The following is a 114,652-nucleotide window of genomic DNA, read 5'->3' on the forward strand; positions in this document are numbered from 1 at the left end:
ACGGCTTTCCCGAACTCGCCTTCTCCTGGCGCAAAATCATGCCGACGCTGGCCGCGGCCGGCTATCACGTGATCGCGCCGGACCAGCGTGGCTATGGCCGCACGACGGGATGGACTGCGGATTACGACGGCGACCTTGCGCCGTTCTCACTCCTCAATCTCGTGCGCGATGCACTCGCCCTGGTGTCGGCGTTCGGCTATAGGCAAGTCGATCTGGCCGGGCATGATTTCGGCAGCCCGGTCGCGGCCTGGTGCGCGCTGATCCGGCCCGACGTGTTTCGTTCGGTGACGATGATGAGCGCGCCGTTCGGCGGACCGCCGGCGCTGCCGTTTGGTACGGTCGATGCTCCGGCAAAGCCTGCGGTGGAGGACCCCGTGCATCGCGAGCTCGCCGCGCTGCCGCGGCCGCGCAAACATTATCAATGGTATTATGCGACACGCCCGGCCAATGCCGACATGCAGCACGCGCCGCAGGGCGTGCATGATTTCCTGCGCGCCTATTATCATCACAAGAGCGCGGACTGGACCGACAACAAGCCTTATCCGTTGGCGTCGTGGTCGGCGGACGAACTCGCAAAGCTGCCAACCTATTACGTGATGGATCTGAACGAGACCATGGCGGAGACGGTCGCCAAGGAGATGCCTTCGCCCGCCGCGATCGCCGCCAACCAATGGCTGCCGGACAGCGACCTCGCCTATTACAGCGCCGAATATGGTCGCACCGGATTCCAGGGCGGGCTGCAATGGTATCGTTACGGCACATCGGGCATGCTCAACAGCGAGATGCAGCTGTTTGCAGCACGCAGCATCGACGTGCCCTCATGCTTCATCTCGGGCAAGCAGGATTGGGGCACTTACCAGCGTCCGGGCGTGTTCGAGGCGATGCAGGGGCGCGGCTGCACAAGGATGCTCGGCTGCCATCTCGTCGACGGCGCCGGCCATTGGGTGCAGCAGGAGCAACCCGCCGAGGTGAGCCGGCTGCTGCTCGACTTCTTGGCCAAAGCCGGCACAGCCTCATTTGACCCGGGAACCCCGGCCCTCTATATAGTTTAGAATAGTTCTAAACTAGTGTATAGGGCCGCCGTGAAGAATTTTGCCGACCTGACCGAGCGCGAGGTGCTTGCGGTCGCGATCTCCTCCGAGGAGGAGGACAGCCGCATCTACATGACCTTCGCCGAGGACCTTCGCGAGCGTTACCCGGACACGGCAAAAATCTTCGAGGAGATGGCCGAGGAGGAGCGCGGCCACCGGCACATGTTGCTGGAATTGTACGAGCAGCGCTTCGGCAAGCATCTGCCGCCGATCCGGCGCGAGGACGTCAAGGGATTCCTGCGCCGCCGCCCGGTCTGGCTGACCAAGAACCTGTCGCTCGACGCCATCCGCAGGGAAGTCGAGACAATGGAGATGCAGGCGGAGCGCTTCTACGTGAAGGCCGCCGAACAGGCCCAGGACGTCGGCGTGCGCCGCCTGCTCGGCGATCTCGCCGAAGCCGAGAAAGGTCACGAGGAGACAGCCGCAAAGCTGACGGGCGAGATCCTGAATTCCGATGTCCGCGCCGAGGAGGATCGCACCAATCGCCGCATGTTCGTGCTGCAGTACGTGCAGCCGGGCCTTGCCGGATTGATGGACGGATCGGTCTCGACGCTGGCGCCGCTGTTTGCCGCGGCCTTCGCCACCCACCAGAACTGGCAGACGTTTCTTGTGGGCCTCGCCGCATCGATCGGCGCCGGCATCAGCATGGGTTTTGCGGAGGCGCTGTCCGACGACGGATCGCTCACGGGGCGCGGCTCGCCCTGGCTGCGCGGCGTCACCTGCGGCGCGATGACCACGCTCGGCGGCCTCGGCCACACCGCGCCCTATCTGGTGCCGGATCATTGGGCCAACGCGTTCTGGATCGCAACGGCGATCGCCTGCGTCGTCGTGTTCTTCGAATTGTGGGCGATCGCCTTCATTCGCTCCCGCTATATGGATACGCCGTTCCTCCAGGCCGTATTCCAGATCGTGCTCGGCGGCGCGATCGTGCTCGCGGTGGGCGTGTTGATCGGGGCGGCGTAGTGGCCTCACATTCGCTGTCATTGCCCGCCCCTGTGCGCAATTGCGGACTAGGCGGGCGATGACGGCGAATTCCTGAACTCCTTCCGTTCCGTCTCGCCGGCACATCAATCGCGATCAAACAGTCGTTGCAGCACTCGGGCAAACTGCGCATCATCCTCCGACAACGAGAGCAGGAGAAGCGCCGTGACCAGATCGGAATGGAGTTTCAAGAGCGCGGTCGAACTTTCGGCCGCATTGACCGCAAAGAAGGTCTCCGCGGTCGAGCTTACCCAGGATGCCATCGACCGCATCGAGCGTCACGACGGCAAGGTCAACGCGATCTGCGTGCGGGATTTTGATCGCGCCCGCAGTGCGGCACGCGAGGCGGATGTGGCGCTGGCGCGCGGCGAAAGAAAACCGCTGCTCGGAATTCCGGTGACGGTGAAAGAATCCTTCAACATCGCGGGCCTGCCCACAACTTGGGGCTGGACGCCGCAAAAGGATTTCAAGCCGACCGAGGACGCGCTGTCGATCTCCCGGGTGAAGAACGCCGGCGGCGTCATTCTCGGCAAGACCAACGTTCCCGTGGGCTTGGGGGACTGGCAGAGCTACAACGACATCTACGGCACGACGAACAATCCATACGATCTCGGCCGCACGCCCGGCGGCTCATCAGGCGGCTCGTCGGCAGCGCTGGCGGCCGGCTACGGACCGCTCTCGCTCGGATCCGACATCGGCGGCTCGCTGCGCGTGCCGGCATTCCATTGCGGCGTCTATGCGCACAAGCCGACATACAATCTCTGTCCGACGCGCGGCCATACGCCGCCGCCATTTCCTGCGGTCCCGATGGAACGCGATATGGCGGTGATCGGCCCGATGGCCCGGAGTGCGGCCGATCTGACGCTGCTGCTGGACGTGATGGCCGGTCCCGATCCGGTCGACCTCGGCATCGGATACAAGCTGGCGCTGCCGGACGCACGCCACGACAGGCTGAAGGATTTCCGCCTGCTCGTGATCGACAGCCATCCGTTGCTGCCTGCGAATTCCGACATTCGCGGCGCGATCGAGACGCTGGCCGGGCGATTGACGGGCGCCGCCGCGAGCGTCGCGCGCGAAAGCCCGCTGTTTCCGGACTTCAAGGAAGCCTCGCGCCTCTACATGCGCATGTTGATGGGCTTCCTGGGCGCGTTCTTTCCGCCGGACATTCTCGCCGGCGCGCGGGCCGGTGCGGCGCATCTCTCACCCGAGGACAAGAGCCTCGCGGCCGAGCGGCTGCGCGGCATGACCTCCAGCCATCAGGCCTGGGTGTTCGACGAAGGCGCGCGCGCCGGGCTGCGCGCGCAGTGGCGGCACTTGTTCAGGACATTCGATGCGGTGATCTGCCCGATCATGCCGACTCCCGCCTATCCGCATGATCATTCGCCGGAGCAGGAGAAGCGCCGGATCAATATCGACGGCAAGGACCATGTTTATCCGGACCAGCTTGCCTGGCCCGGCATCGCCACGCTGACGGGCTTGCCGGCCACGGCCGTTCCGCTCGGCCTGTCGAAGGACGGGCTGCCGGTCGGCGTCCAGATCATCGGCCCCTTCCTCGAAGACCGTACGCCGCTCAGGCTCGCTGAACTGATCGAGCGTGAGTTCGGCGGGTTCCAGCCGCCGCCATTATTCAATGATTAGTTCTTCCCGTCATCGCGAGCGAAGCGAAGCAATTCAGAATCTTTCGAAGTGACAGTCTGGATTGCTTCGTCGCCAGCGCAAAAATTGCTTCGCAATTTTGTCGCGGGCTCCTTGCAATGACGGAGGACGACAACGTCGCGCTTCCGGGCTCGCGCGTCGCGCGCCCCGGAATGACGGAAAGGAAGCACCATGAGCCAGGACCTCGATCAACTGACCGCCCTCAACCGTGACTACGTTGGCTCCGTGCAAAACTGCGACGTCAAGCGTTTCGACGAAATCCTGGCGACGGAGTTTTATTGCTCCAATCCCGACAAGACGCTGGTCGACCGTGCCGCCTTCCTGGAGCAGACCGCGCGGCCGATCACGATCCGGAACTTGAAAGAGCGCGACGTCATCATCCGCATCATGGGCGACTTCGCCGTCATCCACGCCGCGACGAGCTACACCACGGCGGATGGCCAGCAGGCGACGGGGCGGTACACCGATTGCTGGGCAAAGCAAAATGGCAAGTGGCTCGCGGTGTCGGCACACGTGTCGCGGTGAGGCCGCACGCTGCCTTTCCCCCTCGGGCTGCAGGGCATTCGACGACTGCCATAAAGAGATCGCTAACCAAACAATCTTTTCCCGAGCCATGGGCAAACCGCTGATCTGACATTTATCCAGCTGGCAATCGTTCGCCCGTCAAAATTGCAAGTGACGAGAGGTCCCCTCAGGGCATCGATCTCGAGCATGTCACGAGGACACGCTGCGAAGCTCGGAGTGCTTCCCCGGCAAGGGTACCGCTCAAATCCGGCGAGAGTGATTGCGTGACAAACGACACAATCGAGATAGGCGCGCTCCGCGACCCCTATCATCGCGTCAATCCAGATGAGACGCTGCCCGAGCGATGGCGCATTCCGATTGCGGTAGCGGTCGGGTGCGGGCTCATGGGCATCGTGCTCCGTTACCTCGCGCGGGAACACGCGACCGCCGACGCCGCCGAATACATCACCTGGTACACCTTCGCGCGAGATCACGGCATTGCCGGGCTGGCCGAGGCTTTCACCAACTACACGCCGTTCTACAGCTACCTTCTGCTGATCGCCGCCCGATTTGATGGGCTGGGCCAGCCGCTTTCCCTCGTGAAGATGATCTCGGCCATATTCGAGCTCGGCTGCGCGATCGTTGTGGCCCGGATGGTCTGGCGAGTTACAAGCGTGCCGTTGCGCACGTCCCTGGCCTTCTGCGCGGTGTGGCTTGCGCCGACGGTGCTCTTCAACGGCGCAATGTGGGGACAGGCCGATTCGATCTGGACCTTCTTCGCGCTGATTTCCGTGGCGATGTTCATGCGGGACCGAAACGGGGTTTTGCCATTCGCAGTGGCCTGCTCGGTGAAGGCCCAGGGCGTCTTCCTGGGGCCGTTCGTGCTGGGCATGATCCTGCGCCGCAAGATCCACGTGGCATGGCTTGCAGCCATTCCGGCAGTCTATGCGATCCTCGCCATTCCGGTTCTCGTCGCTGGCAGATCCCTGGTCTCCGTACTCGGGATCTATCTCGGCCAGGCCAACACATTTCATCACCTGACCATGAATGCAGCGAATATCTGGGTGTTCGCAGGAGGAACGCCGTACGCGGTCGGAGTCGCCGCCGGCCTCGTGCTCGCGGCGGCGAGCGGGCTCGCCCTATCGATCTTCATCGCACAGTCCAGGCGGACGGGGCCGGAGTTCATTCTGCTGGTCGCGTGCGTATCGCTCATCCTCATGCCGTACCTGCTTCCGAAGATGCACGAGCGCTATTTCTACGGCTTCGAGCTTGCGGCGATCGCCCTGGCCTGCCTCAATCTGCGTTATCTGCCGTTCGCAGTGATTGCCCAAGTCGATGGCGTGTTATCCTACCTCGCATTCGAGAGTGAGATCGTCATGGGTCTGTTGCCGGCGGCGCTCTGCAACACCTTTCTGGTGTTCTACCTCGTGCTCGATCTCCGGCATGGCGAACGTGGATGTCGCTTTCCGAGGTTTGCCTGGCTTGGCTTCACCGCGTCGACTGCGGGATTATTCTCCTATTTGCTGTTCGCGGGTCCCGGCCTGAACGTATCCGTCGCGTATATGCTCGTCGCCGGACTTGCCACGGCCATGACGCTGCTCCTCGTGAAGGAGCAGCGTTGCGCCTCGGCCGACAGTCCGGCCGCATCGCGTTGATTTCAATTTTCGGGCAGCGCCGGCGTCGGTTGTGCTAGCTGTCGAACACGATCACGCTGCGCAGCGTCTTGCCGGCTTTCATGTTGGCAAAGCCCTCGTTGATCTCGGACAGCTTCAATTTCGCCGAGATCCAGTCCTCCAGATGCAGCCGTCCGCGCAGGTAGAAGTCAACCAGGCGCGGCATGTCGACGCGAAAATGGTTCGAGCCCATCGAGGAGCCCTGGATCCGGCGCTCGCGCAGGAAATCGAAACCGTGCAGCTCGATCTTCTGGCCGAACGGGATCATGCCGACGATGGTGGCGGTGCCGCCGGAGGCGAGCATGCCGAATGCCTGCTCGGCGGTCTCCTTGCGGCCGAGCACCTCGAAGGAATGATGCACGCCGCCATTGGTGAGATCGCGCACCTGCTTCACGACGTCGCCGTCGGCGGGGTTGATGATGTCGGTTGCACCCAGCTTGGTCGCGAGCTGGAGTTTTGCCGGATTGGTGTCGATGGCGATGATGCGGCCGGCGCCCGCGATCTGCGCGCCGTTGATCGCGGCCATGCCGACACCGCCGCAGCCGATCACGGCCACGGTCTCGCCGGCCGTCACCTTCGCGGTATTCACCACCGCACCATAGCCGGTGATGACGCCGCAGCCGATCAGCGCGGCTAGATCGAGCGGCATTTCTTTCCGGATCTTGACGATCGCGTTCTCGTGCACCAGCATCTGTTCGGCAAATGACGAAAGATTGAGGAACTGGTGCAGCTTCTCAGGCTTGGACCACTGCATCCGGTTTGAGGCGCCCGGCAGCAACTTCACGGTGGTGTCGGTGCAGAGCACGGTGCGGCCCGTGGTGCAGTTGTCGCAGGTGCCGCAGAACACCGACAGGCAAGTGACGACGTGGTCACCCGGCTTGACGTAGGTGACATCGGAGCCGACCTGCTCGACCACGCCGGCGGACTCGTGGCCGAGCACCGCGGGCAGCGGATGCGGATAGAGCCCTTCCATGAAGTGCAGGTCGGAGTGACAGAGCCCGGCGACCGTGGTGCGGATCAGGACTTCGCGCGGGCCCGGCTTCGGTAGGCTGACGTCCTCGATGACGAGCGGCTGGTTGACTTCATAGAGGACGGCGGCCTTCATCGAGCACTCCCTGTCGCGTTTCTTGGTTTGATCGTGGCGTGCAGCCTACGCTGCCAGAACCAGTTCGCCAACCTCGCTCATGCCGGCTGAGCTGTCGCCAAGCAGCAGCGCGGCGATCCTGGCCTGCGTGGCATTTTCCGTGAGCCGGAACGGATCGCTCGGTGACACCCGATGGTCGATCACGAGCCGCGACAACAGCAGCCGGCGCGCATCGCCGCGCATCTCGTGGATGCGATGTGCCCCCCAGGCGAGAGCGACGGCGCTGGCGACATGATAGAGCAGGCTCGTCGCACGACGCGCATCGGCCTCGTTCTCGGATGCCCCCGCAACCTCGCGCGCGAAGCCGACGGCGCGATCGACAAGTGCCCGCAAGCGGTCGCGCCAGGCCTGCGGCACGGAAGCACTGTCGTCGAGCCGGGCATGCAGATCGGCCGCCAGCGCGGATTCCGCGCCGTGGCGGCCGACCGCGCGCCGCAGCGCATCGATCGCGACGATGTTGCCGGTGCCTTCCCAGACCGACCCGAGATGCGCATCGCGCAGCAGGCGCGGCGTCGCGAATTCCTCGATATAGCCGATGCCGCCGCGCATCTCGAGCGCATCGCCGCAGACCTTTCGCGCATCGCGGGTGGCGCGGAATTTCAGCGTCGGCGTCAGGATCCGCAACAATGCCGCCGCATCCTGGCTGCCGGCCTCGGCGCGGTCGAGCGCGTCCGCGGTAAGGAAGCTCATCGACAGCGCCTGCTCGACCGGCAGCATGATCTTCAGCATCTGGCGCCGGCCGAGCGGCAGGTCGATGATGCGCTGGCCGAACACGACGCGGTTTGTCGCGACCGTCATCGCATCATGATAGGCGCGGCGCATCAGCGCGGTGGATTTGACGCCGTTGGAGAGCCGCGACGAATTCACCATCTCGGCCATCTGCACGAAGCCGCGGTCGAGCTTGCCGACCGCGTAGGCGATGGCGCCTTCGAGCTTGATCTCGCCCGAGGCCATCGAGCGGGTGCCAAGCTTGTCCTTCAGACGCACGATCCGGTAGTGGTTCTGCGAGCCGTCGTCGAGGAAGCGCGGCATCAGAAACAGGCCGACGCCGCGCGTGCCGGGGCCGGCGCCTTCGGGGCGCGCCAGCAGCATCACGACCTCAGCGTCGGCATTCGAGCAGAACCATTTTTCGCCGTAGAGACGCCAATGATCGCCTTCCTGCACGGCGCGCGTGGTCAGCGTGCCGACGTCGGAGCCCCCCTCCTTCTCGGTCATGAACTGGCCGCCCTGCGTCAGCTTGCCCATGTCGGTCTGGGTCAGACCGTCCAGATATTTCGCCTTCAGCGCCTCATCGCCGAAATTCGCCAGCAGCTTGGCGCAGCCGTCGGTGACGTTGATCGGGCACCCCATGCCGAATTCGGCCTGGTTGAAAAGAAACGTGAAGGCGTGCTTGGCGACGACAGGATATTTGTCCGGCCAGCCCATGATGCCCTTGCGGATCGAGAGCGCATGGATGCCGAACTCGCCGAACGCCGCGTTCTCCAGTTCGCGATAAGCCGGGTGATATTCGATCCACTGCACGTCGCGGCCGAACTTGTCGCGCTGGTGCAGCACCGGCGTATGACGGTCGGCAAGCCGCGCGCAGTCGTCGAGGCGGCCTCCGGCGAGTTCGCCGAGGCGATCGAGATGCGGCTCGATATGGCGGAACAGATTTTCCGGCAGATGGATACGCAGCAGGTCGGTCAGCGCGGGATCGGCGCGGTAGAAGTTCATGCCTGTGGTGTCGGGCGCCAGCAGACCGGACTGCTCGGCCGCGACATTCCTTGGCTGCGCTGGGGCCGGCTTATGCATGATCGTCCTCTTCGTTTCCGCCTTGCGGACATTCCGCGCCACTTTAGCGCTTGCCGCTTGGGATGATGTCGATCATGCTCCAGTCGCGGGGTGCGATAAAGCCGCAAATCGTCAGGGAGGCATGATCACCGTGAAGGAGCAATTCGCTCTGCGGAATTGTGATCGCGCCGGCTGGCTGTTCGCAAAAGCCATGCATAGATCAGGAGCTTCCTGCTTCCGAGAGACCACACCATGGAACATCCGAAATACAAGATCGCCCTTATCGTCGGCGCCGGCGAAGGCCTGAGCGCTTCGCTGGCGCGCTTGCTGGCTGCGCAAGGCATTCGCGTCGCGCTCGCCGCGCGCAAGATCGAGAAGCTGGGCGCGCTCTGCAGCGAGACCGGCGCCAAGGCCTATGCCTGCAACGCGACCGAGCCCGACCAGGTGGAGCGCCTGTTCGGCCTCGTCGAGCGCGAGATCGGCACGCCCGACCTCGTCGTCTACAACGCCAGCGGCCGCACCCGCGGGCCATTCGTCGATCTCGTTCCGGCCGATGTGGCGCAGGCGATCGCGATCAGCGCCTATGGCGGCTTCCTGGTGGCGCAGCAGGCGGCAAAACGCATGCTGCCGAACAAGCACGGCGCGATCCTGTTCACCGGCGCCTCCGCCAGCGTCAAGGGCTATGCGCAGTCGGTCTCCTTCGCGATGGGCAAGTTCGCGCTGCGTGGCCTCGCCCAGAGCCTGGCGCGCGAATTGTCGCCGCAAGGCATCCATGTCGCGCATTTTGTGATCGACGGCGGCATCCGCAGCGCGGCGCGGACGGAAGCCGAAGACAAGCCGGATTCGATGCTCGATCCCGACGCGATCGCGCAGAGCTATTGGAACGTGTTGCAGCAGCCGCGCAGCGCCTGGAGCTGGGAGCTCGAGCTGCGGCCCTGGGTGGAGAAGTTTTGAGGCCTGACTGCCGTAGGGTGGGTTAGCCGAAGGCGTAACCCACCTCTTTATTCACCGCGTGTCTGAAAAGAGGTGGTTACGCTGAGCGGTCTGCGCTAGGCGCAGTCCGCTCAGCTAACCCACCCTACGAGAGCCAAACAAGAACAGGGAGGATCAATGACCACCGAAACCGTCATCGACACCGGCACCAATGAACTCCTCTGCGTCATCCGCGACCGCGTCGCGGTGATCACGCTGAACCGGCCGGAGGCGCGTAATTCGCTGTCGGACACGCTGACGCCGGCGCTGCGCACGATGATCCGGACCTGCGGCGAGAATCCCGATGTCGGCGCGCTCTTGCTCACCGGCGCCGGCGAAGCGTTCTGCGCCGGCGGCAACGTCAAGGGCATGGGTGCGCATCGCGACCCGAAGAAGCTCGAAATGTCGTTCGACGACAAGGTCGCCGATCTGCAGGAACGGCAACGGCTGCTCACCGGCGCGCTCGTGTCGGTGCGCAAGCCGACCATCGCCGCCCTCCCCGGCCCCGCGGTCGGCGCCGGGCTTGCCATCGCGATGGCCTGCGACATCCGCATCGCCGCGCAATCGGCCTTCGTCGCCACCGGCTATGCCCGCATCGCGCTCTCCGGCGATTACGGCATCGCCTGGCTGCTCACCCGTCTCGTCGGCACCGCGCGAGCCCGCGAGCTGATGTTCACCGGCGACCGCGTCGATGCGGTGCGGGCCGAAGCGATCGGCCTCGTCAACCGCGTCGTGCCCGATGACAGGCTGCAAGCCGAAGCCTTCGCGCTGGCCAAGTCGCTCGCCGAAGGCCCGCGCCTGGCGCTGCGCTACATGAAGGACAATCTCGACGAAGCCGTGCTGTTCGATTTCGAAACCGCGCGCGACCATGAGGCCGAACGGCTGGTGCGCCTGACCACGACCGCGGATCACAAGGAGGCCGTGCAGGCCTTCATCGAAAAGCGCAAGGCGGTGTTCACGGGAAAATAGGCACTCGCTTTGCAACAGGCGGTCGAGGCGGGTAACCGGCTGTCATTCCGGGGCGATGCGCAGCATCGAGCCCGGAATCCATCTGGCCGCAAGACACGTCGTGAAATGGATTCCGGGTTCGCGCTACGCGCGCCCCGGAATGACGATGTGGAGAGAGTCTTCGCCCGGACCGCAACCGGGCAAAAAAAAGCCCGGCCCTGGTTCACCCAGAGCCGGGCTTGCAGTGGTGTCAAACCGAGGCTGAGGGGCTTTCGGCCTGACGGGAAAGGGCGGCGAGGCGCCAGCTTGCGCAGGGAATGTCTTTCGGCGCGATCGCGATCTCCTTGTCGAAGCGCACCAGCTTCCAGTCGTCGGGATGATTGACGAAGGCGAAACCGGATTTACGCGCGAGCGAGACCATGGTCTCGTTGGAGCGCAGCGTGTCGCCGAACATGTGCTCGGCGCCGAGCGCAGCCGCGCGGCATTCGAGATTCTTCATCAGCGCGGTGGCGATGCCGTGGCCCTGCCAGCGGTCATGGACCGACAGGCCGAATTCGAGCGTCGCGGTTTCGGCGTGCAGTGCATAGCGCGCCTCGGCGACGATGGTGTCGAAGCCGTCGACCATCATGGTCGCAACCACGGAGAAACGTTCGCGCTCGCCGACCTGAAGGAAGTCATGCAGCAGCCCTTTCGGCAGCTCACTGATGGCGCCGAAGAAGCGGTTGTAGCGGGAGCGGGTCGAGAGCGAACGGAAATAGTGCTGCAGCTCGTCGGTGTCGCGCGGCTCGACAAAACGGACGTTGAGCGCCGTGGCATCGCGGGTGCGCAGCGTGTCCGAATATTGCTTGAGGTCTTCGAGGCGGAGAGTGCTCATGATACGAGCCCTTCACAAAAGAGACCGCCGGCGCCCCCACAGTCAGGCGGCGCCGGCCTGGCGGCCAATCAGGCCCGCCAGAAGGGTTTGTCAGCCTCGTAGGCAATGTCGGTCCAGGACAGTCCGACGTCCTGAAGATCACGCGCGGTCCATTGGGTGAGCTCGCGCCTGTTGCGATAGCGCTCGTGCCAGACGTGAAGGGTCTCGCCGATCTGCTGGATCAAGCCGGGCGCATGATGATTTGTCATCGAATTGTGGGTCAAGGTAGACATTTTAAGCTCCTGGAGCTAACTTGGCCGCTAATATCGGCTTCCTAGTGCAGTGCGACAAACGACAATTTGTACCTTTTCGCATGAAATAACGTCATGTATCCTGCTGCCAAATGACTGCCAGATTGCCGTCCCTGAACGGATTGCGGGCGTTCGAAGCCGCCGCGCGCCATCTCAGCTTCACGCTGGCGGCAAGCGAGCTGAACGTGACGCAGACCGCGATCAGCCATCAGATCCGCAGGCTCGAGGAGGAGCTCGGCATCCGCCTGTTCATCCGGCAGAACCGTGCGCTGGCTCTGACCCCGGAGGCGCGGGACTATCTGCCGGGCGTCCGCGCTGCCTTCAACGACCTCCGGCTTGCGACCGACCGGTTGCTGCGCAAGGACGACGACAAGGTGCTGACGGTCTCGACGCTGGCCTCGCTCGCCGCAAAATGGCTGTTGCCGCGGCTGACGGATTTCCAGGAGCAGCATCCCGGCATCGACGTTCGTATCACCACCTCGACCAGCTTCGTCGACTTCCAGCGCGACAATGTCGATGCCGCCATCCGCTACGGCCGCGGCCAGTGGCCGGGCCTGCGCGCCGACTGGCTGATGGCGGATGAGCTGTTTCCGGTGTGCAGTCCGTCGCTATTGCGTGGCGACAAGCCACTGCGCCGGCCCGAAGATCTGGGAAACCATCCGCTGCTGCACACCTCGAGCGCCAACAGCGACGATTGGCGGCTTTGGCTGACCGCGGCGGGCCTGCCGGCCGACATTGCGAGGCACCCCGGCATCACCTTCGACATGATCTTCATGACCATCCAGGCCGCGATCGACGGCATCGGCGTGGCGATGGGACGGACCTCCTACGTCCAGGACGACATCGCCAAGGGCCGCCTCGTGGTGCCCTTCAAGATCGCGCTGCCGGCCGACGCCGGCTTCTACCTGGTCGCGCCCGAGGGGCGCCGCGAAGCGCCGAAGCTGACCGCATTCCGCCAATGGATGCTCGCTGCGACGCAAAATAAAGCCTGAAAAATCATCAGCTTCCTCCCAAAAACGGATTGACTCGGCCCGCCTCGCGCGGGAAGAGGCGTGGCAGATTGTCGCAGTCTCTGTCGCCTTGCCGTGGGATGATTTCCCGGTCCGGCCAGACCTTTCCAAGGGGAGCAACGCCATGGCTGGACCAGCCGCATCGACCAATCCACCCGCGATCAAATCACGCATCGGCGCCATCCTGCGCGCCACGTCAGGCAATTTTCTCGAACAGTTCGACTTCTTCCTGTTCGGCTTCTATGCGGCCGCGATCGGCAAGGCGTTCTTCCCCTCCTCTGATGAGACCGCATCGCTGCTCAACACCTTTGGCGTGTTCTGGCTCGGCGCCTTGATGCGGCCGGTCGGCGCGATCGTGCTAGGGGCTTACATCGACCGCATCGGCCGCCGCCAGGGCCTGATCGTCACCCTCGCCATCATGGCCTTCGGCACCGTCGTCATCGCATTCTGCCCGAGCTATGCGACCATCGGCATCGCCGCGCCCATCATCGTGCTGATCGGACGTTTGCTGCAGGGCTTCTCCGCCGGCGTCGAGCTCGGCGGCGTGTCGGTGTATCTCTCGGAGATCTCCACGCCGGGCAATCGCGGCTTCTACACCTCGTTCCAGTCGTCGAGCCAGCAGGTCGCGATCTTCGTTGCCTCGATCCTCGGTTACATCCTCTCGGAGGTGATGCCGGCCGACACCGTTGCCGCCTGGGGCTGGCGCATTCCCTTCTTCGTCGGCTGCCTGATCATTCCCCTGATCTTTGTCCTGCGGCGGACGCTGGAGGAGACGCCGGCCTTCCTCGCCATGAAGAAGCATCCGACGGCCAGCGAGGTGTTCGCCTCCGCGCTCGCCAACTGGCGCATCGTCATCCTCGGCATGATGATCGCGATCCTGACCACGACGACGTTCTACTTCGTCACCGTCTACACGCCGACCTTCGGCAAGACCGTGCTGAAGCTGTCGACGCAGGACGCGCTGCTGGTCACGCTGCTCGTCGCTGTCACCAACTTCTTCTGGAACCCGGTCGGCGGCGCGCTCTCCGACCGCATCGGCCGCAAGTCCGTGCTGCTCACCATCGCCGGCCTGTCGCTCGTCACGGCCTATCCTGCGCTGCACTGGCTGGTGGCGGCGCCGAGCTTCGGCAAGCTGCTCGCCGTCGAGATGATGTTCTCGTTCTATTTCGGCGTCTACAGCGGCACTATGCTCGGCGCGCTGGTCGAGATCGTGCCGGCGGATGTGCGCACCACCTGCTTCTCGCTCGCCTTCGCGCTCGCCGCCGCCCTGTTCGGCACCTTCACGCCGTTCGCCTCGACCTTGCTGATCGAGCATACCGGCGACAAGGCCTCGCCCGGCTTCTGGCTGATGCTCGCTGCGCTGCTTGGAATCATCGCGGCCTCGACGGTGTATCGCGGCGGCGGCAAGGCCGTGCCGACTTATGATGCGGTGCCGGAGCCGGTTGCGGGGCACTAACCGTCATTCCGGGGCGCCTCGAAGAGGCGAGCCCGGAATCCATTTCGCTCATTCCCGTCGCACGATGGATTCCGGGCTCAGCCCTTCGGGCTGCCCCGGAATGACCAACTGGCTACAACTCCACCACCACGTAATCGCTCTCGACCTTCACCGGGATCGTCTCCGCGACATACGGCCCCTTCACGACGCTCGCACCCGGCTCGACATGGGCCGGGTAGGCCTTCACGCGGAAGCGGCGGGGATCGCAATAGGACTGACCGGTGCGGATGTCGAACTCCCAGCCGTGCCAGGGGCAGCGGATGATCTCGCCGAGTTTTGTATACTCGATCTCGCCGGGCTCCTTCGACTGCGCGAGACCGATCAGCGGGCCCTCGCACAGCGCCGCGCCCTGATGCGGGCAACGGTTCATCAGACCGAAATATTCACCCTTGATGTTGAAGACCGCGATCGGCCGCCCGTCGATCTCCAGAAATTTTCGCGTCCCCGGCGGCAGTTCGTCGACCGGCGCGATCACATGCCGCGCCATCAACCAATCCCGTACAGCGCGCGCGCATTGCCGAGGTAGAACGCCTCGCGATTGGCCTCGCTGACACCCGCCGGCAACACGCGCGACGGCTCGTCGTAATCCCAATGCGGATAGTCGGTCGCAAACAACAGGCGATCCCAGCCGATCCAGTTGATGACGTCGAACAGATCCTCGCGGCTTTCAGGATCCTCCATCGGCTGCGTCGTCCACCACACCTGCTCGCGAATATACTCCGACGGCGGCCGCTTCACATGCGGCACCTCGCTGCGCAGGCGCTGCCAGGTCTTGTCGAGCCGCCAGGCCAGCGACGGCGCCCAGCCGAAGCCGGCCTCGATCATCACCATCTTCAGTTTCGGGAAGCGCTCGAACACGCCTTCCAAAACAAGACTCGCTAGCGCCGATTGCTGGCATTGCGAGTGACCCACCATCTCCTCGATGTAATAGGACGGCCAGCCCGACGGCGTGATCGGATTGCCGCCGAAGCCGAAGGCGTGGACGCCGACGGGAAGGCCGGCTTCCTCCGCGGCCTGGTAGATCGGCCAGTAACGGCGCTGGCCGAGCGGCTCGACATTGCGGCTGAGCAGCAGCACCTGCACGAAGTTCTTGTCGCCGGCGCGCTCGCGGATTTCGGCGGCGGCCGACAGCCCGTCCTCATTGCCGACGACGATCGAGGCTTTCAGCCGCTTGTCCTTGCTGGTCCATTTGTCGATCTGCCAGTCGTTGATCGCCGAACACAAAGCGGCCGAGAGTTCGTGATTGCGGATGCCCTGCCCGGTGTTGAGCGGATTGAGCACACCCAGCTGCACGTTGTTGGGATCGAGCAGTTGCTTCTGCATGAAGGACAGCGAGGAGCCCTGCGGGCCGCCTTCAGGCGGATAGGCATCGCGGCGCGAGGCGTTGGGCTGGGCCTTCGGATAGGGCGGGCCTTCCATCATGCCCTGATAGGCATGGACGCCGTAGACTTCGAGATGATGCTGCCAGCGTTTGGCGAGATAGGGATAAAGCTCGGTGCGGGTGGCGCGTGCCGGATGGATGTCGCAGTCCGCGATCGCGGTTTTGACGGTCAGTGGGGAAGCGGCTTCTTGGCTCTCGCGGAATTGGATATTCATCGCCTTGCCTCCTTTGGCAGCGGGCTCACGTCAGGCGGGGATAGGTCGCATGTGGATTTTCGATCATGATCTTGCGCACGAGATCGGGGGTGAGACCTTCGGGCAGCGCGTCCTGGCCCTCGAACTGCCAGTGCGGATAGTCCGTGGAGAATAGGACCAATTCGTCGGACTGCATATGATCAAACAGGCGAATTAATGTCGCCTCGTCTGGCGGCGCATCAAATGGCTGTAAGGAGAAGCGGATGTTGCTGCGCACAATATCCAGCGGCGCGCGATCAACCCACGGCGTCTCCATCCGCACCCCGCGCCAGAACTTGTGCAGGCGCCAGAGATAGGGAGAGATCCAGGAGACGCCGGATTCCAGCATCACCATTTTCAGGCGCGGATATTTGGCGAACACGCCCTCGACGATCAGGCTGGTGAGCTGAGTCTGGAACGCCTGGGCCTGCCCGACATAGTCCTCGATGTGATAGGAACCCCATCCCACTGCGGTCGGCGGATTGTGATAGGCGGAACCCGCGTGAATGCCGACCGGGAGTTCCAGCCGTTCCGCGGCTTCATAGATCGGCCACAGCGCGCGCTTGCCGAGCGGCGTGTCGCCCATCACAAGCATCAGGACCTGGACGAAGCGCTTATCGTGCGCGCAGCGCTCGATCTCTGCCACGGCCTTCTCGACGCTTTGCGTCGGGATCACGATCGAGCCGCGCAGCCTCTTGTCGCGATCGAGCCACTCCTTCACCAGCCAGTCGTTCAGCGCGCGGCAGAAGGCGGCCTGCAAATCTTCCGAAAACACCATCTGCACGCCGTAGAGCGGACTGCAGATGGCGTAGCTGAGCTGAAACGGATCGAGCACATGGCGCTGCATGTCGTCGAGGCTCTCGCCCGGCTTGCCGCTCTCGGGGCGCCAGTCGGGCCGCGCCGTAATCGGCGAACTCGGCGGATAGGATTGCGAGATGAGGTCGACCATGCCGCGCGTCGTCACCTGATCGCGCCAATAGTCGTTCAGGTACGGCAGCAGGCTGGTCAGATGCGGCACGGCCGGATGCACGTCGCAATCCACCCCGCCGGCGATCAGGGACGCCATGACGTCTCCCTTCTCACGTTTCCTCGCATGTCTCTACTTGTACCCGCCATTCAAGCAGGCCTGCCCGTCGCCCGCAACTCAGCCAAGCGTCCTGTCATATGCTAGGAAGGCTGAGCTCGGTTGCGAAGAGATAAGGGGTTAGGGATGAAAGAGCTCGTCAGCATTGCGGAACAGGTCGCAGCGAAGCTGATCGCGCGCAAACAGACCATCGCCGTGGCAGAATCCTCAACCGGCGGCCTGATCGCGGCCAGCCTGCTCGCGGTGCCCGGCGCGTCCGCCTATTTCCTCGGCGGCGCGGTGGTCTACACCCGCGATGCCAGGCGCGTGCTGATGGATATTTCGGACGAAGGAATGAAGGGCTTTCGTTCCTCGTCGCAGCCCTACGCGCAACTGCTGGCCGAGCAGATGCGAACGCGCTTCAACAGCGACTGGGGCCTGTCCGAGACCGGAGCAGCCGGCCCAACCGGCAACCGCTACGGCGACGCCGCCGGCCATAGCTGCATGGCGGTTGCGGGGCCTGTGTCAGAGGTGATGACGCTGGAGACCGGCAGCAACGACCGGTTCGGCAACATGCAGATGTTTGCTGCGACGGCGCTGAAGCTGTTGTTGAGGAAGCTGGAGGGGTGAGCTGCGCGAGTGAGTCGGGGCAGCCTCACCACCACATTGCTGTCATCGCCCGGCTCGACCGGGCGATCCAGTACTCCGAGACGGTTATGATTGAATCGATGGGCCGCGGCGTACTGGATGCCCCGCCTTCGCGGGGCATCCAGCGGAGAGTGAGGCGAGAGCTCACCGCCCCAAATGCCGCATGAAGATCCGGACCACATATCCCTGGAATCGCGGTGCTTCGTCGTAGAGATCTGACGCGATCCGCTCGATGGTCTCACGCAACGACAGGAACTGCGCCTGCCGTGCGCTGCTTTCGGTGCCCTGCATGCCCGCGAGCTCGTCCATGGCGGCGTCGCTGATCTGGCACTGCACGACCTCGTCGCCGCTCAGCATGGTGAAGCGAAAGGCCAGCCGTTCGAGGTCATGGCCAATGATCTTGTCGCGCGTCAGCGGCATCCAATTGTCCCGTCGCGCCCCCGAACGGGACAATGCTGAAAATCTGACGCCTTGTCACTATCCGCGCCGAAGGACGTGGCGGTCATCCGACGCCCATCAGCAGCGGCTCGACGAACCGGCTGCTCTCCAGCTTCAGTAGACGAGCGCCGTGCCGGTCGGCCTGTCGAGCGCCGCGGCCAGCGACCGATACTCCTCACAACCGGTCCCGCAGATGGAGGCAATCCGGCTCAAATGATAGAGCGCCTGCTCGCGATTACCCCGCTCGAGCTGCCACAGCCCGTAATATTGCCACGTCAGCACGTGGTTCGGATCCGCCTTCAATGCGCGCTCATACCAGACCTGCGACTGCTCGTAGTCGCCGAGCTTGCGATAGGAGTAGCCGATGAGGTTGGCGACGTTCGGATGGTCGTCATGGCCGAGCGACTTCAATTGCGCGATCGCGGCCGCATAGTCGTTGCGCTCGTAGATCGTGTCATAGGCCACGCGGTAGCCCGCCGCGAATGCGGGATCGCCGATGCCGGACTGATTGTTCGGCTTCTTGCCTTTCTGGGTTGCCTTGGCGCCCGGACGCTTCGGATAGGTCGGCTGCGGTTTCTGATCCGAATAGGCGCCCGCGTACGGATCCGTGGAGCTGGCGCTGCCCCCGCCTCCTCCACCCCCGCCTCCGCCCGCGGCAAAGGCCGGCGAGCACAATAGGGCTGCCGCGAACGTACCCAACACGAAGCGCCTGATCATCGCTGCGATCATGTCTGCCTCCTCAGTGTTTCAAGCGGCCCCGGACCAATTGATAACCCTGCCTCGGCGGCAATATTCCGGGACGCTGCGCTCACGGAGGCGTCAGCATGCGTACGACAGTTCCGGTGTCCTTTACTGGAAGGCCACCTCGGCAAAGCTGCGCAGCTTTCGCGAATGCAGCCGCTCCGATTCCTGTTGCTTGAGCCGCTCCAGCGCCTTCAGGCCGATCTCGAGATGCTGGCCGACGCGGCGGCGGTAGAATTCGCTGGCCATGCCGGCGAGCTTGATCTCGCCGTGCAGCGGCTTGTCGGAGACGCAGAGCAGCGTGCCGTAGGGAACGCGGAAGCGATAGCCGTTGGCGGCGATCGCGGCCGATTCCATGTCGAGCGCGACCGCGCGCGACTGCGACATACGCCGGATCACCTCAGGCCCGGAGATCTCCCAATTGCGGTTGTCGACGCTCGCGACGGTTCCAGTGCGCATCAGGCGCTTGAGCTCGAAACCTTCGAGCCCCGTGACGTCCTCGACCGCCTCCTCGAGCGCGACCTGCATCTCGGCCAGCGCGGGGATCGGGACCCACAGCGGCAGCTCGCGATCGAGCACGTGGTCTTCGCGCACATAGCCGTGCGCGAGCACGTAATCGCCGAGGCGCTGCGTGTTGCGCAGGCCCGCGCAATGGCCGAGCATCAGCCAGGCATGCGGGCGCAGCACCGCGACATGGTCGGTGACGTTGCGCGCGTTGGACGGACCGGTACCGATGTTGATCAGCGTGATGCCGCGATAGCCTGATGCGACCAGGTGGAAGGCCGGCATCTGCGGCATGCGCGCCGGCGCAACGCCGCTGATTGCGCCGGCGCTGCGCGTGATGACGTTGCCCGGCGCGACGAAGGCGTCAAGGCCGGCCTCACTCGACTGGAGCCGCTGCTGACAGAGCTGCGCGAAGGCGTCGACATAGAACTGGTAGTTGGTGAAAATGACAAAATTCTGGAAATGCTCGGGGTCGGTGCCGGTGTAGTGATAGAGCCGGCGCAGCGAGTAATCGACGCGGGCGGCGCGGAACAGCGACAGCGGCTCGGGCGCGCCCGGCTGAAGCTCGAAGGTGCCGTCGGCAATCGAATCGTCCATGGTGGCGAGATCGGGCACGTCGAACGCGTCGCGCAGCGATCGCGCGACAGAGGAGTTCTCGCTCGTCGTGATCGCAGCTTCGATGTTGATGTCGCGGCGATAGGCGAAGTGGATCGGGATCGGCTCGGCAGACTCGCCGATCTCGACGGGCACGCCGTGATTCTGGATCAAGAGGCCGATCTGCTCGATAAGGTAGCTCCGGAACAGATCCGGACGCGTCACGCTGGTTTCATGGACGCCGGGCCCGGCGACGAAGCCGTAGGCGAGACGGGAATCCAGCCGCGCATGCGTCGCGGTGGTGAGGCGGACGAAGGGATAATAGGCTCGCACCCGCGTCGTGATCGCTTCGCCGCCGACATAGGCCTCGAACCGGTCGCGCAGGAATTTTGTGTTGCGCTCGTAGATTTCTTCGAGCCGCGCGACCGCGAGTGTGGCGTCGGAGAAGGATTCGGTGGCGATGGAGGATGGGGATTGCATGGTCGACCGCCGAGTTGATGGGCTTGAGTCGAACTATAGCAAAGAAGTCAGTGCCGTAGGGTGGGCAAAGCGGAGCGTGCCCACCAATATGCCCGTCGTGTAAGAGACGGTGGGCACCGCGCATCGCGCCTTTGCCCACCCGACGAGACCGACAGCGAGAAACACGGTGCCGTGGGGTGGGTTAGCGCAGCGTAACCCGCCACTTCTGCTTCCGCGGATAGAGAAGCGGTGGGTTACGCTGCGCTAACCCACCCTACGAGATCACGACGCGCTTTCGCCCGTCACTTCTCCCGGAACGCCCGCATCAGCTGGTCGTGCAGCGGCTTCATCAGATAGGACAGCATCGTGCGGTCGCCCGTCTGGACGAAGGCTTCCACGGGCATGCCGGGAATCATCTTGACGTCGCCGAGACGGGCGATCTCTGCGGCCGGCATCGAGACGCGGATGGTGTAGTAGCTCTGGCCGGTGCGCTGGTCGGTGGTGACGTCGGGCGAGACGCGGCTGACGAGGCCGTTGAGCTCCGGCGTGGTGCGCTGATTGAAGGCGGAGAGGCGCAACAGCGTCTTCTGGCCGATCTGCAGCTTGTCGATGTCGACCGGATTGACCTTTGCCTCGACCTGGAGATCGTCGGCCTGCGGCACGATCAGCATGAGAGCGTCGCCGGCGGTGATGACGCCGCCGACCGTGTGCACCGTGGATTGCAGCACCATGCCGTCCTGCGGCGCGCGGATGTCGATGCGGCGAAGCTGGTCTTCGGCGGCAACCTTGCGCTCGATCAGCTCGCCGATCTTGTCGTTGGTCTCGCGCAGATCCTTGGAGACCTCGCTCACCACGTCCTTGTCGACCTGGATGATCTGGAGCTCGGTCTCCGTGATCTTGCCCTTGGCCTGGGCGCGCGAAGCGATGTACTGCGCGCGTTCGCCGTTGAGACGGGCCGAGTCGCGTTCGAGCTGGGTCAGACGCGAGATCTGCACCAGACGCTTGTCGTAAAGCTCGCGCACGCCGGTGAGCTCGTTCTGCACCAGCGCGATCTCCTGATCCTTGGCCTTCTCCTGGGCGCTGAGCCCCGCGATCTCCTCGTTGAGCTGCGTGATGCGCTCGCGCAGCTGGGCCTTCTGTCCGGTGCGGCCGTTGACGCGGACGTCGAACAGCTTGGTTTCGGCGGAGAGCAGCAGCTTGACGTCGGGATCCCCAGCGCGCTCGATCAGGGCCTGCGGAAATTCGATCCTGTCGACCCCGCGCTGCTCGGCCTGCAGGCGCGCCGCACGCGCCTGCGCGGCGTCGAGATTCTTGGTGACGATGGCAAGGTTGGCCTTGGTGACGGTATCGTCGAGCCGCACCACGATATCGCCGGCCTTGACCAGGTCGCCGTCGCGGGCGCGCACCTCGCCGACCACGCCGCCGGTCGGATGCTGCACCTTCTTGACGTTGGATTCGACCACGATCTGGCCCGGCGCGATCAGCGCGCCCGAGATCAGCACGGTCGAGGCCCAGCCGCCGAGACCGACGACAAGCACCAGCACGATCACGAAGCCGAGGATCAGGTGAAACTTGATGGATTCGCGTACGGTCTTGTTCGCGGCAGGCTTCGGGCCGCCGATGGCCATCGTGCTCATGGCTTTGTGCTCATGGTTTGGCCACTCCACCTTCGCTGACGATCTTGATCGGGGCCGGCGGCGTCACGCGCGGCTGCAGTACCTGGGCGAGCACCTGCTCCTTTGGGCCGAAAGCCTGCATGCGGCCATCACGCAGCACCAGGACCTGGTCGACCGCCTCGACGCCGATCGGGCGGTGCGCCACCACGACCACGATGGCGCCGCGCTCGCGAGCGGCGCGGACGGCGCGGGTCAGCGCCTCGTCGCCTTCGGTGTCGAGATTGGAGTTGGGCTCGTCGAGCACGATCAGGAAGGGGTTGCCATAGAGCGCGCGCGCCAGCGCCACGCGCTGCGCCTGGCCGGCGGAAAGCGCCGTGCCCTGCTCGCCGACTTGCGTGTTGTAGCCCTCGCGCATCTTGATGATCATCTCGTGCACGCCGGCTTCTTTCGCAGCCGCGATGATGCCCTCGGACGTCGCCTCGGGATCGAACCGGCTGATGTTCTGGGCGATGGTGCCGCCGAACAATTCGACGTCCTGCGGCAGATAGCCGATGTGCCGGCCAAGCATGTCGGACGACCATTGGTCGAGCGCCGCGCCGTCGAGCCGCACCTTGCCGCGCACCGGCTGCCAGACCCCGACCAGCGCGCGGATGAGCGACGACTTGCCGGAACCGCTCGGGCCGATCACGCCGAGGCCGTTGCCCGCGGCGAGCGCGAAGGTGATGTCCTGCACGATGAGGCGCTGGTCGCCGGGCGGCACCATGGCGACGCCTTCGACCGAGAGCCGGCTCGTGGGCGCCTGCAACTGGGTCGGCATCGTCTGCGCCGGCATCTGCTCCAGCAGGCGCGTGAGGCGGTGCCAGCTCTGGCGTGCCGCGACGAAGGATTTCCAGTGCGCAATGGCGAGATCGACCGGCGCAAGCGCGCGGGCGGACAGGATCGAGCCGGCGATGATGATGCCGGCGGTCGCCTCCTGGTGGATGACGAGATAGGCGCCGACCGCCAGCACGGCCGATTGCAGCATCATGCGCAGCACCTTTGCGACCGCGCCGAGACCGCCGGCGACGTCGCTCGCGCGCTGATTGCCGGCGAGATACTTTTCGTTGGTCTCGCTCCAGCGCTGGTTCATCCGGCCGGCCATGCCCATCGCCACCATGACTTCGGCGTTGCGGCGGCTGGCCTGGGCGAGATCGTTGCGCTGGGCGGCAAGCCCCATCGCCTCGCGCGCCGGCTGGCGGGACATGAACTCGGTGACCAGCGTCAGCCCGACCAGGATGATGGCGCCGACCAGCGCGGTGACGCCGATCATGACGTGGAAGGCGAAGCAGATGGCGAGATAGAGCGGCAGCCAGGGCAGGTCGAAGAATGCGCTCGGGCCCATTCCGCCGAGAAAGGAGCGGACATTGTCGAGGTCGCGTAGCGGCTGGAGGCCTTCGTTGCGGCTGCCGACCAGAAGCGGCAGACGCACGATGGTGTCGAACACGCGCTTGTTGAGGGCTTCATCGAGCGCGGTGCCGATCCGCCCCAGGATCCGGTTGCGGATCATGTCGAGCACACCCTGCGCCATGTAGAGGAAGCTGGCGAGGATGATCAGGCCGACCAGGGTCGGGACGCTGCGGCTCGGCAGCACCCGGTCGTAAACCTCCAGCATGAATATCGACCCGGTCAGATAGAGCAGGTTGATCATGCAGCTCATCAAGCCGACGCCGATGAACGCCGTGCGACAAGCGCGTAAGGCGTCACCGAGCTCTGAACGGCGGACGCCAGGACCGGCTGCCATCAGTCTGATCTCTTTCAGGTGGGGGCCAAGGCCCCTGATTTCACGAGCAATTCAGGGTACTCGCCCCGGATTAACATCATGTTCGCCCTGCGTCCAACGCAGCCGGGTTCATCCAAAACCCTGATGGCCCACATCTACCCCTGATGGCCCCGCACGCAAGTCCGGTATTTCACAGTCTTTGCGGCTTTTTGGTGCAGTGGCCGCCGCCCCTCCCGGTCCTGGAGAGGCGGCTAGTTCCGATCGACCGAACCGGGCGGCTGCTAGAACCGGCCGCCGCCCCTCACCAGCCGTACCACCAGCAGCAGGATGACCGCGCCGATGGCGGAATAGACGATCTCGGATACCAGGCCTGTGCCGAGGCGAATGCCGAGCTTCGGAAACAGGAAGCTCGCCACCAGCGCACCGGCGATGCCGACCACGATGTCGCCGATGATCCCGAACCCCGTTCCGCGCACCACCTTGCCGGCGAGCCAGCCGGCCACCAGGCCGACGAACAGGATGACGAGCAGGCCTTCGTTTGAAATGTGCATAAATCTGGTCCCTCTGCATGAACGGCCGCATGGAACGGGAACCGGGATGAATGGCGTCTGAATGCTAGTCGCTTCACCCGCCTTCGACAAAAATGTCGAAAACAACCCCATGCAAAGTAGAACGGCTTCTGCCTGCAGTCGCCGGTGAACTGTGACAACTCGGTGTTGCCGTAGAGGAATTTCAAAGGAAGGAGCGCTGCTGCAGCGCCGTTCAAATACTATGACAGCGCCGCCGTCTGCTCCGCCAGCACACATCGCGCCGCCCGGCCCGGCCCGACCGCCACATTGGCAGGCAATTGCGCCAGGCAACGGGGCTGCGCCACGGCGCAGCGCGGGGCGAAGGAGCAGTTGTGGGGTTTCTCGGTCAGCGAAGGCGGCGTGCCGGGAATGGTTTCGAGGCGGGCGCCACGCTTGGCGCCGTGAATAGTCGAGGCGAGCAGGCCCTTGGCATAGGGATGCACCGGGCTGCGGACGATGTCGCGAAGCGTGCCCTGCTCCACGATCTGGCCGGCATACATCACCGCGACACGGTCGCAGATCTCGATGGCGACGCCGATGTCGTGGGTGACGAAGATGACGGACATGCCGAACTCGCGCTGCAGCTCGCGCAGCAAGAGCAGGATCTGGATCTGCACGGTGGCATCGAGCGCGGTGGTCGGCTCATCCGCGAGCAGGATTTTTGGCCGGCACGCCAGCGCCAGCGCGATCATGGCGCGCTGACGCATGCCGCCGGACATCTCGTGCGGATAGGCGTCGAGCCGGCGTTTTGCGGAGGGAATGCGCACGACTTCGAGCATTTCGAGTGCGCGTGCCCTGCCCTCCGCGTAGCTTTTGCCCTCGTGGCGCACGACGCTTTCGGCGATCTGCGCCCCGATGGTGTAGACCGGATCCAGCGCCAATGCCGGCTCCTGGAAGATCATCGACACGGTCTGGCCGCGGAAGGACGACAGCTCCTCGTCGTTCATGGCGAGCACGTCGCGGCCCATGACGTTGACGGTGCCGGAAATCTGCGTGCGCTTCTTCGGCAACAGCCGCATCAGCGCACGCAGGGTCACGCTCTTTCCCGAACCGGACTCGCCGAGCAGGCCCAACACCTCACTGTTGCCCAGCGAGAGACTGAGATCGTTCACGGCGTAGACCGTGCGCTCCCCGGTGAAGCGGATGTTGAGGCCTGAGATGTCGACGAGGTTGGTCATGACGGCAGTTTCGGCAATCGATCGTGATAATCGGTGACGCGCTGGAAGGCCGCGCCGATGGTGAGCAGGGTCGCTTCGTCGAAGGAGCGGCCGATCAGCTGCATGCCGACCGGCAGGCCGCTTTTCGTGAAGCCCGAGGGCACGGTGAGCGACGGCAGGCCGAGGAAGTTCACCGGGCGGGTGAACAGCGTCAGCCGCTGCACCATGGCCGGTGCGTTCGGCCCGCCCCCGACATCGCTCTCCTCGATCGTCGGCGCCGGCACCGGCGAGGCCGGCGCGATCACGGCATCGACGTCCGAGGTCGCCGCGTTGTGCGCGGCCAGCGCCGGGCCGCGCCAGCGCATCGCTTCCAGATATGTGATGGCTGGAACGGCGAGACCGTTCTGCAGTCGCATCAGGACTTGCGGGCCATAGTCCTGCGGACGCTCGATCATCCAGCGCTTGTGGAAGGCGGCAGCTTCGGCGGCGAGCACGAGCTGGCTCGCCGAGGACAATTGCCGCTGGTCCGGCAGCTCGACCGTGACGATGTCCGCGCCCTCACGCTTGAGCACGGCGATGGTCTCGTCCAGCACGCGCGCGACCTCGCTGTCGAGATCGTCGACATAGAACGAGGCGGGTACGCCGATCTTGAGGCCTTTCAGCGAGCCCTTGGTCGCGCCGACATAGTCCGACAGCGGCTCGTGGCTGCAGGTCGAGTCCGCAGGGTCCGCCCCAGCCATCAGCGCCAGCAGCAGCGCGCAATCCTCGGCGGTGCGGGCAAGCGGGCCGACGGTGTCGAGCGACTGCGACAACGGCATCGCGCCGGCCCGGCTGACGCGACCGACGGTGGTCTTCAACCCCGTGACGCCGCAGAAATGCGCGGGCATCCGGATGGAGCCGCCGGTGTCCGAGCCCAGCGCCGCATAGGTCAGCCGCGCCGCGACCGCCGAGCCGGAGCCCGACGACGAGCCGCCGGTGATGTGCGCGACGTTCCAGGGATTGCGCACCGGGCCGTAATGGGCGTTGTGCCCGGTCGGGCCGTAGGCGAATTCGGCCAGATGCAGCGTGCCGAGCCTGATCTGGCCGGCGTCCTTCAACCGCTGCAACGCCGTGGAGGTCACGGTCGGCACGAAATCACGACGGATCAGCGAGCCGCAGGTCGCGACGTGGCCGGCATCGTAATACATGTCCTTGTGCGCGAGCGGCACGCCGTGCAGCGGACCACGGACATTGCCCTTGGCCAGCTCGGCATCAGCGACCTCGGCCGCCTTCAGTGCAGCCTCCGCCTCGATCGACATGAAGGCGTTGAGATGCGGCTGCCACTGCGCGATGCGGTGCAGCAGCGCGCGCGTCACCTCATGCGAGGACACCTGCTTCATCGCGATCGCGCGCGCGACCTCGGTGAGCGTCATCAATGCAGGCTCAGTGCTCATTTCGACACCTTCTGCGTCTGCGCGATCGGATAGAGCGCGGGCTCGAGGTCGAACGGCAGCGTGCCGGCGATGGCCGCGAAGCCTTCGAAGGCAGGTCCGATGGAATTGGAGATGCGCGTCGCGATCTCGTCGTCCACGGGGACGCCGGCAACCAGCGCAATCGGCTTGATCTCTTTCGGTGTCGGTCTCGTCATGCGGTCTTCTCCCTGGGCGCGCGGCTATGGCCAGAACCCGGAATCGCCATGTAGCATGCGGCCTCGTGGCCCATATTATCCAGCGCGGTGAGCTTTGGTGTCGCATTTGCGCAGAGCGGCTCCGCAAACGGGCAACGGGTGTGGAAGCGGCAGCCCGGGGGCGGATCAATCGGGTTGGGCGGATCGCCGGTGATTGGCGGTTGCTCGGTGCGCCTGTCGGGGTCCGACGACGGCATCGCCGCCAGGAGTGCGCGCGTGTAGGGATGCGCAGGGTTGTCCCAGACCTGGTCGACCGGGCCGAGCTCGACGACCTCGCCGAGATACATCACCAGCACGCGGTCCGAAATGTAGCGGACGACGTTGAGGTCGTGGCTGATGAAGAGATAGGTCAGCCCGAACTCGCGCTTGAGATCGGCGAGCAGGTTGAGCACCTGCGCCTCGACGGATTTGTCGAGCGCGGAGACCGCTTCGTCCAAAATCACAAGTCGCGGCGACAGCGCCAGCGCGCGCGCGATGTTGACGCGCTGGCGCTGGCCGCCGGAGATCTCGTGCGGATAGCGGTTGGCGAAGTTCTCCGGGCGCAAGCCCACCTTGCCGAGCAGCTCGCGCGCCAATGCGCGTGCCGCGCCATCGCCCATGCCGTGCACCTTCGGGCCAAAGGCGATCGATTCCTCGATCGTCAGGCGCGGATTGAGCGAAGCATAGGAGTCCTGGAACACCATCTGCATGCCGCGGCGCAATTCGCGCAAGCTCAGCGACTGGCCGACGGTCATGCCGTCATAGATGATGTCGCCGGTGTCGCGCGGCATCAGATGCATCAGCAGGCGCGCGGTGGTGGACTTGCCGCAGCCGGACTCGCCGACGATGCCGACGGTCTCGCCCTTGGCGACGGCGAAGGAGACGTTGTCGACGGCGCGCACGGTGCGCTTCGCGGCAAACAATCCACCGCGAACGGGAAAGTGCTTTGTCAGTCCGTTGACCTGAAGCAACGGCTGCGCGACGCCGCCGCGGTCTTCGACCGGCTCGAGCATTTCGACGGATGTGTTGCTCTCGCTCATGGCTAGTTCCTGATGTCCATGGCGCTCCGCAGGCCGTCCGAGAGCAGGTTGAAGCAGATCGAGACGGCGAAGATCATCGCGCCCGGCAATGCGGCGACCCAGGGATTGACGTAGATCGCGGTACGCAAGGTGTTGAGCATCAGCCCCCATTCCGGCTCCGGCGGCTTGGTGCCGAGGCCGAGGAAGGAAAGACCGGCGGCCAGGATCATCGAGACCGAAATCAGGCTCGTCGCATAGACGAAGATCGCGCCGAGCACATTGCCGAGGATGTGCACGCGCATGATGGTGAAGGGCCCGGCGCCGGAGGCGCGCGCGGCCTCGACGAAGTCCATGTTGCGCACGCCGGTGGTGACGCTTTCGGCGACGCGGGTGATCTGCGGCACGAACACGACCGTTAACGACACGATGGAATTGAGGATGCCGGCGCCCAGCGCGCCGGAGATCGCGATCGCCAGCAGCACGGAGGGAAAGGCGTAGAACACGTCGATCGTACGCATGATCGCAGTGTTGAGCTTGCCGCCGACATAGCCGGCGACGAGGCCCAGCGAGGTGCCGATGCAGAACGCGAGGATCACGGGCAGGATGCCGATGACCAGCGACAGCCGCCCGCCGTAGATCAGCCGTGCCAGCATGTCGCGGCCGAGCTCGTCGGTGCCGAGCGGATAGCCAGCGGTGCCGATGTGGCGCAGGCGGCGGATCATGGAGCCCTTGTAGGGATCTTCCAGACCCAGCCACGGTGCGAGGATCGCGGACAGGAAGATCAGCAGCAGCACCAGCGCGCAGGCCATGCTGACCTTGTCGCGCCGGATGCGGCGGCCGACGGTCGCCCAATAGCCGCGCGCCTTGGTCGCGGGTGCGGCCTGCAGCGCGGCATCGGCGGTGGCGGCGGACAACGGAAGCTCGCTCATCGCCGCAATTTCCATCGTCGTCCCGGCGAAAGCCGGGACCCATAGCCACGAAATGTAATTTGGCGAAGACTCGTAGTGGCCGTCTCGTCCCACAACCGCTTACCGGGGTTATGGGTCCCGGCCTTCGCCGGGACGACACTGAGTGTGTGGCACCTCATCCCACTAGCCCCGCTTGATGCGCGGATCGATCGCGGCTTGCGCGATGTCGACCATGAGATTGAGGAAGACGAAGAACAGCGCCAGGATCAGGATCGTGCCCTGCAGCAGCGGCAAATCACGCTGGAAGATCGCCGAGTTGAGCAGGAAGCCCGAGCCCGGCCAGGAGAACACGGTCTCGATCAGGATCGAGCCGCCGAGCATATAACCGAGTTGAAGCCCCATCACCGCGAGCGCGGTGGGCGCGGCGTTCTTGATGACGTGGCGGAACACGCCGCGCTCATGCAGCCCCTTGGCGCGCAGGGCCTCGACAAAATCCTGGCTCAGGATGTCGCCGGTCAGCGCGCGCACCGTGCGGGTGACGATACCCATGGGAATCACCGATGTCGTGATCGCGGGCAGCACGAGGTATTGCAGGTGCGCCCAGTCCCAGGCCCAGGTGGCGGAGCCGCCGGGCCCGGCGCCGACCGCGGGCAGCCAGTTCAGCTGCACCGAGAAGATGATGACGAGCACCATGCCGAGCCAGTAATGCGGCACGGATACGCCGGCGATGGCAAAGGAGGTCGCGAGCTTGTCGATCCAGGTCTCGCGGAAATAGCCGGCGATCAGGCCGAGCAGGATGCCCATGGTGAAGCCGATGATCGCGGCGGCAATCGCCAGCGTGACGGTGTTGCTGACCGCGCGCATGACCTCGGCGAGCACGGGGCGCCCCGTCGCAATGGAATTGCCGAGATCGCCGTGCAGCGCGCGCATCAGCCACAAGCCGAACTGCACCGGCAGCGGGCGGTCAAAACCATAGGCGGTACGCAGCTGCGCGGCGAGCTCCTGCGAGGCATCGGCCGGCAGCACCGCGACCAGCGGATCGCCCGGCGTGATGTGCACGAGCAGGAAACACACCAGCGCGACGCTGATGACGATCGGGACGACGTAGACGATGCGTCTGGCGATATAGGCGAGCACTGGTCTTCTTTCTTCCTTCTCCCCTTGTGGGAGAAGGTGGCGCGAAGCGCCGGATGAGGGGTATCTATCCGCGGATACAGCATTATCGAATGAGCGAGAGGGTCACTCGCGGAGAGAGACCCCTCACCCGGCTTCGCTGTCGCGAAGCCACCCTCTCCCACAAGGGGAGAGGGTGCACTGTTCGTGTGGCGCGAACTACTTCATCGACACCAGCGAGAAGTCGATGAACCAGCTCTTCGGCTGCACCACGCCGGTCACCTTCGGGCTCATCGCGCGGGGGCCGACGTCGTGGGCGACGTAGAGGAATGCGGCATCGTCGACCGAGGCCGCGTGCAGCTCGGCGAGCGCGGCGTCGCGCGCGGCGGGATCGAAGGTCTGGCGAGCCTTCTTCACCAGCTCGTCGAACTTGGGATTGTTGATGAAACCCCAATTGTTCGAGACCGGCGGCGCCATGCCCGATTGCAGGAAGCGCACCAGGGCGAAGAACGGATCCATCGCCGCGTAGGTCACGTTGGTCGCGTGCGAACCGTTCGCCGACGGATCCTTGGCGCCCCGGCGCCAGTTCGTGAACAGCGTATTCCATTCGATGACGTCGAGCTGCACATCGAAGTAGCATTCGGCAAGGGCCTGCTGGAGATACTCGTTCATCGGCAAGGGCTGCATCTGGCCCGAACCCGAGGCGGAGGTCTGGGTCTTGACCGTCAGCTTCTTGTTGGGGCCGAAGCCCGCCTCCTGCATCAGCTTCTGCGCAGCCGCCTTGTCATACTTGATCTCGAAGCTCGGCTTGCCGCGCCAGGGATGACCGGGCTCGAAGGTGCCGGTGGCCGGCACCATCAGGCCGGCGAGCAGGCCGTCCTTGAGACCTTCGCGATCGACGCAGAGGTTGGCGGCCTTGCGCACGCGGATGTCGTTCCAGGGCGAGCCCTCGACGCGGGAGAACTGCCAGGGCCAGACATGCGGCTGCTCGTTGGCGTAGAGCTTGAAGCCGCGCTGCTTGAGCTCGGGCAGTGCGTCCGGCGCCGGCGCCTCGACCCAATCGACCTGCCCGGAGAGCAGCGCCGCGGTGCGGGCGTTGGCTTCCGGCATCGGCAACAGCACCATCTTGTCGACCTTGGGCACGCGCGCCTTGTCCCAATAGCTCGCGTTCTTGACGAGCTCGAGCCGCTCGCGCGGCGTGAAGCTCGCCATCTTCCACGGGCCGGTGCCTGCAGCGTCCTTGGCAAACGCCGTCCATGCCGCCTGCGACTTGGCCTTGGCGTCGGCGCCTTCGGCCTTGTCATAGAAATGCTGCCACTTCGCCGGGCTCGCCATGAACAAATTGGTGAGGTTGATCGGCAGGAAGCTGTCGGGCTCCTTGGTGGTGAGCTCGACCGTCATGTCGTCGATCTTCTTGGCGGAGGCCAGCGTCGGCATGCGCGAGGCCGTGACGCCGACCTGGCTGGCGTCGAACTGCGGCGCGTCCTGCTTCAACACCTTCTCGACGTTCCACACCACGGCATCCGCGTTGAACGGGGAGCCATCGTGGAAGGTCACGCCAGGGCGCAGCTTGAAAACCCACTTGGTCTTGTCGGCATCGTCGACCTTCCACTCGGTGGCAAGGCCGGGAATCACCACGCTCGCCTTCTCGGCGGAGGACAGGTCCCAGCCGGTCAGCGCGTCGTACATGGTGAGGCCGGTGAAGCGGTTGCCTTCAAAACCCTGATCGGGCTGGCCAAGCGTGCGCGGAATATCGGCAGCGGTCATGCCGATGCGCAGCACGGTTTCGGCACTGGCCTCACGCGGCCATGCAGCCACCGTCGTTAGAGCGAGCACCGCGATCCATGCCGCGCGCGTGTTCTTCTTAGTAAGCATCGCCTCAATCCTTTTCCGGCTTCGATGACTATTTTTGATGCAATCGTATGCAATGGCTATGCCAAAGAGAAACTTATTCTGCGATTTGGCCCTGCGACGACAAGTCCTTGTAGGTCGTAGGCGGGTGCACGCGCCGCGCTGCCTATTCTGGCATCAAGATTGCAAGTTCGGTCCCGAAATCCCCTGGGAGCTCTGGGCCATGCGTGTTCGTCTATCGATTTGTCTCGCCGTGCTTGCACTGGCGTTATCCGCAATCTCGGCGCGCGCCGAAACGGTGGTGCGCTACGGCATCTCGATGGCGGACATTCCGCTCACCACGGGTCAGCCCGATCGCGGCGCCGGCGCCTATCAGTTCACGGCCTACACGATCTACGATCCCTTGGTGGCCTGGGAGATGGACGTCGCCGACCGGCCCGGCAAGCTGGTGCCGGGGCTTGCGACCGAGTGGAAGGTCGATGATGCCGACAAGACCAAATGGCGCTTCACGCTGCGCAAGGGCGTGAGGTTTCACGACGGCAGCGAGTTCAACGCCGACGCCGTGATCTGGAATCTGGACAAGGTGCTCAACGACAAGGCGCCGCAATTCGACAAGCGCCAGAGCGCGCAGGTGAAGACCCGCCTCCCCTCCGTTGCGAGCTACGCCAAGATCGACGATTTCACCGTGGAGATCACCACCAAGACGGTCGATTCCTTCTTTCCCTATCAGATGCTGTGGTTCCTGGTGTCGAGCCCCGCGCAGTACGACAAGCTCGGCAAGGATTGGGACAAGTTCGCCAGCCAGCCCTCCGGCACCGGCCCGTTCAAGCTGACGAAGCTGGTACCGCGCGAGCTTGCAGAACTCAGCAAGAACCCGGACTACTGGAACAAGAAGCGCATTCCCAAGGCCGACAAGATCGTGCTGGTCCCGATGCCGGAAGCGCTGACCCGCACCAATGCGCTGCTGGCGGGGCAAGTCGATCTGATCGAGACGCCGGCGCCGGATGCCGTGCCGCAGCTGAAAGCCGCCGGCATGAAGCTCGTCGACAACATCACACCGCATGTCTGGAATTATCATCTCAGCGTGCTGCCAGGCTCCCCCTGGACCGACATCCGACTGCGCAAGGCGCTGAACCTTGCGATCGACCGCGACGCCGTGGTCGGGCTGATGAATGGCCTCGCCAAGCCCGCGAAGGGCCAGGTCGACCCGTCCAGCCCGTGGTTCGGCAAGCCAGGCTTCGAGCTGAAATATGATCTGGCTGCGGCGAAGAAGCTGGTCGAGGAGGCCGGCTACTCCAAGGCGAAACCACTGAAGGCAACCTTCATCATCGCACAGGGCGGCACCGGCCAGATGCTGTCGCTGCCGATGAACGAATTCCTGCAGCAGAGTTTTAAGGAGATCGGCATCGACATCGACTTCAAAGTGGTCGAGCTCGAGACATTATATACGCATTGGCGCAAGGGCGCGGCCGACGAGATCAACGCCGGCATCACCGCCAACAACATCGCCTATGTCACCTCGGACCCGCTCTACGCGATCGTCCGCTTCTTCCATTCGGGCCAGATCGCGCCTGTGGGGGTCAACTGGGGCGGCTACAAGAACCCGAAGGTGGATGCTCTGATCGACGAGGCCAAGCAGACATTCGATAGCGCCAAACAGGACGAGTTGCTGGCCCAGGCGCACGCGCTGATCGTGGACGACGCCACGCTGGTCTGGGTCGTGCACGATACCAACCCGCACGCGCTGGCGCCGAAGATCAAGCAGTTCGTGCAGGCGCAGCATTGGTTTCAGGATCTGACGACGATCGGGATGGAGTGAGCGGCAAACACAGGTGTCGTAGGGTGGGAAAAGCGAAGCGTGCCCACCACCTCGGCATTGCGGAGCAGGATCGTGGGCACGGCGCTAACGCGCCTTTGCCCACCCTACGAGAGTTGATGGACGTCGCTGGCGTTTGAGCCAAGCTGCCGTATCAACCACCACTGTCGTCCCGGGCAAGCGCCAGCGCAGACCCGGGATCCATAACCACAGGGAGTCGTTTGACGAAGACTCGTGGTTGCCAATCTCGCGCGGCAACCACTCCCTGGGGTTATGGGTCCCCGCGTTCGCGGGGACGACAGCGAATTTGAGGCGCTGGCAACGCAAACAACGCCTCCCCACTACTTCGTCAGCAGCGCATACGCCCCGCTCCAACCCTCCGGCGGCGGGTTGATCTGAAAATCCCTGATCCTCGCCTCGTAGAGCCTGAACAGCTTTTCCAGCGTGTCGGCATCCTCGCTGCGACGGCCGCGTTCGATCGCATCGAGTGCGCCCTGCCAGTCGCGGCCGCGGTAGCAGCCGAGCATTTCGATGGTGATGTTGCGCAGGCGCTGGAAGGCGCCTGAGTGCATCACGTCCTCGCGCCCGGCGATAGCGTAGATCACCTCCGGCTCGGTCTTGCCCTTGACCATGATGAAGTCGAGCTCGAGGATCGCGAACTTGTCCTTGGCGGCAAGCGCGGTTCTGGATCCGACGATGATCGGGAAGCCGTATTCCTTCGACTGGCCTTCCAGGCGTGAAGCCAGGTTCACGCTGTCGCCGAGCACCGAATAATTCTTCTTCAGGTCCGATCCCATATTGCCGACCACGCCGATGCCGGTGTTGAGGCCGATGCCGACATTGAGCGGAATGTAGACATGGCCGCCGTCGGCGGATTCCTGCTCGCGCTCCTTGTTGACCGCGTCGATCTGCTCCAGCATCTGGATCGCGGCCTCGCAGGCGTTGACCTCGTGCTCGGCATCGTCGAGCGGCGCGTTCCAGAACGCCATGATGGCGTCGCCCATGTACTTGTCGATGTAGCCCTTCCGCTCGATGATCACGTCGGTGAGCGGCGTCAGGAAGCGGTTCATCAGCGCAATCAGGCCTTGCGGGTCCTGCTTGTAGCTTTCCGAGATCGTGGTGAAGCCGCGCACGTCCGAGAACATGATCGTCATCTCGCGCTCTTCGCCGCCGAGCACGAGCTTTTCCGGCGACTGCGCCAGCTGCTCGACCAGAACCGGCGACATGTATTGCGCGAACTGCCCGCGGATCTGCACGCGCTGGCGCTGCTCGCGCACGAAGCTCGCGAAGATCAGCGTCAGATAGACCGCAGTGGTCGAGAGCAGCGGATAGGTGAAATCGATGAGGTAGCGGTACTGCGCGTAGAAGAACCAGGACACGCCGACCAGGATGGCGGCGAAGGTCGCACCCGCGAGCACGAGGCGCACAGGGCCGAGATTCGGCGTGAAGATGATCACGAGCAGGCCGATGACGAGCGCGGCCAGCAATTCGACGCCGAGCGCATAATTCGGCTGCGAGATCACCGCGCCGCTCAGCACGCTCTCCAGCACCTGGGCGTGGATCTCGACCCCCGGCATGGCCCGTGACACCGGCGTCGTCTTGATGTCGTTCAATCCGCCCGCGGAGGTGCCGACCAGCACCAGCTTGCCGGCGAACCTGGAGGGCGGCAGGCTGTTGTCGAGCACGTCGACCGCGGACACGTAGATCGAAGGATCCCGGCGGGCATAGTGCACCCAGAGCTGACCGTTCTTGTCGGTCGGAACTTCCAGGCCCTTGAGGCGGATCGACCTGATACCGGCCTTGTCCGTGCGGACCAGCAGGGTCGGCGTTCCCGTGACGACACGCAGGATCTCGAGGCTGAGCGAGGGCATGATGTTGCCCTGGGCGCGCATGATCATCGGCACGCGGCGGATCAATCCGTCACGCTCGGTCCGGATCGAGAACAGGCCGCGACCGGCCGCGATCTTCTCGATGATCGGCACGTTGCGGAGCAGGCCGGGGAATTCGAACAGGAAGCGCTCGGCGCCCTCCTCCCCGAGCGTGGCCACGCCCGTGAACGGAAGCGATTTATCGAGCTCGGACAGGACCTCTGGAAGCCCGGTCTCACCCAGCACCACCCGCGAGCGCTTGATCGCGTCGGCGAGGACCTGGTCGTTGCTCGGCAGCTCGCGCAGCTTGGCGCGGGTGGCGTCGTCCAGATAGCGCATCTGGCTCGCGACCAGCTCCGGGTTGAGCCGGTCGGGCTCCGAGAACACCACGTCGAAGCCGATCGCCACCGCGCCGCTATCGGTGAGGTTCTGGATCAGGTCGGCGATGCGCGTGCGCGGCCACGGCCATTGTCCGAGCCTGGCGAGGCTCTTGTCGTCGATGTCGACGATGACGACCGGCCGCGATGTCTTGTGGCGCGGGTCGATCAGCTGGAACATGTCGAAGGTGCGCAGCCGCAATTCCTGGATCGGCAGCGGATCCCACAGGCGCGCGCCGGCGAACATGACCAGCAGCGCAAGGCACATCAGCCGCGCAAAGCCCAGCTTCCGTGCAAACCACCGCCGCAGGATCTTGAGACGTTTCATGCTGGTGGAATATCATGCATTGACGATCAATGGCAGCGCCGATCGCAGATGCCGACGATCGACGCGCCCAAGCGTCAGGAATGAACGATGAAGTCGCTGGCGTGGAGATTGCCGACGACTGTGTTCTTCAGGAGAATCTTGTCGTTGCTGTCGAGCGTCAGCAAGGTATCGACGCCCTGCTGCGCCGCGTGCTGCGAAACCTGCGTCCAAGACGTGATGCTGGTGAACTGCCGCAGGTCGATCTTGTCGAGGCCGGTCTCGAAGTCATTCACGGTGTGCTGAACCGCGGTCTGCGACGACGTCGGCGCGAACACGAACTGGTCCTTGGCGCCGCCGCCGATCAGCGTATCGTTCGACTCGGTCGCGAAGATGACGTCCTTGCCGTCGGCGCCTGCCAGAATGATATCCTGGCTGCTCGCTCCCGCGACGAAGATGAAGTTGACCGTGTCGGAGTGGCCGGCCGAATCGGCGACGGTCAGGGTGACCCGGTCGGTCACGGGCGGCTGCGGGTAGTCATCGGCGCTGGCGCCTGTCGGATCGTAGACGACGCCAGTACCGCCGCTCGCGAGGCCCGCGTTGATTGCGTCGAGTGAACCCGTCATCGGAGCGAAATAGACGCTGCTGACGTCCGGATGCGCAGTCGACAGCGTGACGGTGAACGTATCCGCAGCTACGCCTGCATCGGTATCGACGACGACGAGATCAGTGATGATGTCGTTGCTGTTCTCGATGATGTGCTCGACCTGGAAGCTCCCGGTGCCGATGACCGGGCCGCCGGCCTCGTTCGCGCCCGTCACGTCGATCGTGAGCGTGGCCGTGCCGGTTGCACCGTGCACATCCGTGGTCTGGACCGTGAAGATATCCGCGTAGGAGCCGTCGGTCAGCGCGTTGATCGCGGCGGCGTTCGGAACGTAGCTGTAGCTGCCATCGGGATTGACCGTCAGCGTCCCGTAGAGTCCGCCAGCTGTCGTGGCCGCGTGGTGATCCGCATTGATGACGGCATAGGTCAGCGTCGCCGTCTCGCCGGTGTCGACATCGTTGCCCGCCAACGTCCCGGTCAGATCGCAGAAAGTGTCGGCAGCAGCCGTGTCCGAGAGCGGACCGATGTGGAGATCTGCGAGCGTCGGCGCGTCGTTGCTGCCGGCGATGTTGACGGTGACGACTGCACCGGTGCCCGCGCCGACACCATCGGCCGGAACGATCGTGTATTGCAGCGACAGCGTTTGGCCGGCGCCGAGGAAATCGAACGCCTGTCCGTGCGAATTGAAGTTCCAGGTGAACTGCGTATGAGTCGCGGTACCGTCGAGGATGTAGCCCGAGGGGACAGTGAGATCCGCCAGGAGGTCGGCATTCGACAGCCCGCCGACGCTGTCCGTTTGCAGCACGCCGTCGAGATAGGCCTGCACGTGGCTGACCGACACCGTGACGTGATCGGTCGCATCGACGTCGGAAACCGTCAGCACGCCGTGAGTGTCCAGCCCCTCATTGGTTTCCTTGAGGTCGGCAAGGTCGATGTCGAGGCTTTGGGCGGGGTTGACCGAATTGGCGACCGTGTTGCCGCTGCCGCCGCCGAGCTGATAGTACGCGGCCAGATCGGTCTCGTGGCCGGTGAGCGCGGTGAAATCGATCGACTGGATCTGAACCTGCGTCAGCGCGTCGGTCCAGACGCTTACGTCGGCGATTGAGCCGAAGAAGCCTTCCGAGCCAAAGCCCGCCGCACCCGGCTCGCTCGCGCCGCCGATCATCATGTAAGAGTGCGACGGATTGGACGGGCTGCCGTCGATCGGGTTGACCGACCATGCCTGCGAATATTCGAGATGGCCGTCGAGATAGAGCGAGAAGGTGCCGTTCTCGCGGGTCAGCGCGATGTTGTGCCACTGTGACGCGGCGATTGCCACGCCGGTATCGGCGATCTGGACGCCGCCCGCGAGGATCTGCAGCTCCATCGTGCCGTTGGCATTGACCGTGCCGAGCAGGCCAAAGCCCGTCGTCGAGGTGTTGCCGTTGTAGAACAGGATCTGGCCGTGACCAGCCTCGGCGCCGCCGTTCCAGTTCACCCGGCCGTCCAGCGTCACGTCATCAGTGGCGACCGTCGGCGCGGCGCCGACCGCGATGGTGTGGCCGTCGAAGCCCATGTCGTCCGACGTGGCGTAGGAGACGGTCGGCGCATCGTTGGTGCCGGTGATCGTGACGGTGACGTCCTGGCTGATCTTGCCGCCGTGCTGGTCGTCGAACGTCACGGTGTAGACCTGGGTGATGGTCTGCCCTTCCGCGAGCGACTGCAGCACGGGATCGTTGTTGTCGAGCGTGAAGTGCCAGCCCAACGTCGCACCGTTGTTACCGTCAGTGCTGGATTCGGACACCGCATCGATCGTGAAGGTGCCGATATGCGAGCCGGTCCCGAAGCCCGGCAGGTTCGAGCTGACCGACGAAGATTTGAACGACCACGCCGCCGTGTGGGTGTCGGTCAGGTCCAAATCCTGGATCGCCAGCGTGCCGTCGGCCGTGAGCGAGGCGCACTCATCCTCGGTCACCGCGCCCGTCGCTGCGGCGGCATCGTTCGTGATCGTCGGTGCATCATTGACGCCCGTGATCGTGACGGTGACGTCCTCGCTGACGGTACCGCCATGATGATCGTCGAACGTAACGGTATAGACCTGCGTGATGGTCTGGCCCTGCGCCAGCGACTGCAGCATTGCATTGCTGTTGTCGAGGCTGAAGTGCCAACCCAGCGTCGCGCCATTGCTCGTGTCGGAGTTGTACTCGAGCACCGACTGATCGATCGTGAACGTACCGATGTGCGTGCTGTCGGCATCGAAGCCCGGCAGAGCCGAGCTGATGGACGACGACTTGAACACCGCCTGCGCCGCATGGGTGTCGATCAGGTCGAGATCCTGGATGGCCAGCGTACCGCCGATCGACAGCGTCAGGTCCGCGTCCTCGACGACATGACCTGTCGCCGCCGCGGCACCGCTGGTGACTGTCGGCGCGTCGTTCTTGCCCGTGATGACGACCGTGACGTCCCGGGTGACCGTCCCACCGTGATGGTCGTCGATCCTGACAGTATAGACCTGCGTGATGGTCTGCCCTTCGGCCAGCGACTGGAGCACCGGGTCGTTGTCGTCGAGCGTGAAGGTCCAGCCCACTGACCCGCGGGAGCTGGCGCCCGGGCTTTCAACCACCGGGGCAAGCGCGAACGTGCCGATATGCGAGGTGCCGTCGCTGAAGCCCGGCAGATGCGTGGTCGAAATCGTCGACTTCAGCGAAAAGCTCGCGGTGTGCGTGTCCGTGAGATCAGGATCGTTGAATGTGATGGTGCCGTTGGCGGCGAGCGTGGCCGCCGTATCCTCGGTCACCGCACCGGTCGGCGTGGTCAGATCTTCGACGATCGTCGGCACGTCGTTGGTGCCCTCGACATTGACGTCCGCACCGTTGATCGACACCGTGATCGGGGTGCTGACGACGCCGCCGTGTCCGTCGTCGACCTGCACCACATAGTTGAGGGTCAGTTTCTCGCCTTTGGCGAGGAAATCGAAAAGATGGTCGGGAACGCTGTAGGTCCAGGTGGCCGAGCCGTTGTTGCCGTTCCCCGCGCCCTGTACCACGGTCAGCGGCACCTCGACGGCGGCAATCGCCGCGAGTTGCTGCGGCGTCAGCGTCGACGTGATATCGTTGCCTTCGGCATCGAGATATTTGAACGGCTGCGTGGACGAGAGCGCGGCATTCACGATCGGCCGGTCTGTCAGGTCGACGTCGGTGAAGGTGACGGTGCCTGTGATGGTATCCAGAGTCTCGTTGCCGGTCCCGACCTTCTCGATGACGGTTCCACCCGACGTCGCGACGGTGGGCTTGTCGTTCGTGCCCGTGACCGTAATGGTGATCGGGATGAGCTTCGACTCTGGGCTGACTGAGAAATTGGTGTCGACGCGGACCATGTAGGTCAGCGCCAGCGTTTCGCCGGCGGCGAGGAAGTCGAAGACTTTGTCCGGGATCGTGTAAGTCCAGACCGCCGAGCCGTTGTTTTCGTTGGCAGCGTCGGGGGCGACGTTGATCTGGATCTGCGTCGCCGCGATGTCCTGCTTCTGGAGCGCCGAGAGCGAGCCGGTGACGTCGTGCTGGCCGGCGTCCTTGTAGACGTAGTTCGGCGCTTCGGCGAGGCTGATGCTCACCGTCGGCCGGTCGCCGAGGTTTTGATCGACGAATCTGATCAGGCCGGAAATCGTATCGGAATGCGTGTCGCCGGTCGCGTCAGCACGCTCGGTCAGCGCGAACGCCGTCTTCACATTGCCGCCGGCGTCGAAGCTTTGCACAATCGGCTGGCCGGGGATACGCACGATGGGCGGCGTAGACGTGCCGGGCGCCTCCGATCCCTGCGAATTGAGATTGACGAATGTCGCGGTCGCGACGGCGCCGCCCCCCGACTTGAACACGACGTCCAGGCTCATCGGCGTGAGCGTGTCGGTGAAGTTCGTGGTCAGCTTGGTGTTGGTGTTGTTGTCGGTGAACTTCAGCGTGAACACGTCCGTGATCAGCTTCTGAACGTCCGGCGACATCAGCGCATTGGAGATCGAGACGTTGCCGCCGCTGATCTGGATCATCTGGCCGGCCTGGTTGACCGTCGCGATCGGCAGCAGCGTGACCTTGTCAAACAGGATGTAGGAGCCCGTCGTGCCGTTCGGCTCGACCAGCACCTGGAAGCTCGCCTGCGGCTGCGGATCGCCGCCACCGGCGGGAACGACGAAGTTGATCTGGGTCAGCACGGCGGTGCCGCGGATGCCCATGGTGGCGACCGGCGTGTCGATCTTCATGTCGCCGTGCTTGGCGGTCTCGCCGGCGACGAAGGTGATGGTGCCGGCGACCAGGCTGAGCAGTGAGGAATTGCTCGACCCGTTGGGGTCGTAGACCATCTCGTTCAGCACCATCCGCGCATTCGAGGACAGGCCGAACACGGTACCGTCGATGAAGGTGATGCCGAGCGTGGAATCCGCGCCGGTCGAGACCACGTCACCCTTCTCGACGTTGTCGCCGTTGTTCAGGATGACCGAGACGCCGTTGCGGATCGCGGTCGCGCTGCCCACGAGCTTGGTGACGTGGCCGATGACCTGGGCCGCAGCAGCGCCGCCGGGGGCGGCTTGAGCGACCTGGACATGGCCCGTGAGCGCGTTGACGATTTCGCCGGTGAGATGGGCGCCGTCGGGTGAGGCCAGCGCGGCACGCTTTTCGCCCCGGAAATAATCGTGAACGACGAATTCGTGACCCTCGTGGGACAACACGAGATCGAGACCCGTGCGCTTGAATTCGCCGTTGAAGATCAGGTTGGGGTCGGGAACAACGAACGCGCCCTCAGGCACGTGACCATGCGCCTTCGCCGTAAAGGAATCGACATGACTGCCCGCGGGCGAACGGGAACCCTGGCCGTCCAAGGAAATCGCGGCGTCAAATTGGCCAGCGTAGTTCAACCGGGCACCGTAAAAAGGGTTAAAATTTAAGTAAGTATCGACCGCCTAAGCTTGCATAGCATTAGCAAGTCCTTAGCGATACCATCTATTGCTTGTGTGATTTCGCATCACTTGGCCCCAAGAGGCCCCACGGCTTGGCGCCGCTACAGAGAAGCGAAAGTAATCTCTCAAATATTCGGAAGGCGAGTTCGGCCTGTTTCCACGCATTTCCAGTCATCCAAAGTAATCTGACGCATAGTAACGAAACAGATACTTGCGTCATCTTTCCTTCGCGAGGTTCCGCGGCATCCTGCGGCAAATACGGAGTTAAATCTGTGACCTAACTAACAGAACCCCATGAAATAGGGGGGCGTTAGCCATAGGACCCAGATTCGGCACCCCCACAACCTGTGTCTGCAATTGGCTCCATTTCGCGGCAGCCGGACACTCCTAGCCGGCGAATCGTAAAGTTTTACGCAATTTGGGCAGGTCCATTTCAGGCTGTTCCCCGGTTTTGGAACCCCAGCCGGGCGCGTTAAGCAGAACAAAACGGCCCGTCTCGCACTATCTCCGCGAAAGCAACAAAGCCCGGCACGTTCAGGTCGAGGGGGATCTGACGAAGCTCGGGAAGGGGATGTCAGATGGAGACCGCTGCTCGCTCGCGCGCCTGGCGCGCAATCCTTGTCCTGTGCGGATTGGTCCTGCTCGGATCAGCCGCCGAGCTTCGCGCCGGCACGCTGCTGTCGCCGGGCGCAGGCCTGCTCGTGCGCAAATCCGCCGAGCCGTTCGGCGTGTTCGCCTTCGCCATCTCCGCCGGCAGCCTGCAACAGAAATGGCTCGCGCTGAAAGACAAGCTCGACGGCGACATGGTGCAGCTCGCGTTATGCGACGGTGACCGGGACAATTGCGCTTCGCCGGCGGCCCTGAAGCTGCTCGCCATCGTCGACCAGGCCCGAGCCCGCGACGGCCGCGCGCGGCTCGGCGAGACCAACCGCGCCATCAACCTTGCCATCCGGGCCGCCAATGACGGCATCGACGACGTCTGGGGCTCGCCGCTAGCGACCTTCGCGCGCGGCGCCGGCGACTGCGAGGACTATGCCATCGCCAAGCTGGCCGCGCTGCGGTTGGCGGGCGTGGCGCCTGAGGACCTCCGCATCCTCGTGGTGCGCGACGTCAGGGCCGGCGAAGAGCACGCGGTTGTCGCCGCGCGCCTCGACGGCCGCTGGCTGATGCTCGACAACCGCCGCATGGCGATGGTCGAGGACGACGCTGCGCGGAGCTACCAGCCGCTGTTCGCGCTCCATCAGTCGGCCGTGATGAAATATGTCGACGAACCGATGCAGGTTTCGATGGTCGCCGCCGAGGCGCGCTGATGGAGCGCAGCGCAATCCGGGGCCGCTGTCGCTTGTCGTACGAGTCCCGGATTACGCTTCTCTCCATCCAGGCTACGAACCTCCGTTCACCAAAAACTCATTCCACCACGCGATCCGGGCGGCTAGCATGGCCACGGCTTTGCGGGGGCGACGGGAATGCGGTTCATCGTGCTGACTGTGATTGCGCTGCTGGCGCTCGCCTTACCCGCGTCAGCGCAGTCCGACCGCTCCATCGCCGATCGGCTGCCGCTGTTCGCCAGGAACAACTGCCAGCAGATTCGCGACCCCGGCAATCAATTGTTCTGCGGTGATGCCACGCTTGCCGCCGCCGCCGAGAAGCTGAACACCGCGATCGAGGCGCGGCTCGCCCGCCTGCCCGATCGCCTTCCCGCGATCGAGGAGAATGCGATCTGGATCCGCCAGCGCAATCTCGGCTGCGGCATCGTCGGCCAGACCGCGATCCGCACTGACGATTTCGAGCGGGTGAAGGCGTGCCTGCTCAAGGTGACCGAGGAGCGCGCCGCGATCCTGCGCGATCCGGATTTCGACTGCCTCGCAGCCAACACCGCGGCGGGCGCGGTGATTTGTGCGGACCCGTCGCTGGCCCTTGCCGAAACGGAGCTCAATGGCCAGGTGCTCGGCCTGATCGGCAAGCTGGACCCGACCGCAGCGCGCTTTGCCTTCGCCGAATATGGCAGGTGGACACGAGAGCGCGATCGCAAATGCAATCTGGTCGGCAAGGAGAACGTGCCGCTCCAGGAGCTCGAATCCGCAGAGGATTGCCTCGCCGATCATTTGAAGCACAAAGCCGACGACATCCGCGCGGCGAAGGGCGATCCCAAGAAGGTGTTCGGCCGGCAAGTCGCGGCCCGCATCCCCGACACCGACGCGGTCGACTTCTGCGCGGCGCGGATCCATGCGGCCAATTCGTGCGGCAGCTTCCTCCGCATCAACCGCGTCTACGCGCTCGACAGCCAAGTGACCGAGCAGGAGGCGCAGGTCACCGGCGAAATCGAGATGGCGGTGCTGGCGCCCTTCACCATGTGCAGCAAGGTCGCATCCAGCTGCACCGGCACCTGCTGGGACGCCAGGACGGGTCTTCCGCAGCCCAGCGCCGCCAACAAGGAGCGTTCGGCGGAAGCCTTCAACGTGACGCGTCGCCTGAGGATCCAGCGCACTTTTGCGTTCGTCAAAGCCGCCGACGGCTGGCGCTGCAGGGAGGACGAACTGGCGCCGGTGAATTCGGGGACGGCGAGCGGGGGATCGTAGGCACTTCTTCCTGCTCCCCTTGTGGGAGAAGGTGGCGCGCGCGAGCGCGACGGATGAGGGGTTCTTTCCACTCGCTAGACTATTCGTGAGGATAGAGACCCCTCACCCGGCTCGACGCGGCGAGCCACCTTCTCCCACAAGGGGAGAGGGTGCACTGAACTCGCCGCGAGAGAGTCCGCATCAAAACATCAGATTGTCCTTCACCAGGACCCAACGGCCGTTCTTCACCTGCTGCACCTGGGTGACCGTGGTGGCGAGATGGTTGGTCTTCGAGAACACGGTCGGCGGCGAATTGAAGATATCCTGGAACTTGTCGCCGGACTCCAGCGCGTCGAGCATCTTCTGGCCAGTGAGATCCTTGCCAGCCTTGTTGGCATAATGCGCAAACGTCATCACCGCATTGTAGCCGATGATCGCCTGAGTGTTGGCGTCGGCGTTGAACATCTTCTTGTAATTGACGAGCCAGTCCTTCACCTTTCCCTTCGCGGTGTCCTCGTAGGGAATTTCGAAGTTCGAAGCGGCATACAAGCCTTCCACCACTTCCTTGCCGAGCGCCGGCACTTCGAGCACGTTGACGGGCGTGGCACCGAGGAAGGTGACCTCCCAGCCGAGCTTCCTGGCCTCGGTCATGGTGCCGATAGGCTCACGAAGGACCGCGCCGAGCACGACGAGGTCGCAGCCGTCGGACTTCATCTTGGCGACCTGCGCCGAGAAGTCGGAGGCGCCGCGCTTGTAGCTCGTGATCGAGGCCGGCTGCACCTTCATGGCGGCGAGCTGCTGGTTAAAACCATCGAGCACATTTTTTCCGTACTCGTCATCCTGATGCATGATGCACGGCTTCTTGAAATTCTTTGCCTCAATCATGTATTTGAGCGCTGCGCGCGTGCTCTCGACATAGGGCAGGAGGTTGTTGAACTTCAGCCGCTCCTGCGGCTTGGCCGCATCGAACTTGAAGGTGAACTCGGCCGCCGTCAGCGGGAAGAGCTGAAGCACGCCGGCGTCGAGCAGGATATCCTGCGCAGCGAGCACGGTCGGCGATCCCATTGGTCCCACCATCGCGAAAATCTTGTCGCGCTCGATCAGCTTTTGCGAAGCCAGCACGGCTTTCTTCGGATCGTAGCCGCTATCCTCGACGACAAGCTTGATCTTGCGACCCTGGACACCGCCCGCCCCGTTGATCTCCTCGACCGCCATCTTCATGCCGTTGGAGACCGGCACGCCCCAGCCCTTGATCGGCCCCGACAGGTCCTGATGCGTGCCGATGACGATCTCGGATGCCGAGATGCCCTCATTGGTGACCTTGGTTTGAGCGGTGGCCGGCAGACAGGTCAGCGCAAGGGCGCTCACCGCGAGGCCCAGCGCCTTCAGCGATTTCGACATTGCAGTCTCCTCCTTCAGTGGCCCGTGTTGAGCGAAGGATCGGGCCTCTCAAGCCTTCGCCGTTTTCTCAAATCCATCTCTCTTGAGCATGATCCTCCGGATCATGCTCAAGCAACCGCGCGCTCGCGATACATCGCCTCGATCTCGGCGGCGTAGCGCTTGTTCACGAAGCCGCGCTTCAGCTTCATGGTCGGCGTCAGCTCCTCGTCCTCCGGGGTGAGCTGGCGCTCGATCAGGTAGAACTTCTTGATGGTCTCGACGCGGGCAAAATTGCCGTTGACCTGCTCGATCTCGCGCCCGATCAGATCCTGGATCTCCGTCGCCCGGCACAGGCTCGCATAATTGGTGAAGGGAATGTCGTGGTCCTGGGCGAACTTCTCGACGTTCTCCTGGTCGATCATCACGAGGCAGGTCAGATACGGCCGCTTGTCGCCGATCACGACGGCATCGGAGATGTAGGGCGAGAATTTGAGCTGGTTCTCGATCTCGGACGGCGTGACGTTCTTGCCGCCGGAGGTGATGATGATGTCCTTCATGCGGTCGGTGATCCGGACGAAGCCTTCATTGTCAATGGTGCCGACGTCGCCGGTGTGCAGCCAGCCGCGCTGATCGATGGTCTCCGCGGTCTTCTCCGGCTGGTTGAGGTAACCCATGAACAGGAAGTCGCCCTTGATCAGGATCTCGCCCTCGGGCGACAGCGCGACCTCGCCCCAGGGCACGGCGGTGCCGACCGAACCGAGCTTGATCCGCTCCGCCGGCATCATGGTGGCGACGCCGCAATTCTCGGTCTGGCCGTAGAGCTCGTGCATGTCGATGCCGAGCGCGAGATACCAGCGGATCAGCTCCGGCGCGATCGGCGCTGCGCCGGTGAAGGCGACGCGGCAGCGATCGAGCCCGATCATGCGGCGGATGTTGCGGAATGCGAGCCGGTAGGCGATCCGGCTTGCGAGGCGCAACGACAGCGGCGGCGCCTTGCCCTCGATCCGGTAGTCGACCATGCGGTAGCCGATGCCGATGGCGCGGCGATAGACCCATTGCTGGAGCGGGGTCGCATCCTTCAGCGCGATGGTGATGGCGGAGTAGAATTTTTCCCAGATGCGGGGGACCGCGAGGAAGACGGTCGGCTGCACCTCGCGCAGATTGTCCGGCACGGTTTCCGGGCTCTCGGCGAAATTCATCACCGAGCCGAGTGCGACCGAGATGTAGTAGCCGCCGATGCGCTCGGCGACGTGGCACAGCGGCAGGAAGATCAGGCGATCCTCGTCCTCCTGCGTCGGGATGAAGTCGTTGGCGTGACGCATCTGGTGCGTGACGCTGCGGTTGGCGTGCATCGCGCCCTTGGGGGGACCGGTGGTGCCGGACGTATAGACCAGGATCGCGAGATCGCCGGCGCTGCGGCTGTCGATCATCTCCTGCCACAGCGCCTCGCGGCCGACCATGTGATTGCGGCCGAGCGCGCGAAACTCGTCGAGCGACATCACCATGTCGTCGGAGAAGCCGCTGAGGCCCTCCATGTCGAACACGATGATCCTCTGCAGGCTCGCGCAGCGCGCGCGGCAGGCGAGGATCTTGTCGAGCTGCTCCTCGTCCTCGGCGAAGATCACTTTCGTCCGGGAATCGTTGACCAGATATTCGACCTGGGACGACGCATCGGTCGGGTAGATGCCCGAAGCGACGCCGCCGGCGCACAGGATGCCCATGTCGGCATGGACCCATTCCGGCACGGCGTTGGCGATGATGGAGGCGACATCGCCGGGCATGAAGCCGGTCGCATGAAGCGCGTAGGCGATCTCTTTCGATATCGCCAGCCATTCGCGCCAGCTTGTCGGCTGCCAGATGCCGAATTTCTTCTCGCGGATGGCCGGCCGATCGCCCCGCGTCTCCGCAGCGCGCAAGAAGCTCTTCGCGATCGTATCAGCGACCGTCAGCACCGCCGGTCGGGCCATGCACGTCTCCTCCTTGTCGCCTGCCTCCGCTGCCTGCCTTGCCGGCGGTCTCTATTGCGGATGGCGAGCTCATCTTACTGCCAGCTCTTCCTCACCGCCACGTCTTCTTCTTTTTCCAGCGGCGCTCGCCTCGCGCGCCCGCTTCCTTGGCGCCAAGGTAGAACTCCTGGATGTCCTGGGAATGCATCAAGCGGTCGCAGGTGTCGTTCATGACGATACGGCCGATCTCCAGCACGTAGCCGTAATGCGCCGTCTCCAGCGCCACCTTGGCGTTCTGCTCGACCAGCAGGATCGACATGCCCTGCTCCTCGTTGACGCGGCGGATGATGGTGAAGATCTCCTTCACCAGCAGCGGCGACAGGCCGAGCGAGGGTTCGTCGAGCAGCAGCAGCGTCGGCCGGTTCATCAGGGCGCGTCCGATCGCGAGCATCTGCTGCTCGCCGCCGGAGAGCTGGCCGGCCGGCTGGTTGATGCGCTCCTTCAGCCGCGGAAAGTAACCATAGACGCGGTCGAGATCCTCCGCGACGCCATCACGGTCCTTGCGCGGATAGGCCCCCATCATCAGGTTCTCGCGCACCGACAGGAACGGGAACACTTCGCGTCCCTCCGGCACGTGGCTGAGGCCCAGCCGCACGATCCGGTCGGCCTCCATGCGCTGGATCGGCCTGCCCAGGAATTCGATCGAGCCCTTCTGCGGATCGAGAATGCCCGAGATGGTCTTCAGCACCGTGGTCTTGCCGGCGCCATTGGCCCCCAGCAGTGTGACGATGCGGCCGCGCGGCACCTCCAGCGAGATGCCGCGGATCGCCATGATCGGCCCGTAATAGCTCTCGATGTTGGAGAGTTTCAGGATGATCTCGGGCGTGACAGCGGCGTCCATGCGTCAAGCTCCCAGATACGCGGCGACGACGTCGGGGTGCTGCTGCACTTCGGCGGGCGAGCCCATCGCCAGCACCCTTCCATAATTCAGCGCGATGACGCGATCGGAGACGCGGTTGACCAGCGACATGTCGTGCTCGACCATCAGCACGGTGACGCCGAGCTCGCTCTTCATGTCGCGGATCCAGAACGACATGTCGTCGGTCTCCTCGACATTGAGGCCGGACGACGGCTCATCGAGCAGGATCAGCTTCGGCTCCGAGCACAGCGCGCGCGCCAGCTCGATCACCTTGCGCACGCCATAGGGCAGGCCGGAGATCAGCTTATCGCGATAGGGTTCGAGATCGAGGAACTCGATGACCTGCTCGACCCTGCGGCGATGCACCTTCTCGTTGGCCCGCACGCTCGGCAGGAACAAGAGCTCCTGCCAGAGCTGCGTGGTCGAGTGCCGGTGACGGCCGACCAGGAGGTTGGAGAGCACGGTCGCGTTCTCGAACAGCTCGATGTTCTGGAAGGTGCGGGCGATGCCGAGCTTGGCGATGTCGTAAGGCGGCTCTTCGGTGATATCCTGATCCTCGAAGAAGATGCGGCCCGAGGTCGGCCGGTAGATCCGCGAGATCAGGTTGAAGATCGAGCTCTTGCCGGCGCCGTTGGGACCGATAATCGAGAGGATCTCGCCCTTCTCGACCGCGAACGAGACCGCGTCGACCGCTTTCAGCCCTCCGAAATGCAGCGACAGATTCTCGGCGCGGAAATAGCTCATCGGTTCCGCTCCGACTTCACGTAGATCTTCTGCCGCTTGAAGGTGGCGCGCTTGTAGAGCGGGAACAGCTGGAAGAAGAGTTTTATCTTCAGCCAGCGGCCATAGAGACCCAGCGGCTCGAACAGCACGAACAGCACGATGATGATGCCGTAGATCGCGCCTTTGAGGCCGTTGAGCGAGGCGAAGGCCGCGACCTTCGACTGAATGTTGCCGGCGGTGGCCGGGCCGGCGCCGAACGTCGCCGCGATCCCGGCGATCATGCCGGGCATGTCGTCCTTGAGATAGGTCAGGAACGGATCGATCATCACGATGAAGATCGCCCCCAGCACCGCGCCGTGCAGGCTGAAGGTGCCGCCGATCAGGATCACGATGATGAACTCGATCGAGAGCTGGAGCGTGAACATCTCCGGCGAGATGAAGGAGAGCTTGTGGGCGAACAGCACGCCGGCAAAGCCGGTGATCGCCGCCGAGATCGCAAATGACTTCACCTTGTAGAGCGCGACATTGACGCCCATGCTGCGCGCCGCCGTCTCGCTGTCGCGGATCGCGACGAAGGCACGTCCCGTCGGCGAGCGCAGCAGATTGAGCGTGCCGACGATGGTCAGCACCAGCACTGAGAGGCAGAGGAAATAGAAGGTGGGGCTATCGCGCGGGACGGTGACGCCGAGCAGCGACAGCGTCTTCACCCGCATGCCCTCGTTGCCGTGGGTGACGCTTTCCCAGCGCGCCAGGATCTCCTCGACGATCAGGGCAAAGGAGATGGTAGCGATGACGAGGTAGATGCCGGTCAGGCGCAGGGCGGGAAAGCCGACCATCGCGCCGATGATGCCGGTCAAACCTCCGGCGGCGAGGAAGTAGATCGGGAACGGCACGTTGTACTTCTGCAAGTATGCCGCCGTGTAGGCCCCGATGGCGAGGAATGCGGCGTGGCCGAGCGAGGCCTGGCCGGTAAAGCCGGTGAGGATCAGCAGCGCGACGCCGACGATCGCATAGATGCAGACGAAGACGAGCTGGCTCATCAGATAGCTGGAGAGCACATAGGGCGCGATCAACAGCAGCGCGAGCAGGATGCCGTAGGAGACCAGATAGCCCGAATGCGGGAACAGCTTGATGTCGTCCTCATAGTCGGTCTTGAACAGGAAGCGCATGCGTTCAGACCTTCTTGCGGACGTGGTGGCCGAACAGGCCTTCGGGCTTCAACAGCAGCACGGCGAGCAGCACGAGGTACGGCGCGACATCCTTCCAGCCTTCGGGCAGGTAGAAGCCGGCCATGCTCTCGATCACGCCGATCAGGACGCCGCCGACCACGGCGCCCGGGATCGAGCCGAAGCCGCCGAGGACCGCGGCGGGAAATGCCTTCAGGCCAAGCACGAGGCCGACATTGGAATGGATGAAGGTGATCGGCGCGAGCAGCACGCCGGCGCAGGTCGCGACCGCCGCGCTGATCGCCCAGACGATCGACACCACGCGCTTGACCGGGATGCCCATGTAGTAGGCCGCGAGCATGTTCTCGGAACTGGCGCGCATCGCGGTGCCGAGCGTGGTCTTGTTGAAGAAGAGATAGAGCAGCGTGCACAGGATCATCGTCGCCGCGATCACCGACAGCTTGTCGTAAGCGAGCACCAGCGAGCCGATGCGGAGCACGCCCTGGCTGAACGGGGTCTCGATCTTCAGATCATCGGTGCCCCAGATCATGCCGGCGACCGAGCGCAGGAAATAGCCAAGGCCGATGGTGGCCATGATGATGGAGAATTGCGGATAGCCGAGGATCGGCCGCACCACCACGCGCTCTGCCAGCATGCCGAACAGCGCCATCGCGGCCACCGCACCGGCAAAGCCGATCCAGTAGTTCAGGCCCATCATGCCGATGAAGGTGAAGGCGAAGAAGCCGCCGAGCATCATCAGATCGCCCTGGGCGAAATTGACGACCTCGGTGGCCTTGTAGACGAGCACGAACCCGAGCGCGATCAGGCCGTAGACGCAGCCGAGCGCAACACCGCTGACCAGCTGCTGAACGAAATCCAGCATTGACGCGCGTCCTCCCGATGCAACCGGCGGTTCTTCCCGACCGCCTTGCCGCATCTTGTGTCCAGTCGCTACGCAGTCGTTTCGCTGCGTTAGCGCCATTTGTCCGGAACCAATTCAGCCTGAACCGCTCCTTACTGTCAACAAACGGTGACTTGCCATTAGTCGAAACCGGATGGCGGAATTTGTGGGCCGTAGATTCACGGTGCCGAAATATCTTGGGATCATGGTCGCGAGCGATGCAAAACCGGATAGTGTGGCCGTCATGAAGCGGGACAAGTCGGCGCTGGAAGTCCTGGGGTTAACGAAGCGTTTTGACCGTCTGGCGGTCGACAGCCTCGATCTCACCATCCACGCCGGCGAATTCTATGCGCTGGTCGGCCCCAACGGCGCCGGCAAGACCACCACCTTGCGCATGGTTGCGGGCCTGCTGCGTCCCGATGCCGGCGCGGTCTCGATCTTCGGCATCGATGCGCTCGAAAATCCCGTCGCCGCCAAGCAGGTGATGGCGTGGGTCTCCGACGAGCCCATGATCTACGACAAGCTGACCCCGCTCGAATATCTCGAATTCGTCGCCGGCCTCTGGGGCATCGCGCCATCGGTCTCGGAGCCGGTCGCGCAGGACCTGCTCGCCTCGCTCGGCCTGGAGCCGCACCGGCACGAGCGCTGCGAAGGCTTTTCCAAGGGCATGCGCCAGAAGGTCGCGCTCGCCGGCGCACTGGTGCATGATCCCAGCCTCATCATTCTCGACGAGCCGCTGACGGGGCTCGATGCCGTCTCCGCACGCCACGTGAAGGGCCTGCTCAGCGAGCGTGTCCGCGCCGGCTGCACCGTCATCATGACCACGCATATTCTCGAAGTCGCCGAGCGCATGGCCGACCGCATCGGCGTGATCGCCTCGGGTCGCCTGGTGGCCGAAGGCACGCTGACCGAGCTGCGCCAGCAGAACGGCCATGCCGATACCAGCCTGGAGGATCTTTTCATCGCGCTGGTGACGCTTCCGGAAGCCGCATGAGCTCGGCAACCGCGCTCTCCTGGTTCGCACGCCACGAGCTCCGGCTCGCCTGGCGCGAATGGTTCGCCATGATGACCGGCGGACGACGCAAGCGGGCGCGCGCCGCAATCATCGGCCTACTCTGCTTCGCCGCGCTGCTGCATCTGCCGGCCTGGGCGGTGATCGGCCGTTTCGCCGATCTGCAGCTGCCGCTCGACCAATCCTCGCTGATCGTGATCTCGGCGACGATCTTTCTCGCCTGGACCTTGATGTTGTCGCAGGCGATCGAATCGGTGACGCGGGTGTTCTACGCCCGCGCCGATCTCGACCTGATCATGTCCTCGCCGGCGACGCTCGCCAATCTGTTCTCGGTCCGCATCGCCGCGATCGCGCTGACCGTCACCGCGATCGCGCTGCTGTTCTCGACGCCGTTCATCGATGTGCTCGTGATCGGCGGCGGCGCGCGCTGGCTCAGCGCATTCGGGGTGGTCATCGCCATGGGCCTGTCGGCCGCGGCGGTCGCGATCGCCGTCACCATCCTGTTGTTTCGCCTGATCGGCCCAGCGCGGACGCGCCTGATTGCCCAGATCCTCGCCGCGATCATCGGCGCCGGCTTCGTGATCGCGCTCCAGGTCGCCGCGATCGTGTCCTACGGCACGCTTTCGCGCTTCACCATCCTGACCTCAGGCAGCGTGGCCGCCCATGCCCCCGATGTCGACAGCATCTGGTGGTGGCCGGCACGGGCGGCGATGGGCGACAGCGAAGCGCTGCTGCCGCTCCTGGCGCTCGCTTTGGTGCTGCTCGGAAGCGTCATGGCGATCTTCTCGCACCGCTTTGCCGACACGGCGATCGATGCCGCGGCTTACGGCAGCTCCGGCCGCGAGCGCGCGAAGGAGCGTCCGTTCCGCGGCGGGTCGCGGCAGCAGGCGCTGCGGCGCAAGGAATTCTCGCTGCTCTGGCGCGATCCCTGGCTGATCTCGCAGACCCTGATGCAGCTGCTCTATCTGGTGCCGCCGGCGCTGCTGCTCTGGCGCAGTTTTGCCGACAGCTCCGCGGCGCTGACGCTGATCACGCCTGTGATCGTGATGGCGGCCGGACAGCTTGCCGGCGGGCTGGCCTGGCTGACGATCTCCGGCGAGGACGCCCCCGACCTGGTCGCGACTGCGCCGCTGACGCCATCCGCCGTCGTCCGCGCCAAGATCGAGGTGGTGCTGATCGCGATCGCCGTGATCTTCTGCCCGCTGATCGGCGCGCTGGCCTTCGCCGCACCGATCCAGGCTGCAGTGAGTGCCGGCGCGATCATCCTCAGCGCGGCCTCCGCGACCGCGATCCAGCTCTGGTTTCGGGTGCAGGCCCGGCGCAGCCAATTCCGGCGCCGCCAGACCTCGTCGCGGCTTGCGACCTTCGCCGAAGCGTTTTCCTCGATCGGCTGGGCCGCAACCGCGGCACTGCTGCTTGCACTCCCCATCGCCGGCCTCATCAGCGGCCTGATCACCGCGAGCCTGGTTGCGATCACCTGGAAGTTCAGCCCAAGGCGGGACTGAAGGCGGGACTGATAGCCGGAGTGAGAGGTGCGACACTGACGCGCTGTTGATCGCAGCCCATTGGCCCCGCGCCGCAATGCACGCTAGACTTTCCCTGACATCATCGGGGACGGACTTATGCGGCGACTTGTTTCGACGGCCCTGGCGCTGTTCGGCGCATTCCTGACCCCTGCCCTTGCCCAGCAGCCACAGCGCAGCGAGTGCCTGGCGATGGCGAACGCGGCCCCGCGCGCTCTGCCGGTCGCATTCCGGCCGGCGGCCGGCACAGGCGAGGTCGAGATCACCTATGTCGGCCACTCCACCTATTTCATCGACACGCCCGGCGGCTTGCGCATCGCGACCGATTATAGCGGCGCCTACCAGGTCGGGCCGCTGCCCGACGTCGTGACCATGAACCGGGCCCACAGCACCCACTACTCTCTGTTTCCCGATAAGCGCATTCCTCACGTGCTGCATGGTTGGGGCGAGGACGGAAAGCCGGCGATCGTTTCAGAACGCATCAGTGACGCCTTCATCCGCAATGTCACGACCGACATCCGCCGCTATTTCGGCGACGACGCCGGCACCGACATGATCCGCGACGGCAATTCGATCTTCATCTTCGAAGTCGCCGGCCTCTGCATCGGCCATCTCGGCCACCTCCATCACAAGCTCGACGACAGCCATTTCGCCCAGATCGGACGGCTCGATATCGTGATGGTGCCGATCGACGGCACCTACACCATGTCGCTCGAAGGGATTTCTGACATCACCAAGCGCCTGCGCGCCTCCGTCGTGCTACCGATGCATCGCTTTGCCACCCCGCTCGACGATTTCATGCGCCGGATCGGCCAGCAGTTCGAGATCGACCGGCGCTCCGGGCGGTCCTTCCGGATGTCGCGGGACGCGCTGCCGTCGATGCCGACGGTGATCATCCTCGACGGGGTCTGAGGCGCAACTTTCTCCAAGCCTTCTGCCGTCTTCGGTGCTGATCTCCGCGCAACAGGAGATCGACATGAACGACTTTGCGCGACTATTGCACGCCGATGGACCGAATTCCGAGCACGCCGCGGCGCTGCAGCTCTACGGCCGCTTTGTCGGCGATTGGGACGCCGAGATCACGGCCCACGGCCTCGATGGAACCAAACACACCGCGCGCGGCGAGATCCATTTTGGCTGGGTGCTGGAGGGACGCGCGGTCCAGGACGTCTGGATCATCCCGCGCCCCGCGGGCAGCCCGGCCTTTCCGATTGCGGGCAATTGGTACGGCACGACGCTGCGCCTCTACGATTCGACCATCGATGCGTGGCGGATTTCCTGGTTCGATCCTGGACGCAGCGTCTTCCGCCAGCAGATCGGCCGGCCGCGCGGCGCCGACATCGTGCAGGAAGGCACGACGGAGGCCGGCGAACTGACCCGCTGGAGCTTTACGGAAATCACCGGCGATTCCTTCCACTGGCTCGGCGAGACCAAGCCGGCCGATGCAAGCGATTGGCGGCTTGTGGTCGATGTGAAGGCGAAGCGGCGGAAGGGCTAGAGATCTGATGGCTGTTGGTTGAAGCCGTGGGCCCCAGGCTCGCTGCAACCTCTCCCGCTTGCGGGGGAGGTCGGCGCGTAGCGCCGGGTGGGGGCTCTCTCCACATCGGGAGTGTCCCATTGCGGAGACGCCCCCACCCCAGCCCTCCCCCGCAAGCGGGAGAGGGAGCGCACCTGCTCCGCCGCTGCTGTGGTGCTCTGAGCAATGCGCGCTGCTGTGCGTGCGTGTGAGATGTTAGGCTCCTCCCTCAAGAGACAACAGGGAGCGGACACTGATGGCTGCAAGCAGTGTGCCCGGCAATACGAGCGGGCTGTTCGTCGAGCCGCGCGAGGACTGGCTCGCGCTGCATCAGGAGCCGATCATTGATCCCTTGCGGCCGATCGTCGATCCCCATCACCATCTCTGGAATCGCGGCCACCGCTATCTGATCGAGGAAATAGCGGCCGACATCGCCTCCGGCCACAACGTCATCGCGACCGTCTATGTCGATTGCCGCTCGATGTATCGCGCGCACGGGCCGGAAGCGTTCCGGCCCGTCGGCGAAGTCGAGTTCGCCAACGGCGTCGCCGCCATGAGCGCAAGCGGCGCTTACGGCAAGGCGGCGATCTGCGCCGGCATCGTCAGCCACGCCAATCTGCTGCTGGGCGACGCCGCAAGGCCGGTGCTGGAAGCCGAGATCGCGGCCGGCAATGGCCGCTTCCGCGGCATCCGCCATTCCTCGGCCTGGGACGAGGACCCGGTCGTCGCCGGCATGTATGCGAACCGGCCGAAGGGCCTGTTGCAGGATCCAGCTTTCCGCCAAGGCTTTGCCTGCCTGGCCCCACTGAACCTCAGCTTCGATGCATGGCTGTTCCATCCGCAGATCGGCGAGCTGACCGAGCTTGCGCGCGCCTTCCCCGACACCAGGATCGTGCTCGACCATTGCGCCGGCCCAGCTGGCGTCGGCCGCTTTGCAGGGCGGCGCGAAGAGGTGTTTGCACAATGGCGCGCCTCGATCCGCGAGATCGCGACATGCGAGAACGTGGTGGTCAAGCTCGGCGGCCTCGCCATGTGCCTGCTCGGCTACGACTTCCATTTGCGCGAGAGGCCGCCGTCATCCGAGGAGCTCGCCGCGGCCTGGCGCCCTTACGTCGAGACCTGCATCGAGGCGTTCGGACCCAAGCGCGCGATGTTCGAGAGCAACTTCCCGCCGGACAAGGGCCAGTGCAGCTACCAGGTGATCTTCAACGCCTTCAAGCGCATCGCCTCACCCCTGAGCGAGGCCGAGAAGACCGCGCTGTTCTCGCAGACCGCCACCGACGTCTACCGGCTCGAGCTGCGTCATGACGAGAAGAGGGGCCGGGATGATCCCGCCCCCTCTTCCGTCGTGGCCGCTGGGAAGCGTTCTTGAATTGAGATTATTGTTTGAGCATGATCTTTTCGGAAAACCGCTGCACACTTTTCCGGATCATGCTCTAGCCGGCACCCATCAGGGAGGCCGGACGGCGCTCTCCGGTGGAGGCGAAGATCTTCTTCAGCTTGTTGACGACGCGGATCAGGAAGCCGATCATCACGGGATTGGTCTTGCGGCAGAAGGCGATCTTCTTGACGTGGCCTTCGACATGCCATTTGGCATGCGCGCCGTCGCGGAAGAAGATCACGTCGCCGGGGCCGTAGCGCTTGGGCGGCATGCCGTCGCTTTCGAGCACGATCGATCCTTCCATGATCATGATCGTCTCGTCGATATCGTAGTACCAGTTGAAGCGGCCTTCGGTGCACTGCCAGATGATGGTCGATGCGGTGCCGTCGGCACTGGTGGACAGGATGTGCGAGCGCGACACGGGATTGCCCTCGATGATCCAGGACGGCTCGATCGGCCGCAGCTCAAGCTCGACATTGCAACTACCGATTTCAATCAATGCGCGCGACATCTTCTTCCCCAGCGGGTATAATAAAATATTGCCGGATCTCGGCCCGGATTGCTTCGAAAGATGCCGGGAACGCTAGTCATCGGTTTTTAATTCTTTCTTACGCAGGCCCCGACAATCAGCCGGAAGTTGCAGGCGCGAAGCGGTTAACGCGGCGATTTCCCTGCAAATTCGAGCACATGAACCGATCTTTTCCGGGGTGCGACAAAGTGCGCGGAAGCATAAAATGGAGCCACGCCGATGCCCCTCACGCCCGAGGTTCTGACAGCCAATCGTGAGGCCGTCGCCTGGCTGGTCAGCCTCGATGTCTCCTTCGCGCCGGACGAGGAGCCCTGGTTCACCATCGACGGCATCGAAAACCCCCAGCAGATGGGCAGTGACGGCTCCGGGGGCGCCTTCGTGCTGCTGCCGCCGCAGAATGTGCTTTACGTCTCATCGGAGGGCCGCGCCGGGATTATCGCCGATACGTTCGAAGCGTTCGTCCAGCTCATCGTCGCCCGTCCCTATTGGCTCGACATCCTCAAATTTTCCGGCGGCGGCGACCTCGCGGAGATGCGGCGTGCGGCGGAGGCGCTGGAGGCGACGCTCGACGACGAGGACGAGATCAACGAGGCTCGCGAGGAGATCCTCAAGAGCCTCGACCTGGACGACGCGGACGATCCCGTCGGCGCGCTCTACGAGGCGATCGCCGCTTCCGACGCCATCGTACGAGCCACCGACGGCAGCCCGTTCACGACATTGTTCAACCGCTTCAGCATCGACAACAATCCGATGCTGCGCAACGCGGCGGCGTGAGGGGGCTAGACGCGAGCACTTGGACCTTATTTATTTGCACCGTCATGGCCGGGCTTGTCCCGGCCATCCACGCCTTGCGGCACAAAGAACGTGGATGCCCGGGACAAGCCCGGGCATGACGAGCGGCGGCCTACTTCGCCCACTCGCCCTTGCGGAATACCGGTACCTTGCTGCCATCGGGCAGGATGCCGTCGATATCAGTCTCGGCCGAGCCGATCATCCAATCAATATGGATCAGGCTCTGGTTGCCGCCTTGCGCGGCGATCTGCTGCGGGGTGAGCTGCGCGCCGTTGATGAAGCACTTCGAATAGCACTGGCCGAGCGCGATGTGGGACGCTGCGTTCTCGTCGAACAGCGTGTTGTAGAACAACAGCCCGCTCTGCGAGATCGGCGAGGAATGCGGCACCAGCGCCACTTCGCCGAGGCGCCGGGCGCCCTCGTCGGTGTCGAGCACCTTGTTCAGCACCTCCGCGCCGCGCGAGGCCTTTGCATCGACGATCTTGCCGTCCTCGAAGCGCACCGCGATGTTGTCGATCAGCGTGCCCTGATAGGACAGCGGCTTCGAGCTCACGACATGGCCGTAGACGCGGCGGCAATGCGGCGTGGTGAAGACCTCTTCGGTCGGGATGTTGGCGTTGCAGCTGATGCCGTTCTTGGAGAGCGAGGCGCCGCCCTCCCATTCGTGGCCATCGGCAAGGCCAATGGTGAGGTCGACCCCCGGTCCGTTGTACTGGAGCGCGCGGAAACGCTGGCCGTTGAGCCAGTTGGTACGCTCACGCAACACCGCATTGTGGCTCGCCCAATTGCCCATCGCGTCCTCGCGATCGACGCGGGACGCCGCGAAAATCGCATCCGCGAGCTTGCCGACCGCGACGTCCTCGGGATCATCAGGAAACACCTGCCTGGCCCAGGACAGGCTCGGATAGGCGATGATGTTCCAGTTGGTGTCGAAATTGACGATCTTTTCCAGCGCAGGCTGATAGGCCATCGAATTCGCCTTGCTGGCGCGCGCCACCTTGGAAGGATCCTCACCCGACAACAGCATCGGATTGTCGCCGACGATGGCGAGCCGCGCGGTGTTGTCGGAGAACGCCTTGGCCATGCCTTCGTAGAGCCAGCCGGCGGCACGATCGAAACTGCTGTCGTGGCCGTGGCGGTAGCGCGCCAGCGTCATCTCCTCGTCCGACAGGATCGGTGTCACGATGCCGGCGCCGGCCTTGTAGGCATGAACGGCGATCCGCCGCACCAGCGGCAGCGCGATCGCGGGCGCCGTCAGAAGCAGATCCTGTCCCGGCCGCAAGCCCAGGCCCACCTTCACCGCCACCTCGGCCAGCCGGTCGAGCTTCACGGGATCGATGGGAGTGGCGGAATTGCGGTGATCAGTCATGCGGGGCCCTCTGCCGAAAGTCTGTCGTTCAATCTAAGTCTAGCATCGCGGGACGCAAGTGCGCGAGCACATTGCGACATGGAGAAGATACGCAGTTTCACGCATTTTGGTTTTCAACGCGTTGCCGATTTCAGCACCCGGTCAACCATGGCGGGCGCGAGGCCGAGGTAATTTTTCGGTGAGGTGAGCGCCTCGATTGTGGCGCGATCGATGCGGCTCGATATCCGGGAGTCCACGGACAGCGCCTCGGCCAGGCTCATTCCCTTCTCGTTGGCCTGACGGCAGGCATCATAGACCACGTCATGGGCCTCCTGCCGGCCGAGTTGTGGCGCGAGCCCCATCATGACCGCCTCGGCCACGATCAGGCCGCGGCTGACCGCAAGATTGTCGTTCATCTTCGCCTCATCCACGATGAGGCCTGCGAGTGCGAACTTCGCCTGGTGCAGCGCGCCGGCAGTCAGCACGAAGCTCTCCGGAATCGCCATCCACTCGGCGTGCCAGGGGCCCGTGGCGCGTTCGAAATCCTGCACCATGGCGTCGAGCATCAGGCCGGCGTGCTGGCGCACCGCCTTGGACGCCGCCAGCATCAGCTCCGACGAGATCGGGTTGCGCTTCTGCGGCATGGTCGAGGAGGCGCCGCGTCCCTTCACGAAGGGCTCGTAGACTTCGGCGAACTCGGTCGAGGCCATGATCATGATGTCGAGTGCGATCTTGCCGAGCGAGCCGGTGACGAGCGCAAGGAAGTTCACGGCTTCTGCAAAGCCGTCGCGAGCGACGTGCCAGGTCGAGGCGGGAATGCCGAGCTTCAGCTCCGCGCAGAGCGCCTCCTGCACCTCAAAACCCTTGTCGCCGAGCGAGGCCAGCGTACCTGCGGCGCCGGCGAACTGGCCGACCAGCACGCGCGGCTTCAATTGCGTCAGCCGCTCGGCGTGGCGGTCGAACATGGCGAGCCAGATCGCGGTCTTGTAGCCGAAGGTCACTGGCAGCGCCTGCTGGAGATGGGTACGGCCCGCCATCGGTGTGTCCCGGTAACGCTTCGAGAGGTCGGCGAGGATACGGCGAAGTTCGGCGATGTCGTGCTCGACGATCTCGAACGCGGCGCGCAGTTGCAACACCACGGCGGTGTCCATGATGTCCTGCGTGGTCGCGCCCCAATGCACGTAGCGGCCGGCCTCGCCGCACTGCTTCACCATCTGATGCACCAAAGGGAGGATTGGATAACCGACGATGTCGGTCTCATGCCTGAGCAGATCGAAGTCGAGCGCGGCGACGTCGGTCCGCGCCGAGATCTGATCGGCGGCCTGCTGCGGGATCACGCCGCACCTCGCCTCAGCCTTCGCCAGCGCCACCTCGACCTCGGCATAGCGTGCCACCAGCGCGACGTCGGAGAACACCTCCCGCATCTCGGGCGTACCGAAGGCGTCGCGGAACAGCATGGAATCGAGCACGGTGGTGGAGGCAGGAAAAGCAGGCATCGGCGATTCTTCGTGGTTGGTGTTTGTGTGGGCGACAGCTTACGCAGGGCACGCGCTCCGGCAAAGGACATTCGCGGCTCGTCGCACATTCGTCCCGCACGACGACATACGACGCACATCGCACGATCGCCCGTCATCCCGAGGTGCCGGAGCGAAGCGGAGGCCTCGAAGGATGGACGGCCCGGCTGCATCGTGGCCGTCCCACCTTCGAAGCTCCCCACGCGGCGCCTTGCGCCGCGCGGCTCGCCCCTCAGGATGACGGGTCGATTTCGGACGGAACATCCGGTCAACAGGTCGCCCACAGCGTCTACCCCAATCGCACGGCATGGCTGCCATCACGCGATCGCGATGAACCAAGCGGCCCCTTCGGCAGACTCACAGTTTTCGACCCAAATTTCATTTTGTTTTTTTGCTAGCCCCAATTCGTAATGAGGCCTGAGTTTCGACGTGCAGTTTCTGTTCCGGGACCACCTTCTCGATACCGACCGGCGCGAGCTGAGCCGCGAGCAGGTTCCCGTTGCCGTAGAGCCGCAGGTTTTCGATCTCGTGGTCCACCTGATGCAGAACCGCGATCGGGTGGTCAGCAAGGACGAGCTGATCGACAAGATCTGGCACGGGCGAAGCGTCTCCGAATCCACCTTGACCAGCCGGATCAACGCGGCGCGCAAGGCCGTCGGCGACAGTGGCGCGAGCCAGGCGCTGATCCGCACCATCGCCCGCAAGGGCTTTCGCTTCGTCGGCCATGTCGAGGCCAAAGGTAGCACGATGGGTGGCGCAATCGCGCCGGAGCCCGGCTACGCCGCGCGGGTGCAGCGCGCCGCACTCACGCTTCCCGAGCGGCCGGCGATCGCCGTGCTGCCCTTCACCAATATGAGCGGCGCGGCCGAGCAGGATTATTTCTCCGACGGCATCAGCGAGGACATCATCACCGCGCTGTCGAAGCTGCGCTGGTTCTTCGTCATCGCGCGCAACTCCTCCTTCGTCTACAAGGGCCGCGCCGTGCACATCCGCGAGGTCGCGCAGGAGCTCGGGGTTCGCTACGTGGTCGAAGGCAGCGTGCGGCGGAGCGGCGAGCGCCTGCGCATCTCAGCCCAGCTCAACGACGTCTCGACCGGCAGTCATCTCTGGGCCGAGCGCTACGACCGCGAGCTCGCCGACATCTTCGCCGTGCAGGACGAGATCACCGAGGCGATCGTCGCCGCAATCGAGCCGCAGCTCTACGCTGCCGAAAGTTTTCGCGCCCAGCAGAAGCCGCCGGGCAGCCTGGATGCCTGGGACCTCGTGATGCGCGCGCTGTCGCATCACTGGCGCAGCACGCGCGAGGACAATGCCGCCGCGCAAGGGCTGCTCGAAAAGGCCGTCGCAATCGATCCCGCCTATGGCAAGGCGCTGGGACTGCTCGCGACCAGCCATATCTTCGGCGCGCATATGGGCTGGGCCGACATGGCCGCGACAGTGCCGATCGCAGAACGCGCGGCGCTCGCGGCGGTGGAGGCCGATCGCGAGGATGCCTGGGCCCATCATGGCCTTGCCTACACCTATCTGTTCCGCCGCCGCTTCGACGACGCGCTGGCGGAGTTCGAGCTGGCGCTGACGCTCAACCCGAACTTTGCGATGGCGCACGCCTTTTACGGCGTGACGCTGTGCTACGCCGGACGATGGCAGGACGGCGATGCCGCCGCACGTCGCGCGCTGCGGCTGAGCCCGCGCGATCCGCTCGCGGCGGTCTATTGCGGGGTTGCGGCCTATGCCAGGTTCGTCGGCCGTGACTATGACGGAGCCGCGCAGATGGCGCGGGAATCGATGCGGCAGCGCGGCGATTTCGTCGGCGCGCACCGCGTGCTGACGGCCGCCGCCGGGATGTCAGGAGATCCGGCGCTGGCAGCGTCCGCCCTGGAAGGCCTGCGCCGCGCCCAGCCCGAAGTCTCGCTCGCCTGGATCACGCGCGAGCTACCGATGCTGCGGGACGAGGACCGTGCGCACTATCTGGAAGGATTGCGGCGCGCGGGAATGAAGTGACCGCGTCGCGCCTTCTCCCATCGCAGGCGCGATCGCGAGCTAATTTAGGCGCTAGTCGTCGTCGGGCCCGAACAGCCTGATCTGCGGGAAGCCGCCGCGCGGCCGGCTGGCGTAATCACGCACATCGGAATCTTCGCGGATGTTGCGCGCGACGTCGTCCCAATCGGTGCGATCGCGCAAGCCGCGCTGCTCGCGGGAATCGTAGTGGCGGCGCTCGGTCCAGCGCTCGCGGCGCTCCATCCGGCGCCGCTCGGACGCAGCGCGCTTGGCGTCGGAGTCCCTCGCCTTGGCATAGGCGTTCTCGGGTGAAGAGGCCGGCTCGGTCGAGGCCTGCTGCTCAGCCGGCTTTACGGCCTGCGGAGGCGATCCGATTGCTGACTTCGACTGTTCCTTGGACTGTTCCCTGGGTGGCTCGACCGCGGCCGCTGGCGAAGGCGGCGGCGCCGGCGGTCCGGCATTCGCCTGAGTGGTCTGCGTGTCGGGCTTTACAGCTTCCGGCTTCGCTTCGGCTTGCGCCGGCGCGGCAATCATTGCGCCGAAGGCTTGCGAGCCGGTGAGATAATTGACGCGTTCCGACGGCGCGCTCGTCTGTGCCGGCGCGCCCGCGGACTCCGCGCGCTGCGCCATCTTGCTGGTGTCCGGGCCCTGTTTGGACGCGACCGGGTTCATGATGTTGCCGGCAACGATGCCCCCGCCAAGACCGATGGCAATGGCCGCGATAATAGTTCCGGCACCGACGAAATAAGCTGTCGAGGCGCGCATTGATCCACTCCCTCTTTGGGGCGAGCAACGCACGTTGATTGCCAGATGTTCCTGATGCAGGAGCGGTTCCCGGAGGAACCCCGCGTGTCAGATCTGCTGCGCGACTTTTTCGAGCCCGATGAGGCGGGCGAGCTTGCGCACTTCTTCCTTCTGATCGTCACGCAACTGGAACAGCAGCGGCATGGCGGCCGACTTCAATTGCTGGACCTCGTCGCAATTCGGATCGATCTGCGCGCTGGGTGGCGCGTTCGGATTGGAGAGTTTGTTGGCCGAGATCTTGCGGACGACGTTGCGCAGCGCGGTCTCGACCGAAGGCCAGTAATATTCCTGCGACGAAGACAGCTTCAGCCGGTCCCGGATGCCAGAGATCTGTGCGTCGGATAGCAGGGTATAGTGTTTCTGCGGCTGCGCCTTGGCGACAACCTTCGGCTTGGCCGGAACTTCGACGGCGGGAACTTCAGCCGCGGCGGGCGCTTCGGAAGCACTCAACGACGCCTTGGGCATCGGGAAATCGGATGGCGTGGCGGCGGCAAAGGCCTGGCGCAGCGGCTCGGCCAGCACGGGCGCCCGCGAAAGCCTGTCGGCCGGCACCTGGACCGGCTCGATCGCGGCCGAAGCCAGGGCCAGGGTCGGAACCAGACGGTCGGCCTTGGCGGCGCGGTTGGTGGCGAGCGGCTTGGCTGGAGGCGTCTGCGCGATCATCTCTTCGCTGACGCTGGGCACGCTGTCCCGGCCAAGAATGGCGGTGGTGGCGGCACCCAGGACGAGGAAACAGGTCAGCACAACGATGGTGATGGCTTTGGACAAACGTCTCTCCGCGCCCAACTTCAAGTCCACGTGATCACTGCCCGACAACTGGGCGATAATTAAGGCTTAACCGTGCCATCGCGGCGGCAATCGCGCGGACTGCGGCGACATCGCCCGGAAAACTCAAGGAAATCAGGCAGCTGCCGAAAGGTCGTAGGCGTCCTGGATATCGGCGACGATCTCCGAGGCCTCCCACACCGCGCGCGGCTCGACCGATTGCAGCGTCACCGTCCAGTTGCCGCCCCGGCGGGTGCGAGGGACGCTGACGATGTCGAACCGGACGTTGCGGCACAGCGGGTGGCGCGCCAGGGCATGAGCGACGCGGACGCGGATTTCGTCCAGCGAAGCCGCTGTCTTGCTGTTGAGAAAATCGAAGTCCATCGCCTGTCCCTCTCGGCCCTGATTGGCGGGCCGTGAGGGGGATTCTTGGCCGGCGTTGGTTAATCTGCCGTTAAATAAGGGGAGCGGAGGAGCCCGGGATTAACCGTGATCCACACCGTCGTGGCCCGGCTCGACGGGCTGCGCCTACGGCCCGCCCGCCGCACGATATTCGGCGAGCGTCCGCGCAACCAGCTCGTCAACCGCCGGCACGTCCGTCACTCCCGAGGTCGAGTGCCCGCCGCTCCAGATGTCGCGCCAGCGCTTTGGCCGGCTCTCGCGCGCGGCAACGTCGATATCCTCAGCGATATCGATCGCGCCGCGTGCCGGGAGATCGTCGGGATCGAGGCCGGCGGCCACGATCGACGGCCTCAGCATGCTGGTCTGCAACCCCGTGAACGCAGTGGTGAGCAGAATGTCGTCGGCGCAGCTCTCGACCAGCATGCGCTTGTAGCGTTCGTCCGCCATGCTCTCGCGCGTCGCGATGAACTTCGTGCCCATATAGGCGAGATCGCAGCCGAGCACTTCGGCCGCACGCAGCGCTTGGCCGTCGCTGATGCCGCCGGCGAGCACGATGATGCCATCGTAGAATGCGCGCACCGCGCGGACGAAGGCGAACGGATTGAGCCAGCCGGTCTGCCCGCCCGCGCCCGCAGTGAGCAGCACGAGCCCATCGGCACCTGCTTCCGCCGCCCGTTCGGCGTGGCGGATCGAGGCGACGTCCGCCAGCACCAGCACGCCGGCGTCATGCAGCGGCTTCACCACAGGCGCGGGCGAGCCGACCGAGGTGATGACGATCTCCGGCTTGTGCCGCAGCAGCACGGCGAGATCCTGCGCGAGCCGCGCATTGGAGCGATGCACGATCAGGTTCGGGCAGAGCGGCGCAGCCTTGCGGCCGGATTGGTCTTCGTGCCGGCGCAGGCGCGTCGCGATCGCGGTGAGCCATTCATCGAGCTGCTCCGTGCTGCGGCAATTCGCGGTGGGGAAGCTGCCGATCACCCCATGGCGGCAGGCCGCGACCATGAGCTCGACGCCCGACACCAGGAACATCGGCGCTGCGATCAGCGGCAGAGCGAGACGATCGCCGAAGCGTTGCAGTCGATCTGATGGCACGCAAATCTCCTCGTCACGCTTGCCTCCCGGTGCGGGCTTTGTCGTTTCCTCCCGCAGTCTCTGTGCTAGCGTCATCGGCAACATTGGCACGCCTGAAGCCGGTGACAAAGCAACGAGGAAACATATGTCCGATCCGCTCCACGCATCGTCCCCGACTTGTGCGCAGACGCTACGGGCGCTGTCGCGCTATCCCGGCCGCACAGCGTTCGCCTGGCCCGAGGGATCGCTGAGCTATCAGGGCACTCTCGACCTGATCGGACGCATCCAGGGCGTGTTCATGCGGCTTGGCCTGCAGGCGGGCGCGCGCGTCGCCTTCCTCACCGCGAACCGCGCCGACAGCTGGTGCGCCGGTGTCGCTGCGCAATTGTCGCGGCTCTGCATCACCTGGCTGCATCCGCTGGGATCGCTGGAGGACCAGCTGTTCCAACTCGAGGATTCCGAGGCCGTGATGCTGGTGGTCGACGCGGCCGCCTTCCGCGACCGCGGCGGCGAGCTCTCCGCGAGGGCAACCCGGCTGAAGGCGGTCTTCACCACGGGGCCGGCCGGTTACGGTGTCGATCTGCTGGCGGCGATCGAGAGCGCGAGACACGCCAGCGCGCGGTGCCTCGCCGGTCTCGACGATCTCTCCACGCTGAACTACACCGGCGGCACCACCGGCAAATCCAAGGGCGCGCTGCGCTATCACCGCGAGAACGCCGGAGCCGCCGCTGCGATCCTCGCCGATTTCGAGATCCCCGACGCCGCCCGCTACCTCACGGTCGCCCCGATCAGCCATGTCGCGGGCACGAAAGTGCTGCCGACCTTGATGCGCGGCGGCACCGTGCACATGCTGAAGGGATTCGATCCCGAGGCCGTGCTGACCACGATCGCGCGCGAGCGCATCAACTTCACGCTGTTCGTGCCGACCATGATCTACGTGCTGCTCGATCATCCCTCGCTTGATAAGACTGACCTGTCCTCGCTCGAGCTGGTGCTCTACGGGGCGTCAGCGATGTCGCCGAGCCGGCTGGTCGAGGGCATCGAGCGGATCGGGCCGGTGTTCTCGCAGCTCTATGGCCAGACCGAATGCTACCCGGTCTCGGTGCTGCGCAAAGCCGACCACGATCTTAAGGCACCCGAGCTGTTCCTGTCCTGCGGCTTCCCGATCGCAGCCTGCGAGGTCAAGATCCTCGACGACAACGACCAGGAGGTGAAGACGGGCGAGGCCGGCGAGATCTGCGTGCGCGCCCCGCACGTGATGGCGGAATACTGGAAACGGCCCGACATCACTGCCGAGACGCTGAAGAACGGCTGGGTCCACACCGGCGACATCGCGCGCAAGGACGAGCGCGGCTACATGTTCATCCTCGACCGCAAGAAGGACATGATCGTCTCCGGGGGCTTCAACATCTTTCCGCGCGAGGTCGAGGACGTGCTGTCGCAGCACGCCGATGTCGCCATGGTCGCGGTCGTCGGCATTCCCGACGAGAAATGGGGCGAGGCCGTCACCGCCATCGTCGTGCCGCGCGAGGGCGCAAGGCCTGATCCGGACGAGCTGATCAACCTCGTGAAGACGCGAAAAGGCTCGGCGCATGCGCCCAAGCAGATCCAGTTCGTGAAGCAGCTGCCGATGACCGGTGTCGGCAAGGTCGACAAGAAGGTATTGCGTGCGGGGTTCTGGAGCGGGCGGGACCGGATGGTGGGGTAAAACCCCGGGATTTTACGGTGTGATTGTGGCCCCGGCACCACAACGAGCAACGGAGTATGCGCCGGCGCTGGCCGCCCGATTGCAGGCGAATCAGGGAATCACCTAGACCGCTGACGGGGCTGGGAAGCGGAGTAAGCAATGAGAGTCGCTTCCCTGGAAAGTGCAGTCGCCGCGGTCACCTTGATCACGGCTATCGTCGTGGTGCTGTGGGAGATCAAGATCTTCTACGGAATGTGAACTGGCAGGATGCCTCGTCGCACACGATCAAGCATCCCTTCCGCGGCGGCGGAAGCCTGCCGTTCAATCGGCTCACAGAGCGACAGCAGCAAAGGCCGTCACGCTCACCGCTTCTCGATCACCAGGCTCTGCACCGCGCGGCCGAAATAGCCTTGCCGGTCCGCCAGCCGCGACATTGCGAGCCCCGCGCCGTCGGGTCCGATCCAGGAGTCGCCGTCGAGCAGGATCCAATCGCCAATGGGCTGGCGCGAGAAATTCACGGTGAGGTCGGCGTTGATGTAGGTCCAGGCGCGAAAATCGAGCGTCGAGGCGGTGCCGTTGGAAAAATCGGCGGCGACCACGGCGCGCATGGCCTGCGAGATCGCTTGGCCCTCGATGAGCGGATGATCGACGCGAAACCAGATCGCGCCGGCGCCGGCCTGGCCGAAGCGGCCACGCGCGGCGCGCATCGAGACCGAACGCACGAACGGGCTGGTGGCGGCGTGACCGTCCTCGACCAGCGAGTCCTCCGGCATGGGCAGCGTCACCGGCAGCGCCTTGACGTCGGCGGGCAACGACAGCGCCTGGCGCCTGATCTTGAGCACGGTGGCGCCGACGACCTGCAAACCGTCGGCGAGCAGCTTGATTTCGCAGAGCTGGATCTTGCGGCCCTCACGCAAGACGTCAGTCACGATCGTCAGCGGCGCGACCGGAACGGGCCGCATCAGATCGATGGTGACGCGCGCGATATCCATCGGAGCAGGCGTCGGAATGCGTTCGGCCGCCCATGTCACCAGCGAGGCCGGCGCCGAGCCGTGCTGCATGCGCCGATCCCAGGGACCGGCGGCGTCCGGACTGGTGACGACGCTGTCGCCGTCGACACGGTAGATGGGGGGCATGTTTTAATCAGTCTTGGTTGACGTTCCCCGGACGCTGCGCAGCGCGAAGCGGTGCGCTGCTGATCCGGGGTCCGTGCCTTGCGGCGATGGGTCCCGGCTCTGCGGAGCAATGCTACGCACTGCACCGCGTCCGGGACACGAGAAGCTACAACGGCGGATCGATCGCCTCGTCGTATTCCTTCTTGAAGCGCGCGATCAACTCGGCGGCAGGCATAACCTTCTCTACGCTGCCGATGCCCTGGCCCGAGCCCCAGATTTCCTTCCAGGCCTTCGGCTTGGCGCGCTCGCCCGAGGCGTCGGTGCCGAAATTCATCTTGGAGGGATCGGAGGTCGGCAGGTTTTCCGGATCCATGCCGGCGGCAAGGATCGAGGGCTTCAGATAGTTGCCGTGCACGCCGGTGAAGAGGTTGGAATAGACGATGTCGTCGGCGGTCGAGCCCGCGATCATCTCCTTGTACTTCTCCACCGCATTGGCTTCCTTGGTCGCGATGAAGGCCGAGCCGATATAGGCGAAGTCGGCCCCTAAGATGCGTGCGGCGCGGATCGCCTTGCCGTTGCCGATCGCACCCGACAGCGCGATCGGGCCGTCGAACCATTTTCGCGTCTCGGCGACGAAGGCCAGCGGCGAAATGGTGCCGGCATGGCCGCCGGCACCGGCCGCGACCAGGATCAGGCCATCGGCGCCCTTCTCGATCGCCTTGTGGGCGAATTTCTGGTTGATCACGTCGTGGAAGACGATGCCGCCCCAGCTGTGCACGGCCTGGTTCAGCTCCTCGCGTGCGCCGAGCGAGGAGATGATCATCGGCACCTTGTACTTGGCGCAGAGCTGCATGTCGTGGTCGAGACGGTTGTTCGACTTGTGCACGATCTGGTTGACCGCGAACGGCGCCGAGGGCTTGTCGGGATGCGCGCGGTCATAGGCCGCGAGCTCCTCGGTGATGCGCGCCAGCCATTCGTCGAGCAGCTCCGGCGGCCGCGCGTTCAGTGACGGAAACGAGCCGACCACACCTGCCTTGCACTGCGCGATCACGAGATCGGGCACCGAGATGATGAAGAGCGGCGAGCCGATCACGGGGATCGACAGGCGTCCTTTGAACAAGGCAGGCATGGACATTGCAGGACGATCCTCTGTTGGCAGGTCAATGGAAGGTTGACCGCCATACCAACAAGGCAATCTTTCCACTGTCAAGTATTGCGTTTTGGCGCCGTAGGCGGCACCCCGCGACACTATTCCAAGATGCGGAATTCTTTCCTCGTCATTCCAGGGCGACGCGTCAGCGTCGAACCCGGAATTCATCGGGCATCAATGCGCGTAGCGAGATGGTTCGGGCTCGCGCTACGCGCGCCACGGAATGACAGCGACCGCCTACCCCAGCAGATCCGGATTGATCAGCCGCTCGAACGAGAACATCTCGTCCCACTTCTCTTGCGTCAGCAGCTTGCGTTCGGCCACCACGATCTGGTGCAGCGACTTGCCGCTCTTGTAGCCCTCGCGCGCGATCTCGGCGCATTGCTTGTAGCCGAGCAGCGGCTTCAGCACGGTGACGATGCCGAGCGAGTTGAGCACCATGTTGCGGGTGTGCTCCTCGTTGGCAGTGATGCCGACGACGCAATTCTCGCGCAGGCTGTTGACCGCGCGCTCCATGGTGCGGATCGAGAAGAACAGCGCGAACGAGATCACCGGCTCCATCACGTTGAGCTGGAGCTGGCCGGCGCTGGCGGCCAGCGTCACCGTGGTGTCGAGGCCGATGACGAGGAAGCTGGTCTGGTTGACGACCTCGGGGATCACGGGATTGACCTTGCCCGGCATGATCGAGGAGCCCGGCTGCAGCTGCGGCAGGTTGATCTCGTTGAAGCCGGCACGCGGGCCGGAGGCGAGCAGGCGGATGTCGTTGCAGATCTTGGTCAGCTTGCTCGCGGTGCGCTTCAACACGCCCGAGAGCTGCACATAGGCGCCGGTGTCGGAGGTCGCCTCGACGAGGTCGCCGGCGAGAATGAAGTCGACGCCGGTCAGCGCGCTGAGGTGCCGGACCGCGAGCTTGGGATAGCCGACCGCAGCCGTGACGGAGGTTCCGATCGCGGTGGCGCCGAGATTGATCTCGCGCAGCAGCGCACGCGCTTCCGAGATGCGGTCGACCTCCTCGCCGATCGTGGTGCCCCAGCCCCGGAATTCGGCCCCGAGCGACATCGGCACGGCATCCTGCAGATGCGTGCGGCCCATCTTCAGGACACGATCGAACTCGCGACCCTTGGCGAAGAACGCTTCCTGGAGCTGACGCAGCGCGGTCATGTAGCTCTCGAGCCGCAGGATCAGCGCGAGGCGAAAGGCGGTCGGATAGGTGTCGTTGGTCGACTGGCCGTAATTGACGTGATCGTTGGGGCTGACGTGCTGATAGTCGCCCTTGCCGAAGCCGAGCGATTCCAGCGCGAGGTTCGCGATCACCTCGTTGGCGTTCATGTTGGTGGAGGTGCCGGCGCCGCCCTGGATGAAGTCGGTGACGAACTGGTCCATCATGTCGCCGGCGATCACGCGGTCGCAGCCGAGGATGATCGCGTCCGCGACCCTGGCCTCGATCGCGCCGAGATCCCGATTGGCCATGGCGGCTGCCTTCTTGACGTAACCGAGCGCCTTCACGAAGTAAGGCTCCTGGTTCATCGGAATGCCGGTGATGTGGAAGTTCTCCTTACCCCGGATGGTCTGGACGCCGTAATAGATGTCGTCGGCGATCTCACGCTGTCCGAGGAAGTCCTGCTCCGTACGGCTCATGGGCGCTCCTTGTTGCTCGCGCGACGTCCTCTAGTTCTGGCACAGCGCGCTGGTCACGAAAGTGTCGGTGCGGCAGTCGTCCGGCTTGCGAGCCCTGCCGGGAATCAGGACCTTGGCCGAGCATTTTTCCGCGGAGTCGGCATTCAGGCTCTTGCCGTCCTTGTAACCCTTGCTCTGGCAGAGCTGGTCGGCGGCCTGCTTGCAATCGGGCGCGCCGTTGGACGAGGGCGGACAGGCCACCCGGCCCGACACCATGGTCGAAGGCTTCGCCAGCCGCGACAGATCGTTCATGGTCTCGCTCGGGCTTTTGATCGGCGGCAGGATCGAGGGCAGCTTGTTGAACAGCTTGCCCATTTCATTGATCAGCCCGGGATTTTCCGCTGCCGCCGGCGGCGCCGATGGAGCGGGCGTCGACGGCTGAGGCGCGGCCTGCGGCCCCTGCTCCTGCAAGCCAAGCACCGGCGGAGCGGATTGCGGCCATCCGGTCCCGGCGGCACCGAGCAGGACCAGCAGCACTGCTGATATCAGCGTCCCGAGCCGCAAGGCCGGATTGCCGGATCGAACCATCATGACGGCAACCGTAGCCGAACCCGGCCCGGCGGCAAAGCGCGGGTTACCAAGTGAGCATGATCTCCGCGCAAACGCGTTCCGCGTTTGTCGCGAGGGAAAACCGCTTCACACCTTGCGCTGACGCGGCCCTTCGGGTCCGGATCATGCTCTAGATCAACTTGATCGCCACCACGAAGCCGAGCACCAGCACGGCAGCACCGACCGCCACCACGAGACCGAGATGCTTCTCGATCTGGACCCGGATCCAATCGCCATAGCGGTTGAGCAGGATGGCGACGATGAAGAAGCGTCCGCCGCGCGCGACGATCGAGCAGATGGTGAACAACAGAATGTTGTAGCCGGCAAAGCCCGAGGTGATGGTGACGAGCTTGTAGGGGATCGGCGTCAAACCCTTGAGCAGGATGATCACCGCGCCCCACTCCGCATAGGAGGCACGGAAGGCGTCGACCTTGTCGCCGAGGCCGTAGACCTGGATCAGCCAATGACCGACCGAGTCGAACAGCAGCGCGCCGATGGCGTAGCCCAGGATGCCGCCGAGCACCGAGGTGATGGTGCAGACGGCCGCGTAGAGCCAGGCGCGCTGCGGGCGCGCCAGCGACATCGGAATCAGCATCACATCCGGCGGCACCGGAAAGAAGGAGCTTTCGGCGAAAGACACCGCTCCCATGATCCAGAGCGCGTAGGGCTTGTGAGCGGCGTCGATGCACCAGTCGTAGATACGTTTCAGCATGGCGCCGCGATGAAGCACCATGGGACGGATTTGTCCATGCCGAGATTGAGGCGAATTATGACGTTTCTAGTGGCGCTTGCGCGCGGCACGCCCCTCGAGCGCGACAATTGGCCGCCTGGCAGCCACGCGCGGTGACGCGACCTTGGGCAGCTTCATCGACGATTTCGGCAGCTTCTCGGCAATGCCGAGCATGTCTTCCCGCCGCGTCATCTCGCGCCAGACGTCCTCGGGGCGCACGCCCGCAGAGGCCCAGAGCACGGTGAGATTGTACAGGAGATCGGCGCTTTCCCGGATCACGGCGTCGGTATCGCCATTGACGGCATCGATCACGACCTCGATGGCCTCTTCGGCGAGCTTCTTTGCCATTTTCGAGGGCCCGCGCTGAAACAGCCGGGCCGTACGCGATGTTGCCGGATCAAGATCCCTGGCCGCGAGCACAGCCAGATATAGCCGCTCAAGCGAATCACTCATGGTACTCAAAACTACTCTAAACAAATGGCGAGCGTGTTAACGCGCGGCAATAAAAGCAGAAAACAGGCCGGCGCGGCAAGCGCGACGGCCTGTCATGGTCAACTCCAGCTGCCAGAGCTAGTAGCAGTTCTGGTAGTAACCTTGGCCGCAGAACTCGGACGGAGCGGTGCCGCCGTAGCGCTGATATTGGAAGTTCGGGCCTGGACCATAATAGGGCCCGTAGGAAGGGCCGCTGTAATAGGCGGGACCGCCGTAATAGCCATAGCCCGGACCATAGTCATAGGCATAGGAGTCACGGGTCGCGGCGATGGCAAGACCGGTGCCGATGGCCGCGAAAGCCGCAGCTGCGGCCGCGCCGCCTCCGCCACCATGCCAGTGACGGCCGCCTGCATAGGATGCGGTCGGGGCAAGCGCGGTCAGCGCCAGCACCGCCGCGGTGGCAAGAACGGCCTTTCGGCCCGCAAACTTGGAGAATCGCTCGAACATGTCTTGGGCCCTCCTTGGGACCTGGAATGGACGCCTGCGGACAGGCTCATGCCTTTCAAACCCGCACAGCCTAAGTTGGGTTCCCCAACCCCAACACAAGCTGAACGGGGTTGCGTGATCGTGCCGCAACCGCCGCTCATCTGCCGTTCATGTTGGCGCGGAGAGACTGGCCGCAGCCGGCTGCCGTAAAGCGTCACGAAACCATAACAATGCGGAACCCGGCGCAATCGATGTCAGGATTCAAGACGACCGCCCTGCGTTGCCTGCTGGCTCTCTCGATCTCGCTTGCAACGCTCGTTGCACGCGATGTCCGTGCGGCCGAGACCGCTGCGCCGTCCGTTGCGATCCATTTCACCTTCGACCGCCCGCTCGACGCGAGCATGGCGCCGTTCTTCCTTGCGGCGAAGGACGGCAGGTTCAGCGCCGAACGTCTCAACGTGTCCTTCAACAGCGCAGCCGGCTCGCCGGAGGCGCTCGCACGCGTCGCCAAGGGCGACAGCGAGCTTGCGCTGATCGACATCAACGAGCTGATCCGCCTTCGCGACAAGGAGGACTCGGCGCCGGTCAAGGCGGTGTTCGTGCTGTTCAACCGCGCGCCCTACGCGATCGTCGCGCGCAGGAGCCGCGGCATCCATCTCTTGCCCGATCTCGACGGCAAGACCGTCGGCGTTGCCGACGGCGACCTGTCGATGCGGCTGTGGCCGGCGCTGGCGCAGCAGAACGGCATCAAGGCATCGCGCGTCAGATTCCACAAGATTGGCGCTGCGGTCCGCGAGCCGATCCTGTCCGCAGGGCAGGTCGATGCCGTCGCAGGCTTCAACTATCTCTCCGCGGTGAACCTGCGCGACCGCGGCGTGCCCGGAGCCGATCTCGTCGTGCTGCGTTATGCCGACTATGGCTGCGAGGCCTATGGCTTCGCCGTGGTGGTCAATCCCGCCTTCGCCGCGGCGAAGCCGGACGCCGTGAAGGGCTTCGTCCGCGCCTTGATCGCCGGCATCAATGCGACCATCAAGGAGCCGGCACGAGCGGCGGACGAGGCCGCTGGCCGCATCGACGACGGCGACCGCGACCTGGAGCTGGAGCGCCTGCGCACCGTCCTCGTCGACAACATCCTGACCGACGAGGTCAGGCGCAACGGCCTCGGCGGCGTCGAGCCCGCGCGCCTCGAACGCTCGATCGACCAGATCGCGCAGGACTTCAAATTCCGCAAACGGCCCACGGCGGGCGACATCTTCGACGACCGGTTCCTGCCGCCGGTGGCGGGGCGGCTGATCAACTGAGCAAAACTGACAGCTTCCGCTATATCTCCCGCGCGATCCCTGCTTAAAATACGGGCTCCGTTACCCGCTCGAGTTCGTTAGCCCGCATGCCCATCCTCCGTCTCTACACACGTGTTCTCGAGCTGCTCGGCAAGGAGGCGCGGCTGGGCTGGCTGCTCGCGGTCGCCAACCTCCTGCTCGCTGCCTCGCAGTTCGCCGAGCCCGTACTGTTCGGGCGGATCGTCGACGTGCTCTCCGGCAAGACGGTAGCCGGGTCGAGCTCGGCCTGGCCGTTCCTCATCGCCTGGGTCGCGTTCGGGCTGTTCACTATTCTCTGCAGCGCGCTCGTGGCCTTGCAGGCCGACCGGCTCTCGCACCGCCAGCGCCAGGCGGTGCTGACCGATTATTTCGAGCACATCCTGCAATTGCCGCTGACCTTCCATTCCGGCACCCATTCGGGCCGGCTGATGAAGGTGATGCTCAACGGCACCGACGCCTTGTGGCGGCTGTGGCTCGGCTTCTTCCGCGAGCACTTTGCCGCGATCCTCTCGGTCGTTGTGCTGCTGCCGCTGTCGCTCTACCTGAACTGGCGGCTCGCGATCCTGCTGTTCGTGCTCTGCATCGTCTTCACCGCACTGACGACCTTCGTGGTGCGCAAGACCTTCGGCATGCAGATGGCGGTCGAGGAGCAATATAGCGAGCTGTCCGCGCGCGCCTCCGATGCACTCGGCAATGTCGCGCTGGTTCAGAGCTTCGTGCGCGTCGAATCCGAGGTGAAGGGACTGCGCTCCGTCGCCGACGAGTTGCTGGCCGCGCAGATGCCGGTGCTGTCATGGTGGGCGCTCGTCACCGTCATCACGCGCGCCTCCACCACCATCACCGTGCTCGCGATCTTCACGCTCGGCATCGCGCTGCACGACCAGGGGCTGACCTCGGTCGGCGAGATCGTGATGTTCGTGAGCTTTGCGACGCTGCTGATCCAGAAGCTCGAGCAGGTGGTGAGCTTCATCAACAACGTGTTCATGGAAGCGCCTCGCCTGCGCGAGTTCTTCAATGTGCTCGACGCCGTGCCCGCAGTGCACGACCGGCCCGACGCGATCGACGCCGGCAGGCTGTCCGGCCTCGTCGAGTTCAACGACGTCACCTTTTCCTACGACGGCAAGCGGCCGGCGATCGAGGACCTCACCTTCACCGCGCTGCCCGGCCAGACCATCGCGCTGGTCGGTCCGACCGGCGCCGGCAAATCCACCGCGATCGCGCTCCTGCACCGCGCCTTCGACCCGCAATCCGGCTTCATCAAGATCGACGGCATGGACGTGCGCGGCGTCACGCTGACCTCGCTGCGCCGGAATATCGGCGTCGTGTTCCAGGAGGCGCTGCTGTTCAACCGCTCGATCGAGGAGAATCTGCGCGTCGGCAAGCCGGACGCGACCGAAGCCGAGATGCGCAAGGCGGCCGAGCGTGCCCAGGCGCTCGATTTCATCGAGCGCAGCGGCGGCTTCGAGACCAATGCCGGCGAGCGCGGCCGCATGCTCTCCGGCGGCGAGCGGCAGCGGCTGTCGATCGCCCGCGCGCTGCTGAAGGATCCCCCGATCCTGATTCTGGACGAGGCTACCTCCGCGCTCGACGCCCTCACCGAGGCCAAGGTGAATGCCGCTCTCGACGAAGTGATGAAGGGCCGCACCACCTTCGTGATCGCGCACCGGCTCTCCACCATCCGCAACGCCACGCGGATCCTGGTGTTCGAGAACGGACGGGTGATCGAAAGTGGAACTTTCGACGAACTCGTGGCCAAGAGCGGCCATTTCGCCGAACTCGCCAGGGCCCAGTTCATGGTTCACGAGACCACACGGGCCAGTGTGACAGCCGCAGAGGCTGCTGCGACTGCTGCCAAATCCCCGTAGCAAGTCCCCACAGGATCGTCGAAATTCGGCCTATTTCATTGCGGAATACCCCGCTCATGCCCCTGTTCTCGACGCACCAGCCGGTATAGGTTTGCGGCGCCGCAAGCGGCGGCGCTGGATTTCAGAACCGACAATCAGATCACGAGCACCGCCCGTATCAGGCGGGTCTCCAAGGACCGGAATCGGATAGTGCACGCCCTACGCCCGCTGCTTCGCAAATCGCTGTTCAACCTGTTCGCTGCCACGCTCGCATGTGCCGCGCTGCTCGCGCCGCGCGGGGCGAGCGCCGAAGCGCTGCTGCTGATCGAGGCCGACACCGGTAAGGTGTTGCAGGCCGACAATGCGACCATTCCCTGGTATCCGGCCTCCGTCACCAAGATCATGACAGCCTATGTGACGTTGAGGGCGGTCAAGGACGGCAGGCTGACGCTCGACACGCTGCTCACGGTATCGCCGACGGCGGCCTCGCAATCGCCCTCGAAGATGGGGTTCCGTCCGGGAACGCAGCTCACCGTCGACAACGCGCTGAAGATGATGATGGTCAAGTCGGCGAACGACATGGCCGTGGTGCTCGCCGAAGGCGTCGGCGGTTCGATCGACGGTTTCTCCGCGATGATGAACGATACCGCGAAGAAGCTCGGCATGACGCAGACCAGCTACGTCAATCCGAACGGCCTGCCCGCCGACGGCCAGATCACGTCGGCGCGCGACCTCGCCATCCTCGCGCGCTCGTTCCTGCGCGACCTGCCGGAATACGAATACTTCGTGCACATCCCGGCGATCCGCTTCGGCAAGCGCACCACCGGCAATTTCAACAAGCTGATCGGCCGCTATCCCGGCGCCGACGGTTTCAAGACCGGCTTCATCTGCGCCTCCGGCTACAACCTCGTCGCCTCGGCCACCCGCAACGGGCGCCGGCTGATCGCGGTGGTGCTCGGCGCCAATTCCGGCACCGCGCGCGCGGTGAAGGCGGCGCAGCTGCTGGAGCGCGGCTTCAGCCAGGACAATCTGACGTGGCTGCGCCCCTCGCTCGGCACGGTCGATAACCTCGTGCCGGTCGATGCCTCGCCGCCGAACCTGCGCGACGAGATGTGCGGCGGCCATCGCAAGCGGCCGGCCAGCGACGACGACGATGCGCTGATTGCGGCCAATGGCGGCACCAGCGGATCGGCCTCGGCCACCGGCGGCGAAGCCCAGGTGACCTTCTTCACCGCCGGCCTCCAGCCGCCCCTGATGAAGGCCTCCGAGCTGATGGCCTCAGCTCCCGCGGCGGCCGAGCCCGTGCTGGTCTATACCGGCCCGACCCGCACCGGCACCGCCCTGATCGCGGCGGTCGCGGCCGATGCCGACCAGCAGGCCACGTCAAAGCCGCGTGGCAAGAAGTCGCGCGTGGCCAAGAAGCCTGACGCGGCCGACAAGCCGAAAGACGCGGGCAAGGACGCCGCCAAGGACACCAAGACAGCGGCCGTGAAGCCTGTCGCCAAGCCGGCTGAGGCCAAGGGCAACGATAAGAGCGACGCGAAGACCGCGGCGAAGCCGGCGGCGCCCAAGCATGCTGCCGCCAAGCACGACGCGGCGGCAAAACCCGCCGAGAAGCCCGCGGCTAGCAGCGATCCGAAGCCCGCCAAGCCCAAGGCCGCGACAAAGCCCGCCGCCAAGCCGGCCAACAACAGTTAACGGCGCGCCGAGCCGGGACCCCGCGCTTCGCACCTGCGGCAGCGCGGTAACTCGACGATTCCGGTAGCCACTCCCTGACCGATGTCTTAAGCCTCGACGACTTGCCACCCGTTCCGGCAGGCTCGATACTGGCAGCAATGAGGCAAGCCCGAGACACAGCGGGCTCTGGTAGATGAGGGGAGTTTTCCATGGAGCGCATCTGGCTCAAGCAATATCCGCCCGGCGTGCCCGCCGATATCGAGCCGACCCAATACGCATCGCTGGTCGATCTTCTTGAAGAGAGCTTCACCAAGTTCGCCGACCGCAAGGCGTTCATCTGCATGGACAAGTCCATCAGCTATCGCGACCTCGACCAGATGTCGGTCGCGCTCGCCGCCTATTTGCAGGGCCGCGGGCTGCAGCGCGGCGCCCGCATCGCCATCATGATGCCGAACGTGCTGCAATATCCGATCGCGACCGCCGCCGCGCTGCGCGCCGGTTTCGCGGTGGTCAATGTCAATCCGCTCTACACCCCGCGCGAGCTCGAGCACCAGCTCAAGGATTCCGGCGCCGAAGCCATCATCGTGCTGGAGAACTTCGCCCACACCGTCGAGCAGGTGATCGCCAGGACGCAGGTCAAGCACGTGATCGTCGGCAGCATGGGCGACCTGCTCGGCTTCAAGGGCGTGATCGTCAATCTCGTCGTCCGCCGCGTCAAGAAGATGGTACCGGCATGGTCGCTGCCGGGCTCGATCTCCTTCAACGATGCGCTGTCGGCCGGCCGCGGCATGACCTTCAACAAGCCAAAGCTCTCGCCGGGCGACGTCGCCTTCCTGCAATATACCGGCGGCACCACCGGCGTCTCCAAGGGCGCCACCCTGCTCCACCGCAACATCGTCGCCAACGTCCTGCAGAACGACGCCTGGCTCCAGCCGGCGCTCGCCGCGCCGCCGCATGTCGACCAGCTCATGATCGTCTGCGCGCTGCCGCTCTATCACATCTTCGCGCTGACGGCCTGCTACCTGCTCGCGGTGCGCGCCGGCGGCTGCAATCTCCTGATCCCCAACCCGCGCGACATCGCCGGCTTCGTCAAGGAGCTGGCGAAATACCAGGTCAACAGCTTCCCGGCCGTGAACACGCTCTACAACGGCCTGATGCACCACCCTGATTTCAAGAAGCTCGACTTCTCCAAGCTGAAGATCTCCAACGGCGGCGGCATGGCGGTGCAGCGCCCCGTGGCCGATCAATGGAAGGCGATCACCGGCTGCTTCATCGCCGAGGGCTACGGCCTGTCGGAGACTTCGCCGACGCTGACCTGCAATCCGGCAACGGCAACCGAGTTCACCGGAACGATCGGCATTCCCGTGCCATCGACCTACATCTCGATCCGCGACGACGACGGCAACGAGGTGCCGCTCGGCCAGGCGGGCGAGATCTGCGCCAAGGGTCCGCAGGTGATGTCGGGCTACTGGAACAGGCCCGAGGAGACCGCCAAGGTGATGACCGCGGACGGCTATTTCCGCACCGGCGACATCGGCATCATGGACGAGAAGGGCTACACCAAGATCGTCGACCGCAAGAAGGACATGATCCTGGTCTCCGGCTTCAACGTCTATCCGAACGAGATCGAGGAAGTGATCGCGAGTCATCCGGGCGTGCTCGAATGCGCCGTGATCGGCATCCCCGATTCCAAGTCGGGCGAAGCGGTGAAGGCTTTCGTGGTGAAGAAGGATCAGAACCTCACCGCTGAGGCGGTGATCAAATTCTGTCACGAGCAGCTCACCGGCTACAAGGTGCCCAAGCACATCGAATTCCGGAGCGACCTGCCCAAGACCAATGTCGGCAAGATCCTGCGACGCGAGCTGCGCGACGAGAAGAAGGCTCAGGCGGCGTAAGCGCGTCGCCGATTCATGACCGCGGTCGGCGATATCACGCCATCGGGCATTCTCGCCTTCTGGCGCGAGGCCGGCCGCGAGCGCTGGTACGAGCGCAGCGACGCTTTCGACGCGGAAGTCAGGCGCCGCTTCCTTGCTTTGTGGCAGAAGGCGGTCGCCGGCGAGATCGCTTCATGGGAGGCAAGCGATGACGGCGCACTCGCGCTGGTCATCGTACTCGACCAATTCCCCCGCAACATGTTCCGCGGCACGCCCCAGGCCTTTGCCAGCGATGCGCTGGCGCGCGACGTCGCCCGCCGGGCGATCGATCGCGGTGTCGATGCCAGGGTCGATCCGGTCCTGCTCGAATTCCTTTATTTGCCCTTCATGCATTCGGAGCACCTGCCCGACCAGCTGCACTGCGTCGCGCTGTTTCAGAACACCGAGAATGCCGAAAACCTGAAATACGCCCGGGAGCACGCCGACATCATCCAGCGGTTCGGCCGGTTTCCCCACCGCAACCACCTGCTCGGCCGCGACAGCACCGAGGAAGAGCAGGCCTTCCTCGACAAGGGCGGCTTCGCCGGTTGATGACATCACGGTGAAGGGGCCCCACCCTCACCGCTTCGCCCGCCAGCAATATTGTGCAGGCCCGCGGCACGGTCTAATAAGCGGGATCGATATTCAGGGAGACCGACAATGGCGATCCAGACTGGCGACAAGCTGCCCGAGGCGAAATTCCGCGTGATGACGGCGGAAGGCCCGCAGGTGAAGACCACCGACGATATCTTCAAGGGCAAGAAGGTGGCGCTGTTCGCGGTGCCCGGCGCCTATACCGGCACCTGCCACAAGATGCATCTGCCGAGCATCTTCCTCAACGCCTATGCCCTGAAGGACAAGGGCGTCGACAGCATCGCCATCGTGTCCGTCAACGACGCCTTCGTCATGAACGCCTGGAAGCGCGACACCGACCAGCGCGACGAGGCTATCTTCCTCGCCGACGGCAATGCCGATTTCACCAAGGCGATCGGCATGGAGCTGGACGCCTCCGCCAACGGCCTCGGCATCCGCTCCAAGCGCTATTCGATGCTGGTCGAGGACGGCGTGGTGAAGAAGCTGAACCTCGAGGCGATGCCCGGCAAGGTCGAGGTCTCCGGCGGCGATACGCTGCTCGGGCAGCTGTAAGGCGGCCACCGCTTTCAGCCAATCACTCGGTGTCGTCCCGGCGAACGCCGGGACCCATACTCTCAGGGTGGAGTAGCGGAGCGAGCTGGTCACCACGAGTCTTCGCCAAACTCGACCCGGTGGGTATGGATCCCGGCTTTCGCCGGGATGACGGCAGTGAGTGGAGCGCCGGCAGCCCCCTACTCCGCCAGCCTCTGCTGCAACCTAGCCTTCACGATCCCGTCCCGCGCCAGCTGATCGGCACGCTCGTTCTCTGGATGCCCGGCATGGCCTTTGACCCAATGCCAGCGGACCTCGTGCGCCTTCAGCGCGGCATCCAGGCGCTGCCATAGCTCGACATTCTTCACCGGCTTCTTGTCGGCGGTGCGCCAGCCGTTGCGCTTCCAGCCATGAATCCAGCCGGTGATGCCCTGCCTGACATACTGGCTGTCGGTGTAGAGATCGACCGTGCACGGCTTCTTCAGCGCTTCGAGCGCCGAGATCGCCGCCATCAGCTCCATCTGGTTGTTGGTGGTATGGCGCTCGCCGCCGTTCAACTCTTTTTCCTTGTCGCCGAACTTCAGGATCGCGCCCCAGCCGCCCGGCCCGGGATTTCCCGAGCAGGCGCCATCGGTATAGATCGTGACATTGGGAAGCTCGCTCACGCGACCAATCCTGACGGCATCAGCCCGTAATCGCGTACGCTCGTCACGCTCTGGTGGAAGCGCAGCTTGCGGACATATTCCAGCGGATCCTTCGGCTTGACCAGCGCGCCTTCGGGGACGTTGAGCCAGTCGACCAGCCGCGTCAGCAGGAAGCGGATCGCAGCACCCCGCGCCAGCAGCGGCAGTGCGGCCTCTTCGGCCTCGCTCAGCTTTCGCACGCGGCCATAAGCATTGAGGAAGGCGCGCGCCTTGGTGACGTTGAAGGAATGATCCGGCTCGAAGCACCAGGCGTTGAGGCAGATCGCGACGTCATAGGCCAGCATGTCGTTGCAGGCGAAGGTGAAGTCGATGATCCCCGAGAGCTGGTCGCCGAGGAAGAAGACGTTGTCGTTGAAGAGGTCGGCGTGGATCACGCCCTCCGGCAGATCGCCCGGCCAGATCCCGCTCGAGAGATGGTCGAGCTCGGTCGCCAGGAAAGCGCGCAGGCCCGGCTGCACCTCGTCGGCGCGGTTCGAAGCCGCATCGAACAGGGGCCGCCAGCCCGCGACCGACAGCGCATTGGCGCGCCGAACCGCAAAATTCGCGCCGGCCAGATGCATCTTCGCCAGCGCCCCGCCGACACCGGCGCAATGGGCCACGTTCGGCTTGCGCGGCCACATGCCTTCGAGAAAGGTGATGATCGCCGCGGGACGCCCCGACAGCTCGCGCAACGCCTCGCCGTCTCTTCCCTTCACCGGCAGCGGGCAGTTGATGCCGTGCTCGGCCAGATGCGTCATCAGGGCGAGGAAGAACGGCAAATCGTTCTTCGCCACGCGCTTCTCGTAGAGCGTGAGGATGAACGAGCCCTCGGTCGTATGCAGCAGGAAGTTGGTATTCTCGACGCCCTCGGCGATGCCCTTGTAGGAGAGCAATTCGCCGAGCTCGTATTGCTTCAGGAAATCCGCAAGCTCGTCGGCGGCAACGTCGGTGTAGACCGCCATAAAGGTCTACTCGGCGGCGGCTTCGGGGCGCACCTGACGCGGCAGCGGGAAGAACTCGTTCTCCTCCGCGGCCGAGACCGTCTCCACATGCAGCGTGTAGCGCTCGGCGAAGGCGTCCATGATCTCCTCGACGATCACTTCCGGCGCGGACGCGCCCGCGGTGATGCCGAGGCTCTTGATGTTGCCGAACTTGTCCCAGTCGATGTCAGTGGCACGCTGCGCCAGCACCGCAATCCCGCAGCCCTCGCGCTCGGCGACCTCGCGCAGGCGCTGCGAGTTCGACGAATTGGGGGCACCGACGACGATGAGCGCGTCGACCACCGGCGCCACCTTCTTCACCGCGAGCTGGCGGTTGGTGGTGGCGTAGCAGATGTCTTCCTTGTGCGGCCCGTTGATGTTCGGGAAGCGCTCCTTCAGCAGCGCCACGATCTCCGCGGTGTCGTCGATCGACAGCGTGGTCTGGGTCACGAAGGCGAGGTTGTTGGGGTCCTTCGGGGAGATGGTCTTGGCGTCCTCGGCGGTCTCGATCAGGGTCACGGCGCCGGTCGGAAGCTGGCCGAGCGTGCCGACCACTTCGGGGTGATGGGAGTGGCCGATCAGGAAGATCTCGCGGCCACGCTTGAAGTGGATCGCGGCCTCGCGGTGCACCTTGGTCACCAGCGGGCAGGTCGCATCCAGCGAGAACAGATTGCGGGACTGGGCGTCGGCCGGAACCGATTTCGGCACGCCATGGGCCGAGAACACCACCGGCGCGCTGGTGTTTTCAGGGATTTCGGCCAGCTCCTCGACGAAGATGGCGCCCTTCTTCTTCAACCCGTCGACGACATACTTGTTGTGCACAATCTCATGGCGAACATAGACGGGGGCGCCGTACTTATCGAGCGCCCGTTCCACGGTGTCGATCGCCCGGACCACCCCGGCGCAGAAGCCACGGGGAGAACAAAGCACGATCTTGAGGTCTGGTTTGGCTGACATTGAGCGATCTCGGGACCGAATCACCTCGCCAAATGGGCGGGAAGCGGTCGATGGATGGAATAGGGCTTGGGTACGGGCTTACAGGGAATTGGGCCCCCTTTCGGGCGCTGTCAAGGCACTATCTATAGCAGAACCATTGCGTGGCTACCCCCTCCGGGCTTATATAGCGCGAATTCCCAGTCATCGCTGATGACCACCGGTTTCGCCTCCAGAGGGGTGGGCGAAGCACAAAGGAGATTTGCCATGAGCAACGCACCTCTGATGCCCAAGGCGACCGCCGTCTGGCTGCTCGACAACACCGCGCTGACCTTCGACCAGGTCGCCGATTTCACCAAGATGCATCCCCTCGAGGTGCGCGCAATCGCCGACGGCGATGCTGCCCAGGGCATCAAGGGCATGGATCCCCTCTCCAACGGCCAGCTGACCCGCGAGGAGATCGAGAAGGGCGAGAGGAATCCGGATTATCGGCTCCGCCTCCAGGAGAGCAAGGTGGTGCTGCCGCCCCAGCCCAAGCGCAAGGGCCCGCGCTACACCCCGGTCTCGCGCCGCCACGAACGTCCGAGCGCCATCCTCTGGCTGCTGCGCAACCATGCCGAGCTCAAGGACGCCCAGATCATGCGCCTGGTCGGCACCACCAAGAGCACCATCGCGAGCGTGCGGGACCGAACCCACTGGAACACCTCCCAGCTGACCCCGATCGACCCCGTCACCCTCGGCCTCTGCTCGCAGATCGAGCTCGATTTCGAGGTGGCGCGCGCGGCCAAGGAGAAGCCGATCGACGCAGCCTATGGCGGTGCCACGCTGCTGCCGGCCTCCGAGACCACCAAGAAGGACGAGTTCGAGCCGGCCGAGCGATCGAACGACGACCTCAACCTCGACGCCGTGTTCGCCAAGCTGAAGACGCTCGGCGGCAAGAAGCAGGAAGACGAGGAAGAGTAGTTCCTCTCCCTCTCTTCCGTTCGCTTAAAACGCAAAAAGCGCGGCAGGAAACCTGCCGCGCTTTTGTTTTCCCCCTCTCCCGGTGGTCGTCCCCGCGAACGCGGGGACCCATAACCCCAGGGAGAGGTTTGGCGAAGACTCGTCGTTCGGTACTGCGCTTTCTATCGATAGCTTCCGCGGTATGGGTCCCGGCGTTCGCCGGGACGACAGCGGAATTCGTTGCTCTACGCGAGCGCTCCTCAGAACTTGTACGTCACGCCGGCGCCGACCAGCCACGGATCGATATGCGCGGTGCCGGTGACCGGCAGGCCGGAGACGGTGGCGCTGTAGTCCGGACGCAGCCAGAGCTTCTTGACGTCGACGTTGAGACCCCAGTGCCGGTCGATCATGTAGTCGAAGCCGAACTGCACGGCGCCGCCCCAGGCGTTGCTGACATGCAGGTTGGTGGTGGTGGCGACGATCGCGGGCGGACCGGCGATTGCGGCAGGCGAATTGGCCGCGGAATTGTTGAAGAACACGGTGTAGTTCACACCGGCGCCAACATACGGCTTGAAAGCGCCGAACTGGTCGAAGTGATATTGCAGCGTCAGCGTCGGCGGCAGCAGCGTGGTCTTGCCGATCGGCAGGTTCGCGAGCGAGCCGGTGCCGCTGATCGAGTGCCGGGTCACGCCGAGGATCAGCTCCGCGGCGATGTTCTTGGTGAAGAAGTAGCTGATGTCGAGCTCGGGGACGACCTGATCGCTGATCGAAAGGCCGGAGTTCGGCGAGGACAGCGAGGGCACGCCCGCCACATTGACGGTCGAGCCGCCGGCATCCGGCAACACGCCGAGCACGCGCAGACGCACCATCCACGGATTGAACGCCTCCACCGGCGGCGGCGCCTTCTTGTAAACCGGCAAATCGGCAGCTTGCACCGATGCAAACGTGCCCGCGAGCATCGCGCCAACCGTCGCAAGCCGCGCCAGGTTTCTTGTCGTTCTCTGCATTTCAATCCCCTTCAGCCTTCACTCGCGCGTCGTTGCGCGACATGAGCGTCAGAGCAGAAGGGGGGCGCTGAAGGATTTGACTTCGATCAATTCAGCCAGACGCAGCCACGATTTGGCCACGGCGTTGCAGATCTGTCACGGAAATCACGAATGCGGCGCGGCAGGATAATGCCGCACCTCACATCAGGGCCGCTCGGGATGGTTCAGCATGTATTCGCCGAGGTCGCGCTGGCGGCGATCTGCACGGGCGGTGGCGGCGTTGCGCTGAACGTCGCGATCCTTGCGGCAGGCCACGTATTCCGGCGAGCCCTGCGCATTGCCCCGGCCCAGGCAGACCGCATCGTCGTCGTCGCCGCCCACCGCCACCGGCGTCTGGTAGCGCGCGGAGCAGGCGGAGAGCATGAGGCCCGCAAACACAATCGCAAGAAACGGCTTCGAATTCATAGCAGCTCTTTCGTCCTCATGATGAGGAGCCCGCGCGGCGGGTTTCTCGAACCATGAAAGGCCCGGATTCAGCAGCGGGGCCTTTCATCCTTCGAGACGCGCGCCAGGCGCGCACCTCAGGATGAGGGTTGAGCGGAAAAATGCGGCCTATTCAAGCCCCCAATGGAGTCGGTCGTTCCGGGATGGTGCGCAAGCACCAGACCTCAGGTGCGCAATTGCGCACCGGGGAATCTCGAGATCCCGGGTTCGGTCCTGCGGACCGCCCCGGGATGACGCTTCGCCTCACACCCGCCCCTTCAGCGCCTCCCCGATCTCGTCGAGCGTCTTGGGATCCTCGATCGTCGCCGGCATGGTCCAGGACTCGCCGTCGGCGATCTTCTTGATGGTGCCGCGCAGAATCTTGCCGGAGCGTGTCTTGGGCAGGCGGCCGACGGTGATCGCGAGCTTGAAGGCGGCGACCGGGCCGAGCTTGTCGCGCACCAGCGCGACGATCTCCTTCTCGATCTCGGCGGGCGCACGCTTCACGCCGGCCTTGAGCACCAGGAAGCCGCAGGGCACCTCGCCCTTGATCGCGTCCTTGACGCCGAGCACGGCACATTCGGCAACATCGGGATGCGAGGCCAGGATCTCCTCCATGCCGCCGGTGGAGAGCCGATGGCCGGCGACGTTGATGATGTCGTCGGTGCGGCCCATGACGAAGACATAGCCGTCCTCGTCCTTGTAGCCGGCATCCGAGGTCTTGTAATAGCCGGGGAATTCGCTGAGATAAGCCTCCCTGAAGCGTGCATCCTGATTCCACAGGGTCGGCAGGCAGCCCGGCGGCATCGGCAGCTTGATGACGATCGAGCCCATGGTGTTGGGCCCGACCGGCTTTGCCGCCTCGTCGACCACGTCGACCTGGTAGCCCGGCATCGGCACCGTCGGCGAGCCGTGCTTCACCGGCAGCATGCCGAGCCCGACCGGGTTGCCGGCGATGCACCAGCCGGTCTCGGTCTGCCACCAATGGTCGATCACCGGCACCTTCAGCTGCTGCTCCGCCCATTCGACCGTCGGCGGATCGGCACGCTCGCCGGCGAGGAACAGCGTGCGGAACTTCGACAGGTCGTATTGCCGGATGAACTTTCCTTCCGGATCGTCTTTCCGGATCGCGCGGAACGCGGTCGGCGCAGTGAAGAACGCGACCGCCTTGTGCTCGGCGATCACGCGCCAGAATGCGCCGGCGTCGGGCGTGCCGACCGGCTTGCCCTCATACATGATCGTCGTCGCGCCGTGCAGCAGCGGCCCGTAGACGATGTAGCTGTGGCCGACCACCCAGCCGATGTCGGAGCCGCACCACCACACCTCGCCCGGCTTGACGCCATAGAGGTTGAACATCGACCATTTCACCGCGACGAGATGGCCGCCATTGTCGCGCACGACGCCCTTCGGGATACCCGTGGTGCCCGAGGTGTAGAGGATGTAGAGCGGATCGGTCGCGGCAACAGCCGCGCAGGGCGCCTTCTTGCCGTCGTTCATCGCCTTGCGGCGCAGGCTCGCCCAATCGTAGTCCCGTCCCGGGGCCAGGTCGCAAGTGAGCTGCGGGCGTTGCAGCACGATGCAGGCCTTCGGCTTGCTGCCGGCAAGCCTGATCGCCTCGTCGAGCAGCGGCTTGTACTGCACGATGCGGCCGGGCTCGATCCCGCAGCTTGCGGAGAGAATGAGTTTCGGCTGCGCGTCGTCGATGCGGGTGGCGAGTTCCTTCGCTGCAAAGCCGCCGAACACCACGGAGTGCACCGCCCCGATCCGCGCGCAGGCGAGCATCGCGACCACGGCCTCCGGCACCATCGGCATATAGAGGATGACGCGGTCGCCCTTGGCGACGCCGAAATCCTGCATGATGGCGCCAAGCGCCTGCACCTCGTTCAGCAGTTCAGCATAGGTGAGCTTGGTGACGCTGCCCGTGAGCGGCGAATCGTGGATCAGCGCGACCTGGTCGGCGCGCCCGCCTTCGACATGGCGGTCGAGCGCGTTGTAGCAGGTATTGACGACGCCGCCGGCGAACCAGCGGCCGTAGGTCCCTTGCGAGGGGTCGAAGATGGTCTTCGGCGGCTCGATCCAGTCGATCTCTTTCGCGGCCTCGGCCCAGAAGCCTTCGGGATCGGCCAGCGAGCGCGCATGGACCTCATGATAACTGCTCTTGCCCTGGATGTTCATTCCCGCGCTCCCGTTACCTTTATCGGCCTGACCTCGAACCTTGCGGCGCGGCGGTCGCCCCGCCATGACCCGGGTCAAGTGTCGGCCTTGTTTGAGAGGTATTTTCCCGGGAACGGGCCGCGGTTCAAGCTGAAAAGGATGGGTTATTTCTCCCTCTCCCCGCTTGCGGCAGGGCTATCGCATATGGGGTATGGGCTAGGGGGGCACGACAGTACCCACATCGTCATGGCCGGGCTTGTCCCGGCCATCCACGCCTTTCCATAACGCACGGAGAACGTGGATGCCCGGGAAAAGCCCGGGCATGACGACCTCTGCTAGATGTTCAATTGCCCTGCCGCTCACGGCAGGGAGAGGCGAAGAGCCCGCCTCAGCTCTCCGTCGCGTTCAGCTTCTGCAACCGCTCCTGCATGACCTTCCTCAGATCATAGCCCGGCCGGCCGAAGCTGGCGTTGCGGAGGCTAAGGAAATCGCGCTGGGTCTTGCGCAGCTCGCCAGCCGAGCGCTTGCCCGCCGATTTCAGCACGCGCTCATAGGTCTCGGCGATCTGGCGGTCGAGCACGCCCAGCTGCGGATCGGCGCAGATCACCTTCTCGACCTCGCGCTTCGCGGTCGCGCATGCGAAGGACGGACCATTGCCGGACGCCGCATTCAGCGCCCGCGGCGGCTCATCGCCGAATTTCGCGATCTCCGCGATCATGCTGCGGCGGCCGTTGGCAGCGTTCTCGTTGCCGGGATCGAGCTTGAGCGCCGTCTCGTAATCGGCCAGCGCCTTCTTGCGCTCGCCCATCTTCTTGTAGAGCACGGCGCGGTTGTTGTAGGTCAGCGCGAAATTCGGATCGATCTTCAGCGCAGCCTCGTAGTCACCGAGCGCGGCTCCGAACTCACCCTTGAACTGGTAGGAATCGCCGCGGTTGGTGAAGAAGTTCGGCCGGGGCGCCAGGCGCAGCGCCTGATCGTAATCGGCGATCGCCTTGTCGTACTCTTTCATGGCAGCATAGGTGAGCCCGCGATTGTCAAAATATTCGGGCACCTTCGGATCGAGCCTGATCGCTTCGCCGTCGTCGGCCACCGCCTTGTCGAGCTGGCCGAGCTTCTTGTAAGCGGCGCCGCGGTTGGTGTAGGTGCGCGGACGGTTGGGATCGAGCCGCAGCGCCTCGCTGAGATCCTTGATCGCCTTCTCGTTGTCGCCGCCGAGATAGTAGTTCACGCCGCGGTCGGACCATGCCTGTGCATCATCCGGCTTCAGCTTGATCGCCTGGTCGTAATCGGCGAGCGCGCGGTCAAGCCTGCGCTGGGTGGTGTACACGACACCGCGCAGCTCGTAAGCCTCCGCATTCTGCGGATCGAGCTCGATCGCCTTGCTCAGATCCGCCGCCGCGCGGTTGAGATCCCCGCCGGCCTCGCGCAAGAGGTCGCCGCGCAGGCGCCAGGCCTTTGCATTCTTGCCGTCGATTGCGATGGCGCGGTCGATGTCCCGCAGGGCTTGCGTGAGGCCGCCAGAAGTCCGGGCATTGGCGTCGGCGCGAACCAGCAGCGCCGCGGCGCGGTCGGACGCGGGACTTGCGCCCTGGTCGATGATGACGGTGCACGCCGGGATCAGCTCCGCGGGAACAGCCTTGCTGCCCATCACGCAATCGGCGCCCGCCGAGGCGGGGGCTGCAAGGACGAGGCTCATCGCCGCCCCGAGAAGAAAGGCGCGAAGCGAGACTTTGGCAAGCGAAAGCGCTTGCGCGGAAGGATGTGTGCCGCACATGGCAGAGTGCTCCGTGACGTCGGGTTCTCACCGTTGTCGCGGCAGGGAAGAAATGGGTTCAAGTCGCCTCTGTCTACGCCGTCATGGCCGAGCTTGTCCCGGCCATCACGTCTCACGCGCGGCACAAAGAACGTGGATGCCCGGGACAAGCCCGGGCATGACGAGCTCTCGTGCAGCAACGGGCCTAATATCCGTCTACCCCATTGAGTCGCAGCAAGCGCTCCTGCATCGCCTTCTTCAGATCATACCCCGCCCGGCCGTACCCGGCATTGCGGCGGGCGATGAACTCATCCTGCTCGCGCTGGAGGTTCTTCGCTTCCGCCGGATTGCGCGCCTCCCGGATCACCCGGGCATTCGATGCAAAGATCTCGCGATCGAGATCGGCGAGCTCGCGGTTGCCGCAGATCGCCTTCTCCACGGCACGGGCAGCACGCCTGCAGTTGAAGCTGGGCTTGCCGGCGACCGCCATCTGCGCGCCGATCCGCTCCAGCTCGCGCGCCATTGCCTTGTGGTTGGCCTTGGCCTTCTCGTGGTTCGGATCGATCTTCAGGGCCGCGCCGAAATCCTGCACCGCCTTGGGCTTGTCGCCCTTCTTCAGCCAGAGCTCGCCGCGCGCGTTCCAGATGTCGGCGAGCGCAGGGTCGAGCGAAAGAGCGCGGCTGTCGTCGGCGATGGCGCGGTCGACCTGGTCGTGCCGCGCATAGAGCGCCGCGCGCGCGATCAGCGCCTTGATCAGATCCCCCTTCGCCGTCTTCTCATTGTCGATCACGCCGGCGCAGGCCGTGGCCGCCTTGTCCACATCGTCTGCCGCGGTCGCCGCGAGGCATGAGGCGACATCGACCTGGATCACCGCAGCCGGTTCGCCGCCGGTCGCAGCCCGGGCGGCATTCAGCGACAGCGCGCAAAACAATACGGCACCTGACAGTTGAATGAGTTTTTGAAAACACATGCTCGTTGCAGTCGGTGTCTTGCTTTGTGGCTTGCCTTACGTCTTGCCTGGGGGCCGTACTATCCATCATACGGCCGGATTGGTGCTAGCTTGTGGCGCTGCTCAGACCGGCTTCGGGGATCATCGTGTCGACATTCGAATGGATCATCGCGCTTCTGCTCGGCGCCGTTGCCTTATCGGCGCTGGCGCGGCGGATCAAGGTCCCCTACCCGACCTTTCTGGCCATCGGCGGCGCGCTGATCGCCTTCGTGCCGTCCAGCCCGTCCTGGGCGCTGGAGCCGGACCTGGCCTTGGCGCTTTTTGTCGCACCGGTGCTGCTCGATGCCGCCTTCGACACCTCGCTGCGCGATCTGCGCAACAATTGGGTTCCGGTCTCGACCCTGGTCGTCGCCGCGGTCGGCTTGACCACGGCCGGCGTCGCCTTCGTCGCGCACCGGCTGATGCCCGATATGCCGTGGGCCGCCGCGGTCGCGCTCGGTGCCATCGTGGCGCCGCCGGATGCGGCCGCTGCGGTCGCGATCCTGAGCCAGGTGAAGCTGCCCCACCGCATGGTGAAAGTCCTTGAGGGCGAGAGCCTGCTCAACGACGCGAGCGCGCTCCTGATCTACCGCATCGCGGTCGGCGCGGTCGCCACCGAGCATCTGACATGGAGCCAGGTCGCGCCGACGATGGCGCTCGCGCTGGTCGGCAGCGTCGTCGCCGGCCTGCTCGCGGGCTACATCATCCCGCTGCTCCTGGAACGGGTCAAGGAAGCACCCAGCGCGATCATCGTGCAGTTCGCCACCACCTTCATGGTCTGGATCGCCGCGGAGCATCTCGGCCTCTCCGGCATCCTCACCATCGTCGTCTACGCCATCACCATGGCGCGTACGGCGGGGGCGCGTATGCCGGCACGGCTGCGGGTGCCGTCTTATGCGGTGTGGGAAACGATGGTGTTCGTGCTCAACGTGCTCGCCTTCATGCTGATCGGCATGCAGATGCGGCCGATCTGGACGCGGCTGGATGCGGACGTGCGCTGGGAATATTGCGTGGCCGCTGGCTGGATCCTGCTGACGGTGATCCTGGTGCGCCTCGCCTGGGTGACGTTCTATCGCACGACCTTGCGGGTGCTGGTCGCGCAGGGGATCTATCATCCGAACGACCCCAGGGCCGTCGCCTCGCCCAAGGGCGGCCTCATCATCTCCTGGTGCGGCATGCGCGGCCTCGTCACGCTCGCCACAGCTTTTGCGCTGCCGGAGAATTTTCCCTATCGCGACTTCATCGTCTTCATCGCCTTTGCGGTGGTGCTGGGATCGCTGGTGATCCAGGGCCTGACGCTGCGGCCGCTGATCCTGGCGTTCGGCCTCAAGGACGACGATCCCGTCGGCAACGAGGTCGCGCGCGCACGCGCCGTCGCCTATCGTGCCGCGCTCGATGCGATCGAGAGCGATCCGTCCGAGGAGGCCGAGATCCTGCGGCTGGAATATCGCGCCATCCTGATGCAAGCCGGGAGCGATCCCAACGGCGGCATCGCCAGTGGCGAACTGCCCGCCGATCCCCTGCGCCGCCGCGCCATTGCAGCCGCCCGCAAATCGATCTTCGAGCTCCGCGCCACCGAAGTGATCGGCGACGATGCCTTCCACCGGCTCGAAGAGGAGCTCGATCGCGCAGAATTGAGCGCGGGGGGATGAGGTAGCGCAGCCACAAACTCGGTGTCGTCCCGGACAAGCGCGCCCCAAGCGCGCGCAGATCCGGGACCCATAACCACAGGACGTCATCGTGACACGAGGTTGGCAACTCCAAATCTTCGCCAAACACAATCCTGTGGTTATGGGTCCCGGGCTCGCGCTACGCGCGCCCCGGGACGACGGCCGGCATTGAACCAAACCCCACCTCCCCAGACTCATTCCTGATGACGACCCTGACCGACGACCGTCGTGTACGCGCGCGTGATGCGTCGCCTGCACGATATTTTTATCTCCACATGGCCCTGGCCTGCGCGGCCACAGCTTTTCTCGGTTTCGCGCCGACCTATTGGGTTCCGCTCGCCCACCGGACGTTGTCCGCGAGCCCCGTGATTCACTTTCACGGGCTCTTGTTCTTCACCTGGTCTGTCTATTTCGTGCTTCAGACCTGGCTCGCGGCCTCGGGCCGCCTCGTCAATCATCGCTCGCTCGGCATCGCCGGCGTCTCGCTCGCAACCGCGATGACGATCTTCGGCTTCCTCGCCTCCGTGCACGTGATGCAGCATTCCGCAGCCCTCGGGCAGCGCGAGGCCGGCATCGGCTTCTCGATCGTGCCGATGAGCGGGATTGCGTTCTTCGCAATCGTGTTCGTGATCGCGATCATGAACACCCGCAGAGGAGAGATTCACAAGCGCCTGATGCTGCTCGCCGCGGTCTCGATCCTCGATGCCGCGATCGCGCGCTGGTTCCTGACCTTCCTGGCGCCTCCCGGGCCACCCGGCCCGCCGCCGGTGCCGGTGACGATCGCGCCCGCCGTCGTCGCATCGCTCCTGCTCGTCGTCGCCATGGTGCGCGACTGGCGCACCGAAGGCCGCGTGCATCCGGTCTACATCTATGGCACGCTCGCGCTGCTGGCGGTGAAGGTCTTGAACTGGCCGATCAGCGAGACGGCTGCGTGGCACGCATTTGCCGGCGGGATACTGGCGCTGGCGCAGTGAGTAGCCAAACACTCCATTGTCGTCCCGGGGCGCGCGAAGCGCGAACCCGGGACCCATAACCACAGGGAGTGGTTACCTTGGTGAGCTGGTCACCGCAAGTCTTCGCCAAACCACGTCCTGTGGTTATGGGTCCCGGATCTGCGCTGCGCTTGTCCGGGACGACAGTGAAGCGTCAGGCGGCGCCTACGCCCCCGCCTTGCACGTGATCCCGCCGTCGACCACGAGCTCGATCCCCGTCACATATTTCGACTCGTCGGACGCCAGAAACAGCGCGGCGTTGGCGACGTCGAAGGCATCGCCCATGTGACCCATCGGCACCTGCGCATCGCGCGCGCGCCACATCGCCTCGACATCGCCCTTGGCGTAGCTGGCGGCAAGGCCGGCAGAGTGTTCTACCATCGGCGTCTTCATCAGGCCGGGCAGGATCGCGTTGACGCGGACATGGTGCCGCGCGAACTCGATCGCGGTGGTGCGCGTCATCTGGTTCATCGCCGCCTTCGAGGTGCCATAGGTGACGTAGGAGATGCCCATGTGGCGGATCGAGGCGATCGAGGAGATGTTGATGATCGAGCCGCCGCCCTGCTTCACCATCACGGGAATGACGTGCTTCATGGCGAAATAGGCGCTCTTGAGGTTGACGCTGAAGACGCGGTCCCAGCTCTCCTCGGTCACCTCGACCACGCTGCCCATCTCGGCGATGCCGACATTGTTGTCGAGCACGTCGATGCGGCCATAGGCCTTCAGGCAGGCCGCCACCATCGCCTCGACCTCGCTCGCGCGGGACACATCGGCGGTGAAGGCGGTCGCCTTGCCGCCTTCGCCGGTGATGATCTTCGCGGTCTCCTCGGCAGCGGCACCGTTGCGGTCGACGCAGAACACCTGTGCGCCCTCGCGCGCGAAGGTCACCGCGGTCGCCTTGCCGTTGCCCCAGCCCGGTCCGATCGAGCCGGCCCCCACCACCATCGCAACCTTGCCCTTGAGCCGATCCATCATGTGTCTCCTTGTTGTTGTTCTTCTTGTAGCCCGGACGGGGCGTAAGCGTAATCCGGGGCTACGGATCGTTGCAGATCTTCATCGTGGTGACGTTAGCACCAATGGGATACCCGACAATCTCCGACAGCGTCCGGCATTGTCCATCATGGCACAGCCGCCATTCGCCGGCCGCGCCCGAATTGCCGAGCACGACCTCTTTCATGGCTGCCCGCTTCGGCTGCCACTGAAACCAGCCGTCGACCAGCCGCGCCTCGGGCGGCGGCTCCATGCCGGGGCCGGTGCCCTTGACGCGGGCCTGCACCAGTTCGAGACCGGCGGGGGTGACGCGCCAGTCTTCCTGCCAGTCGACTTTCGCGATCGAATGCGTCCAGACCAGCGTGAACGCCGACAACGCCAGCGCCTTCACGCCGAAAGCCGTTGCGAAGCAGAGGCTCACACCGCCTCGACCGTTACAGGCGGGCGCTGCCGCCATTGCCACAGCGCGAGCGCCGCAGCGAGCACGAAGCCCGCGGTGTCGCTGAACGGGAATTCGCCGAGCAGGCAGAACGCGGCGCCGAGCGCGACCAGGCGCTCGATCAGCGTCAGCCGGGTGAACAGGAAGCCGATCGCGACCATGCCGAACAGGCCGATCGCCACCAACGCCTTGACGGTCGCGAGCGCGACCGCGCCGTAGAAGCCGAGCTTTGCCGCCATGGGGTCGCCGGCCTGCAGCATCAAGGCCGGGGAATAGACGAAGATGAAGGGGATGACGTAGCCGGCCAGCGCGATGCGCATCGCCTCCCAGCCGATCTTGTCCGGGTTCTCCTTGGCGATCGGCGCCGCCGCGAGCGCCGCCAGTGCCACCGGCGGCGAGAGGTCGGCCATGATGCCGTAGTAGAACGCGAACATGTGGCTCGCGATCAAGGGCACCCCTAACTTGGCCAGCGCAGGTGCCGCGAGCGCGGCGGTGATGATGTAGGTCGGGATGGTCGGGATTCCGGTGCCGAGCAGGATCGACAGCAGCATGGTCATGATCAGCGCCAGGAACAGACTCTTCTCGCCGAGCCCGATCACCCAGCCGCCGAAGATGGTGCCGACGCCGGTCTGCGACATCATGCCGATGATGACGCCGACGATGGCGCAGGCCATGCCGACGGTGATGGCGGATTTGGCGCTCTCGGCCAGCGCGTCGCGGCAGGCGCGCAGCGCCGCAAAGCCGCCGCGCACGAAGGCGGTGATCACGATCAGCCCGACCACGACGCTCGCGACCGGCACGATCTTGAGGCCGTCCCGCGAGAGCGCGGCGACGACGAGCGCAAGGCCGATCCAGAAGATGGTGCGGATCACGTTCGAGGAGGCGCCCGTGGTGATGGCGGTGCCGAGGATCAGCGCCACCGTCAGCGCGAGACCCATGCTGCCGGCATAGAGCGGCGTAAAGCCCTCGAACAGCATGTAGACGAGGGCGGCGAGCGGCAGCACGAGGTACCAGCGCGTCACCAGTGCCCTCCAGGCGCTCGGGATTTCCGAGCGCTTCATGCCGACGAGGCCGTGCTTGCCGGCTTCCAGATGCACCATCCAGAAGGCGGACGCGAAATAGAGGATCGCGGGAATGGCCGCCGCCTTGACGATCTCGGAATATTGCACGCCGAGCGTCTCGGCCATGATGAAGGCGACCGCGCCCATCACCGGCGGCATGATCTGCCCGCCCATCGAAGCCGTGGCCTCGACGCCGGCGGCGAAGGCGCGGCGATAGCCGAACCTGATCATCAGGGGAATCGTGAACTGGCCGACGGTCACGACATTGGCGACGCCAGAGCCGGAGATCGTGCCCATCATGCCCGAGGCGAACACCGCGACTTTCGCAGGTCCCCCGCGGGTGCGGCCGAACAGGCCGAGCGAAACGTCGGTGAAGAGCTGGATCATGCCGGCGCGCTCCAGGAACGAACCGAACAGGATGAACAGGAAGATGTAGGTCGCCGACACGTAGATCGGCACGCCGTAGAAGCCCTCGGTGCCGAACGACAGATGCGTGACGATCTGGTCGAAATCGTAGCCGCGATGGTTGAGCGGCGACGGCAGGTACTGGCCGAAGAACCAGTAGACGAGGCAGGCGCCGCACATCAGCGGCAGCGCCGCGCCCATCAGGCGCCGCGTGCCCTCGAAGATCAGCACCGCCAGCACCGTGCCGACCACGAGATCAAGCCGCGTCGGGTCGCCGTCGCGCGCGATCAGGTCGGCGTAGAAGATCCACTGGTAGAGCCCGCACAGGAAGCCGGCGCCGCCGATCACCCAGCCGAGCGCGCGGCCGGCATTGCTCTTCGCGGTGAAGTTGGCGATCAGGCCGAAGGTGAGCAGAACGAGGAAGCCGACATGGACGCCGCGCACCACCTGGCTCGGCAGATAGTTGAAGGCGGCGACATAGAGCTGGAAGGTGGCGAAGGCGATGCCGATCCAATAGGCGAGTTGCCCCCACCAGCCCGGACCGAAACCGTCCGGGAAACCGTGCTCGAAATTGTCGAACTCAACCTTGATGGGCGCAGCTTCGGCGCCCTCTGCCTTTTCCAGCATCTTATTCGTCCTCAGCCCTGTAGCGCATATAACATCGAGGCATTGCTCACCCACACCGTCATGGCCGGGCTTGTCCCGGCCATCCACGTCTTACGGTGTCTCCAAGAACGTGGATGCCCGGGACAAGCCCGGGCATGACGTTCGCGGATAGAGCGCGCCTTACTTGATCAGCTCTTTTTCCTTGTAATAGCGGATCGCGCCGGGGTGCAGCGGAACCGGGCTGCCTGTCGCGGCGGTCTCGAGCTTGATCTCCTTGCCGGCCGCGTGTGCATTCTGCAATTCCGGCAGCGATTCGTAGATCAGCTTGGTCATCTGATAGGCGAGATCGTCCGACACCGCGGAGCTCGTGACGAGATAGTTGATCACGGCCGCAGTCGGCACGTCCTTGTCCTGGCCGGTATAGGTGTTGGCCGGAATGATCGCGGAGACGAAGGGCGGGCCGATCTTGTCGACGGTCTCCTTCGGCACCGACACCACCGTGATCGGGCTCGAGGTCGAAAGGTCCTTCAGCGAGGCGACGCCGAGACCGGCCGATTGCAGCGTGGCGTTGAGCTGGCGGTTCTTCATGAGGTCGACGGATTCGGCGAACGGCAGATATTCGACCTTGCCGAGATCCTTGTAGCTCATGCCGGCGGCGGCCAGGATCGCACGCGAATTCAGCTCGGTGCCGGACTTCGGCGCACCGACGGAGAGGCTCTTGCCCTTGAGGTCGGCCAGCGTCTTGATGCCGGACTCGGTCGTGGCGACGATCTGGATGTAGTTCGGATAGATCGCACCGATGGTCCTGAGCTTGTCGAGCTTGGTCTTGAAGCCCGCCTCCTCCTCGCCGTCCCAGGCGGCCTTGAGCGAATCGCCGAGCGTGAACGCCAGCTCGCCGCGGCCCTGCTGCAGCAGGATCAAATTCTCGACCGACGCCTTGGTGGCCTGCACCTGCGTCTTCACGTTCGGAATCTTGTCGCCGTAGATCTTCCCGATCGCGACTCCGAGCGGATAATAGACGCCGGAGGTGCCGCCGGTCAGCACGTTGATGAAGGATTGCGCCTGCGCGCAAGGTGCCGACGCCGCCAGAGCAAGAGCCGCGGCCGCGCCGAAAATGGTCCGTTTCATGGTTGTTGTTCTCCCCAAACCGGCGGCGAAATTGGCCGGATGAGGGATGCGGGTCAACCCATCCAAAAGACAAAACAGGACTGCGGTAAACGGCCGAACGAGCTGAATTTTTCGGGAACCCGCGGTGCGGCGAGGTGGCGCAGTCGTCCCCGGCACATCCTTCGAGACGCCCGCCTGCGGCGGGCCCTCAGGATGAGAACGGAGTACGTGACAGCTATTTCAACAGCAAAGCTGGCGCTCAGCCTCATCCTGAGGAGACCGCGAAGCGGTCATCTCGAAGGACGAGGCGCTCGCCCAGGCCCCGCCAAGCGCATACGCGATCGCCCTCCCCGTAAGCAGGAGGGAGCGCGCCGTCACTGGCAAGGCTTTACTGGCAAGGCTTTGCTGGAAAGGTTTTGCTGGAAAGGCTTTACTGGCAAGCTCTCACTGGAACGTCATGTCCAGGCATTTGGAGATGTCGGAACCGAGGCCGGAGGAGATGATGATGCAGCCGCGCACCTTCTGCGCGCCGACATCGGCGGCCCACACCGAATAGCCGCCCGGGCCGAAGAACGAATTGGTGTTCGGCGGCTCGGTCTCGGTCGCGTCGAAATCATACTTGCCGTCGGTCTCGAAGATGCGCGGCTTCTTGGTGCAGCCGCCGTCGGTCTGGACGTTGATGACTTCCTTGTTGTCGCGGGTCAGCGCCAGCGAGACCTGGCAGCGGAAATATTCCGAGGTCTTGGTGTTGAACAGATAGGTGTAGGACTTGCAGGTCGCCGTGTTCAGCTTGCCCGGGGCAAGGCCGCGGCTGCACGAAATCCGCTGGTTGTGGCTGAGCTGGTAATCATCGGCCCGGGCGGCCGGTGCCAGCGCCGTCAACGACAATGACGCAGCCCAGCAAAGTTTAATCACATGGCGCATCCGAATCATCCCCACCCATAATTTTGTCGAGTTGCGTTCTAGACGGAAAGCGGAACATAGTCGCGAGGGGACGAAGGGAAAATCACAAACTGCTGGGCAAGACGTGATGCGCTGCGGCGCTTTCGCAAATTGACCCGGACAAGCCGTTCGTGATTTGTTCAAGCCGGGTACCCCAGCGACGGGGAGGATGGATGATGACATTTTCAACCAAGACATTTGCACTTGTTTCGGCTGCACTCGTGACAGTGCTCGGCGCGTTCGCCGCGCCCGCTTTCGCGCAAGCCCCGGCAACGCCGTGGGAGCTCAAGCCCGACACCGGCTACGCCTATGACAGGGAGGGCAAGACCTTTTCCTACAAGATGGGCACCAGCAACGCCGGCGAGCTCCTGAAGGGCGCCAAGAAGGTCCCGAAGGGCACGCTGTTCTTCATCGGCCACAACGGCCAGCTCTACATGCGCAGCGGCCCCTATCTGGAAGGCGACGGCAAGTTCAAGTTCGGGCCGGATCAGTAAGCGCGCTGCCGTAGGGTGGGCAAAGGCGCGTTAGCGCCGTGCCCACCATCTCTCTCTATCGCAAAAGGTGCGTGGGCACGCTTCCGCCGCCGCTCTTCGAGCTATGGCGGACAAGTCGCTTTGCCCACCTACGGCAGCGCGCTAAAACGCCCCCGCCAATTCCCTTGCACCGGGTTTGCTGCTGTTCGAATCCATCCGATCGTCGGTCACCGCCAGCAGCTTGGCCACCGTGTTGTGGCGAATTGCGACCGGGTTGCGCTCGTAGCCGCCGCGCTGGAAGAAGTTCGAGGTCGGCACCTGCTCGCGCATCGCCTGCGGCATCGTCACCATGTCGAGCCCGGTGCCGTCGCCGGTGAGGTTCATCATCTCGAGCTCGGCCGCGGTCAGCGGACGGCTGTAGCCCTTGGCGCGGGCGAACAGCACCGAGGTTAGGAGCTTGTGGGTCTGCAGCATCGGACCGACATCGATGTCGAGCACCATCGCATGCATGGCCCAGCCCTGCGCGGTGTTGCCGATCTTCTCGTGCTCCGACCAGGTGTCGGGCACCGACTTCGCGTGCGCCACCATCTTCTTCAGCACGACGAGCTTGTGCTCGAGCGACTGACGCGCCGGTCCTGATGTCCGCGCGACCTTCTCGGAGAGCGCGCGAATGAGTTCGTGCCCCTGCTCGGCGAGCAGCTCGACGCTGTTGGTGGTCAGGAGCTGGTTGTAGCCCATCGCGGTCGAGATCGCGCGCTTGCCGCCATGCTCGATTCCCGCCTGCACGTCGTGGCTGCCGGTGCCGCCGGTCTCGAACGAATAGACCCGCACGGCCTGCTCGCGCGTCAGCCCGGAGGCCAGCGCATAGCGCGCATAGGCGCGCTTGAACTCGATCTCGCTCGCCGGGCGCTGCGGCGTGAACTGGTAGAGCTCCTGCGCCGCGCGCAGGAAATCGGCGACCACCGGGATCGGCTTTTTGGCGGGACGGTCCGGCGTTTCCTCCGGCTCCGGATTCACCGGCTTCTTCGGCCCGTTATAGAGCGGCGGATGCTCCAGCACGTAGTCGTCGAGCGTCACCTGCTGCCCGCTGCGCCGCTTGGCGTTGCGGCCTTTCCGCTTCTCCGAGATCTGGCTCCAATAGGCGCCGGCCTCGGCGTCGAAGGCCGCGCGCGCCGCCTGATATTCTGCGAGCTTGCGGCGATATTCGAGCACGGCCGGCGAGGCGCCACCCTGCGCAAAAAACTGCGACAGCAACTGGGCGTTGGCATCGCGAACGGCGGGCGGCAGCGCGTCGATCTCGCCGCCACGCGCGGCGGGCGCGAGCAGGACGAGCGCAAGTGGAACCAGCACAAGGCTGTTTCGAGAGAGGCTGTTTCGAATCGAATGATGCATGCTGCCCTCTTAGCAGGCATCCGGTAACCGTCACGTTAACGCGCCGTTTACCTCTTTTTTCGTCTCTTGCGTCACTTCCAGGCGAACACCGGCTGTTCCAGCTCGGTGACGCGGGTCTGCCGGCCCGCGAGCACCTCGCGGAACTGGTAGATCAGCGCCGCCGTCGGCGCGTGGATCAGGCTTTCCTGATGATGGAAGCGAATGACGCGGCGCGCGCTCTCGGGGATCGCGACGAAATCGAAGGCGTCGTCGCGCTCGATCGTGTCGAGCGCAATGCGATGGACCGAAGCCACCTCGTCCGGGTTCGGCCTGATCGCGGCACTGTCGGCGGCCCAGACCACGACGGGCGTGATCAGATAGCCGGAGCGGGTCGGATAATCGTCGAGCGTGCCGAGCACCTGCGCGCCGGTGAGGCGAAGGCCAAGCTCCTCGTCGAGCTCGCGCAACGCCGCCTCGACCGGCGTCTCGCCGGCGTCGCAGCGGCCGCCCGGCAGCGCCCATTGGCCGCGATGGGCGCGCAGATGCGATGCGCGCAGCGTGAGCAGGAATGCGGTGTCATCGTCCTCGCTCGCGGTCAGCGCGACCGCCACCGCGGCACGCTTCAGCGTCGTCGGCACTTCACCCGCCGGCAGCCGCATGAAGGCCGCGCAGGCATTCGCGATATTCCGCCGTGTGGCATCATCGAACGGTCTCATGATGCTTGACTACACCACGTCCGGCCCCGATGAAACGGGATCGCAAGGCCCGCACGGAATGGACGACGAGATGACCAACAAGGCCGCCGCAAGGCTCAAATCAGACGGCTGGAGCATCCTGGAGACCACGGGCTTCATGCACCTGATCGGTCCCCTGTGGGAGCGCAAGGTCGACGGTCATTACGAATTCGCGCTCGCGACCGAGGACAAGCACCACAACCGCCGCGGCATGGTCCAGGGCGGCGTGATGATGACCTTTGCCGACCGCACCTGCGGCATGACCGCCCGTTACGTCTCCGGCAAGGAGTTCATGGCAACCGTGCAGCTCGACACCCATTTCGTCGAGGCCGGCCAGATCGGCGACATCCTGATCTCCCGCCCGCGCGTGGTGCGCTCGACGCGCAGCCTGATCTTCATGAGCACGGAGGTGACGGTGGATGGCCGCTGCATCGTGATGGCGAACGGCGTGTTCAAGATTCTGAAGGGCCCGGGGTAGCTGTTCGGTCAGGTTGCCACTGCCGCAACCACACATTCCGCTGTCGTCCCGGCGCAGGCCGGGACCCATAACCACAGGGAGCAGTTGTGGCACGAAGCTCGTAACTCCGAGTCTTCGCCGAACGCAACCCTGTGGTTATGGGTCCCGGATCTGCGCGCGCTTGGGGCGCGCTTGTCCGGGACGACGAGAGGAAGCGGCATTGCTGGATTGCTTCGCTGCGCTCGCAATGACGGCTATGGCTGGCTATGCTGCGCTCCTTAAAGATATCGAGGACCCGCCCATGCAATACCGTCAGCTCGGCCGCAGCGGCCTGAAAGTGTCGCCGATTTGTCTGGGCACCATGATGTTCGGCGGGCCGACCGATGAAGCCACGTCAAAACGGATCATCGACAAAGCGCGTGATGCCGGCATCAACTTCATCGACACGGCGGACGCCTATTCGAAAGGCGCCTCCGAGGAGGTGGTCGGCCGCGCCATTGCCAGCAACCGTAACGCCTGGGTGCTTGCCACAAAACTCGCCAACCCCATGGGCGACGATCCCAATTGCGGCGGCCTGTCTCGGCGCTGGGTGCTGCAGGCCGCCGACGACAGCCTGAGGCGGCTCGGCACCGACCACATCGACATCTACTATCTGCACAAGGAAGACCATTCGACACCGCTGGAAGAGACGGTGCGCGCGATGGGCGATTTGATCCGATCGGGCAAGGTGCGCTATTTCGGCGTCTCGAACTATCGCGCCTGGCGCGTTGCCGAGATTTGCAACATCTGCGACCGGCTCGGCATCGACCGGCCCGCGGTGAGCCAGCCCTATTACAACGCGATGAACCGCATGCCCGAGGTCGAGCATTTTCCGGCCTGCTCCTATTACGGCCTCGGCATCGTGCCCTACAGCCCGCTGGCGCGCGGCGTGCTCACCGGCAAGTACAAGCCCGATGCCGCCCCCGACAAGGAGACGCGCGCGGGCCGCAATGACACCCGCATGATGCAGACCGAATGGCGGCCGGAATCGCTGCAGCTCGCGCAGGAGATCAAGACTCACGCCGGGAAAAAGGGCATCACCGCCGGCCAGTTCGCAGTCGCCTGGGTGCTCAACTCCGCCTTCGTTTCCTCGATCGTCGCGGGGCCCCGCACCGAGGAGCAATGGGACGGCTACATCAGCGCGCTCGACTACCGCTTCACTGGGGATGACGAGGCGCTGATCGACCGACTGGTCGTGCCGGGGCATCCCTCGACGCCAGGCTACAACGATCCCGCCTACCCGATCGAAGGCCGGCGCGCGCGGACTGCGTGAAACCGGGAGACGACGATGGCGCATCAAGATCGCTACGGCCTGCCGCTCTCCACCATATCCGATGCGGCCGCTGGCGCCTATCGCGAGGGTGTCGACCTCATGCTTGCGGGCTGGACCGGCATGGCGGAGACGCTGGAGCGCGCCATTGCCGCCGACCCGGACTTCGCGCTTCCCCATATCGCCCGCGCGCGCATGCATGCCTTCTACCAGCAGGGCGATCTCGCCCGAAGCAAGGCGGCGCTCGCACGCGAGCTGGTCGCCAGGCGCGGCACCGAGCGCGAGCGCTCGCATGTCGAGACGCTGGCCCTTGCGATCGAGGGCCGGCTACCGGAGGCGATCGCATCCACGCTGAGGCACATCGACACATGGCCGCGCGATGCATTGGTGCTGTCGCTGCCGCTCGGCGCGTTCGGCCTGTTCGCCTTCTCCGGCATGGCCGACCACGACCGCGCACGGCACGAGCTGTGCGGACGTGTGGCGCAGCACTATGACGAAGACTGGTGGTTCCTGACCATGGCCGGCTGGGCGATGACGGAGAATGGCGACGTCGCGCGCGGCCGCGCCATGACCGAGCGCGGTTTTGACCTCCGCCGGGCCAATGCTCACGCTGCGCATGCGGTGCTGCACGCGATGTTCGAGGACGGCTCGATCGACGCTGCCGACCGCCTCGTCGACGACTGGATCCCCTCTTACGACCGCGCCGGAATCCTGCACGGCCATATCCGCTGGCACCAGGCGCTCGGCGCGCTCGAGCATGGCGATGCGGCACGCGCGCTCGCAATCTATGCCGACGTGCTCCAGCCGTCAGTCACGCAGGCGCCACCACTCAACGTTATCACCGACGCCGCCTCGCTGCTGTGGCGCCTCTCGGCTTACGGCCATTCCGTGCCGAAGGCGCTGTGGCTGGAAGCCGACGCCAGCGCGCAAAAACTGTTTCCGAAGTCGAGCCTGTCCTTCGCCGACATCCACATGGCGCTGTTCGCGGCGGCGACGCAAAACCACCCGGCGCTCACCACGCGCCTTGCGGCCATCGAGCAGCGCCTCGCCGAGGGCAAGCTGCCGGCCGGCCCCGTGGTGCCGGCGATCTTCCGCGCGCTGGCGGCCTTTGCGGATGAGAATTACGCGTCATGCGCGCAAACGCTGGCGCCCGTGCTCGCCGAGGTCGTGCGGATCGGCGGCAGCCACGCCCAGCGCGAACTGGTCGAGGACACCTATATCGTCGCACTCATGCGCAGCGGCGAGCTCGCCCGCGCCCGCACCCTGCTGGGCGCCCGCCTGCACCGCCGGCCCTCACTTCGCGATACGCGCTGGCAGGCGGCGATGGCCTGAGTTCCGCCACGAAAAAAACACCGGCCTGACGGCAAGTGGCGGCGGACGGTTTGGACGATTTGGACAAAACGCCGTCGGGGTGGCGCGGTGGTATTCCAGGCGGGACTTGCAGGACAAACGGGATCGCAACCAATTTGCGGTTCGATGGTTATGGTGCGGAACCTGACCGTGGTTCCCTGGCACGTGAGCCTTCCAATGCGCCTCTGCCGATCGCTGCTGGCCGCGACCCTTGTTTTCACGGCCACCCTTGCCGCTTTGGCAAGTCCTTGTTTTGCCGAGACTTCCAAGCCGATCCCGGTCAACAATCCGCCGGCGCTGCAGAATGCCTTCATCGATCTGCTGGCGCTGATGTCCGGCCACTGCAAGACCTTCAAGGTCGCCGGGCGCACCTTCGCCTGCAAGACGGTGGCCTACGCCCATGGCGACAAGGGCCGCGTCAATTTTGCGGTCGCGGTCGACGATCCCTCCGACGACAGCCACGTCGTGTCGTTCTCCGGCGAAAACGGCAAGCGCGCCGACGACAATTCCTACGAGCTGCCGATCGACCGCATGCTGCTCAACTCCAAGGACCGCCCCAGGGTCGACGGCCTTCCGGTGCCGGCCGAGCAGACCTCCACCGGCCTCTGCCGCCAGACCGGCAATTTCGCCGCCAGGAAGGTGACCGACGTCACCTGCTCCGCCACCGACAGTGAGGGCCGGCGCTACGAATTGCTGTTCGTCTCCGACGGCACGCCGGTCAGCGTGCGCCGCATCCGGCAATCGGCGCCGTCGATCCAAGATCCCTTCAAGTAACCCGTTCAGTAGCGATCACGCGAATGCCTTCTCCAGCGTCGCGAAGATGACCGCGAGCGACTTGTCGTGCCGCGTCACCGGCGGCACCGGGCGATCGATCTTCATCAGTCGATAGACCGCCATCTGCGCCGCGCGCACCGAATATTCGACGGTGAACACGACGTCGTCGGGGATTTCGACGAACTGGCTGACGAAAGCGAGGTTGACCGAACTGTTCGGCACCGGCAGCGGCCGATCCGTCAGGTTGCGCGGCATGAACATGCTGGTGATGTAGGGCATGCGGCAGGGCACGCAGATTGCGTCCTCGAACACGCCCGCATCGAAATTCAAATGGCCACACAGCTCCTTGAGTATCTCCGCGCCGCCGCAATCGGACATCGGCTTCGCAACGAAATTGCCGACACGGTCGGGATGCAGCGCATAGCCCCAGAACACCTGCACATTCTTCGGCTGTCCGGCGAAATGCGGCTGGTGATAGAGCACGACCGACATCAGCCAGTTGGAATCCTTGAACGTGACGAGGCCGCCGGTGCCCGCACGGTTGCCGGAGAACGCCTCCATCCGGTCGAAGAAGAGTGGATCGCGGCAGGTGACGGTGAAGGACAGCCAATAGGAATCAGGGATCGAGCTGTTGAACGCGGCGGGGTTGCCGAATTCGGGACGCTCCTTCGCGATCGTCTCCCACAGCGCCCAGCCCTGGCTGTCTTTCTTGGTCAGATGCGGCGGCGGCTCGGTCATGGTGCCGAGGCTCGAGGCGTCCGTCATCGAGCCGTTCTGGAAGAATACGAGATCGCCGTCCTCGAGCCGGACATTGGCGATGCGGCCGTCGCGATCGAGCACGAGCTGGCGCACCCGCAAGCGCCCGTCCTCGTTCTCGATCGCCATGTCCGTGACGCGCGTGCCGCGCACGAATTGCACGCCCTGCCGCTTCAGCCAGTCGGCGAGCGGCCGCACGATCGCATCGTACTGATTGTAGACGGTGCGCTTGACGCCGGCGAGCGTCTCGATTCGCGGAAACTCGTTCATGAAGCGGTGCAGATAGCGCTTCAGCTCGACCGCGCTGTGCCAGGGCTGGAACGCGAAGGTGGTCTGCCACATGTACCAGAAATTGGACTCGAAGAATTTCGGCGAGAGCCAGTCGGTGATGCGGCTATTGCCGAGCGTCTCCTCCGAGGCCTCGGTGAGCCGCAGCAGCTCGAGCCGGTCGCGCGCGGAGAAACCCATATGCGAGACGTCGACCTTGAAACGGTTGCGATCGACCAGCCGCGCCTTCGAGTGCGCCGGGTTCTCCAGGTTGAATGCGATGGTCTCCTCGCGCACGCTGAGGCCGGGATGCTCGAGCGAAGGGATGCTGGAGAGCAGATCCCAGGTGCATTCGTAGTGATCGGTGGTCAGCATTCGCCCGCCGCGCAGCGAATAGGCGCCGTTCGCGAGCAGCGTGCCGTCGAGGCTGCCGCCGACCAGCGGCTGCGCCTCGTAGATCACGATGTCGCGCCCGGCCTGCTGCGCATCGCGGATCAGGAACGCCGCGCCCGCGAGCGATCCAATGCCACCGCCGATGAAATACGCCTTCATGACTTGCCTCGATTGCCGTTCGAACTCGCGGGCGACATTGCATCGCGAGGCAGCGGCCGAAGTTGCGCTGGATCAACCGCGGGGAGAGGCGAAATCACGTCGGCGTTATCGGCGCGGGCTTCTTCGCATAGACGTGCTCGATCTCGTCTGCGAAGCGGCGTTCGAGCGCGGGCCGCTTGTTCTTCAGCGTCGGCGTGAGCAGGCCGCTCGCGATGGTCCACGGGTCCAGCGTCCACCACACCGCGCGCGGCGTCGCGTAGGACGGATAGGCCTTCACGGCCGCCGCGATCCTGGCCAGCAGCGCAGCCCGTTCCGCCGCGCCGCCTTGCTTGCCGCTCGCCGCCAGTCTTTCCTTCTCCTGCACCCAGGCTTTGGCGTTCAGCACGACCAGCGCAGTGAGGAACGGCCGCTGTTCGCCGACCACCAGCGCCTGCTCGAACAGGGGATCGGCGAGGATCGCGGTCTCCAGATCCACCGGCGCGATCTTCTCGCCGGTGGACGTGACCAAGATGTCCTTGATGCGGCCGGTGATGGTGATGCGCCCGTTCTCGATGCGGGCCTGATCGCCGGTGTGCAGCCAGCCGTCGGCGTCCTTGACGCGGCGTGTCTCCTCCGGCTTGTGCCAATAGCCGAGCATCACGCTGGGGCCGCGCACCAGCAACTCGTCGTTCTCGCCTAGCCTCACCTCGACGCCGTCGAGGACATGGCCGACCGAGTGCGGATCATTGTCCTCGATGGTGTTGACGGAGACCACCGGCGAGGTCTCCGTCATGCCGTAGCCCTGGAGCACGTCCAGCCCGAGCGCGAGAAACAGGCGAATGACGGGCTCCGCGATCGGCGCGCCGCCGGAGATCGCGACGCGCAGGCGGCCGCCGAGCCGCGCCAGCACCTTGTCGGCGACGAGCCGTTTGAGCAACGGCCAGGCCAGCCGGTCCAGCAGCGACGGCACGCCATGCCGCTGCCGTGCATCGAAACGCCGCCCGCCGACGGCGATGGTGAGGTCGAGCAGCAAGCGCTCGATGTAACTTGCTGATGCGCGATGCTGCATGATCAGCGCGAAAATGCGCTCGTAGATCCGCGGTACCGAGACCAGCACCGTCGGCTGCACACGCTTCAGGTCCTCCGAGAGTTGTGGCACCGAGCGGGCATAGGCGACGCACGCGCCGGCCGCGATCGGATAGTAGTAGCCGCCGGTGCGCTCGAAGGTGTGCGAGAGCGGCAGGAAGGACAGGAAGACGTCATGGGGTTCGGCGGCGATGCGGTGCGCGATCGCCTTCACATTGGCGACGACATTGCCATGCGAGAGCATCACGCCCTTCGGCCGCCCGGTGGTGCCCGAGGTGTAGACGATGGCGGCGAGATCGTGCGGCTCGATCGCGACATCTGGCAGCGGCGCGGTAGCGCCGGGGGCTTGCGCGAGCCAATGGTCGAGCCCGACGATGCGGGCATTCGGCGTGATGAGCCCGCTTGCATCCGCGCAGACGACGCGCTTGAGATGGTCGAGCGGCTGGCCGGTCGCCACGATCGCCTGCCAGCGCTCCAGCGTATCGACGAACAAGAGCAGCGCGCCGGAATCGACAAGGACGTAGGCGATGCTGTCGGGATTGTCGACGGCATGCATCGGCACCGGCACGAGGCCGCGCGACAGCGCCGCCTGGTCCATGGCGATATGCGCAATGCCGTTCGGCATCAGGATGGCGGCGCGTTCGCCCGGCGCGAACTCCTCCGCGGCGAGCGCGCGCCGCCACAGCTCGAATCCCGCATCAATCTCGCGCCAGGACTGGCTGACCCAGCGCTGCGCGGTCGCATCGAAATGACGATAAGCCTCCGCCGCCGGCGTCGCCTCGACGCGCCAGCGCAGCAGTTGCGGCAGCGTCTTGATGTCGGCAAGACCGTCCGGTTGACTCGCCTGTCCCGGCATGGCGTCCTCTCGCATCTCTCGATTCCCAGCATTTGGTGCCTCGACACTAGGCCGGCCAGTCCTTGCCGCTTTGATCCTCAGCAAGGCGGCCATGCAGGGAAGAGACGCTGCGCTGCGTCCGGGGCACGAAAGCTGTCGCGAAACGAGGGAAGATCGGCATTGCGCGCTGTCCCAGTCGCCTCGCATATTCGCTTTTACAACCCGTGCGAAAGGTCCGATCATGCCCGACCCCTTCCCCGCTCTCATCGTCGTCGACGTCCAGCGCGCGTTCGACGAATGGGAGGCGGCGGGACAGCGGCGCAACAATCCGGATGCGGTGGCGCGGATCGCGGGTCTGCTGAAGACGTTCAGGGCGCGCGGCGCGCCGATCTTTCATATCCGCCACGAGGGTACGAAGCCGAATTCATCGTTTCTGCCATCGCGTTCCGGCTACGCCGTCAAGGACGAGGCGCGCGAGCAGCCGGGCGAGACGGTCATCGTCAAACGCGTCAACAGCGCCTTCATCGGCACCGACCTGGAGCAGCGCCTGCGCGCGGCCGGCATCGGCACGCTCGTGATCTGCGGCGCGACCACCAATCATTGCGTGGAGACGACGACGCGGATGGCCGGCAATCTCGGTTTCGATGCGCAGCTCGTGCGCGATGCGACATGGACGTTCGACCGCATCGGGCCCGACGGCGACAAGCATTCCGCCGAGGAGATCCATGCGATGACGCTGTCGAACCTCAACGGCGAGTTCGCGCGCATCGTCACCAGCGACGACGTGGTCGCCGCGTTCGCGGCCAAGTGATGGCAGGAATGCGATCAATGCCGATGATGCGACAATAAATCTCACGAGCCCACTCATGCGCGCGAATCGGACGTCGCAATACTGCGTCGTTTCGACGCCCGCACTGGCCGGAACGCGGGAAGCGCCCATCTGTTGTCACACGACATTCAACTGGAGTGATGACACCATGAAGTATCTCATTGTCGCGATGGCGGTCGGTGTTGCGGCGCTTGCCGGCGGATCGGCGGCGAACGCGGCCAATAATTCAAGCGCGAAGCAGAACGCGCAGGCCGGCCAATCGACCGACATCAGCGCGCAGCACCGGCACCACGGCCATCGCCACCATCATCACTGGCGTCATCATCACCACCATCATGGCTACTATCGTCCGCACCACCGGAGCTACGGCTACTACCCGCGGCATCACGGCTATTACGGCGGCGGGCCGTACGGGTATTACGGCGGCGGCGGTCCCTCGGTGACGTTCGGCTTCGGCGGCAGCCGCTGGTAAAAGGAAAGGCCCGCGATGCGGGCCTTTTTCTTACCCCCGCAAAATCATCCCTGCCGTCTCCTGGCCGCTCGCCAGCGCCGCCTCTACCGTGCCCATGTCACGGCCGCGATAGAGAGCTTCGCCGGAAAACAGCACCAGGCCATCGGCACGCGCGAGGATCGCTTGTGCCGCACGCGTCCGCGGCGTCGCCCAGGAATAGGCACCGCGGGCAAAGGGATCGTGTGCCCAGTTGGTCGCCGCCGCCGCGACGAGCTCGCGCGCGATGTCCTCGCGCGACAGCTTGAAAATGGCGGCGAGCGAATCGAGCCCGGCATCGATCAGTCCCCGCGGATCGAGGTTGTCCAGCTCCGCCGTGCGCGGGCCGCCGAACCAGCCGGTGAGCACGGCCTGCCCGCCCGGGTATTGCGTCCACCACACCGGGATGGTCCGGTCGGACAACAGGAAGGTCATGGCTGCGAGATCCTGGTGCCGCTCGCGCCACCACGGCCGCGCAAACCGCAGCAGGATCTTGATGACGTTGCCGAAGCCGATGTCGCCCGCAGCAGCAAGCCTCGCGCGCGCGCTCGCCGGCAGGGCCATCTCGCGCAACAGCGGCAGCGGCACGGTGAGGATCACGCGATCACAGACGTGGACATCGCCGCCGGCGCAGCGAACGGCCGCCGTGTCGCCGCCCTCCTCGATCGCCGACACCACGCAGCCGAGATGGATGGTCACGCCGAACCTGCGGCAATCGGCGGCCAGAAAGTCGATCAGCGCGCCATAGCCGCCATCGATGCGCGCCTGCGGCGCGTGCCCGCCATCCATCCATTCCTCACGCAGCGCCAGCGTCGAGGCGCGCTCGGGGTCGGCCGCGTCATAGCCCTCGACCATCCGCTCGATCGATTGGCGCATCGGCGCATAGTCATCCCCGGCGAAATGCCGGCGCAGGAACTCGGCGACGGAGAGATCGTCCTTCAAGTCCCTCAGCACGGCCTGAAGCTCCGCCTCGTGCGGATCGTCGCGCTCCTCGCGCGAGAGCGTCATTCCGTCAAAGCTCCACTGCTCGCCCGCGATCTCGCGAAGGGACAGCCCGGCCTCGCGCAGCAGCTCGCGCGTGACCGGCGCCTCGCCATGGACGAATTCGGCGCCGCCCGCGGCGGGGTAGCCGAACTCCTCAACCGGCAGCGGAAGGATGCGGCCGCCGCAGCGCTCGCGCGCCTCCAGCACCGTCACCTTGCGGCCGGTCCGCGCCAGTTCGCGCGCCGCCATCAGGCCGGCCGCGCCGGCGCCGACGATGACGATATGTTCCGTTGTCTCGGGCATAGCCGCGCGTTACCGGCTCGCGGCTTGCGGATCGTTCTTGATCAGATAGCGCAGCAGCAGGACATCGCCGCCGAGCTGGCGCGTACTCTCCAGCGTCATCGCGGTGATCGGCGCGCGCTTGTCGCTGTCCGCCTCCGTTGAAGAGAACACGAAGGGCGCGCCCTCTGCGCCATCGATCGCGGGGCTGAGAATCAGGTTGAACTCGTCGATCAGACCGGCGCGCAGGAACGCGCCATTGGCGACGCCGCCGCCCTCCACCAGCAGCCGCTTCACCCCTAACTCGCGGCTGAGAATGTCCAGCACCAGCGCCAGATCGAGCTCGGACTTGCCGGCAAAGATGTAGGAAATGCCTTCGCCCCGGAGCCCTGCGAGATGGGAATCCGGCACGCTCTCAGTCAGCACGACGACGATCGGATCGCCGCCGATGTCCGAGCGGCCCCAGCCGATCTTGCCCCGCGCATCGAGCACGATTCCATAGGTCTTGGCGTCCCGCCGCGCGAACCAGTTTTCACGCGGCAGCTTCGCGTCGTTCGTCGCAGGATAAGGCTGGCCCCTGGCGAACTCCGAGCCGGTGACGCGGCCGATCACCCAGGCATCGCCGCCGAGCTCGTCATGAATCTTCTCGAACCAGTCCGTGCCCGCCCCCTTCGGGCGCCAGCGGCTGGGATGCGTGCGGCCATCGAGGCTGGAGTGCATCAGACAGATGACATAGGGCTTCATGCAAAGTCTCCGAGCATCACTCAGGCCGAGGCTGCCGGCCCATCGCCCTTCTCATCGCTCCTGGCGCGATCGTTGACGATCACCGCGAGCGGATTGAGCTTTGGTGGCGCGACCAGCTGCAGCGTGTTGGTATCGCGATGGTCGAACGGCGCGCCGCGCACGAACAACTCGGTCTGGATCAGATAGGTCCAGCTGCCGTCGTCGTTGAAGGTGATGTCGCAGCGATAGGAGTCGGTGCGAAACGCCTGTTCCAGAAAGTCGGTCGAGCAGATCCCGTAGGCGGTATCGCCACGCTTTGCGGTGACGGAGATCGTCCTGTCGTCGGGCCCGGCCTTGCCCGAAGCCAGCAGCACCTGCCCGCGCGGAATCGCCAGCGTCTGCATGATCAACCCGGTCGCGGGCTCCCACAGCCAATAGCCGACCTGGTCGTGGAAGGTGATGTCTTCCTCGGGCGTGTTGATGTGGATGTGATAGCGCAGCCCGTACAGCAGCTGCGGCCCGTTGGCCTGCGGATCGATCGGGTCCATGCGGATGCGCTCGATGAAGGTCCGCCGCTCCGGCCCCTCCGCCTTCGGATTGATGTCGATGCCCTTGTCCGCCTGCCAATGCCCTGCGAGACGGCGAAGCGGGCCGAGATTGGCAAGGCCGTCGGGCGAGACGTCCTCGGGCTCGGTGAAGATATCGGCGGGAATGGGGAGCATGGCGGCCTCGCGGGAAAGTTGCGGAGGCAGCAATAGCATGGCGGCGCGGGCGTGGCGCGTGCTCAGGCCTCACAATCGCGAATGGACACCGGCGTTGCGCGCGGGACGATTGTCGGGCTTTTCGACAAGACGACGAAGCCGAACCCGTTCGGTTGGGCTCCGCCGCCGGGACGTTTAGTGGCGATGATCGCGGACCTCGGGCTGCGTGCGGTGGTCCCTGACGATGGTCTGATTGCGATGGTCGCGCACAATCGGCGGGTCGCGATGATCGCGGACGATGGTCAGCGCGCTCGCGGGCGTCACCGCGCTTGCCAGGGTGATCGCTGCGAAGGCCACAAGGATGATATTGCGCATAAGTCTTGTCCTCTTCCCGGTGGATCACTGCGAGCCACCTGACGCCAAGCTAGATCGACCCGCTGGAACGATATGTGTCGGCGATCACGCGGCGACGATCGAGACGTCGGCGATCACGCGTCATCCGCAGCACGAAGCGCATGGCGGCTTGTCCGTCGAGCCCCCCTGCGAAGGACAGACGCGCGACGCGATCTTCGCGACGCTCGGCGTGTCCGTCAGCACCGTGAAGAGTCACCTCGCTGACGTTTCCGGTGTCACCGGAGGCGGCT

Annotated in this window: 99 protein-coding genes and 1 pseudogene (1 of these 100 cut by a window edge); 37 read left to right on the forward strand and 63 right to left on the reverse strand. The window is 64.8% G+C overall.

Annotated elements, in window-relative coordinates; translation table 11 throughout:
- The 5 genes from XH81_RS16240 to XH81_RS16260 all read left to right on the forward strand — a co-directional run.
- On the forward strand, positions 1-1,052 hold the 3' portion of the coding sequence (locus XH81_RS16240; protein WP_049801951.1) for an alpha/beta hydrolase. It extends 133 nt beyond the left edge of the window; the window shows 1,052 of its 1,185 coding nt (coding positions 134-1,185); its start codon lies off the left edge, out of view; it ends in the stop codon at positions 1,050-1,052.
- Positions 1,053-1,082: 30 nt separating this feature from the next.
- Positions 1,083-2,054, forward strand: a complete 972-nt coding sequence (gene mbfA / locus XH81_RS16245) for an iron exporter MbfA (protein WP_028140637.1) — start codon at positions 1,083-1,085, stop codon at positions 2,052-2,054.
- A 183-nt stretch (positions 2,055-2,237) separates the two neighbouring features.
- Positions 2,238-3,710, forward strand: a complete 1,473-nt coding sequence (locus XH81_RS16250; protein ID WP_212475106.1) for an amidase — start codon at positions 2,238-2,240, stop codon at positions 3,708-3,710.
- A gap of 189 nt (positions 3,711-3,899) precedes the next feature.
- Positions 3,900-4,253 (forward strand): nuclear transport factor 2 family protein, encoded by a 354-nt coding sequence (locus XH81_RS16255; protein ID WP_271596276.1) that lies wholly within the window; start codon positions 3,900-3,902, stop codon positions 4,251-4,253.
- Positions 4,254-4,516: 263 nt separating this feature from the next.
- Positions 4,517-5,887, forward strand: coding sequence for a hypothetical protein (locus XH81_RS16260; RefSeq protein ID WP_271596277.1), 1,371 nt, complete (start codon positions 4,517-4,519; stop codon positions 5,885-5,887).
- A 34-nt stretch (positions 5,888-5,921) separates the two neighbouring features.
- Here XH81_RS16260 and XH81_RS16265 read toward each other — a convergent pair whose 3' ends face one another.
- Entirely contained in the window at positions 5,922-7,010 is a 1,089-nt protein-coding gene (locus XH81_RS16265; RefSeq protein ID WP_028140641.1) for a Zn-dependent alcohol dehydrogenase, read from the reverse strand.
- A gap of 45 nt (positions 7,011-7,055) precedes the next feature.
- Complete coding sequence (locus XH81_RS16270) at positions 7,056-8,840, reverse strand: acyl-CoA dehydrogenase family protein (RefSeq protein ID WP_271596278.1); 1,785 nt, start codon at positions 8,838-8,840, stop codon at positions 7,056-7,058.
- Positions 8,841-9,071: 231 nt separating this feature from the next.
- Between XH81_RS16270 and XH81_RS16275 the strand changes: the two genes are divergently transcribed.
- Positions 9,072-9,773 (forward strand): SDR family oxidoreductase, encoded by a 702-nt coding sequence (locus tag XH81_RS16275; protein WP_271596279.1) that lies wholly within the window; start codon positions 9,072-9,074, stop codon positions 9,771-9,773.
- Positions 9,774-9,929: 156 nt separating this feature from the next.
- A complete protein-coding gene (locus tag XH81_RS16280) occupies positions 9,930-10,760 on the forward strand; it encodes an enoyl-CoA hydratase (protein ID WP_271593693.1) in 831 nt (276 codons plus the stop codon).
- 229 nt (positions 10,761-10,989) lie between these two features.
- Here XH81_RS16280 and XH81_RS16285 read toward each other — a convergent pair whose 3' ends face one another.
- Both XH81_RS16285 and XH81_RS16290 read right to left on the reverse strand, forming a co-directional pair.
- On the reverse strand, positions 10,990-11,613 hold the full coding sequence (locus tag XH81_RS16285; protein WP_212475101.1) for a GNAT family N-acetyltransferase: 624 nt from the start codon (positions 11,611-11,613) through the stop codon (positions 10,990-10,992).
- Positions 11,614-11,681: 68 nt separating this feature from the next.
- Positions 11,682-11,885, reverse strand: coding sequence for a DUF1127 domain-containing protein (locus XH81_RS16290; RefSeq protein ID WP_028140646.1), 204 nt, complete (start codon positions 11,883-11,885; stop codon positions 11,682-11,684).
- A 110-nt stretch (positions 11,886-11,995) separates the two neighbouring features.
- On the opposite strand from XH81_RS16290, the gene XH81_RS16295 reads away from it, so the two are divergent.
- Positions 11,996-12,895 carry a transcriptional regulator GcvA gene (locus XH81_RS16295; protein WP_028140647.1) on the forward strand — a complete coding sequence of 300 codons (900 nt, stop codon included), beginning with the start codon at positions 11,996-11,998 and terminating at the stop codon, positions 12,893-12,895.
- Between the two features lie 142 nt (positions 12,896-13,037).
- Complete coding sequence (locus XH81_RS16300; protein ID WP_095426870.1) at positions 13,038-14,369, forward strand: MFS transporter; 1,332 nt, start codon at positions 13,038-13,040, stop codon at positions 14,367-14,369.
- A 112-nt stretch (positions 14,370-14,481) separates the two neighbouring features.
- Here XH81_RS16300 and XH81_RS16305 read toward each other — a convergent pair whose 3' ends face one another.
- The 3 genes from XH81_RS16305 to XH81_RS16315 are packed head-to-tail and all read right to left on the reverse strand — an operon-like array spanning position 14,482 to position 17,088.
- Positions 14,482-14,895, reverse strand: a complete 414-nt coding sequence (locus XH81_RS16305) for a Rieske (2Fe-2S) protein (protein WP_028140649.1) — start codon at positions 14,893-14,895, stop codon at positions 14,482-14,484.
- Positions 14,895-16,004, reverse strand: a complete 1,110-nt coding sequence (locus XH81_RS16310) for an amidohydrolase family protein (protein WP_028140650.1) — start codon at positions 16,002-16,004, stop codon at positions 14,895-14,897. The genes XH81_RS16305 and XH81_RS16310 overlap by 1 nt, the downstream gene beginning before the upstream one ends.
- 25 nt (positions 16,005-16,029) lie before the next feature.
- Positions 16,030-17,088, reverse strand: coding sequence for an amidohydrolase family protein (locus XH81_RS16315; RefSeq protein ID WP_028140651.1), 1,059 nt, complete (start codon positions 17,086-17,088; stop codon positions 16,030-16,032).
- A gap of 144 nt (positions 17,089-17,232) precedes the next feature.
- On the opposite strand from XH81_RS16315, the gene XH81_RS16320 reads away from it, so the two are divergent.
- Positions 17,233-17,715 (forward strand): CinA family protein, encoded by a 483-nt coding sequence (locus XH81_RS16320; protein WP_028140652.1) that lies wholly within the window; start codon positions 17,233-17,235, stop codon positions 17,713-17,715.
- A 162-nt stretch (positions 17,716-17,877) separates the two neighbouring features.
- Here the strand turns inward: XH81_RS16320 and XH81_RS16325 are convergent, their stop codons facing one another.
- The 13 genes from XH81_RS16325 to XH81_RS16385 all read right to left on the reverse strand — a co-directional run bounded on the left by XH81_RS16325 (position 17,878) and on the right by XH81_RS16385 (position 32,130).
- Entirely contained in the window at positions 17,878-18,153 is a 276-nt protein-coding gene (locus XH81_RS16325; RefSeq protein WP_020508771.1) for a DUF1488 family protein, read from the reverse strand.
- Positions 18,154-18,285: 132 nt separating this feature from the next.
- Positions 18,286-18,900 carry a tetratricopeptide repeat protein gene (locus XH81_RS16330; RefSeq protein ID WP_028140654.1) on the reverse strand — a complete coding sequence of 205 codons (615 nt, stop codon included), beginning with the start codon at positions 18,898-18,900 and terminating at the stop codon, positions 18,286-18,288.
- 120 nt (positions 18,901-19,020) lie between these two features.
- On the reverse strand, positions 19,021-20,490 hold the full coding sequence (locus XH81_RS16335) for an AMP nucleosidase (protein WP_028140655.1): 1,470 nt from the start codon (positions 20,488-20,490) through the stop codon (positions 19,021-19,023).
- Positions 20,491-20,771: 281 nt separating this feature from the next.
- Positions 20,772-22,106 (reverse strand): HlyD family type I secretion periplasmic adaptor subunit, encoded by a 1,335-nt coding sequence (locus XH81_RS16340; protein ID WP_028140656.1) that lies wholly within the window; start codon positions 22,104-22,106, stop codon positions 20,772-20,774.
- A gap of 10 nt (positions 22,107-22,116) precedes the next feature.
- Positions 22,117-23,865, reverse strand: coding sequence for a type I secretion system permease/ATPase (locus XH81_RS16345; protein ID WP_028140657.1), 1,749 nt, complete (start codon positions 23,863-23,865; stop codon positions 22,117-22,119).
- 260 nt (positions 23,866-24,125) lie between these two features.
- Positions 24,126-24,395 (reverse strand): GlsB/YeaQ/YmgE family stress response membrane protein, encoded by a 270-nt coding sequence (locus XH81_RS16350; RefSeq protein WP_028140658.1) that lies wholly within the window; start codon positions 24,393-24,395, stop codon positions 24,126-24,128.
- A 218-nt stretch (positions 24,396-24,613) separates the two neighbouring features.
- Entirely contained in the window at positions 24,614-25,591 is a 978-nt protein-coding gene (locus tag XH81_RS16355; protein WP_028140659.1) for an ABC transporter ATP-binding protein, read from the reverse strand.
- Positions 25,588-27,003, reverse strand: a complete 1,416-nt coding sequence (locus XH81_RS16360) for an Asp-tRNA(Asn)/Glu-tRNA(Gln) amidotransferase GatCAB subunit A (RefSeq protein WP_028140660.1) — start codon at positions 27,001-27,003, stop codon at positions 25,588-25,590. The genes XH81_RS16355 and XH81_RS16360 overlap by 4 nt, the downstream gene beginning before the upstream one ends.
- A complete protein-coding gene (locus XH81_RS16365; protein WP_028140661.1) occupies positions 27,000-27,197 on the reverse strand; it encodes a hypothetical protein in 198 nt (65 codons plus the stop codon). The genes XH81_RS16360 and XH81_RS16365 overlap by 4 nt, the downstream gene beginning before the upstream one ends.
- Positions 27,194-28,255 (reverse strand): ABC transporter ATP-binding protein, encoded by a 1,062-nt coding sequence (locus XH81_RS16370; protein ID WP_028140662.1) that lies wholly within the window; start codon positions 28,253-28,255, stop codon positions 27,194-27,196. The genes XH81_RS16365 and XH81_RS16370 overlap by 4 nt, the downstream gene beginning before the upstream one ends.
- Positions 28,256-28,257: 2 nt before the next feature.
- Positions 28,258-29,163 (reverse strand): ABC transporter permease, encoded by a 906-nt coding sequence (locus tag XH81_RS16375; protein ID WP_028140663.1) that lies wholly within the window; start codon positions 29,161-29,163, stop codon positions 28,258-28,260.
- Positions 29,164-29,325: 162 nt separating this feature from the next.
- A complete protein-coding gene (locus XH81_RS16380; RefSeq protein ID WP_028140664.1) occupies positions 29,326-30,279 on the reverse strand; it encodes an ABC transporter permease in 954 nt (317 codons plus the stop codon).
- 195 nt (positions 30,280-30,474) lie between these two features.
- Positions 30,475-32,130, reverse strand: coding sequence for an ABC transporter substrate-binding protein (locus tag XH81_RS16385; protein WP_028140665.1), 1,656 nt, complete (start codon positions 32,128-32,130; stop codon positions 30,475-30,477).
- Positions 32,131-32,329: 199 nt separating this feature from the next.
- On the opposite strand from XH81_RS16385, the gene XH81_RS16390 reads away from it, so the two are divergent.
- On the forward strand, positions 32,330-33,925 hold the full coding sequence (locus tag XH81_RS16390; RefSeq protein ID WP_028140666.1) for an ABC transporter substrate-binding protein: 1,596 nt from the start codon (positions 32,330-32,332) through the stop codon (positions 33,923-33,925).
- A 338-nt stretch (positions 33,926-34,263) separates the two neighbouring features.
- On the opposite strand, the gene XH81_RS16395 is transcribed toward XH81_RS16390, so the two are convergent.
- Complete coding sequence (locus XH81_RS16395) at positions 34,264-36,495, reverse strand: CHASE2 domain-containing protein (protein WP_028140667.1); 2,232 nt, start codon at positions 36,493-36,495, stop codon at positions 34,264-34,266.
- A gap of 74 nt (positions 36,496-36,569) precedes the next feature.
- A complete protein-coding gene (locus XH81_RS16400; protein ID WP_080670089.1) occupies positions 36,570-41,954 on the reverse strand; it encodes a VCBS domain-containing protein in 5,385 nt (1,794 codons plus the stop codon).
- A gap of 620 nt (positions 41,955-42,574) precedes the next feature.
- On the opposite strand from XH81_RS16400, the gene XH81_RS16405 reads away from it, so the two are divergent.
- The gene (locus tag XH81_RS16405; protein WP_028140668.1) at positions 42,575-43,306 is read left to right on the forward strand and encodes a transglutaminase-like cysteine peptidase; all 732 of its coding nucleotides are present in this window, start codon (positions 42,575-42,577) and stop codon (positions 43,304-43,306) included.
- Positions 43,307-43,462: 156 nt separating this feature from the next.
- Complete coding sequence (locus tag XH81_RS16410) at positions 43,463-44,575, forward strand: lysozyme inhibitor LprI family protein (protein WP_028140669.1); 1,113 nt, start codon at positions 43,463-43,465, stop codon at positions 44,573-44,575.
- Between the two features lie 180 nt (positions 44,576-44,755).
- Here the strand turns inward: XH81_RS16410 and XH81_RS16415 are convergent, their stop codons facing one another.
- From XH81_RS16415 to XH81_RS16440, 6 genes are all read right to left on the reverse strand, one after another.
- Entirely contained in the window at positions 44,756-45,955 is a 1,200-nt protein-coding gene (locus tag XH81_RS16415; RefSeq protein WP_028140670.1) for an ABC transporter substrate-binding protein, read from the reverse strand.
- A 107-nt stretch (positions 45,956-46,062) separates the two neighbouring features.
- Positions 46,063-47,901 carry an AMP-dependent synthetase/ligase gene (locus XH81_RS16420; RefSeq protein ID WP_028140671.1) on the reverse strand — a complete coding sequence of 613 codons (1,839 nt, stop codon included), beginning with the start codon at positions 47,899-47,901 and terminating at the stop codon, positions 46,063-46,065.
- A 91-nt stretch (positions 47,902-47,992) separates the two neighbouring features.
- Positions 47,993-48,781 (reverse strand): ABC transporter ATP-binding protein, encoded by a 789-nt coding sequence (locus tag XH81_RS16425; RefSeq protein WP_028140672.1) that lies wholly within the window; start codon positions 48,779-48,781, stop codon positions 47,993-47,995.
- A gap of 3 nt (positions 48,782-48,784) precedes the next feature.
- Entirely contained in the window at positions 48,785-49,543 is a 759-nt protein-coding gene (locus XH81_RS16430) for an ABC transporter ATP-binding protein (RefSeq protein ID WP_018321346.1), read from the reverse strand.
- Positions 49,540-50,691: a branched-chain amino acid ABC transporter permease gene (locus XH81_RS16435; protein ID WP_028140673.1), complete on the reverse strand. Its 1,152-nt coding sequence runs from the start codon at positions 50,689-50,691 to the stop codon at positions 49,540-49,542. The genes XH81_RS16430 and XH81_RS16435 overlap by 4 nt, the downstream gene beginning before the upstream one ends.
- 4 nt (positions 50,692-50,695) lie before the next feature.
- A complete protein-coding gene (locus XH81_RS16440; RefSeq protein WP_018321344.1) occupies positions 50,696-51,571 on the reverse strand; it encodes a branched-chain amino acid ABC transporter permease in 876 nt (291 codons plus the stop codon).
- A 262-nt stretch (positions 51,572-51,833) separates the two neighbouring features.
- Here XH81_RS16440 and XH81_RS16445 point away from each other — a divergent pair, with 262 nt between their 5' ends.
- The 5 genes from XH81_RS16445 to XH81_RS16465 all read left to right on the forward strand — a co-directional run bounded on the left by XH81_RS16445 (position 51,834) and on the right by XH81_RS16465 (position 57,012).
- Positions 51,834-52,583 carry an ABC transporter ATP-binding protein gene (locus XH81_RS16445; protein WP_028140674.1) on the forward strand — a complete coding sequence of 250 codons (750 nt, stop codon included), beginning with the start codon at positions 51,834-51,836 and terminating at the stop codon, positions 52,581-52,583.
- Positions 52,580-54,106 carry a permease gene (locus tag XH81_RS16450; RefSeq protein WP_097669132.1) on the forward strand — a complete coding sequence of 509 codons (1,527 nt, stop codon included), beginning with the start codon at positions 52,580-52,582 and terminating at the stop codon, positions 54,104-54,106. The genes XH81_RS16445 and XH81_RS16450 overlap by 4 nt, the downstream gene beginning before the upstream one ends.
- Before the next feature lie 117 nt (positions 54,107-54,223).
- Positions 54,224-55,036, forward strand: coding sequence for an MBL fold metallo-hydrolase (locus XH81_RS16455; RefSeq protein ID WP_271596280.1), 813 nt, complete (start codon positions 54,224-54,226; stop codon positions 55,034-55,036).
- 64 nt (positions 55,037-55,100) lie between these two features.
- On the forward strand, positions 55,101-55,622 hold the full coding sequence (locus XH81_RS16460) for a hypothetical protein (RefSeq protein WP_028140677.1): 522 nt from the start codon (positions 55,101-55,103) through the stop codon (positions 55,620-55,622).
- A 274-nt stretch (positions 55,623-55,896) separates the two neighbouring features.
- Positions 55,897-57,012, forward strand: a complete 1,116-nt coding sequence (locus XH81_RS16465) for an amidohydrolase family protein (protein ID WP_049801949.1) — start codon at positions 55,897-55,899, stop codon at positions 57,010-57,012.
- Positions 57,013-57,076: 64 nt separating this feature from the next.
- Here the strand turns inward: XH81_RS16465 and XH81_RS16470 are convergent, their stop codons facing one another.
- Positions 57,077-57,532, reverse strand: a complete 456-nt coding sequence (locus XH81_RS16470) for a cupin domain-containing protein (RefSeq protein WP_028140678.1) — start codon at positions 57,530-57,532, stop codon at positions 57,077-57,079.
- A 237-nt stretch (positions 57,533-57,769) separates the two neighbouring features.
- Here XH81_RS16470 and XH81_RS16475 point away from each other — a divergent pair, with 237 nt between their 5' ends.
- Positions 57,770-58,324 carry a hypothetical protein gene (locus tag XH81_RS16475; RefSeq protein WP_028140679.1) on the forward strand — a complete coding sequence of 185 codons (555 nt, stop codon included), beginning with the start codon at positions 57,770-57,772 and terminating at the stop codon, positions 58,322-58,324.
- Between the two features lie 130 nt (positions 58,325-58,454).
- Here XH81_RS16475 and XH81_RS16480 read toward each other — a convergent pair whose 3' ends face one another.
- Entirely contained in the window at positions 58,455-59,711 is a 1,257-nt protein-coding gene (locus tag XH81_RS16480; protein WP_028140680.1) for an aminopeptidase, read from the reverse strand.
- A 113-nt stretch (positions 59,712-59,824) separates the two neighbouring features.
- Complete coding sequence (gene pcaB / locus XH81_RS16485; protein WP_038974823.1) at positions 59,825-61,186, reverse strand: 3-carboxy-cis,cis-muconate cycloisomerase; 1,362 nt, start codon at positions 61,184-61,186, stop codon at positions 59,825-59,827.
- A 447-nt stretch (positions 61,187-61,633) separates the two neighbouring features.
- Between pcaB and XH81_RS16490 the strand changes: the two genes are divergently transcribed.
- Complete coding sequence (locus XH81_RS16490; RefSeq protein WP_097669131.1) at positions 61,634-63,205, forward strand: winged helix-turn-helix domain-containing tetratricopeptide repeat protein; 1,572 nt, start codon at positions 61,634-61,636, stop codon at positions 63,203-63,205.
- Positions 63,206-63,256: 51 nt separating this feature from the next.
- On the opposite strand, the gene XH81_RS16495 is transcribed toward XH81_RS16490, so the two are convergent.
- From XH81_RS16495 to XH81_RS16510, 4 genes are all read right to left on the reverse strand, one after another.
- Positions 63,257-63,967 (reverse strand): hypothetical protein, encoded by a 711-nt coding sequence (locus XH81_RS16495; RefSeq protein ID WP_097669130.1) that lies wholly within the window; start codon positions 63,965-63,967, stop codon positions 63,257-63,259.
- A gap of 87 nt (positions 63,968-64,054) precedes the next feature.
- Complete coding sequence (locus tag XH81_RS16500; RefSeq protein WP_028140682.1) at positions 64,055-64,774, reverse strand: hypothetical protein; 720 nt, start codon at positions 64,772-64,774, stop codon at positions 64,055-64,057.
- Positions 64,775-64,906: 132 nt separating this feature from the next.
- Positions 64,907-65,155: a hypothetical protein gene (locus XH81_RS16505; protein ID WP_028140683.1), complete on the reverse strand. Its 249-nt coding sequence runs from the start codon at positions 65,153-65,155 to the stop codon at positions 64,907-64,909.
- Between the two features lie 144 nt (positions 65,156-65,299).
- Positions 65,300-66,265: an NAD(P)H-dependent flavin oxidoreductase gene (locus tag XH81_RS16510; protein WP_038974822.1), complete on the reverse strand. Its 966-nt coding sequence runs from the start codon at positions 66,263-66,265 to the stop codon at positions 65,300-65,302.
- Positions 66,266-66,389: 124 nt separating this feature from the next.
- On the opposite strand from XH81_RS16510, the gene XH81_RS16515 reads away from it, so the two are divergent.
- Positions 66,390-67,952: an AMP-binding protein gene (locus XH81_RS16515; RefSeq protein ID WP_028140685.1), complete on the forward strand. Its 1,563-nt coding sequence runs from the start codon at positions 66,390-66,392 to the stop codon at positions 67,950-67,952.
- A gap of 341 nt (positions 67,953-68,293) precedes the next feature.
- Here XH81_RS16515 and XH81_RS16520 read toward each other — a convergent pair whose 3' ends face one another.
- The 7 genes from XH81_RS16520 to XH81_RS16550 all read right to left on the reverse strand — a co-directional run bounded on the left by XH81_RS16520 (position 68,294) and on the right by XH81_RS16550 (position 74,091).
- Positions 68,294-69,067, reverse strand: coding sequence for a thioesterase family protein (locus XH81_RS16520; protein ID WP_028140686.1), 774 nt, complete (start codon positions 69,065-69,067; stop codon positions 68,294-68,296).
- A gap of 145 nt (positions 69,068-69,212) precedes the next feature.
- Positions 69,213-70,181 (reverse strand): NAD(P)H-dependent flavin oxidoreductase, encoded by a 969-nt coding sequence (locus XH81_RS16525; RefSeq protein ID WP_028140687.1) that lies wholly within the window; start codon positions 70,179-70,181, stop codon positions 69,213-69,215.
- 252 nt (positions 70,182-70,433) lie between these two features.
- Positions 70,434-71,834 (reverse strand): aspartate ammonia-lyase, encoded by a 1,401-nt coding sequence (locus tag XH81_RS16530; protein WP_028140688.1) that lies wholly within the window; start codon positions 71,832-71,834, stop codon positions 70,434-70,436.
- A gap of 30 nt (positions 71,835-71,864) precedes the next feature.
- Positions 71,865-72,404 carry a hypothetical protein gene (locus XH81_RS16535; RefSeq protein ID WP_028140689.1) on the reverse strand — a complete coding sequence of 180 codons (540 nt, stop codon included), beginning with the start codon at positions 72,402-72,404 and terminating at the stop codon, positions 71,865-71,867.
- A 148-nt stretch (positions 72,405-72,552) separates the two neighbouring features.
- Positions 72,553-73,155, reverse strand: coding sequence for a YqaA family protein (locus XH81_RS16540; protein ID WP_080670090.1), 603 nt, complete (start codon positions 73,153-73,155; stop codon positions 72,553-72,555).
- A gap of 45 nt (positions 73,156-73,200) precedes the next feature.
- Positions 73,201-73,605, reverse strand: a complete 405-nt coding sequence (hisE, locus tag XH81_RS16545; RefSeq protein WP_028140691.1) for a phosphoribosyl-ATP diphosphatase — start codon at positions 73,603-73,605, stop codon at positions 73,201-73,203.
- A 117-nt stretch (positions 73,606-73,722) separates the two neighbouring features.
- Positions 73,723-74,091 (reverse strand): hypothetical protein, encoded by a 369-nt coding sequence (locus XH81_RS16550; protein WP_028140692.1) that lies wholly within the window; start codon positions 74,089-74,091, stop codon positions 73,723-73,725.
- Between the two features lie 230 nt (positions 74,092-74,321).
- Here XH81_RS16550 and XH81_RS16555 point away from each other — a divergent pair, with 230 nt between their 5' ends.
- The 6 genes from XH81_RS16555 to XH81_RS16580 all read left to right on the forward strand — a co-directional run bounded on the left by XH81_RS16555 (position 74,322) and on the right by XH81_RS16580 (position 81,969).
- Positions 74,322-75,371 (forward strand): ABC transporter substrate-binding protein, encoded by a 1,050-nt coding sequence (locus XH81_RS16555; RefSeq protein WP_028140693.1) that lies wholly within the window; start codon positions 74,322-74,324, stop codon positions 75,369-75,371.
- Positions 75,372-75,457: 86 nt separating this feature from the next.
- The gene (locus tag XH81_RS16560; protein WP_028140694.1) at positions 75,458-77,254 is read left to right on the forward strand and encodes a glucan ABC transporter ATP-binding protein/ permease; all 1,797 of its coding nucleotides are present in this window, start codon (positions 75,458-75,460) and stop codon (positions 77,252-77,254) included.
- 189 nt (positions 77,255-77,443) lie between these two features.
- On the forward strand, positions 77,444-78,931 hold the full coding sequence (locus XH81_RS16565; RefSeq protein ID WP_028140695.1) for a D-alanyl-D-alanine carboxypeptidase family protein: 1,488 nt from the start codon (positions 77,444-77,446) through the stop codon (positions 78,929-78,931).
- Positions 78,932-79,119: 188 nt separating this feature from the next.
- Complete coding sequence (locus tag XH81_RS16570) at positions 79,120-80,805, forward strand: long-chain fatty acid--CoA ligase (RefSeq protein ID WP_028140696.1); 1,686 nt, start codon at positions 79,120-79,122, stop codon at positions 80,803-80,805.
- A gap of 15 nt (positions 80,806-80,820) precedes the next feature.
- Positions 80,821-81,375: a DUF924 family protein gene (locus tag XH81_RS16575; protein WP_028140697.1), complete on the forward strand. Its 555-nt coding sequence runs from the start codon at positions 80,821-80,823 to the stop codon at positions 81,373-81,375.
- 108 nt (positions 81,376-81,483) lie between these two features.
- Complete coding sequence (locus XH81_RS16580) at positions 81,484-81,969, forward strand: peroxiredoxin (RefSeq protein WP_018321314.1); 486 nt, start codon at positions 81,484-81,486, stop codon at positions 81,967-81,969.
- Between the two features lie 179 nt (positions 81,970-82,148).
- Here XH81_RS16580 and rnhA read toward each other — a convergent pair whose 3' ends face one another.
- From rnhA to ispH, 3 genes are read right to left on the reverse strand one after another with little or no spacing between them, the layout of a single operon-like run.
- Positions 82,149-82,613 carry a ribonuclease HI gene (gene rnhA / locus XH81_RS16585; RefSeq protein ID WP_028140698.1) on the reverse strand — a complete coding sequence of 155 codons (465 nt, stop codon included), beginning with the start codon at positions 82,611-82,613 and terminating at the stop codon, positions 82,149-82,151.
- Complete coding sequence (locus XH81_RS16590) at positions 82,610-83,593, reverse strand: homoserine kinase (RefSeq protein ID WP_028140699.1); 984 nt, start codon at positions 83,591-83,593, stop codon at positions 82,610-82,612. The genes rnhA and XH81_RS16590 overlap by 4 nt, the downstream gene beginning before the upstream one ends.
- A gap of 6 nt (positions 83,594-83,599) precedes the next feature.
- Entirely contained in the window at positions 83,600-84,568 is a 969-nt protein-coding gene (gene ispH / locus XH81_RS16595) for a 4-hydroxy-3-methylbut-2-enyl diphosphate reductase (RefSeq protein ID WP_028140700.1), read from the reverse strand.
- Between the two features lie 243 nt (positions 84,569-84,811).
- Between ispH and XH81_RS16600 the strand changes: the two genes are divergently transcribed.
- Positions 84,812-85,507: a DUF1013 domain-containing protein gene (locus XH81_RS16600; protein ID WP_028140701.1), complete on the forward strand. Its 696-nt coding sequence runs from the start codon at positions 84,812-84,814 to the stop codon at positions 85,505-85,507.
- Between the two features lie 239 nt (positions 85,508-85,746).
- Here XH81_RS16600 and XH81_RS16605 read toward each other — a convergent pair whose 3' ends face one another.
- The 5 genes from XH81_RS16605 to XH81_RS16625 all read right to left on the reverse strand — a co-directional run bounded on the left by XH81_RS16605 (position 85,747) and on the right by XH81_RS16625 (position 91,832).
- Positions 85,747-86,493 (reverse strand): OmpW/AlkL family protein, encoded by a 747-nt coding sequence (locus XH81_RS16605; RefSeq protein ID WP_028140702.1) that lies wholly within the window; start codon positions 86,491-86,493, stop codon positions 85,747-85,749.
- Positions 86,494-86,676: 183 nt separating this feature from the next.
- Positions 86,677-86,937, reverse strand: a complete 261-nt coding sequence (locus XH81_RS16610; RefSeq protein ID WP_038974818.1) for a hypothetical protein — start codon at positions 86,935-86,937, stop codon at positions 86,677-86,679.
- A 282-nt stretch (positions 86,938-87,219) separates the two neighbouring features.
- Complete coding sequence (locus tag XH81_RS16615; RefSeq protein ID WP_028140704.1) at positions 87,220-89,130, reverse strand: propionyl-CoA synthetase; 1,911 nt, start codon at positions 89,128-89,130, stop codon at positions 87,220-87,222.
- A gap of 367 nt (positions 89,131-89,497) precedes the next feature.
- Positions 89,498-90,883, reverse strand: coding sequence for a tetratricopeptide repeat protein (locus XH81_RS16620; RefSeq protein ID WP_028140706.1), 1,386 nt, complete (start codon positions 90,881-90,883; stop codon positions 89,498-89,500).
- A 184-nt stretch (positions 90,884-91,067) separates the two neighbouring features.
- The gene (locus XH81_RS16625; RefSeq protein ID WP_038974817.1) at positions 91,068-91,832 is read right to left on the reverse strand and encodes a tetratricopeptide repeat protein; all 765 of its coding nucleotides are present in this window, start codon (positions 91,830-91,832) and stop codon (positions 91,068-91,070) included.
- A 125-nt stretch (positions 91,833-91,957) separates the two neighbouring features.
- Between XH81_RS16625 and XH81_RS16630 the strand changes: the two genes are divergently transcribed.
- On the forward strand, positions 91,958-93,502 hold the full coding sequence (locus XH81_RS16630; RefSeq protein ID WP_028140708.1) for a cation:proton antiporter: 1,545 nt from the start codon (positions 91,958-91,960) through the stop codon (positions 93,500-93,502).
- Between the two features lie 221 nt (positions 93,503-93,723).
- Positions 93,724-94,494 (forward strand): hypothetical protein, encoded by a 771-nt coding sequence (locus tag XH81_RS16635; protein WP_028140709.1) that lies wholly within the window; start codon positions 93,724-93,726, stop codon positions 94,492-94,494.
- A 183-nt stretch (positions 94,495-94,677) separates the two neighbouring features.
- Here the strand turns inward: XH81_RS16635 and XH81_RS16640 are convergent, their stop codons facing one another.
- The 5 genes from XH81_RS16640 to XH81_RS16660 all read right to left on the reverse strand — a co-directional run bounded on the left by XH81_RS16640 (position 94,678) and on the right by XH81_RS16660 (position 100,044).
- The gene (locus XH81_RS16640; protein WP_028140710.1) at positions 94,678-95,484 is read right to left on the reverse strand and encodes an SDR family NAD(P)-dependent oxidoreductase; all 807 of its coding nucleotides are present in this window, start codon (positions 95,482-95,484) and stop codon (positions 94,678-94,680) included.
- Positions 95,485-95,545: 61 nt separating this feature from the next.
- On the reverse strand, positions 95,546-95,959 hold the full coding sequence (locus tag XH81_RS16645; protein ID WP_049824111.1) for a DUF1850 domain-containing protein: 414 nt from the start codon (positions 95,957-95,959) through the stop codon (positions 95,546-95,548).
- Entirely contained in the window at positions 95,920-98,034 is a 2,115-nt protein-coding gene (locus tag XH81_RS16650) for a TRAP transporter permease (protein WP_161966276.1), read from the reverse strand. The genes XH81_RS16645 and XH81_RS16650 overlap by 40 nt, the downstream gene beginning before the upstream one ends.
- Before the next feature lie 159 nt (positions 98,035-98,193).
- A complete protein-coding gene (locus tag XH81_RS16655) occupies positions 98,194-99,141 on the reverse strand; it encodes a TAXI family TRAP transporter solute-binding subunit (RefSeq protein ID WP_028140713.1) in 948 nt (315 codons plus the stop codon).
- A gap of 423 nt (positions 99,142-99,564) precedes the next feature.
- Entirely contained in the window at positions 99,565-100,044 is a 480-nt protein-coding gene (locus XH81_RS16660; protein ID WP_028140714.1) for a hypothetical protein, read from the reverse strand.
- A gap of 194 nt (positions 100,045-100,238) precedes the next feature.
- Between XH81_RS16660 and XH81_RS16665 the strand changes: the two genes are divergently transcribed.
- Positions 100,239-100,556: a hypothetical protein gene (locus XH81_RS16665; RefSeq protein WP_028140715.1), complete on the forward strand. Its 318-nt coding sequence runs from the start codon at positions 100,239-100,241 to the stop codon at positions 100,554-100,556.
- Positions 100,557-100,697: 141 nt separating this feature from the next.
- Here the strand turns inward: XH81_RS16665 and XH81_RS16670 are convergent, their stop codons facing one another.
- Positions 100,698-101,927, reverse strand: a complete 1,230-nt coding sequence (locus XH81_RS16670; protein WP_028140716.1) for a hypothetical protein — start codon at positions 101,925-101,927, stop codon at positions 100,698-100,700.
- 71 nt (positions 101,928-101,998) lie between these two features.
- On the reverse strand, positions 101,999-102,622 hold the full coding sequence (locus XH81_RS16675) for an NUDIX hydrolase (protein ID WP_038950701.1): 624 nt from the start codon (positions 102,620-102,622) through the stop codon (positions 101,999-102,001).
- Between the two features lie 70 nt (positions 102,623-102,692).
- On the opposite strand from XH81_RS16675, the gene XH81_RS16680 reads away from it, so the two are divergent.
- From XH81_RS16680 to XH81_RS16695, 4 genes are all read left to right on the forward strand, one after another.
- Entirely contained in the window at positions 102,693-103,118 is a 426-nt protein-coding gene (locus XH81_RS16680; RefSeq protein WP_028140718.1) for a PaaI family thioesterase, read from the forward strand.
- Between the two features lie 280 nt (positions 103,119-103,398).
- Complete coding sequence (locus XH81_RS16685; RefSeq protein ID WP_028140719.1) at positions 103,399-104,409, forward strand: aldo/keto reductase; 1,011 nt, start codon at positions 103,399-103,401, stop codon at positions 104,407-104,409.
- 15 nt (positions 104,410-104,424) lie between these two features.
- Positions 104,425-105,738 (forward strand): tetratricopeptide repeat protein, encoded by a 1,314-nt coding sequence (locus XH81_RS16690; protein ID WP_028140720.1) that lies wholly within the window; start codon positions 104,425-104,427, stop codon positions 105,736-105,738.
- 195 nt (positions 105,739-105,933) lie between these two features.
- On the forward strand, positions 105,934-106,530 hold the full coding sequence (locus XH81_RS16695; RefSeq protein WP_028140721.1) for a hypothetical protein: 597 nt from the start codon (positions 105,934-105,936) through the stop codon (positions 106,528-106,530).
- Between the two features lie 15 nt (positions 106,531-106,545).
- Here the strand turns inward: XH81_RS16695 and XH81_RS16700 are convergent.
- Both XH81_RS16700 and XH81_RS16705 read right to left on the reverse strand, forming a co-directional pair.
- Positions 106,546-108,135, reverse strand: a pseudogene (locus XH81_RS16700) (oleate hydratase); the annotation flags it as partial.
- A 64-nt stretch (positions 108,136-108,199) separates the two neighbouring features.
- Positions 108,200-110,041 carry an AMP-dependent synthetase/ligase gene (locus tag XH81_RS16705; RefSeq protein WP_085968031.1) on the reverse strand — a complete coding sequence of 614 codons (1,842 nt, stop codon included), beginning with the start codon at positions 110,039-110,041 and terminating at the stop codon, positions 108,200-108,202.
- A gap of 205 nt (positions 110,042-110,246) precedes the next feature.
- Here XH81_RS16705 and XH81_RS16710 point away from each other — a divergent pair, with 205 nt between their 5' ends.
- Complete coding sequence (locus XH81_RS16710) at positions 110,247-110,816, forward strand: cysteine hydrolase family protein (RefSeq protein WP_028140724.1); 570 nt, start codon at positions 110,247-110,249, stop codon at positions 110,814-110,816.
- A 166-nt stretch (positions 110,817-110,982) separates the two neighbouring features.
- The gene (locus XH81_RS16715; RefSeq protein ID WP_028140725.1) at positions 110,983-111,306 is read left to right on the forward strand and encodes a hypothetical protein; all 324 of its coding nucleotides are present in this window, start codon (positions 110,983-110,985) and stop codon (positions 111,304-111,306) included.
- Positions 111,307-111,336: 30 nt separating this feature from the next.
- Here XH81_RS16715 and XH81_RS16720 read toward each other — a convergent pair whose 3' ends face one another.
- From XH81_RS16720 to XH81_RS16735, 4 genes are all read right to left on the reverse strand, one after another.
- Positions 111,337-112,608 carry a flavin monoamine oxidase family protein gene (locus XH81_RS16720; protein ID WP_028140726.1) on the reverse strand — a complete coding sequence of 424 codons (1,272 nt, stop codon included), beginning with the start codon at positions 112,606-112,608 and terminating at the stop codon, positions 111,337-111,339.
- Positions 112,609-112,617: 9 nt separating this feature from the next.
- Positions 112,618-113,328: a RibD family protein gene (locus tag XH81_RS16725; RefSeq protein ID WP_028140727.1), complete on the reverse strand. Its 711-nt coding sequence runs from the start codon at positions 113,326-113,328 to the stop codon at positions 112,618-112,620.
- A gap of 20 nt (positions 113,329-113,348) precedes the next feature.
- Positions 113,349-114,029 (reverse strand): FABP family protein, encoded by a 681-nt coding sequence (locus XH81_RS16730; RefSeq protein ID WP_028140728.1) that lies wholly within the window; start codon positions 114,027-114,029, stop codon positions 113,349-113,351.
- 174 nt (positions 114,030-114,203) lie between these two features.
- Complete coding sequence (locus XH81_RS16735) at positions 114,204-114,383, reverse strand: hypothetical protein (protein ID WP_028140729.1); 180 nt, start codon at positions 114,381-114,383, stop codon at positions 114,204-114,206.
- Positions 114,384-114,652: the final 269 nt, after the last annotated feature.

Origin of the sequence: Bradyrhizobium sp. CCBAU 25360, assembly GCF_028128695.1 — a bacterium.
In the GTDB taxonomy this organism is placed as follows: domain Bacteria; phylum Pseudomonadota; class Alphaproteobacteria; order Rhizobiales; family Xanthobacteraceae; genus Bradyrhizobium; species Bradyrhizobium ottawaense.

What these genes read in the sequence shown, in the direction of transcription:
- XH81_RS16610 (WP_038974818.1), bottom strand. Translation starts at nt 86,937, where the DNA reads ATGAATTCGAAGCCGTTTCTTGCGATTGTGTTTGCGGGCCTCATGCTC.
- XH81_RS16275 (WP_271596279.1), top strand. Translation starts at nt 9,072, where the DNA reads ATGGAACATCCGAAATACAAGATCGCCCTTATCGTCGGCGCCGGCGAA.
- XH81_RS16410 (WP_028140669.1), top strand. Translation starts at nt 43,463, where the DNA reads ATGCGGTTCATCGTGCTGACTGTGATTGCGCTGCTGGCGCTCGCCTTA.
- XH81_RS16730 (WP_028140728.1), bottom strand. Translation starts at nt 114,029, where the DNA reads ATGCTCCCCATTCCCGCCGATATCTTCACCGAGCCCGAGGACGTCTCG.
- XH81_RS16695 (WP_028140721.1), top strand. Translation starts at nt 105,934, where the DNA reads ATGCGCCTCTGCCGATCGCTGCTGGCCGCGACCCTTGTTTTCACGGCC.
- XH81_RS16320 (WP_028140652.1), top strand. Translation starts at nt 17,233, where the DNA reads ATGAAAGAGCTCGTCAGCATTGCGGAACAGGTCGCAGCGAAGCTGATC.
- XH81_RS16335 (WP_028140655.1), bottom strand. Translation starts at nt 20,490, where the DNA reads ATGCAATCCCCATCCTCCATCGCCACCGAATCCTTCTCCGACGCCACA.
- XH81_RS16625 (WP_038974817.1), bottom strand. Translation starts at nt 91,832, where the DNA reads ATGTGTTTTCAAAAACTCATTCAACTGTCAGGTGCCGTATTGTTTTGC.
- XH81_RS16540 (WP_080670090.1), bottom strand. Translation starts at nt 73,155, where the DNA reads ATGGTGCTTCATCGCGGCGCCATGCTGAAACGTATCTACGACTGGTGC.
- XH81_RS16505 (WP_028140683.1), bottom strand. Translation starts at nt 65,155, where the DNA reads ATGGACTTCGATTTTCTCAACAGCAAGACAGCGGCTTCGCTGGACGAA.
- XH81_RS16525 (WP_028140687.1), bottom strand. Translation starts at nt 70,181, where the DNA reads ATGTCCATGCCTGCCTTGTTCAAAGGACGCCTGTCGATCCCCGTGATC.
- XH81_RS16355 (WP_028140659.1), bottom strand. Translation starts at nt 25,591, where the DNA reads ATGACCAACCTCGTCGACATCTCAGGCCTCAACATCCGCTTCACCGGG.
- XH81_RS16350 (WP_028140658.1), bottom strand. Translation starts at nt 24,395, where the DNA reads ATGCACATTTCAAACGAAGGCCTGCTCGTCATCCTGTTCGTCGGCCTG.
- XH81_RS16600 (WP_028140701.1), top strand. Translation starts at nt 84,812, where the DNA reads ATGAGCAACGCACCTCTGATGCCCAAGGCGACCGCCGTCTGGCTGCTC.
- XH81_RS16590 (WP_028140699.1), bottom strand. Translation starts at nt 83,593, where the DNA reads ATGGCGGTCTACACCGACGTTGCCGCCGACGAGCTTGCGGATTTCCTG.
- XH81_RS16735 (WP_028140729.1), bottom strand. Translation starts at nt 114,383, where the DNA reads ATGCGCAATATCATCCTTGTGGCCTTCGCAGCGATCACCCTGGCAAGC.
- XH81_RS16440 (WP_018321344.1), bottom strand. Translation starts at nt 51,571, where the DNA reads ATGCTGGATTTCGTTCAGCAGCTGGTCAGCGGTGTTGCGCTCGGCTGC.
- XH81_RS16650 (WP_161966276.1), bottom strand. Translation starts at nt 98,034, where the DNA reads ATGCTGGAAAAGGCAGAGGGCGCCGAAGCTGCGCCCATCAAGGTTGAG.
- XH81_RS16310 (WP_028140650.1), bottom strand. Translation starts at nt 16,004, where the DNA reads ATGAATATCCAATTCCGCGAGAGCCAAGAAGCCGCTTCCCCACTGACC.
- XH81_RS16605 (WP_028140702.1), bottom strand. Translation starts at nt 86,493, where the DNA reads ATGCAGAGAACGACAAGAAACCTGGCGCGGCTTGCGACGGTTGGCGCG.
- XH81_RS16530 (WP_028140688.1), bottom strand. Translation starts at nt 71,834, where the DNA reads ATGAGCCGTACGGAGCAGGACTTCCTCGGACAGCGTGAGATCGCCGAC.
- XH81_RS16345 (WP_028140657.1), bottom strand. Translation starts at nt 23,865, where the DNA reads ATGGCAGCCGGTCCTGGCGTCCGCCGTTCAGAGCTCGGTGACGCCTTA.
- ispH (WP_028140700.1), bottom strand. Translation starts at nt 84,568, where the DNA reads ATGTCAGCCAAACCAGACCTCAAGATCGTGCTTTGTTCTCCCCGTGGC.
- XH81_RS16385 (WP_028140665.1), bottom strand. Translation starts at nt 32,130, where the DNA reads ATGCTTACTAAGAAGAACACGCGCGCGGCATGGATCGCGGTGCTCGCT.
- XH81_RS16645 (WP_049824111.1), bottom strand. Translation starts at nt 95,959, where the DNA reads ATGGCGGCAGCGCCCGCCTGTAACGGTCGAGGCGGTGTGAGCCTCTGC.
- XH81_RS16460 (WP_028140677.1), top strand. Translation starts at nt 55,101, where the DNA reads ATGAACGACTTTGCGCGACTATTGCACGCCGATGGACCGAATTCCGAG.
- XH81_RS16690 (WP_028140720.1), top strand. Translation starts at nt 104,425, where the DNA reads ATGGCGCATCAAGATCGCTACGGCCTGCCGCTCTCCACCATATCCGAT.
- XH81_RS16365 (WP_028140661.1), bottom strand. Translation starts at nt 27,197, where the DNA reads ATGACGAGACCGACACCGAAAGAGATCAAGCCGATTGCGCTGGTTGCC.
- XH81_RS16315 (WP_028140651.1), bottom strand. Translation starts at nt 17,088, where the DNA reads ATGGCGTCCCTGATCGCCGGCGGGGTGGATTGCGACGTGCATCCGGCC.
- XH81_RS16270 (WP_271596278.1), bottom strand. Translation starts at nt 8,840, where the DNA reads ATGCATAAGCCGGCCCCAGCGCAGCCAAGGAATGTCGCGGCCGAGCAG.
- XH81_RS16470 (WP_028140678.1), bottom strand. Translation starts at nt 57,532, where the DNA reads ATGTCGCGCGCATTGATTGAAATCGGTAGTTGCAATGTCGAGCTTGAG.
- XH81_RS16480 (WP_028140680.1), bottom strand. Translation starts at nt 59,711, where the DNA reads ATGACTGATCACCGCAATTCCGCCACTCCCATCGATCCCGTGAAGCTC.
- XH81_RS16435 (WP_028140673.1), bottom strand. Translation starts at nt 50,691, where the DNA reads ATGCGCTTCCTGTTCAAGACCGACTATGAGGACGACATCAAGCTGTTC.
- XH81_RS16550 (WP_028140692.1), bottom strand. Translation starts at nt 74,091, where the DNA reads ATGTTCGAGCGATTCTCCAAGTTTGCGGGCCGAAAGGCCGTTCTTGCC.
- XH81_RS16655 (WP_028140713.1), bottom strand. Translation starts at nt 99,141, where the DNA reads ATGAAACGGACCATTTTCGGCGCGGCCGCGGCTCTTGCTCTGGCGGCG.
- XH81_RS16375 (WP_028140663.1), bottom strand. Translation starts at nt 29,163, where the DNA reads ATGAGCGAGCTTCCGTTGTCCGCCGCCACCGCCGATGCCGCGCTGCAG.
- XH81_RS16675 (WP_038950701.1), bottom strand. Translation starts at nt 102,622, where the DNA reads ATGAGACCGTTCGATGATGCCACACGGCGGAATATCGCGAATGCCTGC.
- XH81_RS16280 (WP_271593693.1), top strand. Translation starts at nt 9,930, where the DNA reads ATGACCACCGAAACCGTCATCGACACCGGCACCAATGAACTCCTCTGC.
- XH81_RS16450 (WP_097669132.1), top strand. Translation starts at nt 52,580, where the DNA reads ATGAGCTCGGCAACCGCGCTCTCCTGGTTCGCACGCCACGAGCTCCGG.
- XH81_RS16555 (WP_028140693.1), top strand. Translation starts at nt 74,322, where the DNA reads ATGTCAGGATTCAAGACGACCGCCCTGCGTTGCCTGCTGGCTCTCTCG.
- XH81_RS16420 (WP_028140671.1), bottom strand. Translation starts at nt 47,901, where the DNA reads ATGGCCCGACCGGCGGTGCTGACGGTCGCTGATACGATCGCGAAGAGC.
- XH81_RS16285 (WP_212475101.1), bottom strand. Translation starts at nt 11,613, where the DNA reads ATGAGCACTCTCCGCCTCGAAGACCTCAAGCAATATTCGGACACGCTG.
- XH81_RS16360 (WP_028140660.1), bottom strand. Translation starts at nt 27,003, where the DNA reads ATGAGCACTGAGCCTGCATTGATGACGCTCACCGAGGTCGCGCGCGCG.
- XH81_RS16255 (WP_271596276.1), top strand. Translation starts at nt 3,900, where the DNA reads ATGAGCCAGGACCTCGATCAACTGACCGCCCTCAACCGTGACTACGTT.
- XH81_RS16725 (WP_028140727.1), bottom strand. Translation starts at nt 113,328, where the DNA reads ATGAAGCCCTATGTCATCTGTCTGATGCACTCCAGCCTCGATGGCCGC.
- XH81_RS16415 (WP_028140670.1), bottom strand. Translation starts at nt 45,955, where the DNA reads ATGTCGAAATCGCTGAAGGCGCTGGGCCTCGCGGTGAGCGCCCTTGCG.
- XH81_RS16560 (WP_028140694.1), top strand. Translation starts at nt 75,458, where the DNA reads ATGCCCATCCTCCGTCTCTACACACGTGTTCTCGAGCTGCTCGGCAAG.
- XH81_RS16495 (WP_097669130.1), bottom strand. Translation starts at nt 63,967, where the DNA reads ATGCGCGCCTCGACAGCTTATTTCGTCGGTGCCGGAACTATTATCGCG.
- XH81_RS16455 (WP_271596280.1), top strand. Translation starts at nt 54,224, where the DNA reads ATGCGGCGACTTGTTTCGACGGCCCTGGCGCTGTTCGGCGCATTCCTG.
- XH81_RS16685 (WP_028140719.1), top strand. Translation starts at nt 103,399, where the DNA reads ATGCAATACCGTCAGCTCGGCCGCAGCGGCCTGAAAGTGTCGCCGATT.
- XH81_RS16520 (WP_028140686.1), bottom strand. Translation starts at nt 69,067, where the DNA reads ATGCCCCCCATCTACCGTGTCGACGGCGACAGCGTCGTCACCAGTCCG.
- XH81_RS16445 (WP_028140674.1), top strand. Translation starts at nt 51,834, where the DNA reads ATGAAGCGGGACAAGTCGGCGCTGGAAGTCCTGGGGTTAACGAAGCGT.
- XH81_RS16370 (WP_028140662.1), bottom strand. Translation starts at nt 28,255, where the DNA reads ATGAGCGAGAGCAACACATCCGTCGAAATGCTCGAGCCGGTCGAAGAC.
- XH81_RS16390 (WP_028140666.1), top strand. Translation starts at nt 32,330, where the DNA reads ATGCGTGTTCGTCTATCGATTTGTCTCGCCGTGCTTGCACTGGCGTTA.
- XH81_RS16300 (WP_095426870.1), top strand. Translation starts at nt 13,038, where the DNA reads ATGGCTGGACCAGCCGCATCGACCAATCCACCCGCGATCAAATCACGC.
- XH81_RS16325 (WP_020508771.1), bottom strand. Translation starts at nt 18,153, where the DNA reads ATGCCGCTGACGCGCGACAAGATCATTGGCCATGACCTCGAACGGCTG.
- XH81_RS16720 (WP_028140726.1), bottom strand. Translation starts at nt 112,608, where the DNA reads ATGCCCGAGACAACGGAACATATCGTCATCGTCGGCGCCGGCGCGGCC.
- XH81_RS16405 (WP_028140668.1), top strand. Translation starts at nt 42,575, where the DNA reads ATGGAGACCGCTGCTCGCTCGCGCGCCTGGCGCGCAATCCTTGTCCTG.
- XH81_RS16665 (WP_028140715.1), top strand. Translation starts at nt 100,239, where the DNA reads ATGACATTTTCAACCAAGACATTTGCACTTGTTTCGGCTGCACTCGTG.
- XH81_RS16330 (WP_028140654.1), bottom strand. Translation starts at nt 18,900, where the DNA reads ATGATCGCAGCGATGATCAGGCGCTTCGTGTTGGGTACGTTCGCGGCA.
- XH81_RS16615 (WP_028140704.1), bottom strand. Translation starts at nt 89,130, where the DNA reads ATGAACATCCAGGGCAAGAGCAGTTATCATGAGGTCCATGCGCGCTCG.
- XH81_RS16295 (WP_028140647.1), top strand. Translation starts at nt 11,996, where the DNA reads ATGACTGCCAGATTGCCGTCCCTGAACGGATTGCGGGCGTTCGAAGCC.
- XH81_RS16680 (WP_028140718.1), top strand. Translation starts at nt 102,693, where the DNA reads ATGACCAACAAGGCCGCCGCAAGGCTCAAATCAGACGGCTGGAGCATC.
- XH81_RS16640 (WP_028140710.1), bottom strand. Translation starts at nt 95,484, where the DNA reads ATGGATCGGCTCAAGGGCAAGGTTGCGATGGTGGTGGGGGCCGGCTCG.
- XH81_RS16710 (WP_028140724.1), top strand. Translation starts at nt 110,247, where the DNA reads ATGCCCGACCCCTTCCCCGCTCTCATCGTCGTCGACGTCCAGCGCGCG.
- XH81_RS16705 (WP_085968031.1), bottom strand. Translation starts at nt 110,041, where the DNA reads ATGCGAGAGGACGCCATGCCGGGACAGGCGAGTCAACCGGACGGTCTT.
- XH81_RS16580 (WP_018321314.1), top strand. Translation starts at nt 81,484, where the DNA reads ATGGCGATCCAGACTGGCGACAAGCTGCCCGAGGCGAAATTCCGCGTG.
- XH81_RS16290 (WP_028140646.1), bottom strand. Translation starts at nt 11,885, where the DNA reads ATGTCTACCTTGACCCACAATTCGATGACAAATCATCATGCGCCCGGC.
- pcaB (WP_038974823.1), bottom strand. Translation starts at nt 61,186, where the DNA reads ATGCCTGCTTTTCCTGCCTCCACCACCGTGCTCGATTCCATGCTGTTC.
- hisE (WP_028140691.1), bottom strand. Translation starts at nt 73,605, where the DNA reads ATGAGTGATTCGCTTGAGCGGCTATATCTGGCTGTGCTCGCGGCCAGG.
- XH81_RS16620 (WP_028140706.1), bottom strand. Translation starts at nt 90,883, where the DNA reads ATGTGCGGCACACATCCTTCCGCGCAAGCGCTTTCGCTTGCCAAAGTC.
- XH81_RS16660 (WP_028140714.1), bottom strand. Translation starts at nt 100,044, where the DNA reads ATGCGCCATGTGATTAAACTTTGCTGGGCTGCGTCATTGTCGTTGACG.
- XH81_RS16515 (WP_028140685.1), top strand. Translation starts at nt 66,390, where the DNA reads ATGTCCGATCCGCTCCACGCATCGTCCCCGACTTGTGCGCAGACGCTA.
- XH81_RS16475 (WP_028140679.1), top strand. Translation starts at nt 57,770, where the DNA reads ATGCCCCTCACGCCCGAGGTTCTGACAGCCAATCGTGAGGCCGTCGCC.
- XH81_RS16635 (WP_028140709.1), top strand. Translation starts at nt 93,724, where the DNA reads ATGACGACCCTGACCGACGACCGTCGTGTACGCGCGCGTGATGCGTCG.
- XH81_RS16570 (WP_028140696.1), top strand. Translation starts at nt 79,120, where the DNA reads ATGGAGCGCATCTGGCTCAAGCAATATCCGCCCGGCGTGCCCGCCGAT.
- XH81_RS16425 (WP_028140672.1), bottom strand. Translation starts at nt 48,781, where the DNA reads ATGGACGCCGCTGTCACGCCCGAGATCATCCTGAAACTCTCCAACATC.
- XH81_RS16465 (WP_049801949.1), top strand. Translation starts at nt 55,897, where the DNA reads ATGGCTGCAAGCAGTGTGCCCGGCAATACGAGCGGGCTGTTCGTCGAG.
- XH81_RS16430 (WP_018321346.1), bottom strand. Translation starts at nt 49,543, where the DNA reads ATGAGCTATTTCCGCGCCGAGAATCTGTCGCTGCATTTCGGAGGGCTG.
- XH81_RS16395 (WP_028140667.1), bottom strand. Translation starts at nt 36,495, where the DNA reads ATGAAACGTCTCAAGATCCTGCGGCGGTGGTTTGCACGGAAGCTGGGC.
- XH81_RS16305 (WP_028140649.1), bottom strand. Translation starts at nt 14,895, where the DNA reads ATGGCGCGGCATGTGATCGCGCCGGTCGACGAACTGCCGCCGGGGACG.
- XH81_RS16715 (WP_028140725.1), top strand. Translation starts at nt 110,983, where the DNA reads ATGAAGTATCTCATTGTCGCGATGGCGGTCGGTGTTGCGGCGCTTGCC.
- XH81_RS16265 (WP_028140641.1), bottom strand. Translation starts at nt 7,010, where the DNA reads ATGAAGGCCGCCGTCCTCTATGAAGTCAACCAGCCGCTCGTCATCGAG.
- XH81_RS16340 (WP_028140656.1), bottom strand. Translation starts at nt 22,106, where the DNA reads ATGAGCACGATGGCCATCGGCGGCCCGAAGCCTGCCGCGAACAAGACC.
- XH81_RS16535 (WP_028140689.1), bottom strand. Translation starts at nt 72,404, where the DNA reads ATGATGGTTCGATCCGGCAATCCGGCCTTGCGGCTCGGGACGCTGATA.
- XH81_RS16575 (WP_028140697.1), top strand. Translation starts at nt 80,821, where the DNA reads ATGACCGCGGTCGGCGATATCACGCCATCGGGCATTCTCGCCTTCTGG.
- XH81_RS16670 (WP_028140716.1), bottom strand. Translation starts at nt 101,927, where the DNA reads ATGCATCATTCGATTCGAAACAGCCTCTCTCGAAACAGCCTTGTGCTG.